The sequence below is a fragment of the Pseudomonas sp. LBUM1676 genome (assembly GCF_059695605.1).
The window spans coordinates 5,971,839-6,084,674 of the sequence record NZ_CP166777.1 but is presented as its reverse complement, the minus strand read 5'-3'; the positions used below and the strand labels follow the sequence as shown (position 1 = coordinate 6,084,674).

At 59.4% G+C, this 112,836-nt stretch carries 105 protein-coding genes and 4 tRNA genes (2 of these 109 running past the window's edge); 57 read left to right on the top strand and 52 right to left on the bottom strand.

What is annotated here, in order from left to right:
* Positions 1–794: the 5' portion of a histone deacetylase family protein gene (locus ACA041_RS28135; RefSeq protein WP_497438784.1), read on the bottom strand. Its footprint begins 127 nt before the window's first position; the window shows 794 of its 921 coding nt (coding positions 1–794); the start codon lies at positions 792–794; its stop codon lies beyond the left edge, outside the window.
* Positions 795–880: 86 nt separating this feature from the next.
* Here ACA041_RS28135 and ACA041_RS28130 point away from each other — a divergent pair, with 86 nt between their 5' ends.
* The 3 genes from ACA041_RS28130 (at position 881) to ACA041_RS28120 (ending at position 3,014) form a co-directional block, all read left to right on the top strand.
* Positions 881–1,450 (top strand): GNAT family N-acetyltransferase, encoded by a 570-nt coding sequence (locus ACA041_RS28130; protein WP_497438783.1) that lies wholly within the window; start codon positions 881–883, stop codon positions 1,448–1,450.
* 104 nt (positions 1,451–1,554) lie between these two features.
* Positions 1,555–2,424: an acyl-CoA thioesterase II gene (gene tesB / locus ACA041_RS28125; RefSeq protein WP_497438782.1), complete on the top strand. Its 870-nt coding sequence runs from the start codon at positions 1,555–1,557 to the stop codon at positions 2,422–2,424.
* Entirely contained in the window at positions 2,421–3,014 is a 594-nt protein-coding gene (locus tag ACA041_RS28120; RefSeq protein WP_497438781.1) for an HAD family hydrolase, read from the top strand. The genes tesB and ACA041_RS28120 overlap by 4 nt, the downstream gene beginning before the upstream one ends.
* A gap of 99 nt (positions 3,015–3,113) precedes the next feature.
* Here the strand turns inward: ACA041_RS28120 and ACA041_RS28115 are convergent, their stop codons facing one another.
* From ACA041_RS28115 to ypfJ (ACA041_RS28105), 3 genes are all read right to left on the bottom strand, one after another.
* Positions 3,114–4,073 (bottom strand): alpha/beta hydrolase, encoded by a 960-nt coding sequence (locus ACA041_RS28115; RefSeq protein ID WP_497438780.1) that lies wholly within the window; start codon positions 4,071–4,073, stop codon positions 3,114–3,116.
* On the bottom strand, positions 4,073–4,963 hold the full coding sequence (ypfJ, locus tag ACA041_RS28110; RefSeq protein ID WP_497438779.1) for a KPN_02809 family neutral zinc metallopeptidase: 891 nt from the start codon (positions 4,961–4,963) through the stop codon (positions 4,073–4,075). The genes ACA041_RS28115 and ypfJ (ACA041_RS28110) overlap by 1 nt, the downstream gene beginning before the upstream one ends.
* 163 nt (positions 4,964–5,126) lie before the next feature.
* The gene (gene ypfJ, locus ACA041_RS28105; protein ID WP_497438778.1) at positions 5,127–5,996 is read right to left on the bottom strand and encodes a KPN_02809 family neutral zinc metallopeptidase; all 870 of its coding nucleotides are present in this window, start codon (positions 5,994–5,996) and stop codon (positions 5,127–5,129) included.
* Positions 5,997–6,224: 228 nt separating this feature from the next.
* Between ypfJ (ACA041_RS28105) and ACA041_RS28100 the strand changes: the two genes are divergently transcribed.
* Together ACA041_RS28100 and ACA041_RS28095 are read left to right on the top strand one after the other, a co-directional pair.
* Positions 6,225–7,001: an IclR family transcriptional regulator gene (locus ACA041_RS28100; protein WP_497438777.1), complete on the top strand. Its 777-nt coding sequence runs from the start codon at positions 6,225–6,227 to the stop codon at positions 6,999–7,001.
* Between the two features lie 237 nt (positions 7,002–7,238).
* Positions 7,239–8,117 (top strand): DMT family transporter, encoded by an 879-nt coding sequence (locus tag ACA041_RS28095; protein ID WP_497438776.1) that lies wholly within the window; start codon positions 7,239–7,241, stop codon positions 8,115–8,117.
* 134 nt (positions 8,118–8,251) lie between these two features.
* On the opposite strand, the gene ACA041_RS28090 is transcribed toward ACA041_RS28095, so the two are convergent.
* The gene (locus ACA041_RS28090) at positions 8,252–9,601 is read right to left on the bottom strand and encodes an MFS transporter (RefSeq protein ID WP_497438775.1); all 1,350 of its coding nucleotides are present in this window, start codon (positions 9,599–9,601) and stop codon (positions 8,252–8,254) included.
* A gap of 541 nt (positions 9,602–10,142) precedes the next feature.
* Here ACA041_RS28090 and quiC point away from each other — a divergent pair.
* Entirely contained in the window at positions 10,143–12,044 is a 1,902-nt protein-coding gene (gene quiC, locus ACA041_RS28085; protein WP_497438774.1) for a 3-dehydroshikimate dehydratase QuiC, read from the top strand.
* A gap of 102 nt (positions 12,045–12,146) precedes the next feature.
* Positions 12,147–12,824, top strand: coding sequence for a TetR/AcrR family transcriptional regulator (locus tag ACA041_RS28080; RefSeq protein ID WP_497438773.1), 678 nt, complete (start codon positions 12,147–12,149; stop codon positions 12,822–12,824).
* 68 nt (positions 12,825–12,892) lie between these two features.
* Here the strand turns inward: ACA041_RS28080 and ACA041_RS28075 are convergent, their stop codons facing one another.
* From ACA041_RS28075 to ACA041_RS28065, 3 genes are all read right to left on the bottom strand, one after another.
* Positions 12,893–13,747 carry a shikimate dehydrogenase gene (locus ACA041_RS28075; RefSeq protein WP_497438772.1) on the bottom strand — a complete coding sequence of 285 codons (855 nt, stop codon included), beginning with the start codon at positions 13,745–13,747 and terminating at the stop codon, positions 12,893–12,895.
* A 5-nt stretch (positions 13,748–13,752) separates the two neighbouring features.
* Complete coding sequence (aroQ, locus tag ACA041_RS28070; protein WP_497438771.1) at positions 13,753–14,193, bottom strand: type II 3-dehydroquinate dehydratase; 441 nt, start codon at positions 14,191–14,193, stop codon at positions 13,753–13,755.
* A gap of 140 nt (positions 14,194–14,333) precedes the next feature.
* Complete coding sequence (locus ACA041_RS28065) at positions 14,334–15,245, bottom strand: LysR family transcriptional regulator (RefSeq protein WP_497438770.1); 912 nt, start codon at positions 15,243–15,245, stop codon at positions 14,334–14,336.
* On the opposite strand from ACA041_RS28065, the gene ACA041_RS28060 reads away from it, so the two are divergent.
* A complete protein-coding gene (locus tag ACA041_RS28060; protein WP_497438769.1) occupies positions 15,244–15,657 on the top strand; it encodes a DUF2442 domain-containing protein in 414 nt (137 codons plus the stop codon). The genes ACA041_RS28065 and ACA041_RS28060 overlap by 2 nt on opposite strands.
* Positions 15,658–15,711: 54 nt before the next feature.
* On the opposite strand, the gene trmA is transcribed toward ACA041_RS28060, so the two are convergent.
* Together trmA and ACA041_RS28050 are read right to left on the bottom strand one after the other, a co-directional pair.
* The gene (trmA, locus tag ACA041_RS28055; protein ID WP_497438768.1) at positions 15,712–16,791 is read right to left on the bottom strand and encodes a tRNA (uridine(54)-C5)-methyltransferase TrmA; all 1,080 of its coding nucleotides are present in this window, start codon (positions 16,789–16,791) and stop codon (positions 15,712–15,714) included.
* Positions 16,788–18,083 (bottom strand): NCS2 family permease, encoded by a 1,296-nt coding sequence (locus tag ACA041_RS28050; protein ID WP_497438767.1) that lies wholly within the window; start codon positions 18,081–18,083, stop codon positions 16,788–16,790. The genes trmA and ACA041_RS28050 overlap by 4 nt, the downstream gene beginning before the upstream one ends.
* A 219-nt stretch (positions 18,084–18,302) precedes the next feature.
* Between ACA041_RS28050 and ACA041_RS28045 the strand changes: the two genes are divergently transcribed.
* Together ACA041_RS28045 and ACA041_RS28040 are read left to right on the top strand one after the other, a co-directional pair.
* Positions 18,303–18,749, top strand: coding sequence for a DUF4879 domain-containing protein (locus tag ACA041_RS28045; protein ID WP_497438766.1), 447 nt, complete (start codon positions 18,303–18,305; stop codon positions 18,747–18,749).
* A gap of 66 nt (positions 18,750–18,815) precedes the next feature.
* Complete coding sequence (locus tag ACA041_RS28040) at positions 18,816–19,367, top strand: DJ-1 family glyoxalase III (RefSeq protein WP_497438765.1); 552 nt, start codon at positions 18,816–18,818, stop codon at positions 19,365–19,367.
* A gap of 6 nt (positions 19,368–19,373) precedes the next feature.
* Here the strand turns inward: ACA041_RS28040 and ACA041_RS28035 are convergent, their stop codons facing one another.
* The 3 genes from ACA041_RS28035 to ACA041_RS28025 form a co-directional block, all read right to left on the bottom strand.
* Positions 19,374–19,661, bottom strand: coding sequence for a HigA family addiction module antitoxin (locus ACA041_RS28035; RefSeq protein WP_150744330.1), 288 nt, complete (start codon positions 19,659–19,661; stop codon positions 19,374–19,376).
* Between the two features lie 13 nt (positions 19,662–19,674).
* Positions 19,675–19,953, bottom strand: a complete 279-nt coding sequence (locus tag ACA041_RS28030; RefSeq protein ID WP_497438764.1) for a type II toxin-antitoxin system RelE/ParE family toxin — start codon at positions 19,951–19,953, stop codon at positions 19,675–19,677.
* Positions 19,954–20,027: 74 nt separating this feature from the next.
* On the bottom strand, positions 20,028–21,266 hold the full coding sequence (locus ACA041_RS28025) for an MFS transporter (protein ID WP_497438763.1): 1,239 nt from the start codon (positions 21,264–21,266) through the stop codon (positions 20,028–20,030).
* A gap of 360 nt (positions 21,267–21,626) precedes the next feature.
* Between ACA041_RS28025 and ACA041_RS28020 the strand changes: the two genes are divergently transcribed.
* From ACA041_RS28020 to ACA041_RS28010, 3 genes are read left to right on the top strand one after another with little or no spacing between them, the layout of a single operon-like run.
* Positions 21,627–23,066, top strand: a complete 1,440-nt coding sequence (locus ACA041_RS28020; protein WP_497438762.1) for a cytochrome ubiquinol oxidase subunit I — start codon at positions 21,627–21,629, stop codon at positions 23,064–23,066.
* Positions 23,067–23,069: 3 nt separating this feature from the next.
* Positions 23,070–24,077 carry a cytochrome d ubiquinol oxidase subunit II gene (gene cydB, locus ACA041_RS28015; protein WP_497438761.1) on the top strand — a complete coding sequence of 336 codons (1,008 nt, stop codon included), beginning with the start codon at positions 23,070–23,072 and terminating at the stop codon, positions 24,075–24,077.
* 57 nt (positions 24,078–24,134) lie between these two features.
* Positions 24,135–24,302 (top strand): DUF2474 domain-containing protein, encoded by a 168-nt coding sequence (locus ACA041_RS28010; RefSeq protein WP_064680606.1) that lies wholly within the window; start codon positions 24,135–24,137, stop codon positions 24,300–24,302.
* Between the two features lie 78 nt (positions 24,303–24,380).
* Here the strand turns inward: ACA041_RS28010 and ACA041_RS28005 are convergent, their stop codons facing one another.
* Both ACA041_RS28005 and ACA041_RS28000 read right to left on the bottom strand, forming a co-directional pair.
* Positions 24,381–25,505 (bottom strand): methyltransferase, encoded by a 1,125-nt coding sequence (locus ACA041_RS28005; RefSeq protein WP_497438760.1) that lies wholly within the window; start codon positions 25,503–25,505, stop codon positions 24,381–24,383.
* 171 nt (positions 25,506–25,676) lie between these two features.
* Positions 25,677–26,405, bottom strand: a complete 729-nt coding sequence (locus tag ACA041_RS28000) for a helix-turn-helix transcriptional regulator (RefSeq protein ID WP_497442189.1) — start codon at positions 26,403–26,405, stop codon at positions 25,677–25,679.
* A 331-nt stretch (positions 26,406–26,736) separates the two neighbouring features.
* Between ACA041_RS28000 and ACA041_RS27995 the strand changes: the two genes are divergently transcribed.
* Positions 26,737–27,513 carry a ferredoxin--NADP reductase gene (locus ACA041_RS27995; RefSeq protein WP_497438759.1) on the top strand — a complete coding sequence of 259 codons (777 nt, stop codon included), beginning with the start codon at positions 26,737–26,739 and terminating at the stop codon, positions 27,511–27,513.
* A gap of 38 nt (positions 27,514–27,551) precedes the next feature.
* On the opposite strand, the gene mscL is transcribed toward ACA041_RS27995, so the two are convergent.
* Positions 27,552–27,968 (bottom strand): large-conductance mechanosensitive channel protein MscL, encoded by a 417-nt coding sequence (gene mscL / locus ACA041_RS27990; RefSeq protein ID WP_497438758.1) that lies wholly within the window; start codon positions 27,966–27,968, stop codon positions 27,552–27,554.
* A gap of 659 nt (positions 27,969–28,627) precedes the next feature.
* Between mscL and radA the strand changes: the two genes are divergently transcribed.
* A complete protein-coding gene (gene radA / locus ACA041_RS27985) occupies positions 28,628–29,995 on the top strand; it encodes a DNA repair protein RadA (protein WP_064675792.1) in 1,368 nt (455 codons plus the stop codon).
* A gap of 143 nt (positions 29,996–30,138) precedes the next feature.
* On the opposite strand, the gene ACA041_RS27980 is transcribed toward radA, so the two are convergent.
* A complete protein-coding gene (locus ACA041_RS27980) occupies positions 30,139–30,507 on the bottom strand; it encodes a PilZ domain-containing protein (protein WP_497438757.1) in 369 nt (122 codons plus the stop codon).
* A 158-nt stretch (positions 30,508–30,665) separates the two neighbouring features.
* Here ACA041_RS27980 and ACA041_RS27975 point away from each other — a divergent pair, with 158 nt between their 5' ends.
* The 3 genes from ACA041_RS27975 to yjiA all read left to right on the top strand — a co-directional run bounded on the left by ACA041_RS27975 (position 30,666) and on the right by yjiA (position 34,078).
* The gene (locus tag ACA041_RS27975) at positions 30,666–32,732 is read left to right on the top strand and encodes a carbon starvation CstA family protein (RefSeq protein ID WP_497438756.1); all 2,067 of its coding nucleotides are present in this window, start codon (positions 30,666–30,668) and stop codon (positions 32,730–32,732) included.
* A gap of 14 nt (positions 32,733–32,746) precedes the next feature.
* A complete protein-coding gene (locus ACA041_RS27970; RefSeq protein ID WP_054616680.1) occupies positions 32,747–32,944 on the top strand; it encodes a YbdD/YjiX family protein in 198 nt (65 codons plus the stop codon).
* A 162-nt stretch (positions 32,945–33,106) separates the two neighbouring features.
* On the top strand, positions 33,107–34,078 hold the full coding sequence (gene yjiA, locus ACA041_RS27965; protein ID WP_497438755.1) for a GTPase: 972 nt from the start codon (positions 33,107–33,109) through the stop codon (positions 34,076–34,078).
* A 250-nt stretch (positions 34,079–34,328) separates the two neighbouring features.
* Here yjiA and glyA read toward each other — a convergent pair whose 3' ends face one another.
* The gene (gene glyA / locus ACA041_RS27960; RefSeq protein ID WP_017340875.1) at positions 34,329–35,582 is read right to left on the bottom strand and encodes a serine hydroxymethyltransferase; all 1,254 of its coding nucleotides are present in this window, start codon (positions 35,580–35,582) and stop codon (positions 34,329–34,331) included.
* A 250-nt stretch (positions 35,583–35,832) separates the two neighbouring features.
* Positions 35,833–39,681 (bottom strand): bifunctional diguanylate cyclase/phosphodiesterase, encoded by a 3,849-nt coding sequence (locus tag ACA041_RS27955; protein WP_497438754.1) that lies wholly within the window; start codon positions 39,679–39,681, stop codon positions 35,833–35,835.
* A gap of 284 nt (positions 39,682–39,965) precedes the next feature.
* Here ACA041_RS27955 and ettA point away from each other — a divergent pair, with 284 nt between their 5' ends.
* The gene (gene ettA / locus ACA041_RS27950) at positions 39,966–41,630 is read left to right on the top strand and encodes an energy-dependent translational throttle protein EttA (protein WP_497438753.1); all 1,665 of its coding nucleotides are present in this window, start codon (positions 39,966–39,968) and stop codon (positions 41,628–41,630) included.
* A gap of 370 nt (positions 41,631–42,000) precedes the next feature.
* On the top strand, positions 42,001–43,338 hold the full coding sequence (gdhA, locus tag ACA041_RS27945) for an NADP-specific glutamate dehydrogenase (RefSeq protein ID WP_497438752.1): 1,338 nt from the start codon (positions 42,001–42,003) through the stop codon (positions 43,336–43,338).
* On the opposite strand, the gene ACA041_RS27940 is transcribed toward gdhA, so the two are convergent.
* From ACA041_RS27940 to ACA041_RS27930, 3 genes are all read right to left on the bottom strand, one after another.
* On the bottom strand, positions 43,335–43,829 hold the full coding sequence (locus tag ACA041_RS27940) for a GreA/GreB family elongation factor (protein ID WP_497438751.1): 495 nt from the start codon (positions 43,827–43,829) through the stop codon (positions 43,335–43,337). The genes gdhA and ACA041_RS27940 overlap by 4 nt on opposite strands.
* Before the next feature lie 243 nt (positions 43,830–44,072).
* Positions 44,073–45,926 carry an Lnb N-terminal periplasmic domain-containing protein gene (locus tag ACA041_RS27935; protein WP_497438750.1) on the bottom strand — a complete coding sequence of 618 codons (1,854 nt, stop codon included), beginning with the start codon at positions 45,924–45,926 and terminating at the stop codon, positions 44,073–44,075.
* A 93-nt stretch (positions 45,927–46,019) separates the two neighbouring features.
* Complete coding sequence (locus tag ACA041_RS27930; RefSeq protein WP_497438749.1) at positions 46,020–46,508, bottom strand: DUF3015 domain-containing protein; 489 nt, start codon at positions 46,506–46,508, stop codon at positions 46,020–46,022.
* Positions 46,509–46,783: 275 nt separating this feature from the next.
* On the opposite strand from ACA041_RS27930, the gene ACA041_RS27925 reads away from it, so the two are divergent.
* Positions 46,784–49,222 (top strand): Lon protease family protein, encoded by a 2,439-nt coding sequence (locus ACA041_RS27925; RefSeq protein ID WP_497438748.1) that lies wholly within the window; start codon positions 46,784–46,786, stop codon positions 49,220–49,222.
* A gap of 317 nt (positions 49,223–49,539) precedes the next feature.
* Positions 49,540–49,878 (top strand): PA4575 family protein, encoded by a 339-nt coding sequence (locus ACA041_RS27920; RefSeq protein ID WP_128874476.1) that lies wholly within the window; start codon positions 49,540–49,542, stop codon positions 49,876–49,878.
* Positions 49,879–49,883: 5 nt separating this feature from the next.
* Here ACA041_RS27920 and ACA041_RS27915 read toward each other — a convergent pair whose 3' ends face one another.
* Positions 49,884–51,704 carry a hypothetical protein gene (locus tag ACA041_RS27915; protein ID WP_497438747.1) on the bottom strand — a complete coding sequence of 607 codons (1,821 nt, stop codon included), beginning with the start codon at positions 51,702–51,704 and terminating at the stop codon, positions 49,884–49,886.
* A gap of 160 nt (positions 51,705–51,864) precedes the next feature.
* Between ACA041_RS27915 and ACA041_RS27910 the strand changes: the two genes are divergently transcribed.
* The 3 genes from ACA041_RS27910 to bamJ all read left to right on the top strand — a co-directional run bounded on the left by ACA041_RS27910 (position 51,865) and on the right by bamJ (position 53,562).
* On the top strand, positions 51,865–52,353 hold the full coding sequence (locus ACA041_RS27910) for a TIGR00645 family protein (RefSeq protein WP_497438746.1): 489 nt from the start codon (positions 51,865–51,867) through the stop codon (positions 52,351–52,353).
* A gap of 156 nt (positions 52,354–52,509) precedes the next feature.
* On the top strand, positions 52,510–52,821 hold the full coding sequence (locus ACA041_RS27905) for a DUF6482 family protein (protein WP_497438745.1): 312 nt from the start codon (positions 52,510–52,512) through the stop codon (positions 52,819–52,821).
* A gap of 123 nt (positions 52,822–52,944) precedes the next feature.
* Entirely contained in the window at positions 52,945–53,562 is a 618-nt protein-coding gene (gene bamJ, locus ACA041_RS27900) for a BamJ family beta-barrel-assembly machinery protein (RefSeq protein WP_497438744.1), read from the top strand.
* A 145-nt stretch (positions 53,563–53,707) separates the two neighbouring features.
* Here bamJ and ACA041_RS27895 read toward each other — a convergent pair whose 3' ends face one another.
* The 3 genes from ACA041_RS27895 to ACA041_RS27885 form a co-directional block, all read right to left on the bottom strand.
* On the bottom strand, positions 53,708–53,965 hold the full coding sequence (locus tag ACA041_RS27895; RefSeq protein ID WP_497438743.1) for a PA4570 family protein: 258 nt from the start codon (positions 53,963–53,965) through the stop codon (positions 53,708–53,710).
* Between the two features lie 204 nt (positions 53,966–54,169).
* Entirely contained in the window at positions 54,170–54,511 is a 342-nt protein-coding gene (locus ACA041_RS27890; RefSeq protein ID WP_497438742.1) for a zinc ribbon domain-containing protein YjdM, read from the bottom strand.
* Between the two features lie 186 nt (positions 54,512–54,697).
* Complete coding sequence (locus ACA041_RS27885; protein ID WP_497438741.1) at positions 54,698–55,666, bottom strand: polyprenyl synthetase family protein; 969 nt, start codon at positions 55,664–55,666, stop codon at positions 54,698–54,700.
* 240 nt (positions 55,667–55,906) lie between these two features.
* Here ACA041_RS27885 and rplU point away from each other — a divergent pair, with 240 nt between their 5' ends.
* The 5 genes from rplU to ACA041_RS27860 all read left to right on the top strand — a co-directional run bounded on the left by rplU (position 55,907) and on the right by ACA041_RS27860 (position 59,668).
* Positions 55,907–56,221, top strand: a complete 315-nt coding sequence (gene rplU, locus ACA041_RS27880; protein ID WP_003176051.1) for a 50S ribosomal protein L21 — start codon at positions 55,907–55,909, stop codon at positions 56,219–56,221.
* 35 nt (positions 56,222–56,256) lie between these two features.
* Positions 56,257–56,532 carry a 50S ribosomal protein L27 gene (gene rpmA, locus ACA041_RS27875; protein WP_007901871.1) on the top strand — a complete coding sequence of 92 codons (276 nt, stop codon included), beginning with the start codon at positions 56,257–56,259 and terminating at the stop codon, positions 56,530–56,532.
* Between the two features lie 193 nt (positions 56,533–56,725).
* Positions 56,726–57,949, top strand: coding sequence for an Obg family GTPase CgtA (cgtA, locus tag ACA041_RS27870; protein WP_497438740.1), 1,224 nt, complete (start codon positions 56,726–56,728; stop codon positions 57,947–57,949).
* Between the two features lie 123 nt (positions 57,950–58,072).
* Positions 58,073–59,191: a glutamate 5-kinase gene (proB, locus tag ACA041_RS27865; RefSeq protein WP_497442188.1), complete on the top strand. Its 1,119-nt coding sequence runs from the start codon at positions 58,073–58,075 to the stop codon at positions 59,189–59,191.
* A gap of 12 nt (positions 59,192–59,203) precedes the next feature.
* Positions 59,204–59,668, top strand: coding sequence for a CreA family protein (locus ACA041_RS27860; RefSeq protein ID WP_015096894.1), 465 nt, complete (start codon positions 59,204–59,206; stop codon positions 59,666–59,668).
* Between the two features lie 116 nt (positions 59,669–59,784).
* Here ACA041_RS27860 and rpsT read toward each other — a convergent pair whose 3' ends face one another.
* Positions 59,785–60,063, bottom strand: a complete 279-nt coding sequence (rpsT, locus tag ACA041_RS27855; RefSeq protein ID WP_003185593.1) for a 30S ribosomal protein S20 — start codon at positions 60,061–60,063, stop codon at positions 59,785–59,787.
* Between the two features lie 252 nt (positions 60,064–60,315).
* Here rpsT and murJ point away from each other — a divergent pair, with 252 nt between their 5' ends.
* From murJ to ispH, 6 genes are all read left to right on the top strand, one after another.
* Entirely contained in the window at positions 60,316–61,854 is a 1,539-nt protein-coding gene (gene murJ / locus ACA041_RS27850) for a murein biosynthesis integral membrane protein MurJ (RefSeq protein ID WP_497438739.1), read from the top strand.
* Positions 61,855–61,984: 130 nt separating this feature from the next.
* A complete protein-coding gene (ribF, locus tag ACA041_RS27845) occupies positions 61,985–62,935 on the top strand; it encodes a bifunctional riboflavin kinase/FAD synthetase (protein ID WP_497438738.1) in 951 nt (316 codons plus the stop codon).
* Positions 62,936–65,767 (top strand): isoleucine--tRNA ligase, encoded by a 2,832-nt coding sequence (gene ileS, locus ACA041_RS27840; protein ID WP_497438737.1) that lies wholly within the window; start codon positions 62,936–62,938, stop codon positions 65,765–65,767. It abuts the gene before it with no gap.
* On the top strand, positions 65,760–66,272 hold the full coding sequence (gene lspA / locus ACA041_RS27835) for a signal peptidase II (RefSeq protein WP_497438736.1): 513 nt from the start codon (positions 65,760–65,762) through the stop codon (positions 66,270–66,272). Before ileS ends, lspA begins: the two co-directional genes overlap by 8 nt.
* A 7-nt stretch (positions 66,273–66,279) precedes the next feature.
* Entirely contained in the window at positions 66,280–66,717 is a 438-nt protein-coding gene (gene fkpB, locus ACA041_RS27830) for an FKBP-type peptidyl-prolyl cis-trans isomerase (protein ID WP_497442187.1), read from the top strand.
* A gap of 135 nt (positions 66,718–66,852) precedes the next feature.
* A complete protein-coding gene (gene ispH / locus ACA041_RS27825; protein WP_497438735.1) occupies positions 66,853–67,800 on the top strand; it encodes a 4-hydroxy-3-methylbut-2-enyl diphosphate reductase in 948 nt (315 codons plus the stop codon).
* Here the strand turns inward: ispH and ACA041_RS27820 are convergent.
* Positions 67,777–68,319, bottom strand: a complete 543-nt coding sequence (locus ACA041_RS27820; RefSeq protein WP_497438734.1) for a GspH/FimT family pseudopilin — start codon at positions 68,317–68,319, stop codon at positions 67,777–67,779. The two genes, ispH and ACA041_RS27820, sit on opposite strands and share 24 nt — an antisense overlap.
* Before the next feature lie 131 nt (positions 68,320–68,450).
* Here ACA041_RS27820 and ACA041_RS27815 point away from each other — a divergent pair, with 131 nt between their 5' ends.
* The 7 genes from ACA041_RS27815 to thiO are packed head-to-tail and all read left to right on the top strand — an operon-like array spanning position 68,451 to position 75,255.
* A complete protein-coding gene (locus ACA041_RS27815; protein ID WP_497438733.1) occupies positions 68,451–68,924 on the top strand; it encodes a GspH/FimT family pseudopilin in 474 nt (157 codons plus the stop codon).
* On the top strand, positions 68,921–69,370 hold the full coding sequence (gene pilV, locus ACA041_RS27810) for a type IV pilus modification protein PilV (protein WP_497438732.1): 450 nt from the start codon (positions 68,921–68,923) through the stop codon (positions 69,368–69,370). Before ACA041_RS27815 ends, pilV begins: the two co-directional genes overlap by 4 nt.
* Positions 69,367–70,080 (top strand): PilW family protein, encoded by a 714-nt coding sequence (locus ACA041_RS27805; protein ID WP_497438731.1) that lies wholly within the window; start codon positions 69,367–69,369, stop codon positions 70,078–70,080. The genes pilV and ACA041_RS27805 overlap by 4 nt, the downstream gene beginning before the upstream one ends.
* A gap of 11 nt (positions 70,081–70,091) precedes the next feature.
* Entirely contained in the window at positions 70,092–70,574 is a 483-nt protein-coding gene (locus tag ACA041_RS27800; RefSeq protein ID WP_497438730.1) for a pilus assembly PilX family protein, read from the top strand.
* Positions 70,561–73,677: a pilus assembly protein gene (locus ACA041_RS27795; protein ID WP_497438729.1), complete on the top strand. Its 3,117-nt coding sequence runs from the start codon at positions 70,561–70,563 to the stop codon at positions 73,675–73,677. Before ACA041_RS27800 ends, ACA041_RS27795 begins: the two co-directional genes overlap by 14 nt.
* 14 nt (positions 73,678–73,691) lie before the next feature.
* The gene (locus ACA041_RS27790; protein WP_497438728.1) at positions 73,692–74,099 is read left to right on the top strand and encodes a type IV pilin protein; all 408 of its coding nucleotides are present in this window, start codon (positions 73,692–73,694) and stop codon (positions 74,097–74,099) included.
* 55 nt (positions 74,100–74,154) lie between these two features.
* A complete protein-coding gene (thiO, locus tag ACA041_RS27785) occupies positions 74,155–75,255 on the top strand; it encodes a glycine oxidase ThiO (protein ID WP_497438727.1) in 1,101 nt (366 codons plus the stop codon).
* A gap of 36 nt (positions 75,256–75,291) precedes the next feature.
* On the opposite strand, the gene ACA041_RS27780 is transcribed toward thiO, so the two are convergent.
* From ACA041_RS27780 to ACA041_RS27765, 4 genes are all read right to left on the bottom strand, one after another.
* Positions 75,292–76,638, bottom strand: coding sequence for a sigma-54-dependent transcriptional regulator (locus ACA041_RS27780; RefSeq protein WP_497438726.1), 1,347 nt, complete (start codon positions 76,636–76,638; stop codon positions 75,292–75,294).
* On the bottom strand, positions 76,635–78,224 hold the full coding sequence (locus ACA041_RS27775; RefSeq protein ID WP_497438725.1) for a sensor histidine kinase: 1,590 nt from the start codon (positions 78,222–78,224) through the stop codon (positions 76,635–76,637). Before ACA041_RS27775 ends, ACA041_RS27780 begins: the two co-directional genes overlap by 4 nt.
* Positions 78,214–78,447 carry a PP0621 family protein gene (locus ACA041_RS27770; RefSeq protein WP_150747762.1) on the bottom strand — a complete coding sequence of 78 codons (234 nt, stop codon included), beginning with the start codon at positions 78,445–78,447 and terminating at the stop codon, positions 78,214–78,216. The genes ACA041_RS27775 and ACA041_RS27770 overlap by 11 nt, the downstream gene beginning before the upstream one ends.
* 187 nt (positions 78,448–78,634) lie before the next feature.
* Positions 78,635–79,657, bottom strand: a complete 1,023-nt coding sequence (locus ACA041_RS27765) for an outer membrane protein assembly factor BamD (RefSeq protein ID WP_497438724.1) — start codon at positions 79,655–79,657, stop codon at positions 78,635–78,637.
* A gap of 151 nt (positions 79,658–79,808) precedes the next feature.
* Here ACA041_RS27765 and rluD point away from each other — a divergent pair, with 151 nt between their 5' ends.
* From rluD to ACA041_RS27730, 7 genes are all read left to right on the top strand, one after another.
* Positions 79,809–80,771 (top strand): 23S rRNA pseudouridine(1911/1915/1917) synthase RluD, encoded by a 963-nt coding sequence (gene rluD, locus ACA041_RS27760; RefSeq protein ID WP_054051336.1) that lies wholly within the window; start codon positions 79,809–79,811, stop codon positions 80,769–80,771.
* Complete coding sequence (pgeF, locus tag ACA041_RS27755) at positions 80,768–81,487, top strand: peptidoglycan editing factor PgeF (RefSeq protein ID WP_497438723.1); 720 nt, start codon at positions 80,768–80,770, stop codon at positions 81,485–81,487. The genes rluD and pgeF overlap by 4 nt, the downstream gene beginning before the upstream one ends.
* 296 nt (positions 81,488–81,783) lie before the next feature.
* The gene (gene clpB, locus ACA041_RS27750) at positions 81,784–84,348 is read left to right on the top strand and encodes an ATP-dependent chaperone ClpB (RefSeq protein WP_497438722.1); all 2,565 of its coding nucleotides are present in this window, start codon (positions 81,784–81,786) and stop codon (positions 84,346–84,348) included.
* Between the two features lie 298 nt (positions 84,349–84,646).
* Positions 84,647–84,722, top strand: a tRNA-Asn gene (locus ACA041_RS27745).
* A gap of 9 nt (positions 84,723–84,731) precedes the next feature.
* Positions 84,732–84,808 (top strand) — tRNA-Pro (locus ACA041_RS27740).
* 5 nt (positions 84,809–84,813) lie between these two features.
* A tRNA-Lys gene (locus tag ACA041_RS27735) sits at positions 84,814–84,889 on the top strand.
* A 96-nt stretch (positions 84,890–84,985) separates the two neighbouring features.
* Positions 84,986–85,062, top strand: a tRNA-Pro gene (locus ACA041_RS27730).
* A 119-nt stretch (positions 85,063–85,181) separates the two neighbouring features.
* On the opposite strand, the gene ACA041_RS27725 is transcribed toward ACA041_RS27730, so the two are convergent.
* From ACA041_RS27725 to ACA041_RS27705, 5 genes are all read right to left on the bottom strand, one after another.
* On the bottom strand, positions 85,182–85,583 hold the full coding sequence (locus ACA041_RS27725; protein WP_497438721.1) for an HvfA family oxazolone/thioamide-modified RiPP metallophore: 402 nt from the start codon (positions 85,581–85,583) through the stop codon (positions 85,182–85,184).
* Positions 85,584–85,900: 317 nt separating this feature from the next.
* Positions 85,901–87,199, bottom strand: coding sequence for an NAD(P)/FAD-dependent oxidoreductase (locus ACA041_RS27720; protein ID WP_497438720.1), 1,299 nt, complete (start codon positions 87,197–87,199; stop codon positions 85,901–85,903).
* A gap of 60 nt (positions 87,200–87,259) precedes the next feature.
* Positions 87,260–87,433 carry a DUF3094 domain-containing protein gene (locus ACA041_RS27715; RefSeq protein ID WP_497438719.1) on the bottom strand — a complete coding sequence of 58 codons (174 nt, stop codon included), beginning with the start codon at positions 87,431–87,433 and terminating at the stop codon, positions 87,260–87,262.
* A 55-nt stretch (positions 87,434–87,488) separates the two neighbouring features.
* On the bottom strand, positions 87,489–88,016 hold the full coding sequence (locus ACA041_RS27710) for an MOSC domain-containing protein (RefSeq protein ID WP_497438718.1): 528 nt from the start codon (positions 88,014–88,016) through the stop codon (positions 87,489–87,491).
* On the bottom strand, positions 88,013–88,639 hold the full coding sequence (locus ACA041_RS27705; RefSeq protein ID WP_497438717.1) for a DUF1780 domain-containing protein: 627 nt from the start codon (positions 88,637–88,639) through the stop codon (positions 88,013–88,015). The genes ACA041_RS27710 and ACA041_RS27705 overlap by 4 nt, the downstream gene beginning before the upstream one ends.
* A gap of 251 nt (positions 88,640–88,890) precedes the next feature.
* Between ACA041_RS27705 and ACA041_RS27700 the strand changes: the two genes are divergently transcribed.
* From ACA041_RS27700 to ACA041_RS27690, 3 genes are read left to right on the top strand one after another with little or no spacing between them, the layout of a single operon-like run.
* Positions 88,891–90,258 (top strand): aromatic acid/H+ symport family MFS transporter, encoded by a 1,368-nt coding sequence (locus tag ACA041_RS27700; protein ID WP_497438716.1) that lies wholly within the window; start codon positions 88,891–88,893, stop codon positions 90,256–90,258.
* Positions 90,255–91,475 carry a benzoate/H(+) symporter BenE family transporter gene (locus tag ACA041_RS27695; RefSeq protein ID WP_497438715.1) on the top strand — a complete coding sequence of 407 codons (1,221 nt, stop codon included), beginning with the start codon at positions 90,255–90,257 and terminating at the stop codon, positions 91,473–91,475. Before ACA041_RS27700 ends, ACA041_RS27695 begins: the two co-directional genes overlap by 4 nt.
* Before the next feature lie 17 nt (positions 91,476–91,492).
* Positions 91,493–92,761: an OprD family porin gene (locus tag ACA041_RS27690; protein WP_497438714.1), complete on the top strand. Its 1,269-nt coding sequence runs from the start codon at positions 91,493–91,495 to the stop codon at positions 92,759–92,761.
* A gap of 8 nt (positions 92,762–92,769) precedes the next feature.
* Here ACA041_RS27690 and ACA041_RS27685 read toward each other — a convergent pair whose 3' ends face one another.
* Entirely contained in the window at positions 92,770–93,012 is a 243-nt protein-coding gene (locus ACA041_RS27685; RefSeq protein ID WP_497438713.1) for a DUF2790 domain-containing protein, read from the bottom strand.
* A 121-nt stretch (positions 93,013–93,133) separates the two neighbouring features.
* Between ACA041_RS27685 and ACA041_RS27680 the strand changes: the two genes are divergently transcribed.
* Both ACA041_RS27680 and ACA041_RS27675 read left to right on the top strand, forming a co-directional pair.
* Positions 93,134–94,066 carry a LysR family transcriptional regulator gene (locus tag ACA041_RS27680; RefSeq protein WP_497438712.1) on the top strand — a complete coding sequence of 311 codons (933 nt, stop codon included), beginning with the start codon at positions 93,134–93,136 and terminating at the stop codon, positions 94,064–94,066.
* Positions 94,067–94,139: 73 nt separating this feature from the next.
* Positions 94,140–94,829: an energy-coupling factor ABC transporter permease gene (locus tag ACA041_RS27675; RefSeq protein WP_497438711.1), complete on the top strand. Its 690-nt coding sequence runs from the start codon at positions 94,140–94,142 to the stop codon at positions 94,827–94,829.
* Between the two features lie 64 nt (positions 94,830–94,893).
* Here ACA041_RS27675 and yacG read toward each other — a convergent pair whose 3' ends face one another.
* From yacG to pilB, 5 genes are read right to left on the bottom strand one after another with little or no spacing between them, the layout of a single operon-like run.
* Positions 94,894–95,094 carry a DNA gyrase inhibitor YacG gene (yacG, locus tag ACA041_RS27670; protein ID WP_497438710.1) on the bottom strand — a complete coding sequence of 67 codons (201 nt, stop codon included), beginning with the start codon at positions 95,092–95,094 and terminating at the stop codon, positions 94,894–94,896.
* Positions 95,091–95,714 (bottom strand): dephospho-CoA kinase, encoded by a 624-nt coding sequence (coaE, locus tag ACA041_RS27665; RefSeq protein WP_497438709.1) that lies wholly within the window; start codon positions 95,712–95,714, stop codon positions 95,091–95,093. Before coaE ends, yacG begins: the two co-directional genes overlap by 4 nt.
* Positions 95,711–96,583: a prepilin peptidase gene (locus ACA041_RS27660; protein ID WP_497438708.1), complete on the bottom strand. Its 873-nt coding sequence runs from the start codon at positions 96,581–96,583 to the stop codon at positions 95,711–95,713. The genes coaE and ACA041_RS27660 overlap by 4 nt, the downstream gene beginning before the upstream one ends.
* Before the next feature lies 1 nt (position 96,584).
* Entirely contained in the window at positions 96,585–97,802 is a 1,218-nt protein-coding gene (locus ACA041_RS27655; protein WP_497438707.1) for a type II secretion system F family protein, read from the bottom strand.
* Between the two features lie 2 nt (positions 97,803–97,804).
* The gene (gene pilB / locus ACA041_RS27650) at positions 97,805–99,505 is read right to left on the bottom strand and encodes a type IV-A pilus assembly ATPase PilB (protein ID WP_497438706.1); all 1,701 of its coding nucleotides are present in this window, start codon (positions 99,503–99,505) and stop codon (positions 97,805–97,807) included.
* Positions 99,506–99,730: 225 nt separating this feature from the next.
* On the opposite strand from pilB, the gene ACA041_RS27645 reads away from it, so the two are divergent.
* Positions 99,731–100,147 (top strand): pilin, encoded by a 417-nt coding sequence (locus ACA041_RS27645; protein WP_497438705.1) that lies wholly within the window; start codon positions 99,731–99,733, stop codon positions 100,145–100,147.
* 315 nt (positions 100,148–100,462) lie between these two features.
* A complete protein-coding gene (locus ACA041_RS27640) occupies positions 100,463–100,816 on the top strand; it encodes a BON domain-containing protein (protein WP_497438704.1) in 354 nt (117 codons plus the stop codon).
* Between the two features lie 269 nt (positions 100,817–101,085).
* On the opposite strand, the gene ACA041_RS27635 is transcribed toward ACA041_RS27640, so the two are convergent.
* The 9 genes from ACA041_RS27635 to folK form a co-directional block, all read right to left on the bottom strand.
* Positions 101,086–101,382: a DUF2845 domain-containing protein gene (locus ACA041_RS27635; RefSeq protein ID WP_497442186.1), complete on the bottom strand. Its 297-nt coding sequence runs from the start codon at positions 101,380–101,382 to the stop codon at positions 101,086–101,088.
* Positions 101,382–104,333 carry a DUF748 domain-containing protein gene (locus ACA041_RS27630; protein ID WP_497438703.1) on the bottom strand — a complete coding sequence of 984 codons (2,952 nt, stop codon included), beginning with the start codon at positions 104,331–104,333 and terminating at the stop codon, positions 101,382–101,384. Before ACA041_RS27630 ends, ACA041_RS27635 begins: the two co-directional genes overlap by 1 nt.
* A gap of 92 nt (positions 104,334–104,425) precedes the next feature.
* Positions 104,426–105,442 (bottom strand): class I SAM-dependent rRNA methyltransferase, encoded by a 1,017-nt coding sequence (locus tag ACA041_RS27625; protein WP_497438702.1) that lies wholly within the window; start codon positions 105,440–105,442, stop codon positions 104,426–104,428.
* Between the two features lie 213 nt (positions 105,443–105,655).
* Complete coding sequence (locus ACA041_RS27620; protein WP_497438701.1) at positions 105,656–106,528, bottom strand: oxygenase MpaB family protein; 873 nt, start codon at positions 106,526–106,528, stop codon at positions 105,656–105,658.
* Between the two features lie 123 nt (positions 106,529–106,651).
* Positions 106,652–108,589 carry an acetate--CoA ligase gene (acs, locus tag ACA041_RS27615; RefSeq protein WP_497438700.1) on the bottom strand — a complete coding sequence of 646 codons (1,938 nt, stop codon included), beginning with the start codon at positions 108,587–108,589 and terminating at the stop codon, positions 106,652–106,654.
* Positions 108,590–108,760: 171 nt separating this feature from the next.
* Complete coding sequence (gene pgi / locus ACA041_RS27610; RefSeq protein ID WP_497438699.1) at positions 108,761–110,425, bottom strand: glucose-6-phosphate isomerase; 1,665 nt, start codon at positions 110,423–110,425, stop codon at positions 108,761–108,763.
* A 289-nt stretch (positions 110,426–110,714) separates the two neighbouring features.
* Complete coding sequence (panC, locus tag ACA041_RS27605; RefSeq protein WP_497438698.1) at positions 110,715–111,575, bottom strand: pantoate--beta-alanine ligase; 861 nt, start codon at positions 111,573–111,575, stop codon at positions 110,715–110,717.
* The gene (gene panB / locus ACA041_RS27600; protein WP_497438697.1) at positions 111,572–112,372 is read right to left on the bottom strand and encodes a 3-methyl-2-oxobutanoate hydroxymethyltransferase; all 801 of its coding nucleotides are present in this window, start codon (positions 112,370–112,372) and stop codon (positions 111,572–111,574) included. The genes panC and panB overlap by 4 nt, the downstream gene beginning before the upstream one ends.
* A 361-nt stretch (positions 112,373–112,733) precedes the next feature.
* Positions 112,734–112,836: the final stretch of a 2-amino-4-hydroxy-6-hydroxymethyldihydropteridine diphosphokinase gene (folK, locus tag ACA041_RS27595; protein ID WP_497438696.1), read on the bottom strand. The gene runs 383 nt beyond the window's last position; only the last 103 of its 486 coding nucleotides appear in the window; its start codon lies off the right edge, out of view; the stop codon is at positions 112,734–112,736.

Here is a 112,836-nt window from a genome sequence, read left to right as displayed (position 1 = left end):
CCCAGGCAGTGACGCATCACGCTTTCATCGCGAGCGGCGACGCCTTGGTCGGTCAATTTCAGATAGCCGAGTGCGTCGTCCTTGTGCACATCGACACCGGCGTCATACAGCACCAGGTCAGGCTGGTAGAGCGGCAGCAAATAGTTGAGCGCATCGTCCACGACCTTCAGGTAATCGGCATCGCCCATGCCCATTGGCAGGGGAATGTCCCAGTCGCTTTCGGCCTTGCGTGCAGGAAAATTCTTTTCGCAGTGCAGGGAAACGGTAATGGCCTCCGGGGTGTTGTGCAGGATTCGTGCAGTCCCATCGCCCTGATGCACATCGCAATCGAAGATCAGCACCCGATTCACCCGACCACTTTCCAGCAGGAAATGGCTGATCACCGCCAGGTCGTTGAAAATGCAGAATCCGGCGGGATGGTCGTAGTGCGCGTGATGAGTGCCGCCCGCCAGGTGACAAGCCAGGCCATGTTCCAACGCCTGTTCGGCTGCCAGCAGGGAGCCGCCCACCGCCCGCACCGTGCGTCGGGCCAGGGCTTCGCTCCAGGGCAGGCCGAGGCGCCGCTGGTCTTCGCGGGACAACTCGCCGCCCATGTAGCGTTCGATATACGCAGGGTCATGGGCGAGGGCGAGAATTTCGGGCGGGCAAAGCTGCGGGCGCAGCAGCTCGGTGTCACGGGTCAGTCCGCTGTCCACCAAGTGATCGCGCAACAACCGAAACTTGTCCATGGGGAAGCGGTGATCCGCCGGGAATGGCGGACTGTAGTCTTCGTGGTAGATCAACGGCAAAGGCATGGTGGATTTATCTGGGACGGCGTGCAGGAATGAGTTAAGGATCCTACCAGCGATGTAGACTGGCGACATGGGGAAAGGGGGAAGCGATGGAGCCGATACTGCAACTCGAGAGCGCGCGACTGCTGTTGCGGCAATGGCGTGACGAGGATTTGCCTGAATTCGCGGCGATGTGCGCCGACCCACAGGTGATGCGATATTTTCCGGCGCCCTTGAGTCGACTGGAAAGCGCTTCGCTGATCGGACGGGTTCGTGGTCATTTTGCCGAGCATGGCTTCGGGCTCTGGGCGCTGGAACGCAAGGACACCGGCGCCTTTATCGGGTTTACCGGATTGGGGGTGGTCGGCTTCGATGCGCCGTTTACCCCGGCCACCGAAATCGGCTGGCGCCTGGCCCGCGAGCATTGGGGCCTGGGCTATGCCAGTGAAGCGGCGTGGACCGCTCTGCGCTGTGGCTTTGACCGTTTGGCGCTGAATGAAGTGGTGTCTTTCACCACCGCAAGCAACCTGCCTTCGCAGAAAGTCATGCAGGCGATCGGCATGCACCATGACCCGGTCGATGATTTCAATCACCCGAAGCTGGCGGTCGATGATCCCCTGCGTCACCATGTTCTTTATCGCATCACCCGTGAACAATGGCTGCAAACCTTGCATGGATAAGCAGGCACGGACGTTTACAATGGCCTTCATGGGCCCTGTCCAGAAACTGAATCGACCGCCGCAGCCAAGACTGCGCGGCAATGCGTTGTGTGAGGAGAGTCTGAATGAGCCAAGTGTTGGATGATCTGGTCGACCTGTTGACCCTTGAACCGATCGAAGAAAACCTGTTCCGTGGTCGTAGCCAGGACCTGGGTTTCCGTCAGTTGTTCGGTGGCCAGGTGCTCGGCCAGTCCCTGTCGGCCGCCAGTCAGACCGTCGAAGAGGCGCGCCATGTGCATTCGATGCACGGTTATTTCCTGCGTCCGGGCGATGCCGGGTTGCCGGTGGTGTATCAGGTTGACCGGGTTCGCGACGGTGGCAGTTTCAGCACGCGCCGGGTGACCGCGATCCAGAAGGGCAATCCGATCTTCACCTGCAGCGCATCGTTCCAGTACGACGAAGAAGGCTTCCAGCACCAGACCGAGATGCCAACCGTGGTCGGTCCGGAAAACCTGCCCTCGGAACTGGAACTCACCCAGCAGCGTGCGCACCTGATCCCCGAGCACATGCGCGAAAAACTGCTGTGCCCGAAACCGATCGAGTTCCGACCGGTGACCGAGGAAGATCCCTACAACCCGCACCCGTCCGATCCGATCAAGTACGTCTGGTTTCGTGCCGACGGTGCCCTGGCCGATTCCCCGGCGTTGCACAAATACCTGCTCGCCTACGCGTCGGACTTCGGTCTGTTGACCACCTCGATGCAACCCCATGGCAAATCGGTCTGGCACAAGGATATGCAGGTTGCCAGCCTCGATCACGCGCTGTGGTTCCATGCCGATCTGCGCGCCGATGACTGGTTGCTGTACGCGATGGACAGTCCGTGGGCGGGCAATTCCCGCGGCTTCTCGCGAGGCAGCGTGTTCAATCGCGCGGGGCAACTGGTGGCTTCGGTCACTCAGGAAGGGCTGATTCGTCACCGCAAGGATTGGGCATGAGCCTGGCCGAGGTGCGGCATTGGGTGTTCGACATGGACGGCACCCTGACGGTGGCTGTGCATGATTTCGCGGCAATCCGCGTGGCGTTGGCGATCCCTGCCGAAGACGACATCCTGACTCACCTCGCCGCACTGCCGGCCGATGAAGCCGCGGCCAAGCACGCCTGGTTGCTGGAACACGAACGCGACCTGGCCCTGGGTTCGAAAGCTGCGCCGGGCGCGGTGGAACTGGTGCGTGAGCTGGCCGGGCGCGGTTATCGCCTGGGCATTCTCACGCGCAATGCTCGTGAGCTGGCCCATGTCACGCTGGAGGCGATCGGCCTGGCCGACTGCTTCGCCGTGGAGGATGTGCTGGGCCGTGATGAAGCGCCGCCCAAACCGCATCCCGGCGGTTTGCTGAAACTGGCTGCGGCCTGGAGCGTACCGGCGAGCGAGATGGTGATGGTCGGCGATTACCGCTTCGATCTGGATTGCGGCCGGGCGGCGGGGGCGCGGACGGTGCTGGTGAATTTGCCGGATAATCCGTGGCCGGAGTTGACGGACTGGCATGCGGCGGATTGTGCGGTGTTGCGACAGATGTTGTCCGCCTGAGGGACCCTTCGCGGGCAAGCCTCGCTCCTACAGGGGGGGCGTCGTTTTTGTAGGAGCGAGGCTTGCCCGCGAAGACGTCGGTTCAGCCACCACAAAAACTCACTGACCAAACAACGCTTTCTGCCCCTCAGGCGAATTGAACATCCCATCCCCATCATGCCCGACCCCGGGCACTTCGATCAGCTGCTGACTCATTCCCTGAGGATACAGCCGCTTCAGATAATCGAAATAATTGCGCCCGCGGACCAAGCGATTCGCCCCCTGGGCTTTCGCCTCACAGCGTTTATCCAGGGCCGGATGATTCGGGTCGGTGTCCTGCTGGCCCAGCAGGTAAACGATGTCACGCTTGGCGTAATTGTCCTGCAACTGCGCGGGCGTTTGTCCTTGCGCGTAGGCGGGCAGATCCGCCAGCCCGTATTTCCAGCGATTGAAATCCGGGCAACCGGCGTGGCTGAACGCCACGGGCCGACGTTCATCGAAGTACGCATAAGTGGACGGATTGGCGACGACGTACCGCACCTGTACCCCGGCCGCCTTGAGTTCGGGCTGATCGTGGCCCAGCAACGCATAGCGCTGAACCACCTGGGCGCCACCGGAGTGGCCGGCGATGATGACCTGCTTCACGTCGGGAAACTGTCGACGGTCACCGATTCGGGCGACGACTTCGTCGAGTGCGGTGTAGGAACTCAGGGCAAACGGCGATGTAGACAAACCGCCGGCCATCCAGTCATTACCTTGCCAGCGCAACACGCTGTCTGCCACTGAATGAGCTGCGATGTCGGATTCATTGAGAAATTGCGGAGCGATCACCAGGGTGGTTGCGCTTTGCCCCGCCTGTTCAGCGGCATGCTCTGCACTCTGGCGATAGGTTTCGGCATTGCGCAGGCGACCGTGGATGATGATCAGCACCCGTTCGATTTTCGTCGGTGCCGGGCCGATGCCCACCGCGATCTCACCCGAGGTCAACAGCAGGCGACCGGGGCTGACCTCCTTGACCCCTTGCTCGGCAGCCTGGGTGTTTACGCAAGTGAACAGCAGGGCCAGCAGCCATCTTTTCATTACAGGTTTTTCGCCGCAAAGGTGTCGCACTGGCCGACCTGGCCCTGCGCAAATCCGGTTTTGAACCAGCGCACCCTTTGCGCCGACGTACCATGGGTGAACGAGTCCGGCACCACGCGGCCCTGGCCTTTTTCCTGCAGACGGTCGTCGCCGATGGCGTTGGCGGCGTTCAGGGCTTCTTCGATGTCACCCGGTTCCAGCCAGTTCAGCCGTTGTTGCGCATTGTGGGCCCAGACCCCGGCCAGGCAATCGGCCTGCAGCTCCTGGCGCACCAGCAAGCCACCGTCACCCTCCATTTGCCGGCCCTGTTGGCGAGCGGCCTGGATCTTCGCCGAAACGCCGAGCAAGGTCTGCACGTGGTGTCCGACTTCGTGAGCGATCACGTAGGCCTGCGCGAAATCACCTGCAGCGGAAAAGCGCTGGGACATTTCCTGGAAGAAACTCATGTCCAGGTAGACCTTCTGGTCCGCCGGGCAATAGAACGGACCGGTCGCTGAAGTCGCCAGGCCGCATGCCGAGTTGACGCGGCTGCTGAACAGCACCAGGGTCGGGTCCTTATATTGACGGCCGGCCTGCTGGAAGATCTGCCCCCAAGTGTCTTCGGTGTCGCCAAGGATCGAGCGCACGAACTCGGCCCCTTCATCATTGGCCGGAGGCGCCTTGCGGGTTTGCGTCGGGGCCGGCGCCGATTGCTCGCTCATCTGTCCGGTGAGTTGCCCGAGGATCTGCAAGGGGTCCTGGCCGGTGAGCCAGCCGATCCCGACGATCAGAACGATCGCCGTCAGGCTCAGGCCCTTGCCGCCACCGAAGCGCATCCCGCCACCACCGCCGACGTTATCGCCCCGGGCATCGACCACGTTGTCGCTGCGTCGGCCTTTTTTCCATAGCATGTGTGGGATCCTCTTTTCCTGCTCGATGAAGACGCATGGTGGTGAGTGTTGCTGGTGAGTGAGAACGGCGCCAGTCCGATCGTCAGACCGCCTTGAGTGGCGCCGGTTCTATGCCTGCTTGAGATTGACGGCCTGGTTGACGGCCTGGTTGACAGGGTGGGTGTCAGAGGTCCTCGGCGGCGAAGGTGTCGCAAGTGTCGGTCCGGCCGGTAGCGAAACCGGATTTGAACCAGTTCTCCCGCTGTTGCGAAGTGCCGTGACTGAACGTCTCTGGTCGAATCGCGGCGTTTTGCGAGCGTTGCAGGTAATCGTCACCAAACACCGCCGCAGCCTGCAGGGCCGCTTCGATATCGCCCGGTTCCAGCCAGTCCAGGCGTTGTTGTGCATGGTGCGCCCAGACGCCAGCCAGGCAATCGGCCTGCAACTCTGCACGCACCTCCAGGCCGCCATCGCCGGTGACGGGTTGATCATCGCGCAAGGCGTTCTCGTAAGGATCGGACAGTCCCAGTGTCAGTTGCACGTGATGGCCGATCTCGTGAGCAATGATGTAGGCCCGCGCGAAATCGCCGACCACTGAAAACTGCTGCTCCAGTTTGCTGAAGAACCCCAGATCGAGGTACACCTGCTGATTGCCCGGGCAATAGAACGGGCCACTGGCGGAGCTGGCGTACCCGCATCCCGAGACCACGCCATTGTCGAAAAGCGTCAGCGTGGGTTGCGGATAATGCCGTCCCGTTTGCGCAAAAAGTTGTTTCCAGGTGTCTTCGGTGTCACCCAATATCGACTGAACAAACTGCAGTTGCAGATCTTCGTCGGGCTCGATCGAGGCAGCAACGCCGGCCGGGTTCAGCGTGTTTGAAGACGCGAGCGGAACCTCGTCGGGTGTCGTATCCAGCGTCGAATAAAGCCCTGCGCCTGCCAGCGCGACTACGGCCAGTCCGGCGCCCAAGGATTTCCCTGTGTGGGTACGGGCATCCTTGCCCTTGCGAATGTCGTTAACATTTTTGCTGCGTCTTGCCTTGTTCCATAGCATGTTTGCGTTCTCCAATGGATTGATATGGCGTGTATCGCCGAATCCATGAATAACCGCACTGGCAAAGATGTGGGGGCGAAATGTGCAAGTGTTGGTAAGCCGTTTCGATGGTTGTCACGGATCGAGAATGGCCATTTCTCGGCAACCGGTCGAACGCCTGACTGGTTCCAGATTTCGCCTTGGGCAGTTTGTCTTTTAGAATCGGGCAAATTTTGCGTGGAACCTCTCATGGCCGGCAGTCAGATCGAACGTGTTTTCAGCGTGCTGGAAAACCTCACCAGCGACCCTCGCGGCCTGCCGATGCAGACGCTGGCGCAGCAGCTGGACATTCCCAAGAGTGCGACCCACCGCCTGCTCGCCGAACTGATTCGGTTAGGCTACGTACGGCAGAATCCGGAGAACTTGCGCTATCACCTGTCCACCAAGCTGGTGGCCATGGGTTTTCGTTACCTGTCGAGCAGTGGCGCCGATATCGTGCAGCCGGTGCTCGATCGACTGGCACAGGAAACTGGCGAGCTGGTGCGTCTGGGAGTGATCGAGGGTGAACGACAGACCTGGATCGCCAAATCCCAAGGGGCCCGCTCCGGTTTGCGTTACGACCCGGATATGGGGCGTGACGCGCCACTGTTCTATACCGCTTCGGGACATGCGTGGCTGGCGTGCATGAGCGATGCCGAAGCCTTGTCGCTGGTGGAACGCCAGGGCACTGACCGTCCGAAAGACCTGGGGCCGAACGCACCGAGCTCCAACATCGAGTTGCTGGAACGGCTGCGCCTGGCGCGGGAGCAGGGCTATGCCTGGGTCGAGGAAAGTTCGGCGGTGGGCACCTCGGCCATTGCGGCGGTAGTGAGGCATCCGGTCGATGGGCGAGTGATCGGGGTGCTGAGCATTGCGGGCCCGAGCGCGCGGATGCCGGGCGCGAGATTGCATGGGTTGGCACCGCTGTTATTGAGCTATACCAAAGAGTTGTCGGCGGCGAGCCAGGCTTCGGAATTGTTCAGTTAGTCGGCACACTGATCCAATAGGGGAGCGGCGGTGCAGCAAGCCCATTTTCAATCTTCAGCCGCAAAAGATGTGCGTTGTTCGAACACTTTTGTGCTTCTCTTGTGTGAGTATCTGGAACCAGGTTCTAAATTGTCGGGGTTCGTGTGCCGGATGTGGAAAACCCGGCGACTCAAGCCGGACAGTCATCGCTGAGTTTGCGAAGACCGTGAAGCTTTTGACTTTAAGTAAGGACAGCCAATGACTCTCAGCACCCCGCTTTCCGGCGTCAATCAGCCCTTCAAGGGAATCATGCTGATCGTTGTCGCGACCTTTCTGTTCTCCAGTCATGACGCGTTGTCGAAATTTCTTTCAGGGTTCTATCCGATCATCATGGTGGTCTGGGCCCGATATCTGGTTCACACCTTATTGATGGCCGGGATTTTTCTGCCGCAATCCGGATTGAGTGTCCTGCGGACCCGGCGGCCGTTGCTGCAGTTGCTCAGGGCGTTATGCCTGCTTGCCACCAGTTTGTTTTTCACCACCGGTTTGCAGTACATCCCCTTGGCCGAAGCCACGGCGGTCAACTTTCTTGCACCGGTTCTGGTCACCGCGCTGTCGGTGCCGCTGCTGGGTGAGCGCGTCACCCGTGGCCAATGGATTGCGGTCATTTGCGGATTTATTGGCGTACTGATCATCGTCCACCCCGGCGGCGACCTGTTCACGCCGGCGGTGTTACTGCCGCTCAGCTCGGCCCTGTTTTTCTGCTTCTACCAATTGCTCACTCGCAAGCTCAGTGAGATCGACAGCCCGACCACCAGCAACTTCTTCGCCGGCCTGTGCAATACGTTGGTGATGAGTGCGCTGGTGCCGTTCTTCTGGCAAGTGCCAAGCCTTGGGCATGGTTTCATGATGGTGGCGCTGGGCGCCTGCGGGATGACGGCGCATCTGTTTCTGACCCAGGCTTTCCGTCACGCCGCGCCCGCGCTGCTGGCGCCGTTCGGTTATTGTCAGATCGTCTTTGCCGGCTTGCTGGGTTGGTTGCTGTTTTCCCACACACCGACCCCGATCGCCTTGGTCGGGATCGCGGTGATCTGCTGCAGCGGGTTGGCGGCAGCGTGGCAACAAAGCCGTCGGTAAAAACGGTAAACGACCTGTGGGAGCGAGACCGGCTTGCCAGCGAAGGCGGACTGTCATTCAACATTGATGTTGACTGATACATCGCATTCGCCGGCAAGCCGGTCTCGCTCCCACAAGGGGATTGCGTCGGACTTTTAATCGGCGACGGCAGGAATCTTGCGAGGTGCCATGAAGTACATCCAGATCAGCGCGATGAAGTACATCGCCGGAATCATGGTGAACAGCACGGTGTAATTGTTGTTGGTGATGGTCAGGATGTGCCCGACCAACTGGGTCATGAACATCCCGCCGATGGCGGCGCACATGCCGCCGAAACCGAACACCGTACTCATCATGTGCTTGGGCGTGTAGTCCATCACCAGGCTCCAGATGTTCGCGGTCCAGGCCTGATGCGCACCGATCGCCAGGGAGATGGCAAATACCGCGACCCACAGGTTGCTCGAGCCGGCTGCCATGATCACACCGATGATGCAGCAGGCGAACAGGAGCATGGACATCAGCCGGGCCTTGATCGGGTTGATCCCGCGGCCGATCAGGAACGAGGACAGGATCCCGCCGCCCACGCTGCCGAAGTCGGCAGTCACATAAATGATGATCAGCGGGATACCCATCTGGGTCACGTTGATCCCCAGGTTGTATTGCTGATTGAGGAAGGGCGGCAGCCAGTAGAGGTAGAACCAGAATACCGGCGCGGTCAGCGAGTAAGCGATGGCGAACGCCCAGGTGCCACGCATGCGCAGGATTTTCGAGAACGGAACGCGGGATTGTTCCGGTTCGACTTCCTTCTGGATGTAGTCCAGTTCCGATTGTTTAACCCTCGGGTGATCTTCCGGGTTGAAGTACTTCAAGCCCCAGAACACCAGCCAGATGCCGCCCAGTGACGCCATGCACAGGAACGCGGCCTGCCAGCCCCACACATGCAGGATCAACGGCAGCAGCATGGGGGTGAACATCGCGCCGACGTTGGTGCCGGCGTTGAAAATGCCGGTCGCCACGGCGCGTTCGCCCGCCGGGAACCACAACCGCGTGGTTTTCACGCAGGCCGGGTAGTTGGCGGCTTCGGTCAGGCCAAGGATGAAGCGGCAGACCATGAAACCCACCGCCGACGTGGCCAGGCCATGGGCACCGGTGGCCAGGCTCCAGAGCAGCACGGCGCAGAAGAACACGCGTTTGACGCCGACCCGATCGATCAACCGGCCTTGCAGCACGAAACCGATGGCGTAGCCAACCTGGAACCAGAAGTTGATGTTGGCGTAGTCCATCGCCGTCCAGCTCATTTCCTTGGCCAGGATCGGCTGCATCACGCCCAGTGCTGCGCGGTCGATGTAGTTCAGGGTGGTGGCGAAAAACACCAGCGCCAGCATGCCCCAACGGGTTTTGCCGACGGCCATGGCGCCGCGAATCTTGTCGCCGATGCCGCCGGCGGTGCCGTTGGCCGCAGCCATGCGGGAGCTTTGCGTTTGAGAACTCTGAGAAGGGAACATGAGTGCCATCCGTTCAATGACTGACAAGCGAAGCTCGTCGGGACTTCAAGGGCGCGTGATCAATCGGTGGCGATAGGCGCGCAAGATCGATCGGCTGAGGTGCTTTCGTCGGCTGACGACAGCGCGCTATTGAGCCAGCGGCAGGGTTCGGCCTGAAGCGCGAGACGTTCGGACGGATGCCAGGCAAGGCGTAAGGGGAGCAGATCGAGCTATCAAGGCGTTGAATGTGCGCATGAGTGTGTACCCGGTTTTTGAAATTTTTATGTGGTGTTCTGGGTCTTGTTAACCGAGGCCGGTGATTCATACCGGCTTCAATGTGGTGTCGATGTTGCGCATTGGACGAAAAATCGTCAATTCGCTCAAGGCCATTGTGTTCGATAATCGCACATAAAACTAACCGGATAGTACACTTTGAATTGCTGTCAGCATTCGTCAGGCCAATAATTCACCTCACGACAAAATGCGGTCCCTGCAGGAGCCAGGCTCCTGCATAAAACCTGCGATGCCTAACAAGATTGTCTCCACCACCGGGAGTCGAAATATGCAGCGTTCCATTGCCACCGTTTCCCTGAGCGGTACCCTGCCGGAAAAACTCGAAGCCATTGCCGCCGCCGGTTTTGACGGGGTGGAGATTTTCGAGAATGACCTTTTGTACTACGACGGCAGCCCGCGGGAAATCAAACAGATGTGCGCCGATCTCGGGATCGCGATCACACTGTTTCAACCCTTCCGGGATTTCGAAGGCTGCCGCCGCGACCGCCTGCCGCGCAATCTGGAACGGGCCGAGCGCAAGTTCGATTTGATGCAGGAGCTCGGCACCGACCTGGTGCTGGTGTGCAGCAACGCCTCGGCCGATGCTATCGGTGATGAACAAATCCTCATCGACGACTTGCGCTTGCTGGCCGAACGGGCCGGTGCTCGAGGCTTGCGGATCGGCTACGAAGCGCTGGCCTGGGGCCGGCATGTGAACACCTGGCAACAGGTGTGGAACATCGTTCGTCAGGCTGATCATGCGAGCCTCGGCGTGCTGCTGGACAGCTTCCACACGCTGTCGCTCAAGGGCGACCCGAGCGCGATCGCCGAGATTCCCGGCGACAAGATATTCTTCGTGCAAATGGCCGACGCGCCGATCCTGGCCATGGACGTGCTGGAGTGGAGCCGGCATTTCCGCTGTTTTCCGGGCCAGGGTGAATTCGATCTGCCGGGGTTCCTCGCGCCGATCATCAAGAGCGGTTACACCGGGCCGTTGTCGCTCGAGATCTTCAACGACGGCTTCCGCGCCGCGCCTCCACGGGCCAATGCCGCCGATGGTTTGCGGTCGTTGCTGTACCTGGAAGAGAAAACCCGCGAACGTCTGGCGCAGGAAGCCAGCTCACCGCCCAATATCGACATTCTGTTCGAGACGCCCACGGCCAGCGAGTACAACGGCATCGAGTTTCTCGAGTTCGCCGTGGACGAAAGCCTTGGTGCCAAGCTTTCCCATTGGCTGCAGCGGCTGGGTTTCGTCAAAGCCGGCCAGCATCGTTCCAAGAGCGTGAGTCTGCTGCGTCAGGGTGATATCAACCTGATCCTGAACTGCGAACCCTATTCCTTCGCCCACAGTTTTTTCGAAGCTCACGGTCCATCGCTGTGCGCCACCGCTGTTCGGGTCAAGGACAGCACCAGCGCGCTGGCCCGGGCCGTGGCTTACAAGGGCCAGCCATATCGCGGGCTGGTGGGCCCTAATGAACTGGAGTTGGCCGCGGTGCGCGCGCCGGACGGCAGTCTGATTTATCTGGTGGATCAGGACGCTGACGTCTACGGCACCGACTTCAACCTGCAACCCGTCGTGGCGTCCGGTGGTGGCCTCAAGCGCATTGACCATATGGCCATGGCGCTGCCGGCCGACAGCCTAGACAGCTGGGTGTTGTTCTATAAAAGCCTGCTGGATTTTGAGGCTGACGATGAAGTGGTCCTTCCCGATCCGTATGGTTTGGTGAAGAGCCGGGCGTTGCGCAGCCGGTGCAGTTCGATCCGCTTGCCGCTGAACATTTCCGAGAACCGCAACACCGCGATCTCACATGCGCTGTCGAGTTATCGCGGCTCCGGGGTGCATCACATCGCCTTTGATTGCGACGACATCTTTGCCGAAGTCAGCCGGGCCAAGGAGGCGGGCGTGCCACTGCTGGATATCCCGCTCAATTACTACGACGACCTTGCCGCACGGTTCGATTTCGACGACGAGTTTCTTAGCCAATTGGCTTATTACAACGTGCTCTACGACCGCGATCCGCAGGGTGGCGAACTGTTTCACGTGTACACCGAACCGTTTGAAGGACGGTTCTTCTTTGAAATCATCCAGCGCAAGAATGGCTACGCAGGATACGGTGCGGCTAACGTGGCAGTGCGACTGGCGGCCATGGCCAAATCCCGCAGCGGTGCCATCCGTCAGGCAAAGTTGTAGGAAATTCGTAAACGCGGGGTTAAACCGCTGCCGCGCGGCTTCCTTCGCTGAGCGACGCGGCCCATAATCGCCAGCCTGTGCAGTGATGGCCGTGAGCCCGCAATGACAATGACTTCAGAACTCTCCGCAGCGCCCGACGAACCGATTGCAGAGCCTCGCAAGAGTCGCAAGAACAACCCGGAAAAGACCCGCGAGAACATTCTGCAAGAAGCCATTGTAGAGTTCGTCCAGCAGGGGCTTTCCGGCGCTCGTGTGGATGCGATCGCCGAGCGCATCCACACCTCCAAACGCATGATCTATTACTACTTCGGCAGTAAGGAACAGCTCTACGTCGAGGTGCTGGAGAAACTCTACGGCGATATCCGCAGCACCGAAAACCGTCTGCACCTGGCGGAACTGGCGCCCGTGGAGGCGATTCGGCGGTTGGTCGAGTTCACCTTCGATCACCATGATCGCAACGTCGATTTCGTGCGCATCGTCTGCATCGAGAACATTCACAACGCCGACTATGTGAAGCGCTCCGATGCGATCAAGGCGATGAACAACACCATCCTCGATTCACTGGGTGAGATTTTGCGTCGCGGTGCCCAGGAGGGTGTGTTCCGTGCAGGGCTCGAGCCGCTGGATGTGCACCTGCTGATCAGTTCGTTCTGCTTCTATCGAGTGTCGAACCGCCACACCTTCGGTGAGATCTTTCAGATCGACTTGCCGGATGAAGGCATCAAGCAGCGTCATCGGCAGATGATTTGCGAATCGGTGTTGCGATACCTGCAGGCCTGACGCCTTCGCGGGCAACCCTCGCTCTGGAGGAGCGAGCGATGCGGCGACCCGACTTGCCCGCGAAGCTTTTAGCCATCCATGCTCTGAAAATGCGCCAGCATCCGCTGCGCATCCGGCACCACGCCGCTGAACAATTCAAACGCCTTCACCGCCTGAAAAACCGCCATGTTGCCGCCATCCAGCGTTCGGCAACCCAGGGCGCGGGCATTGCGCAGCAGTTCGGTTTCCAGCGGGAAGTAAACGATCTCCGCCACCCACAGCTCACTTCGCAGCCATTGCACCGGCACCGGCATGCCCGGCAGTTTTTTCATGCCCATGGGCGTGGTGTTCACCAGGCCGTCCGCCTGGGCCAAAGTACTCGGCAGATCATGCCCGGCGACCGCGCGGCCAGCGCCGAAATGTTGATTGAGGTTGTTCGCCAGCGCCTGTGCACGACCGATATCCACATCAAAGATACTCAGCAACTGGACGCCTTCGCTTAATAACGCATGGGCCACCGCCGCGCCTGCGCCGCCTGCACCCATTTGCACCACGTGCCCAAGGCCCACGCCAGGCAAGCCACGGCGAAATCCTTCGGCAAAACCCAGGCAATCGGTGTTGTGGCCGATGCGTTTGCCGTCCTTGAGCACCACTGTGTTGACCGCGCCGATGCCGCGGGCTTCCGGCGACAGTTCATCAAGCAGCGGGATGATGGTCTGCTTGCATGGAAAAGTGATGTTCAGACCGGTGAAGTCCATGCGCTCAGCCGCCAGCAACAGGTCGGGCAGGGCGCTGCTATCGAGTTGCAACTGGTCGAGATCGATCAGGCGATAGAGATAGCGCAAACCCTGGGCATCACCTTCATGCTCGTGCAGCGCCGGGGTACGGGAAGCCTGGATGCCGGCACCGATCAGTCCGGCCAGTACAGCATTGCTCTGAGTCACGGCGCTCACCCCTTTAAGCGCAGGCTGAAATGTTCCAGCGCCAGGCGATAACCGTGACTGCCAAAACCTGCCATCACGGCGGTGGCGATGGCGGAAACGAAGGAGTGGTGCCGGAATGGCTCGCGGGCGTGAACGTTGGACAGGTGGACTTCGATCACCGGCAGCTCGCTGGCAACCAGGGCATCGCGGATCGCCACCGAGGTATGCGTCCAGGCGGCCGGGTTGATGACGATTCCAGCGCAACGGCTGCGAGCGGCGTGAATCCAGTCGAGCAGTTCACCTTCATGATTGGTCTGGCGAAATTCCACCGCCAAGCCGAACTCTTCGGCGGCGCGGCCGCACAAGGCGGAAATGTCAGCCAGGGTTTCATGGCCGTAAGTCGCCGGCTCGCGAGTACCGAGCAGATTCAGATTGGGGCCGTTGAGCACCAGGACGATAGGGGGCATCGGGGTCTCTCCACTTATTATTTTTGGAATCGGCCGAGTGTTTCGGCCTGTGGAGATAAAATGTACCAGATGGTTAATTTGGTCAATTGAATCGGTGTTCCAACAGCCTTTTGTGTGCGGTGATCGGACGGTTTCTCAATTCAGCGCGGCAGATGTTCAACCAGAAAATCGATAAAAGCCCTTAAACGTAAAGGCACATGACGACTTTGCGGGTAAAGCAGCGTGAACGGCCGCGAGCGCCCGCCATAGGGCTTGAGCACTTCCACCAGTGAGCCATCGGCCAGTTCGTTTTCGACGATGAAGCGATAGGTCTGAAACAGTCCCGCCCCGTGTTTGGCCAGGGTCACGCCGCCGAGCACGTCGTCGGAACAACTGAAGTTGCCCTCGGCAAGAATCTCGCGCTGCACGCCATCGTCGTTGAACAACCAGGCAATGCGCCGGCCACTGCTGGGCAGTTCGTACTGTATGCATTCATGCCGTTGGAGGTCGTCCAGGGTTTGCGGGATGCCGGCGCGTTTCAGGTAGCCGGGGCTGGCGATCATCACCAACGCTGCATCTTCAAGCTGTCGGGCGATAAGGCCGGAATCCGCAATCGCCCGCACCCGGATGGCCATGTCATAGCCTTCGCCAACGAAATCGATGTTGCGATTGCTGATGTGCGACTCGACCTTCACCGCCGGAAAACGCTCCCGAAACGCTGGCAGCAACGGCAGGATGCGGTGATGGGCATAAGTGGTCGGAATACTGATGCGCAAGGTGCCGGAAGGCTCTTGCTGCTGGCCCATGACCTCGCGTTGGGCCTCGACCAGTTGCGCCAGGGCCTGCCGGCATTCCTCGTAGTAGCGTCGGCCACTGTCGGTCAACTTCACGCTGCGAGTCGTGCGCGCAAAAAGCCGCACACCCAGACGTTCTTCCATGCGCGACACCGATCGGCTTACCGCTGCCGGCGTTACCCCAGCCACCAGCGCGGCGGCGGTAAAGCTGCCAGCCTCGGCGGCCAGGCAAAACAGCTCGATGCTGCCCAATTGAAGATCGTCGAATTGTCGCTGCATGATTGATTACACCAGGGATCAAATAAAGAGGCTGACTCTGTATTTATCAAATTGGCGAAAGGATTGCTTACCATTTTTCCCCGTGATCGGGGCTCTCAGGGCGACTGTTAGCTTCGAGGATGGTAGTGGCGTATTGCTGCCAGTGAAGTGCTACCCGGAATTCGATGATTTCGGGAGTGAGGATTTCGCCGGACTGAAAGTTGGTTTCGCCGGCACTGCCCTGTGCCATGAAGGCAAGGACGTGCAGGTATCCATTGCCGGGATGATTTCAGCGAGCAAGCCGCTGATGGACATGGCCGCCTCGGTCATCGCTTCGCGCAATGGTCGCCAAAGCACTGCTGCCAAGGCCGAGGCCGCGCGGGTTAACGGCAGGAAGGGCGGGCGTCCGCGCAAGGTCGATGTCGCTCTTTGAATGCGCACAAAAAAGCCGTCGTCATGACGGCTGATTCGTATAAGACAGCTGCAATCAACGCCGGGTCAACAACACCCCGGATTCCATGTGATGGGTCCACGGGAACTGGTCGAACATCGCGCAACGGGTGATTCGGTGGGTGTCGTGCAGTTGGGCGATGTTGGCCGCAAGGGTTTGCGGGTTGCAGGAAATATAAAGAATATTGTCGAAGCGTCGGGTGAGCTCGCAGGTGTCCGGATCCATGCCGGCACGGGGCGGGTCGACGAAGACGCTACCGAATTCGTAGCTTTTCAGATCGATGCCATGCAGGCGGCGAAACGGACGGACTTCGTTCAATGCCTCGGTCAGTTCCTCGGCGGACAGGCGCACCAGGGTAACGTTATCCACCGCGTTTTCGCTGAGATTACTCAATGCCGCGTTGACCGAAGTCTTGCTGATTTCGGTGGCCAGCACCTTGCGCACGCGGGTCGCGAGCGGCAGGGTGAAGTTGCCGTTGCCGCAGTACAGTTCCAGCAAATCGTCGGATCGATCGCCCAGTGCCTCGTAAGCCCAATTGAGCATCTTCTGGTTCACGGTGCCGTTGGGCTGGGTAAACGCGCCTTCCGGCTGGCGGTAGCTGAAGGTGCGGCCACCGACGTCCAGTTTCTCGATCACGTAATCATGACCGATGACTTCACGCTTGCCCTTGGAGCGGCCGATGACGCTGACGTTCAGCTCGGCTGCCAGTTTCGAAGCGGCTGCATGCCAATGCTCGTCCAGCGGACGGTGGTAGCAGAGCGTGATCATCGCATCGCCCGCCAGGGTGGTCAGGAACTCCACCTGGAACAGCTTGTGACTCAGGGCCGCGCTGGCTTGCCAGGCCGCTTTGAGCTGCGGCATCAATTGATTGATGCGCAGGCTGGCAATCGGAAATTCTTCGATCAGGATCGGTGTGCGTTTGTCGTCCTGGGAAAACATCGCGTAGTGACGCTCGCCGGCTTCGCGCCACAGGCGGAATTCGGCGCGCAGGCGGAAATTTTTCAGCGGCGAGTCGAACACGGCAGGTTCCGGCGCATCGAACGGGGCCAGCAGATCACGCAGGCGCGTGACCTTTTCTTCGAGCTGAATGGCGTAAGCCTGGGTATCAAAAGTCATGCGTTGAACCAACCCAACTTGATCACGAACAGAATCGACAGGATCACCAGCGCCGAATTCAACTCACGGCCGCGACCGGACAGCAGCTTGATCGCGGTCCAGGAAATGAAACCGAAGGCGATGCCATTGGCGATGGAATAAGTAAATGGCATGGCCAGGGCGGTGACCACGACCGGTGCGGCAACGGTGATGTCGTCCCAGTCTATTTCGGCCAGGCCGGATGTCATCAGTACCGCGACGAACAGCAGCGCAGGTGCGGTGGCGAACGCCGGGACACTGGCGGCCAATGGCGAGAAAAACAACGCCAGCAGGAACAGAATCGCGACCACGACCGCAGTCAGGCCGGTACGGCCGCCGGCACTCACGCCGGCTGCGGATTCTATGTAACTGGTGGTCGTCGAGGTACCCAGCAAGGAACCTGCCATGGCCGCGGTACTGTCGGCGATCAGGGCCCGGCCCATTTTTGGCATGTGGCCATCCTTGCCCATCAAGCCGGCGCGTTTGGCAACACCGATCAGTGTGCCGGAGTTGTCGAACAGGTCGACGAACAGGAAAGCGAAAATCACGCTGACCAAACCGATGTCCAGTGCGCCTTTGATGTCCAGTTGCAGGAAGGTCGGCGCCAGCGACGGTGGCATCGACATTACGCCGCCGAAGGGGGTAAAGCCCATTGTGATGGAAGCGATGGTTACCGCCAGAATGCCGATCAGCACGGCGCCGCGGACCTTCAGGGCTTCGAGGGCGACGATCAAGGCAAAACCCAGGGTGGCGAGGATCGGTGCCGGTTGCTTGAGGTCGCCCAGACCGACCATGGTCGCCGGGTTGCTGACCACGATGCCGGCGTTGTGCAGGGCGATCAGGGCCAGGAACAGGCCGATACCGGCAGCAATGGCCGAACGCAGCGGCAACGGGATGCTGTTGATGATCCACTCCCGGATGCGGAAGATCGACAGCAGGAAAAACAGCACGGCGGAGATGAATACCGCGCCCAGCGCCACTTGCCAGGTGTGGCCCATGTGCAGGACGACGGTATAGGTGAAGAAGGCGTTCAGGCCCATGCCCGGTGCGAGGGCGATCGGGTAGTTGGCGATCAGGCCCATCACGGTGGAACCGATGGCGGCCGCCAGGCAGGTCGCGACAAACACCGCGCCCTTGTCCATGCCGGTCTCGCCGAGGATGCTCGGGTTGACGAACAGAATGTAGGCCATGGCCAAGAAGGTCGTGACGCCCGCCAGAATCTCGGTTCGCACGTTGGTGTTGTGTGCCTTGAGTTGAAACAGCCTTTCCAGCATGTCTGCTCCCCGTGGCGCGCCAGGCGCCGTGAATGTATCGACCTCAACAGCTAAGCACAGGCCGTTGAAGGCGCCTGGTCATTTTCTGTGGGTCGGAAAAAGCCGCGCATCATAGCAGCAGCGGCGGACTATGGCTGCTTATGGCTGCGATCGTCGTCGATGTTTTGCGCTAATGCCAACTGAGCCATACTGCGCGCTGGTCTTGGGGGCAGGTATTTCATGAAAAAACGTCTGATTGCCGGATTGGGAATGTGCATGGCCCTGTTGCTGGGGGCGCAAGTCGCTTCGGCGGCATCGGCGCCGCCGTTGAGTCAGGTGAAGGTGCTCAAGGTCGAGTCGCCGGGTTGTGGCTTTGAAAACATTGCACAGGGGCAGGAGCAGACTCGCTGCAATCACAGTGGATCGAACATCAGGGTCTACGTGCTGGAGGTCGGCTACGGTCGTGCGGCGCATGTCGGGCTCGACGGATTTGAGGTAAACGGCACGCGGACCCCCATCTGTGCGTTTGATAACGGCAACCTGACTGAATGCACCGCAGGGAAAAAAACGGTCGGCTATTTGTATGTCTTCGATCTGGCAGGCAAACAGGAGGGCACCTTCACCTTCAGCAATACCTCGATCAACGCCCCGGGCAACACCTTGTCAATGCAGCTTTACATCAAGTAACGGCAGGCTCGAACGAAAGCCGGTAAAGCTGACTACGCTTTAAGGATTATTCAGTGGACTGCGCCCATGACCTTTAGAGCTCTGATTACCCTCGCCGAGGGCATCGATGACCTGCAAGCGGTGACCCTGATCGATGTGCTGCGTCGGGCCAAGGTTGAAGTGGTGGTGGCCAGCATCGAAGGGCGGCGCATGATCACCTGTGCCCGCGGCACCCGGCTGACGTCCGATGCGATGCTGGTGGATTTGCTGGCCCAGCCGTTCGACCTGATCGTCCTGCCTGGCGGCGCCGTGGGTGCGCAACATCTGGCTGCGCATCAACCCTTGCAACAACTGATCAAGGATCAGGCGGCGGCCGGGCGCCTGTTTGCCGGTATCGCCGAGGCCCCGGCGCTGGCGCTGCAAGCGTTTGGCGTACTGCGTCAACGGCGCATGACGTGCCTGCCATCGGCCAGCCATCAACTATCGGGCTGCAACTTCGTCGACCAGCCGGTGGTGGTCGACGGCAACTGCATCACCGCGCAGGGCTCGAGTGGCGCACTGGAGTTTGCCCTGACGCTGGTGGAACAGCTCTGCGGCAAAGCCACGCGCACGGCGGTGGCGGGAGAGTTGGTGGTCTAGCGGTTGTCAGGCGTGGACCGCAATGGGTTGTATCACCGGTTGCTCTCGATGCTCCGCTTGCCAGAGATCGTAGTCGGTTTGAACCCCCAGCCACATGCGTGCCTTGCCGATTCCGGCCCGCTCCAGACGTACTGCCAGATCCGGACTGATCGGCGCGTGGCCATGCAGTACCCGTGATAGATGCGGGCGCGCAAACCCCAGGTGCCGGGCCAGCTCTGTGACGCTGATGCCCAGCTCGGGCAATATATCTGTCAATAGTGTTTCGCCAGGGTGTGGCGGGTTGTGCATGGGCATGTCCTGCCTCCTGTCAGTGGTAGTCCAGGTAGTCGACCAGCTCGATATCCGAACCTGTAAAACGAAAAATGACGCGCCAGTTTCCTGAAACGCTCAGGGACCAGTACTCAGCCAGTTCTCCCCTCAGAGGATGCAGCCGCCATCCTGGAAGATCGAGGTCACCAGGCATTTCTGCACGATCCATAAACTGCAGCATGCGAGCCAGACGCTTCGCATGATCTGCTCGAATCCCACGAGTCGAACCGGTTTCATAGAAGCCACGAAGGCCTTTGTGCTGAAAGGATTTGATCATGGATCGAGTGTAAGGCGATACATTACACTTGATGCAATATCTTTGTATTGCCAAATTTGTGTTTGGCAACTGCTTCAGGCCTTGGCTTCTTCTGCCGGCACATGCATGCGGTCGCGGTGGGCCAGGGTCGGGAACAGTTTGATCCAGACTCCGGTCACGACCAGTGTGCCGATGCCGCCCATGACCACCGCCGGCACCGTGCCGAACCAGTGGGCGGTCAGGCCGGATTCAAACTCGCCCAACTGGTTCGAGGCGCCGATGAACAGGCCGTTCACGGCGCTGACCCGGCCGCGCATTTCGTCCGGGGTTTCCAGTTGCACGAGCGAAGCCCGGATCACCATGCTGATCATGTCCGCTGCGCCCAACACCACCAGTACGGCGAGGGAAAACCAGAACGAGGTCGACAGGCCGAATGCAATGGTCGCCACGCCGAAGACGCCCACTGCGGTGAACATCACTCGACCGACCTTGCGATCCACGGAAAACCGCGCCAGCCAGAGTGACATCAGCAACGCGCCCACCGCCGGGGCCGAGCGCAACAGGCCCAGGCCCCAGGGACCTGTCAACAGGATGTCCTTGGCGAACACCGGCAGCAAGGCCGTCGCCCCCCCGAGCAGGACCGCAAACAGATCCAGAGAAATGGCCCCGAGGATATCCGGGCGGCTACGAATAAAGCGGATGCCCGCCAGTAACGAGTCCAGGGTGGCCTTGCCCTTGTTCAGCGGAGTCTGTCGGCCGGGCAGTTTGAGCATCAGCGCACAGGCAATGACGTAGAGAATCACGGTCGGCCCATACACCCAGACGCTGCCGAAGGCATAGAGCAACCCGCCAAGGGCCGGGGCGACGATGGTCGCCGATTGTTGGGCCGACTGTGCCGCGGCGACGGCGCGGGGAAACAGCGCGCTGGGCACGATGCTGGGCAGCAGGGCCTGGGTGGTCGGCATCTCGAAGGAGCGAGCGGCACCCAGCAGGAACGCGAGGATGAAGATCATCTCGCGGGTGACGTGGTCGGTCGCACTGCCGACGGCCAGTGACAGGGCGATCAGGGCTTGCACGGATTGGCAGATTGCCGCGACCTTGCGTCGGTCATAACGGTCCGCGACATGCCCGGTGTGCAGCATGAACAGCACCCGTGGGGCAAATTCCACCAGACCGACCAGGCCCAGGTCGAGCACATTGCCAGTCAATTGATACAGGTTCCAGCCGATCGCCACGGTGAGCATCTGAAAGCCGCTGGCGGTGAACACCCGAGCCAGCCAGAACGCAATGAATGGGCGGTGATGACGTAACAGCAAGGGCGCTTGGCTGGGCATCTGAGGGCAGATCTGGGCGAGGGAAGGGGTCGAGATTATCACCAACCTGTAACCAGAAGTTGCAGGGAGGGAAATTTTAGTTAGCTAGACACCGATATGTCTGACCCTGGCGGTGAGGCAACCTGTCACGCGGCAAAAGACCACAGCGTCCATCGTCAAAAAGCGGACTACTCTTTCAACGTTGCTTGATCCAGATCAAGTCCCTTGGCGGAAATGATCCGACGGCCAGCTGGCCAGACTCCCTACGTTGTGATGTTTGCAAAAAAAGAACGAATTCAAATTCGCCACACTCCATATCCGTGGGGGCAGTGGGTGTAGGCCACAAGCCTTCAGCCGGTATTACCTGACAGAGGAAGACTTATGTTCGGTTTGGAGGCACTTGATCTCGCCCGAATCCAATTCGCGTTCACCATCTCGTTCCACATTCTGTTCCCGGCCATCACCATCGGCCTGGCGAGTTACCTGGCAGTGCTCGAAGGGCTGTGGCTGAAAACCAACAACGACACTTACCGCGACCTGTACCACTTCTGGTCGAAGATCTTTGCCGTCAACTTCGGCATGGGCGTGGTCTCCGGGCTGGTCATGGCTTATCAGTTCGGCACCAACTGGAGTCGCTTCTCGGACTTCGCCGGTTCCGTGACCGGGCCGTTGCTGACGTACGAAGTACTGACGGCGTTCTTCCTCGAAGCCGGTTTCCTCGGGGTCATGCTGTTCGGCTGGAACAAGGTGGGGCGCAATCTGCATTTCTTCGCCACGGTGATGGTCGCCATCGGCACCCTGATCTCGACTTTCTGGATCCTCGCTTCCAACAGCTGGATGCAAACCCCCCAAGGCTACGAAATCGTCAATGGCCAAGTGATTCCGGTGGACTGGCTGGCGGTGATCTTCAACCCGTCGTTCCCGTATCGCCTGTTGCACATGTCGACGGCGGCGTTCGTCGCGACCGCCTTCTTCGTCGGTTCCTCGGCGGCCTGGCACTTGCTGCGCGGCAAGGACAACCCGGCGATTCGCACCATGCTTTCGATGGCGATGTGGATGGCTTTGATCGTGGCCCCGATTCAAGCCGTCATCGGTGACTTCCATGGTCTCAATACCCTCAAGCATCAGCCGGCGAAAATCGCCGCGATCGAAGGCCATTGGGAAAATCACGGCGATGAGCCAACCCCGCTGATCCTGTTCGGCTGGCCGGACATGAAAGAAGAGCGGACCAAATTTGCGGTCGAGATTCCTTACTTGGGCAGCCTGATTCTCACGCACTCGCTGGACAAACAGGTGCCGGCACTCAAGGAGTTCCCGCCTGAAGACCGGCCGAACTCGACCATCGTGTTCTGGTCGTTCCGGATCATGGTGGGGCTGGGCATGCTGATGATCTTCACCGGTCTGTGGAGCCTGTGGCTGCGCAAAAGCGACAAGCTGTACACCTCGCGGCCGTTCCTGTACCTGGCGTTGTGGATGGGCCCGTCCGGCCTGATCGCGATCCTCGCCGGTTGGTTCACCACTGAAATCGGTCGTCAGCCGTGGGTGGTCTACGGCCTGATGCGCACGGCGGATGCATCCTCCAACCACAGTTTCATGCAGATGAGCATCACGTTGGTCCTGTTCGTGGTGGTGTATTTCGCGCTGTTCGGTGCCGGTCTGGGCTACATGATGCGCCTGGTGCGCAAAGGGCCGAAGATCAACGAAGGCGCGGAAACGCCCGAGGGTGGTCCTGGCAAGAAACGCACACCGGCTCGTCCGCTTTCCGCTGCCGACGATGACGCCGACGCTGATAGCAGCCCCAGCCTGACCAAGGAGATTTGAGTCATGGGTATTGATCTTCCGCTGATCTGGGCCGTGATCATCATCTTCGGCATCATGATGTACGTGGTCATGGACGGCTTCGATCTGGGCATCGGGATTCTCTTCCCGTTTATCCCGGGCAAGACTGACCGTGACGTCATGATGAACACCGTCGCACCTGTCTGGGACGGTAACGAAACCTGGCTGGTGCTGGGCGGCGCGGCATTGTTCGGCGCCTTTCCGCTGGCCTATTCGGTGGTGCTCTCGGCGTTGTACCTGCCGCTGATTTTCATGCTGATCGGGCTGATTTTCCGCGGCGTGGCCTTCGAATTCCGCTTCAAGGCCAAGGACGACAAGCGCCACCTCTGGGACAAGGCATTCATCGGTGGTTCGATCGCCGCCACTTTCTTCCAGGGTGTGGCGTTAGGTGCGTTCATTGATGGGTTTCCGGTGGAAAATCGTCAGTTCGCCGGTGGCTCGCTGGACTGGCTGACGCCGTTCACGATGTTCTGTGGTGCGGCGCTGGTGGTGGCTTATGCGTTGCTTGGTTGCACCTGGCTGATCATGAAAACCGAAGGCAAACTGCAAGAACAGATGCATGACCTGGCGCGGCCATTGGCGTTTGTGCTGCTGGCAGTGATCGGTGTCGTCAGCATCTGGACGCCTTTGGCTCACGCCGACATCGCCGATCGCTGGTTCAGCCTGCCCAACCTGTTCTGGTTCCTGCCTGTGCCGATTCTGGTGCTGGTCACCCTGTACGGGTTGATTCGCGCGGTAGCCCGCAATGCGCATTACACGCCGTTCCTGCTGACACTGGTGCTGATTTTCCTCGGTTACAGCGGCCTGGGTATCAGCTTGTGGCCGAACATCGTGCCGCCCTCGATCTCGATCTGGGACGCCGCGGCGCCGCCGCAAAGCCAGGGCTTCATGCTGGTGGGGACGTTGTTCATCATCCCGTTCATCCTGGGTTACACCTTCTGGAGCTACTACGTGTTCCGCGGCAAGGTCACCCACGAAGATGGCTACCATTAAAGAGCATGGCAATGGCGCAGGCCTGAAATCTGCGCCGTTTCAGAGGAGATCGCGATGATGGCAGGCAAACATTCCTTGCAGGAAATCGAAGCAGCAGAGAAGAAACCGCTGTGGCAGCGACTGGGCTGGCTGGCGATGATCTGGACTGGCAGCGTGGTGGCGCTGTTCATCGTCGCGAGCCTGATGCGCATGTTCATGAACGCCGCTGGCCTGTCGACCCACTGATTTCGCAACATCCCATCCCGTTGCCTTGCGGCACGGCTTTACAACCCTCCTGTACCGGAGGGTTTTTTTTGCCTGGTATTATTTTCGGGCTTTGAGAATCACGAACTTGGGTGTGGCAGCGATTTGTTCAACGCCGCGGAACAGACGCGCAAGCTTGCTGTGATAACCCAGGTGACGGTTGCCGACGATGTACAGCGCGCCGCCGACCACCAAGGCTTCACGCGCCTGCTGAAACATCCGCCAGGCCAGAAAGTCGCCGACGACTTGTTGCTGGTGAAACGGTGGGTTGCACAGCACCACGTCCAGCGACTGGGGTTCCTGCCCGGCCAAACCATCGCCGGCACGCACAATGACTTCCCGATCACCCAGCGCCATGCGCCAGTTTTCGGCCGCCGATTGCACGGCCATGAACGACTCGTCCACCAGGGTGTACAGCGCTTCAGGGTTTTGCAGAGCGCTGGCGATGGCCAGCACACCGTTACCACAACCGAGGTCAGCGACCCGCGCCGCGCCGAGGTTCTTCGGCAAATGCGGCAAAAACGCCCGCGTGCCGATATCCAGCCCTTCGCGGCAGAACACATTGGCGTGGTTGAGCAGTTCGATCGCCGGCTCGTCGAGTCGATAGCGCGTCGGGTAGGGTGAGGTGGCGGGACCTTTGGCTTCTGCGTCAGCGATCAACAGCCGGGCTTTCTTCACGGCCAGCGAAGCGTGCACCGGCCCGATGTAACACTCCAGCAGATCGCCCGCAGCCCGGGGCAGATGCTTGATCATGGCGCCGGCAATCACTTGGGCGCCGGGTGCCAATTGACCTTGCAGGCGGATCAGTTGCTCCTCCAGCAAGGCCAGGGTTTTCGGTACCCGGATCAGTACCCGGTCAAACGGCCCCATGAGCGCTTCGCTGGCAGGCACGCTGGGCACTGCATCAAACGCCTGGCCGTTACGGATCAGGTTCTTTTCCAGCCCCTGGAACGCCAGGAACGAATCGCCGCTGCTGATCACCCGGACCTTGCCCAGCAGACTGACGGCCAATGCGCCGAAGCTGTCGTTGAGCACCAACACCCGAGTGTCCGCGCCCGGTTGCTGTTCGGCCAGGTAATTGAGCAGGTATTCGTCCGCGGCATCGAACGCCTGCAGCGGTTCGTTCTGCTGTTCCGGCTGGCGGATCAGATCAAGTCGGGCAAAGGGTGTTTCGAGCGAAGGCATGAGGGGACTCTGGGTAATCAACGGGGCAATCAAAAACTCTCCCGCGGCTCAGGGGCGTTGTAGCGCGCGAGACCATCCGAGCGTACTGCGTCGTGAAGCTTCACACGTCATTACCCAGGAAGGACCGCAAATGGTACGTTTTTTTTGATGGGATTACTCGCAGGTTATCGATCAACGTATCGCATTGCTGTTGAGATAGCCGTCCTTCGCGGCGGCAATGACTGCCGCGATCTTGTTATTGACACCGAGTTTCTCGATCGCGCTCTGCACATGAAAATTGATGGTGCGAGGGCTGAGGTTGAGAATTCTGGCGCTCTCGTACGCGGTCTTGCCATCGGCTGCCAGTTTCAATACGTCGATTTCTCTGGCGGACAAGTGCGAAGCGGGTTTCTCGGTTTTTTTTGGCAGGGTCTGCGCAATCAAGGCGTGCAGGTGGCGGCCCATGAAAACTGAAAAGCCAAGGTTTTCATACAGCTCGAACGCAGTGATCGGACAATGACTTCTGGCGAGGCTCAGAATGCTGCAAAACCCGCTTTCCTCATCATGGATAGAGTGTGACCATCCGTGTTGCAGGCCTTGGGTTTCAAGTGCTTCCCACAAAGTCGGCACGTTGGCGAAAAGTTCTTCACTCCAGAGGATGGGCAGCATGGAGTGATTGCAATGTGCTACTACCGGGTCAATTGCGCGCAACTTTTTCTGTTCGTATTCCGTGTTCCAGGCAGTCGGGTAGTTGTTGAATTTAACCGTGTTGAACTGGTCGATTTTCGTTTGATAAGTTGTTGAAAATGCGAAAAATTTGAAGCCGATGTTTTTTGCAAAGCCCAGTGCGATGCGGTAGGCGGTTTCAATCTCCGTGGTGCACGACAGTTGGTTTAATTGTGACTCCATCCACCTTTCCATCATGTCTCTCCATTTGCTTTTTCCTGATTGGTGCTTATTGGATCCGAGATCCGGCACGCCTCGAGTGTAGGACGATTCCTACTTCGGGGTGAGACTTTTTAGCTTGGCTGCGTATTAAAAACTAAATATCCGGTTCTAATACAAATTGGTCAGCCCGCGAAATTTGAATGTCGTGTTTAATATGATTGGCCTGTATTGGACGGTGTCGGTAATTGTGAAAAAAATGTGAATCGATGTAATCGATAATCCCCATTAAAGCACTACAAATCATCGGTGTTTAATTCCCCGGCTTTGCGGGACACTGGACGCTACCCGTTGAATGGAGCGACCCATGACCGCCAGTGTAGAAAAATTCACTCGCCAGACCTTGCTCGATGTTCAGCCGTTGACCCCGAACCTGTTTACCCTGCGGACCACCAGGGACCCGGGGTTTCGCTTTCGAGCGGGGCAATTCGCCCGGTTGGGCGTGACCAAGGCTGACGGCAGCACGGTATGGCGCGCGTACTCCATGGTTTCGTCACCCTATGACGAATTCCTCGAGTTTTTCTCGATCGTGGTCCCGGGGGGCGAATTCACCAGTGAGCTGAGTCGGCTGGAAGTCGGCGATACGCTGCTGGTCGACCGTCAAGCCTTTGGTTACTTGACACTGGATCGCTTCACTGACGGGCGTGATCTCTGGTTATTGTCCACAGGCACTGGCCTGGCCCCTTTCCTGTCGATTCTGCAGGACTTCGAGGTCTGGGAAAAATTCGAGCGAATCATCCTGGTCTACAGCGTACGCGAAGCACGGGAGCTGGCTTATCAGGAGCTCGTTGCGGGGCTGGCACAGCGTGACTATTTAGCGGAACACGCACACAAATTGCAGTTCATTGCCACTGTCACTCGCGAGGAGCATCCAGGCGCCTTGAGTGGTCGGATCACCACGCTGATTGAAAAGGGTGAGCTGGAGCAAGTGGCCGGCGTGGCACTGACGGCCGAGCATTCACGGGTCATGCTCTGCGGCAACCCGCAGATGATCGATGACACCCGAAAATTGCTCAAACATCGTCACATGCACTTGAGTCTCAGCCGACGACCCGGGCAGGTGGCGGTGGAAAACTACTGGTGAAAAAACGGCGCCCGAAGGCACCATTTTTCAATGCACTGTCACGTAGGCCGATCGTTCTGGGCCTTCAGCAGGTCGCGGATCTCGCTCAGCAGTTCTTCTTCTTTGGTTGGAACCGGCGGCAGGGTTGGCGCAACGGCTTCTTCACGCTTCAGGCGGTTGATGGCTTTGACGGCCAGGAAGATCGCGAAGGCGACGATGGTGAAGTCGATCATGCTCTGGATGAATTTACCATACGCCAGCACCACCGCCGGGATGTCCCCGTTGGCAGCCTTGAGCGTGATGGCCAGGTCGCTGAAATCCACCCCACCGATCAACAGGCCGATTGGCGGCATGATCACATCGCCGACGAACGATGAAACGATCTTGCCAAAGGCGGCGCCGATGATGATACCGACAGCCATGTCGACCACGTTGCCTTTGACCGCGAAGGCCTTGAACTCAGTTATCACGCCCATAGGTTATTCCTTGTTACAGATGAGGTTGGTGCAAGCAGTGTAAAGCAGCAAAATGCTTCTTGCCCGAGACACCTGCTTACAGTGCTCGCCTGCTATCGACCGAGACATCGGTAAAAAGTTTACAAAATGCCATCATTTCCGGGCGGCTTGAGTGCGCTGGAGCGGGTCATCCAGCGAGGTTTTGGCTATTCGGTTCCAAACATTTTTTCTGGCACTCTATGACCCATTCAGGTCGCGGTGGCAGCGCTTGATATAATGCGATAAATACCCAACCTGCCAGGTTTGTATCAGGGAAAGTACAATAGATGATTCACCCGTAGTTTGCAGGGGTTGGATAAAAAAACTCCCTCGAAGTGTTCACTGGTCGAGGTCAAGGTTGCGGTCATATGCGCAGTAGCGGTTGATGTTTTGATTTGTTGGGGCGAGATTGTACGATCAGATATAAAGGCTTAAAGGTTTGTATAAGTTTAATGTGTATTTATTGGATAAGATCTGCTGTTTTATGAGCGTGAGCGGAATCTTGTATAAGTTTTAGTGAGTTGTAATAACGTGCATGGGTCCGGGATGCCTGTAACTTGCTGTAGCCGATCCATTGGGCGACTGCGTCGCGCTGATTCAGTCCAGCTGAGCTATCATCGCGGTTTTTGCCGGGAGTTCAGATGGCCAAGGCCAAGCGCATGTACGGCTGCACCGAGTGCGGCTCAACCTTTCCCAAGTGGGCCGGCCAGTGCGGTGAGTGCGGTGCCTGGAACACCCTGACGGAAACCATGGTCGAGAGCGGCGGGGCCGCAGCGCCCAGCGGTCGCACCGGCTGGACGGGTCAGCAGGCGCAGATCAGGACCCTGGCCGAAGTCAGCGTTGAAGAAATCCCGCGCTTCTCTACCGCCTCCGGCGAACTTGATCGCGTCCTGGGCGGGGGCCTGGTGGACGGTTCGGTGGTGCTGATCGGCGGCGACCCCGGTATCGGCAAATCGACCATTTTGCTGCAAACCTTGTGCAATCTCGCCAAGAGTATGCCGGCCCTGTACGTCACCGGCGAAGAATCCCAGCAACAGGTAGCCATGCGCGCCCGCCGCCTGGGCTTGCCACAGGATCAATTGCGGGTCATGACCGAAACCTGCATCGAAACCATCATCGCCACGGCTCGGCAGGAAAAGCCCAAGGTCATGGTGATCGATTCGATCCAGACGATTTTCACTGAACAACTGCAATCGGCGCCGGGCGGTGTCTCCCAGGTTCGTGAAAGTGCGGCGTTGCTGGTGCGTTATGCGAAGCAGAGCGGTACGGCGATTTTCCTGGTCGGCCACGTGACCAAGGAAGGCGCGTTAGCCGGGCCGCGGGTGCTGGAGCATATGGTGGATACCGTGCTGTATTTCGAAGGTGAATCCGATGGTCGCTTGCGTTTGCTGCGGGCGGTGAAAAACCGTTTCGGCGCGGTCAACGAACTGGGCGTGTTCGGCATGACCGACAAGGGCTTGAAAGAAGTCTCCAACCCGTCGGCGATTTTCCTGACCCGTGCTCAGGAAGAAGTGCCGGGCAGTGTGGTGATGGCGACCTGGGAAGGGACCCGGCCGATGCTGGTGGAAGTCCAGGCCCTGGTGGATGACAGCCACCTGGCCAACCCGCGTCGGGTAACGCTGGGGCTGGATCAGAATCGCCTGGCGATGTTGCTGGCGGTGCTGCACCGTCACGGCGGCATTCCGACCCACGATCAGGACGTGTTCCTCAATGTGGTCGGTGGGGTGAAAGTATTGGAAACGGCCTCCGACCTGGCGCTGATGGCGGCGGTCATGTCCAGTTTGCGCAACCGGCCACTGCCCCACGATTTGCTGGTGTTTGGGGAGGTCGGGCTTTCCGGCGAAGTGCGTCCGGTGCCCAGTGGACAAGAGCGCCTGAAGGAAGCAGCCAAGCACGGCTTCAAGCGTGCCATCGTGCCCAAGGGCAATGCGCCGAAAGAGGCACCGCCAGGGTTGCAGATTATTGCCGTGACACGTCTGGAACAGGCGTTGGATGCATTGTTCGAATAATTTCTGGGCTGGACGCAGTTCTTGTGGGAGCGAGCCTGCTCGCGAAAGCGGCATGACAGGCAACATGAATGTTGAAGGTGATGCCCTCTTCGTCGGAACGCCGCCCGGAGCCGGCTCGCTCCCACATCGGAAGGGTAGGGCCGTCAGATTTCGATCAATGCCCCCAGCTCCCGCTCCAGCTCCTGCGGGTCCCCCAGATTGAGTTCGATCAACCGTCGCAGACGTTCGATGGACTCCAGGCTGATGTGATGGCAGACGAAACCGAGCTGGCCGTGATCGTCGTGGGTCAAGCGCACGTCCATGGTGATGTCGATTTCATCGTTCAGATGAATGTCGACGAAAAAATCCTGTTCCCGATTTCCCAGCCACGGCTCGGGCTTTTCAATCAACAGCCCTTTCAGGGACAAGTCGATCAGCTTCACCGGCCAGATGAATGCCCCCTGGCCCAGCTCGGTTCGGGCATCGAACGCAATACGTTTGAAGCGGCGGCGATCGGCAGGGTGCTCGCTCATGGCGTAATCCTCGAAATGTTCGCTGACTATAGACCCCTGATGGCAAAGCCTGCGAGCAAGGCAGGCGTCCAGACCCATATCGGGGTATGGCCTTTGCGGTCAGGCGAGCTAAACTCGGGATGGCTGTCTTTCTTGTCCACCCTGGCTGGAATCAAAAAATGAAAAATAATAATAGCCTGCTACGCCACATACCCTGGCTGCTGCTGGCAATCGTGGGGGCGTGCGCTCTTGGTGTCGTGGCATTGCGCCGAGGCGAGGCGATCAACGCCTTGTGGATTGTGGTCGCCGCCGTGGCCATCTATCTGGTTGCATACCGTTACTACAGTCTGTTCATCGCCAACAATGTGATGCAGCTCGATCCGCGACGGGCCACCCCCGCCGTGCTCAACAATGACGGTCTGGACTTTGTGCCGACCAACAAACACGTGCTCTTCGGTCACCACTTTGCGGCCATTGCCGGCGCAGGGCCGCTGGTCGGTCCGGTGCTGGCGGCGCAGATGGGCTATCTGCCCGGCACGCTGTGGCTGATTGCCGGGGTGGTGCTGGCAGGTGCGGTGCAGGACTTCATGGTCCTGTTCCTGTCCACCCGGCGCAATGGCCGTTCCCTGGGTGACATGGTCCGCGAAGAAATGGGCCGCATCCCCGGGACCATCGCCTTGTTCGGCTGCTTCCTGATCATGATCATCATCCTCGCGGTGCTGGCGCTGATCGTGGTCAAGGCCCTGGCTGAAAGCCCGTGGGGCATCTTCACCGTGATGGCGACCATCCCGATCGCGATGTTCATGGGCATCTACATGCGCTACATCCGTCCGGGTCGCATCGGCGAAATCTCGGTGATCGGTGTGCTGTTGCTGCTCGGTTCGATCTGGCTGGGCGGGCAGATTGCCGCCGATCCGGTGTGGGCCAAGGCGTTCAGCTTCACCGGCGTGCAGATCACCTGGATGCTGATCGGCTACGGTTTCGTCGCGGCGGTGTTGCCGGTGTGGCTGATTCTGGCGCCGCGCGATTACCTGTCGACCTTCCTCAAAATCGGCACCATCATTGCGTTGGCGATCGGCATCCTGGTCACCATGCCCGATTTGAAAATGCCGGCACTGACCCAGTTCATCGACGGTACGGGACCGGTGTGGAAGGGCGGTCTGTTCCCGTTCCTGTTCATCACCATCGCCTGTGGCGCGGTCTCGGGTTTCCATGCGCTGATCGCTTCGGGTACCACGCCGAAACTGCTGGCCAACGAAAGCCATGCCCGTTACATCGGTTACGGCGGCATGCTGATGGAGTCCTTCGTGGCCATCATGGCCATGGTCGCCGCTTCGGTGATCGAGCCGGGCGTGTACTTCGCCATGAACAGTCCGGCGGCGATCGTCGGCGGTGACGTGGTGACGGTGGCACAGACCGTCAGCAGCTGGGGTTTTGCCATTACCCCCGAAGCCCTGCAAGCGGTGGCTAAGGACATCGGTGAAACCACCATCCTGGCCCGTGCCGGCGGTGCCCCGACCCTGGCGGTCGGTATCGCGCAGATCCTGCACAGTGTCCTGCCGGGTGAAAATACCATGGCGTTCTGGTACCACTTTGCGATCCTGTTCGAAGCGCTGTTCATCCTGACCGCAGTCGACGCCGGTACCCGTGCCGGACGCTTCATGCTCCAGGACTTGCTCGGCTCCTTCGTCCCGGCGCTGAGACGCACCGAATCCTGGACCGCCAACCTGATCGCCACCGCCGGATGCGTGACCATGTGGGGGTGGTTGCTGTACCAAGGGGTGATCGATCCGCTGGGCGGTATCAACACCTTGTGGCCGCTGTTCGGCATCTCCAACCAGATGCTGGCCGGGATCGCGCTGATGCTGGCGACCGTGGTGCTGATCAAAATGAAACGCCAACGCTACGTCTGGGTCACCATGCTGCCAGCGGTCTGGCTGCTGATCTGCACCACCACCGCCGGCTTCATCAAGCTGTTCGACGCCAACCCGGCGATCGGCTTCCTGTCGCTGGCGAAAAAATACAGCGATGCCCTGGCCAACGGCCAGATCCTCGCCCCGGCCAAGGACATCACCCAGATGCAGCACGTGATCTTCAATGCCTACACCAACGCCACGCTGACGGCGCTTTTCCTGTTCGTGGTGTTCAGCATCCTGTTCTATGCGCTCAAGGTCGGCATCGCCGCCTGGGGTACCAAGGAACGTACGGATAAAGAAGCGCCATTCCAGGCCCTGCCGGATGCTTGATCGAGGATTGCAGCATGTTCAATGACCTGAGTCGCCTCGGCAAATACCTCGGTCAGGCCGCGCGCCTGATGGTCGGCATGCCCGACTACGACAACTACGTCGAGCATATGCAGAACAAACACCCGGACAAGCCGGTGATGAGCTACGAGATGTTCTTTCGCGAACGTCAGGAAGCGCGTTACGGTGGCAAGGGCGGGCCGAAGTGCTGTTGATCCAGTTATCGGATTAACAGCAATCCGTGTGGGAGCTAGCCTGCTGGCGATGGCGGCTGAACATTCAACATCACTGTTGATTGACAGTCCGCCATCGCTAGCAGGCTAGCTCCCACATTTGTTTTGTGTTGTTTTTTAACTTTGTGAAACAGGAGACTCCAGTTGTCCTCTCCCATCCCGGTAACAATCCTCAGCGGCTTCCTCGGCGCGGGAAAAACCACGCTGTTGCGTCACCTGCTCAAAGCCGAACACGGCCTGAAGATCGCCGTGATCGAAAACGAATTCAGCGACGCCGGTATCGACACTCAACTGTTGGGCGAAGAACCGGTGCAAGTGATGACGCTGTCCAACGGCTGCGTCTGCTGCACCATCCACACCGACCTGACCAAGGCGCTGTACCTGCTGCTGGAACGCCTGGACAGTGGCGAAATCGCTTTCGACCGCCTGGTGATCGAATGCACCGGCCTGGCCGATCCGGCACCGGTGGCACAGACCTTCTTCATCGACGAAGAGCTGCGCGAGCGTTACATCCTCGACGGCATCATCACCCTGGTGGACGCGGCGCACGCCGACACGCACCTGACCCAGACCATCGCCCAGGCACAGATCGGTTTCGCCGACCGCCTGCTGGTGAGCAAGCGGGACCTGGTGGACGAGGCGGCCTTCACCGCATTGTGCGAACGCCTCACCCGCATCAACCGTCGCGCGCCGATTCGCGTGGTCGACCACGGCAAGATCGATCTGGCCGAATTGCTCGACGTACGCGGTTTCAACCTCAATGCCGACCTCGGTGGTGGCGTGAGCCTGCGACCGGTCAGCAAGGCGCCTTCCGTCGACCGCATTTCCAGCCTGGTGCTGCGCACTGACAAACCGCTGGATATCGACAAACTCAGCGAGTTCATGAACGAGCTGCTGGAAGAGCATGGCAAGCAATTGCTGCGCTACAAAGGCGTGTTGAACATCCTCGGCGAGCCCCGGCGCATGGTGTTTCAGGGGGTATTGAAGCTGTATGGCTTCGATTGGGACACTGAATGGGCGGACGATGAAACGCGGGAAAGTGTGATCGTGTTTATTGCCGATGATTTGCCGGAAGAAAAGATTCGCGAGGGGTTTGCGCGGGTAGCGGCCGGGTAGGATAAAGATTTTCAGCGAACTTCAGGCCGCTTTCGCGAGCAAGCCCGCTCCCACATTAGATTTGTGTTGCCCACTCCATCCGAGGCGACGCAGATCAAATGTGGGAGCGGGCTTGCCAGCGAAGGCGGCCGAAAGATCAGCACAGGGTTCAGGAACGCCTTCGCCAGCAAGCCGGCTGCTACAAATCGCGGCCGAAAAAAAAACCGGCCATCACTGGCCGGTTTTTCATGCTGCGCATTTAACGTCGCAATTAAGCGCCGTACACCGGCAGCTTCTTGCAGATGGCCTTGACCTTCTCACGAACGGCGTCGATCACCGCTTCGTTGTTCAGGTCAGCCAGGATGTCGCAGATCCAGCCGGCCAGTTCTTTGCACTCTGCTTCCTTGAAGCCACGAGTGGTCACAGCCGGGGTGCCGAAGCGCAGGCCGGAAGTGACGAACGGGGAGCGTGGGTCGTTTGGCACGGAGTTCTTGTTCACGGTGATGAACGCCTTGCCCAGCGCGGCGTCGGCGTCTTTACCGGAGATTTCCTGCTTGATCAGCGACAGCAGAAACAGGTGGTTTTCAGTACCGCCGGAGACCACGTCGAAACCGCGCTCGATGAACACGCTGGCCATGGCCTGGGCGTTTTTCACCACTTGTTGCTGGTAGGCCTTGAACTCAGGCTGCAGCGCTTCCTTGAAGCAGATCGCCTTGGCAGCGATCACGTGCTCCAGCGGGCCACCCTGGGCGCCCGGGAATACCGCGGAGTTCAGCTTCTTCTCGATGTCGGCGTTGGCGCGCGCCAGGATCAGGCCGCCACGTGGGCCGCGCAGGGTCTTGTGCGTCGTGGTGGTCACGACGTCAGCGAAAGGCACCGGGTTCGGGTAGACGCCAGCGGCGACCAGACCGGCCACGTGGGCCATGTCGACGAACAGGTACGCACCGACTTTGTCAGCGATTTCACGGAAGCGCGGGAAGTCGAGGATCTGCGAGTAGGCAGAGAAACCGGCCACGATCATTTTCGGCTTGTGTTCAACGGCCAGACGCTCGACTTCGTCGTAGTCGATCAGGCCATTGGCATCGATGCCGTACTGGACGGCGTTGTACAGCTTGCCGGAGGAGGAAACGCTGGCACCGTGGGTCAGGTGGCCACCGTGGGCCAGGCTCATGCCCAGAATGGTGTCGCCCGCTTGCAGCAGGGCCAGGTACACGGCGCTGTTGGCTTGCGAACCGGCGTGCGGCTGAACGTTGGCGTAATCGGCGCCGAACAGTTCCTTAGCGCGATCAATTGCAAGCTGCTCGACGATGTCGACGAACTCGCAACCACCGTAGTAGCGCTTGCCCGGGTAGCCTTCGGCGTACTTGTTGGTCAGTACCGAGCCTTGAGCTTCCATCACCGCAGGGCTGGTGTAGTTTTCCGAAGCGATCAGCTCAATGTGCTCTTCCTGGCGCTGAGCTTCTTGCTCCATGGCGGCAAAGAGATCGGCGTCGTACTTGGCAATAGTCAAATCACGGCTGAACATGGCGGTCCTCAAGGATCGGGGGCAGAAAAGGGGGGCATTCTACCCCAACGGGTTTTGGATGGCATATGAAAGGACATCATGTCGCAGACAAGTGGGCTTCATGACGGGATCAGCGGTGATCATGCTGGCCCCTTCGCGAGCAGGCTCGCTCCCACAGTGGATCTTCAGTGACCACGCATCTTGTGTACACCCAAACACCCTGTGGGAGCGAGCCTGCTCGCGAAGGGGCAATCAGCCCCACCGCAAAACTTCAGTCAAACACGAACAACGCATCATTACTGAACTGCGCCTCAAACCGACCCGCCGGCATCGGCCGCCCGAACAGATACCCCTGAACCTCATCGCAACCATGCTCGCGCAAGAACTCGAGCTGCTCATGGGTCTCCACACCTTCGGCGATCACCGCCAGGTTGAGGCTGTGGGCCATGGCGATGATCGCCCGGGCAATTTGCGCATCCTGCTCGCCCGAAGGCAGGCCATCGACGAAGGTGCGGTCAATTTTCAACACGTCGATCGGGAACTGCTTGAGGTAGTTGAGCGAGGAATAGCCGGTGCCAAAGTCGTCCACCGCGATGCTCAGGCCGAGGTTCTTCAACCCGGCCAGGATTTGCATCGCTTCGTTGACTTCACGCATCAGGATGCTTTCGGTCAGTTCCAGCTCCAGGCACGCCGGTGGCAGGCCGGTTTCCTTGAGGATGTTGGCAATCCGCGTACCGAGCTGGCCGTCGGAGAACTGCCGGGTCGAAATATTCACCGAGACCTTCGGCACCCGCACTTTAGCCTGATGCCAGGTCTTGAGTTGACGGCAGGCCTCGCTGATCACCCAATCGCCGACATCCACCACCAGGCCCAGCTCTTCAAGCACCGGTATGAAATCGGCCGGTGGCACCAGGCCACGGCGCGGATGACGCCAGCGCAGCAAGGCTTCGGCACCGGTCAGGCGTTTGCCGTCACCGCTGAACTGCGGCTGGTAGTACAGCACGAACTCGTTTTGCTCCAGCGCGTGGCGCAAGTCGCTTTCCAGCTCCAGGCGTTCCAGGGCGCTGGCGTTCATGTCCGCCTGATAGAACTGGAAGTTGTTCTTGCCGCGCTCCTTGGCGTGGTACATCGCGGTGTCGGCGTTTTTCATCAACTGACTGAGTTCGTTGCCATCCTGCGGGCTCAAGGCGATCCCGATACTGGCGGTGACGAAGAACTCGCGACCTTCGAGGACGAATGGTTTCACCAGGCTGGCAAGAATCTGCTCCGCCACATGAATCGCCCGGGTCAGGGCGATTTCGCGGTTAGCCCTGGGTTGCAGTAGCAAAGTGAATTCATCACCGCCCATGCGCGCCACGGTGTCGTCATCGTCGACGCAGTCGAGCAGGCGCGTGGCCATCTCCTTGAGCATGCGATCGCCGGCAGCATGGCCCAGAGAGTCGTTGATCGGCTTGAACCGGTCCAGGTCGAGGAACATCAGCACCACCCAGGTTTTGTGTCGCTCGGCCGATTGCAATGCCGTATGCAGGCGATCCTGGAACAGTGTGCGGTTGGGCAGGTGGGTCAGGGCGTCGTAATAGGCCAAGCGGTGAATCCGTTGCTCACTGGCCTTGCGCTCGCTGATATCACTGAAGAAACACACGTAGCTGGCCAGGTCGCCTTCATCGTCCAGCACCGCGGTAATTCCGACCCAGGCCGGATAGTGTTCGCCATTGCGTCGCTTGAGCCAGACTTCGCCTTCCCAGGTACTGTGCTCGTGCAATTGCTTGAGCACATAGTGCAGGTGGGCTTCCTGCTGCTCGTCGACGGTCAGCAGGTTCGGCAACTGATCGAGCACATGCTCCACGGCATACCCGCTGACGCGGCTGAACGCTTCATTGGCCTGGACGATGTAGCCGGCCGGGTCGGTGATCAGGATCGCCGAGGTGGAGTGCTCAAATACCGTTGCCGCCATGCGCAGGTCTTTCTCGGCCCGGCGTTGCTGACTGATGTCGCGACCCACGCCCAGCACGCCTTCGAACGCGCCATGTTCATCCCAGACCAGCACCAGTCGCAGCTCGATCGGGATCTTGCGCCCGTCGGCCCGCAAGCAATCGAACAGGAACAATTGGGTCTGCACCTGGCTGCGCAGCAAGGCCAGTTGCTCAGGCTTGTCCAACGCCTTGGCGACCCGGTCCATCAGGCTGTAGATGCCGCTCAGTTGTTGTGGGTTGGCGATGGTCGATTGCCAGCCGTTCTGGAAAATCCAGCCGACGTCGTAACCCAGCACGGCTTGCACCGAGGGGCTGACGTAATTGAGTGCCATCTTGCTGTCGGTGGAGAAAATCACGTCGCTGATGCTTTCGGCGAGCATCCGGTAGCGCTGCTCGCTGTCGCGCAGGGATTCGCTGGCTTCGATCTGCTCGGTGATGTCTTTGGCGACGCCTATGATTCGGGTGACCTGTTCCTGCGTATCCCGCGCCAGGGCCTGCTCGCGAATCTCGAACCGTCGCCATTTGCCGTCCCGGTGGCGAAAGCGCAGTTGGCACTGCAGCAATTGCCGATAACCGGCCTGTCGCTGGGTTTGTCGCGAGCGGTGGTAAAAATCGGCGTCTTCCGGATGCAGCAGGATTTCCCAGAAGTATTCGCCCATCTGATGCAATTCGGTACGGTTGTAACCGAGCGTCTGGCCCAGATGGTGGTTGCTGAAGATCATTCGCTGGCTGATCACGTCTTGTACGTACAGGTGGTCCGGCACCGTGCGCACTACATCGGACCAGAATCCTTCGCGCTCCAGTAGCGACAGTTCGACGAGCTTGCGGCTGGTGATATCGGTAATGCTCAGGATCACCGCGTTACAGTCTTGCGGGTCTTGCGGCAGCCGCAGCACCAGCCATAGGTGCTGGTCGCGGCCGTTGGCGTCCTGGAGCTTGATTTCCAGTTCAAGTTGCTTCTGCTGGCCAAGCACCGCTTCGAGCACTTGATTGCCAATTGCATTGTTGTCCTGCGCAGTGCCGTCGATCAGCAGTTTCCAGGCGTCTCCGGTGGAGTTTATGTTGAGCAACTGCAGAGCGACCTGGTTGACCTCGGTGATGCGCAGTTCCCGCAGCAGTTGCTGACGTTGTTCCGGGATGTGCAGCCACGCCTGCAGTTGCTCGTTGTCATGCAGTCGGGCCTTGTCGAAAAAGTCCTTGAGTCCGGACACATCCAGTACGCACAGGGCGACGCCGGTGCCTTCGAAAATATCCTGGTAGCGTCGACGGCCTTCATGCAGCTGGCGTTGGCGGCGGCGCATGTTCAGCAGTGCGAGGAACGGCAACAGAGAGAGGGCCAGGCCCAGCAGGCATTTGCCGATGAACGCCGGCAATAGGTGTTCAATGGCTCGTTGTCGATCGAACAGCCCGCGCATCTGCCAATCGCTGCTGCTCAGGGGTACTGTCAGCACGCTGTTTGCCAGCTCGTCCGGGGTCAGCGCGCTTGGCTTGACCATGGGCAACGTCTGATCGCGGCTGATGATCTGATGATCGATGCGGTTTTCCACCAGCCAGAGAGGGCGTATGGCGGCTTCATTCTGTTTGGTCAGTGATGCGAAAAACGTCGGCCTCAGGCGCAACGCCCAGTAACCCCGCGCGCTGCCGCTGGCTTGATGCAACAACAGATGCACCACCGAGCCGTCATTGGCATTGCTGAAATAGTGAGCCTGGGCGCGGCTGCGCCGGACCAGGTCACTCAGGTAGTCACCGTCCTGACTGTCGGCGGCACTGTCGCTGAGGATTTTCCCGGAGGGACTGAGCAATGCCAGGCTGTGCAGGTCGGGTAAGGACTGTTGCAGTTTGCGCAGCAGCGCTTGCTGTTCGTCGGCGCTTTGCGGTTGTTCGACGATCGGTAGCAGGTTGAGGGCGATCTGGGCGTTCAACGCCATGTTCAGGCTGACTTGCGAGGCCAGGTCAGCGGTGTAGTCGATGGTGTACTGACGCTGATTTTTCCGGGTTTCGCGAAGCTGATCCAGAAGCTGCAAGAACAGCAATGCTAGCAATAACAGAACCAGTGCCGCCAGTGCGCCCTTCAGGGTTCCGCGCAGGGGTGTGCCGGTCGCAGGATCGGGTGCGCTCACGGAAGCTGGCGGGGTGGCGTTGGACAAACTGAAATCCTGCGGTTTGGCTGGACTGGCGCGACGTGCACTATAAGCCGGACGCCCGAAGGGCGGCTAGCATGCCTTGAGTTGTGGCAAAGTGCCAGCCCCTCCCGGCTGGACTGCCTCCCGTCATTAAGGTAGCTTTGCCGGTTACGCGGGAGCGTTCCAGCTCCTAGAATCAGACTTTTCCAGCGCGCACGCATTGGTCACTATCAAGCGGCATCGCGCACAGTCTGGCCGGGCATCGCCCGCGCTCCAATCATTCATCAGTCACTGACCCAAGGTTCTCCATGGCTCAATACGTCTTCACCATGCATCGGCTGGGTAAAGTTGTTCCGCCGAAGCGGGAAATCCTGAAAAACATTTCGCTGTCGTTCTTCCCCGGCGCCAAGATCGGCGTACTCGGCCTCAACGGTTCGGGTAAGTCGACACTGCTGAAAATCATGGCCGGCGTCGATACCGAATTCGACGGTGAAGCCCGTCCGATGCCGGACCTGAACATCGGCTACCTGCCACAGGAACCGATCCTGGATCCGACCAAGACCGTGCGTGAAGTGGTCGAGGAAGCGGTCAGCGTGATCAAGAACGCCCAGGCGCGCCTGGACGAGGTCTACGCGGCCTACGCTGACGAAGATGCCGATTTCGACAAACTGGCGGCAGAACAGGCCAAGCTCGAAGCCATCCTGCAAGCCAGCGACGGTCACAACCTGGATCGCCAACTGGAAGTCGCCGCCGACGCGCTGCGTCTGCCGGCCTGGGATGCCAAGGTCGAATTCCTGTCCGGTGGTGAGAAGCGTCGTGTGGCCCTGTGCCGCTTGCTGCTGTCCGCCCCTGACATGCTGTTGCTCGACGAACCGACCAACCACCTGGACGCCGATTCCGTCGCCTGGCTGGAGCATTTCCTCCACGATTTCCCGGGTACCGTGGTTGCGATCACGCACGACCGTTACTTCCTGGACAACGTCGCCGGCTGGATCCTCGAGCTCGACCGCGGCGCCGGTATCCCGTACGAAGGCAACTATTCGGGCTGGCTCGAAGCCAAGTCTGATCGTCTGGCCCAGGAGTCCAAGCAGCAGTCGGCTCACGAAAAAGCCATGAAGGAAGAACTGGAGTGGGTGCGCAAAGGCGCCAAGGCCCGCCAGTCCAAATCCAAGGCTCGTCTGCAACGCTTCGAAGAAATGCAATCGCAGGAATTCCAGAAGCGCAGCGAAACCAACGAGATCTATATCCCGGCCGGTCCGCGCCTGGGCGACAAGGTTATCGAATTCAAGAACGTCTCCAAGGGCTACGGCGATCGCGTGCTGATCGACAACCTGTCGTTCTCCATGCCTAAAGGCGCCATCGTTGGCGTGATCGGCGGTAACGGTGCCGGTAAGTCGACTCTGTTCCGCATGCTGATGGGCAAAGAAACGCCGGATTCGGGCACCATCGAAGTCGGCGAAACCGTGCAGCTTGCCTGCGTGGACCAGAGCCGCGAAGACCTGGATGGCAGCAAGACGGTGTTCCAGCAGATCTCCGACGGTTCCGACCAGATTCGTATCGGCAACTACGAGATCCCGTCGCGCACCTACGTCGGTCGCTTCAACTTCAAGGGCGGCGATCAACAGAAGTTCGTCAAGGATCTGTCCGGTGGTGAGCGTGGTCGCTTGCACCTGGCCCTGACCCTGAAAGAGGGCGGCAACGTCCTGCTGCTCGACGAACCGTCCAACGACCTCGACGTTGAAACCCTGCGTTCCCTGGAAGAAGCCCTGCTGGACTTCCCGGGCGCCGCCATTGTGATCTCTCACGATCGGTGGTTCCTTGACCGCGTCGCGACTCACATCCTGGCGTACGAAGACGACTCGCAAGCGGTGTTCTTCGAAGGCAACTACACCGAATACGAAGCCGATCGCCGCAAACGCCTTGGCGAAGCGGCCACCCAGCCGCATCGTGTACGGCACAAGAAACTGGCCTGATTTCGGGTTGGTTGCATGAAAAAGCGGAGCCTTCGAGGCTCCGTTTTTTTTGGGGTTACAGAAGACCGCAGCGCGGCTTTCGCGAGCAGGCTCGCTCCCACACTGAATCTTTGTTCAGTCATTGAACTTGTGGTGAGCACAAATCACCTGTGGGAGCGAGCCTGCTCGCGGGAGCGGTAGATAAGATGGTGCAAAACTAAAATCGCGAATCCCTATAAAGGTGCGAAATCATCCCTGAATCGAATTAATTTATATCCAATGCACCATTTAATTTCATATTCGCGACATTCGGCGCTGTCCTGGTGCGTAACCATTTTGTTAAAGTCCGGCCCAATTTCTCCCTACGACAAAAATTTGCCGAGACTTTTCCATGATCGAATCCGTCGAATCGTTCCTTGCCCGCCTGAAAAAACGCGACCCGGACCAACCCGAATTCCACCAGGCCGTGGAAGAAGTCCTGCGCAGCCTGTGGCCATTTCTTGAAGCCAATCCGCATTACCTGACCTCCGGCATCCTGGAGCGGATGTGCGAGCCGGAGCGGGCAATCGTTTTTCGGATTTCCTGGGTCGACGATCAGGGCAAAGTGCAGGTCAATCGCGGCTTCCGTATCCAGATGAACAGCGCCATCGGCCCTTACAAGGGCGGTTTGCGCTTCCATCCATCGGTGAACCTGGGCGTATTGAAGTTCCTCGCTTTCGAACAGACCTTCAAAAACTCGCTGACCTCGTTGCCCATGGGAGGCGGCAAGGGCGGCTCGGACTTCGATCCAAAAGGCAAAAGCGACGCTGAAGTCATGCGTTTCTGCCAGGCCTTCATGAGCGAATTGTATCGTCACATAGGCGCGGACGTTGACGTTCCCGCGGGTGATATCGGTGTCGGTGCCCGGGAGATCGGTTTCCTGTTCGGCCAGTACAAGCGTCTGAGCAATCAGTTCACCAGCGTGCTGACCGGCAAGGGCCCGAGCTATGGCGGAAGCCTGATTCGTCCGGAAGCCACCGGTTTCGGCTGTGTGTACTTCGCTGAACAAATGCTCAAGCGCAGCGGCGAAACCTTCGAAGGCAAGCGCGTCGCCATTTCCGGTTCCGGCAATGTCGCGCAATACGCGGCACGCAAGGTCATGGACCTGGGCGGCAAGGTGATCTCCCTTTCCGACTCCGAAGGCACCTTGTACTGCGAGGCGGGTTTGACCGAGGAACAATGGTCGGCACTGCTGGAGCTGAAAAACGTCAAGCGCGGGCGGATCAGCGAGTTGGCCACAGGTTTTGGCCTGGAATACCGTGCCGGCCAGTGCCCGTGGGATCTGGTCTGCGATATCGCCCTGCCGTGCGCCACCCAGAACGAACTCGACGTCGAGGCCGCGCGCACGTTGTTGCGCAATGGCTGCGTCTGTGTAGCCGAAGGCGCGAACATGCCGACCACTCTGGATGCGGTGGATCTGTTTATCGACGCGGGTATCCTGTTCGCGCCGGGCAAGGCCTCCAATGCCGGCGGTGTCGCGGTGAGCGGACTGGAAATGTCGCAAAACGCCATGCGCCTGCTGTGGACCGGTGGTGAAGTGGACACCAAGCTCCACGCCATCATGCAGGCGATCCACCACGCTTGCGTGCATTACGGCGAAGAAAACGGCCGGATCAACTACGTCAAAGGCGCCAACATCGCCGGCTTCGTCAAGGTCGCCGACGCCATGCTCGCCCAAGGCGTGGTTTAAGCTGGTTCGATGCAGATGATCTCGATCAGCTGATCGCCAGCCGGACGTTGCCACAGCACCTCGTCACCGAGTTGCGCCCCGAGCAACGCCCGGCCCAGCGGCGAACCCCAGTTGATCAGGCCCGCCGCCGCATCGGCCTGGTCCTCACCGACCAGTTGCACCCGGTGTTCGGCGTCATGCTCGTCGGCGAACGTCACACGACTGCCGATCTGCACTTTCTGGGTCGAACTCGGTGGTGTCACCACTTGGGCGCTTTGCAGGCGCTGTTTGAAATAGCGCAAATCCCGCTCAAGGTCGGCCAGGCGCTGCTTGTCTGCCTGTTCACCTTTGGCCGATTGCTCACTGTGCAGTTGTTGCAGCTCAGCGACTTTCGCCTGCAACTGGGTCAAGCCTGTGGGTGTGACGTAATTGGGCTGGGCGCTGACCTGCCGTTCGACTGGCTGATCGGCTTGCGCGGCAGCGTTATCTTCATTGACGAAGGCGCGACTCATGGTTTTCTCCCGTAATAGGGTTTGGGCCATGGTCACAGGGTTTTAGTTTCGATAAATGTCCGCCAACGACTTATTGCCGACGCTAGACGGGTTCGACGATTTGTAACGATCCATCAAGCTCCACAAAACCCTGTGGGAGCGAGCCTGCTCGCGAAGGCGGTGGATCAGTCAATGTTGATGTCGACTGGCACTGCGCATTCGCGAGCAGGCTCGCTCCCACAAGGGAATCGCGGCGCTTCGGAGTCAGTAGTGATACCACTTCAGCTCAAGCATCACCTCTTTCTCGGGTGAGGCCAGGTGGCTGAATTCGCGCTGGGCGCTCAGGCGCAGCCCGAGGTTGCGCGACAGTTCCCACTGCTGATTGAGGCTCAGGCTGCGGCGCACTTCACCGTTGGTGAAGAAATCGCCCTTGGCCTCGAGGCTGAAGTTGCCCAGCGGGTTTTTCCACAGCAGACCGCTGTTGAAGCCTGCCGCCGGGGCGATGAAGCCGGCAAAGTCATTGTTATGCTCAACGCGCACGGTGCCCAAGGCGAAACCGAGCAGGTCGTCGCCCAGTTGCCAGGTACCGCCGCCACCACCGTTGACGTGGCTGACCAGGGTTTCGTCGTCATGCTTGCCCGGCACACGCTCCAGGCCGCCCGTGACTTGCCACGAGAGCGGTTGCAACAACTCGTTGCGTGGGGTCAGGGAGCGGATGGTTGCCAGGTCCAGCTGCTGCAACTGCCACTGATTGCCTTCGTACTGGCGCAGTTTCATCTGCAGGATTTCGATCTGCGCACCGAGGGGGAAGCTTTCGGAATTGTCGTTAAGGTCGTGATAGGCCATGCGCAGGCCGTATTCGCCGAAAGCCTGGTCGCCGCGAGTGCCGATGCCCGCCTGCCATGTACGGGATTCATGACCGTCCTCGGGCAGGCCGGGGCGCGGGATGTCCAACTCCGGTGCCGGGTTCTGGTTGATCGCTCGCAGCAGCTCGAAACTGCGCTGTGCCCGTTGCGGATCGCGTTCCTGGCCATTGGCGCGGTAGCGCTCCAGTCGGTACGCAGCATCGATGATCAACGCCTGGCGGTCGCGGGCCTGAGCCTTGAACGCCGGGGTTTGCAATTGCTTCTGGTCGGCGCTGACCTTCAGTACCCACTGCTGTTCTTCATCGGTCAAGGGTTCGGCGCGACTGAGCAATTCACGTTCCCGAGACGGACGATACTCGATGGATTGCACCAGCCCGGCTTCCTTCACCGCTTTGACGGTGTCGGTGGGGATCGCGGTCAGCGGGAACTGTTCGGTCAGCCGCAGGCTCGGGCGGGCCACTTGCAACAGTTCCAGCAGGCGATAGGAGCAGTTTTCGTCGAAGAAGAAATAGTCGAACTTGATCTGTTTCAGTTCCCAGACGTGCTCGACCATACGCTCGGTTTCGGCCTGGGTCAGGTTGAGTCGGTATTCCCACAGATCGCGGTTTTCCAGACTGCGGTATTCTGAGAGTTTTTCCTGATAAGGCACCAGTGCAAACAGGCCCGGATAGCCGCCCATCAAGCCTTTCCAGGCATACAGGATGCTGTTGTCCGAACCTTCGATGTACGCACCGAAATTGATCGCGTAGCTGAGCAGGGCGGTTTGATCGCGCTGCACGTCAGCCTGATCGATGCGCAGCAGAGTGTGGCCGAACATCGATGAGGGACTGTTCAGATAGGCCGCCGGGAAAATCATCACCGCGCTGTGGGGCGAGACATCCTTGAACCATTGCTTGAACTCATTGCAGTCCGGTTGCGGCAGATCGCTGAGGCTCAGCTGCGCCTTCAGCCAGCGGGTGCGGGCGGGATAGACGCACTGGGCATGTTGTTCACCGGCACTCGCGGGGGCGTACAGCGCGTTGACCGTCGCTGCCAGCTCTCGGTCCGGATGTTCGTTGCCATCGGGAGCTAGGAAGAATTTCGGGTCACTGACATAGCTGCGCCAGCCGCCGAGCTTGGCGGTTTCGTAGTGGCCCAGGGAAATCCAGAAAGGGTCGTTGGCCAGTTGCTGCAAACGTTGATTGTCGATGTGTGGCGCGGCGGACAGCGGGGCGCAGACACAGAGCGCCAGCCAGGCAAGGCGTTTGAGCATAGTGGGCAACTTAGAATTCGAGAATAAAGACCCAAGGCGGGGCAAGGTCCAAAAAACAAAACCCGCTCCCCGAAAGGAGCGGGCGGGTCGAGCTTAAGCTTGAGTGGCGTACTTGACCAGACGAGGATCGCTTTTCAGCACGGCCAGGGTGTTGGTATGCACATCTTCAGCGGTCACGTCAGCCTTGCTGAATATCTGCTGGAAGTGCTCGTGAGTCACGGCGGCGAAGTGCGCACGGTCTTCCGGCGCCACGCCCAGTACCACGGCATAAGTGGTCAGCGCTTCGCCCTGACCTTTAGCCATGTCTTCGGACAGCTCGTTCATCATGCCATTCATGGCCAGCCAGGATTTGCCGCCATACGTCAGCGCTGCATTGGTCGAGCAACCGTTGGTACCTGAGGTCATACCAAAGGTGGCGTTGCCGGAAGTGCCGTTGGTGGTGGATGCCAGGAAGTGAGCCGGGGTGCCACGCTGACCTTCGAACAGCATGTTGCCCCAACCGCAATCCGGGCCGCCTGGCGCCTGAGCCATGGCGTTGATGGATACAGCGGTGAAGAGAGTACCGAGAAGAATCCGTTTCATAGCTATGTTCTCTTTTATGTGCATACCAATGGACAGGGTCTGGCCCGATCTGGCGCCAGTGGGCCGGTTATTGTTCCAGCCGCGCAGTTTGGAGTTTAGGCACGTTCCAGGGGTTCCGTGATTTTTCGCAATACATTCGTTGAAAGCATTGATTTAGACCCGGCCCGCCTGGAGATGTCAGTTTGGCTATGCTTTGGCTTTAGGCGCGCCTTGCAAGAGAGCCATGGGCAGCGCCAGAATGCCGCTATCTGCCCCGCCTGATGTAAGGAAGCCCGATGCCTGATCCTGTTGCTGCCAGCTTGCGTCTAGCGCCCGAAGCGCTGACCCGTCCGTTTTCCGCTGAACAGTTCAGCTTCTCTACCACCAATGATCTGGAGCCCTTCCGCGGTGTGCTTGGCCAGGAACGTGCGGTCGAAGCCTTGCAGTTCGGTGTGGCCATGCCACGCCCCGGTTACAACGTATTTGTCATGGGCGAGCCCGGCACTGGCCGGTTTTCGTTCGTCAAACGCTACCTGAGGGCCGAAGGCAAACGCCTGCAGACCCCGGCGGACTGGGTCTACGTCAACAATTTCGAGGATCCTCGCGAACCTCGCGCGCTGGAGTTGCCCTCGGGCACCGCCGGCGCCTTCATCGATGACATCAACGGTCTGATCGATAACCTGCTGGCAACTTTCCCGGCCGTGTTCGAGCACCCGTCGTACCAGCAGAAGAAAAGCGCCATCGACCGCGCCTTCAATCAACGTTATGACCGCGCACTGGATGTGATCGAGCGCCTGGCGCTCGAGAAAGACGTCGCGCTGTATCGCGACAGCAGCAACATCGCGTTTACCCCGATGTTTGAAGGCAAGGCCGTGGACGAAGCGGAATTCGCCCAGTTGCCGGAAGCCGATCGCGAGCGTTTCCATGACGACATTTCGTGGCTGGAAGAGCGGCTGAACGAAGAACTCGCCAGCCTGGCGCAGTGGAAGCGCGAGTCGAGCAATCAACTGCGACAGCTCAACGAAGAAACCATCACCCTGGCCTTGCAGCCACTGCTCGCGCCACTGTCGGAAAAATACGCGGAAAACGCCGGTGTCTGCGGCTACCTGCAGGCGATGCAGGTGTACCTGCTCAAGACCGTGGTCGAGCAACTGGTGGATGACAGCAAGCCTGACGCGGTCGCGCGCAAACTGCTGGAGGAGCAGTACGCGCCGAGCCTGGTGGTCGGTCATCCGTTCAGCGGCGGTGCGCCAGTGGTCTTTGAGCCGCACCCGACTTACGAAAACCTGTTCGGCCGCATCGAGTACACCACCGATCAGGGCGCGCTTTACACCACCTATCGCCAGTTGCGTCCGGGTGCGCTGCACCGCGCCAACGGTGGCTTCCTGATTCTCGAAGCGGAAAAAATGCTCAGCGAGCCGTTCGTGTGGGATGCGCTCAAACGCGCTCTGCAATCGCGCAAACTGAAAATGGAATCGCCGCTGGGCGAGATGGGCCGTTTCGCCACCGTAACCCTGACGCCGCAACACATTCCGTTGCAGGTCAAAGTGGTCATCATCGGCGCCCGGCAGCTGTACTACACGCTGCAAGACCTCGATCCGGACTTCCAGGAGATGTTCCGCGTCCTGGTGGATTTCGACGAAGACATCCCGATGCTCGACGAGAGTCTGGAGCAGTTCGCCCAATTGCTCAAAACCCGCACCTCCGAAGAAGGCATGGCGCCGCTGACCGCCGATGCGGTAGCACGCCTGGCGACTTACAGCGCGCGTCTGGCCGAACACCAAGGGCGATTGTCGGCGCGGATCGGTGATCTGTTCCAACTGGTCAGCGAGGCGGATTTCATTCGCCAGCTGGCCGCCGACGAGATGACCGACGCCGGGCACATCGAGCGTGCGCTCAAGGCCAAGGCCACCCGCACCGGACGCGTTTCGGCGCGGATTCTCGATGACATGCTGGCCGGGATCATCCTGATCGACACGGACGGTGCAGCCGTTGGCAAATGCAACGGGCTGACGGTACTGGAAGTGGGCGACTCGGCCTTCGGCGTGCCGGCCCGGATTTCCGCCACGGTGTATCCGGGTGGCAGCGGCATCGTCGACATCGAGCGTGAGGTCAACCTCGGCCAGCCCATCCACTCCAAAGGCGTGATGATCCTCACCGGGTACCTGGGCAGTCGTTATGCCCAGGAATTCCCCCTGGCGATTTCCGCGAGCATCGCCCTGGAGCAGTCCTACGGCTATGTCGATGGCGACAGTGCGTCGCTGGGCGAGGCGTGCACCCTGATCTCGGCCTTGTCGAAAACCCCGCTCAAGCAGTGCTTTGCGATCACCGGCTCGATCAACCAGTTCGGTGAAGTGCAGGCGGTGGGCGGGGTCAACGAGAAAATCGAAGGCTTCTTCCGGCTCTGCGAAGCTCGCGGGCTGACGGGTGAGCAGGGGGCGATCATTCCGCATGCAAACGTTGCCACGCTGATGCTCGACGAGAAGGTACTGGCGGCGGTGCGTGCGGGGCAGTTCCATGTTTACGCGGTACGCCAGGCTGACGAGGCGCTGAGCCTGTTGGTCGGTGAACCGGCGGGTGCACCGGACGAGAATGGCGAGTTCCCTGAAGGCAGCGTTAACGCACGGGTAGTGGAACGCTTGCGGGTGATCGCGGAAATGATCAGCGACGAAGACCTCAAGGAGGCCGAGAAGGAAGCTGCACTGGAAGCCCTGGTCGAAGCCAAACCAGCCTGACACAAACCTGAGGTCACCCTCAATCACTGTGGGAGCGAGCCTGCTCGCGAAAGCGGTGTGTCAGACGACATTGATGTCAACTGACACACCCTCTTCGCGAGCAAGCCCGCTCCCACATTTGCATTGTGTTAAATCTGAACAGGTGCCATCAGTCTGACGTCAATATTCACACAATGACCATTCGGCGCCTTCTGGTCTTACTTGACGTGCTAGTCAGACTTTTCTTCTATGATCAGCTCAAGGATATCGACAGTATCACTGGATCGAGACAGCCTTCCCGTGGGGGCTGAATACCGGATCTACCGAGGGTCGCCGCCATGTCGCGCAACCTCTGCCTCACCCGTCAATGCCTGGGTCTTGTGACCCGTATCGAGTGTGCCATCCGCCCATTGGCGGGGGATACGGGCATGTGGACCTTGCTTTTCGCCGCCGGAATGGCCGGCGAACAACCTTCAGCCATCAAAGCCCAAGGCCCGTTTCATGGCCCCTTCGTGGCTGAATCGATCCTCGACACCATTGTGGAAAGCCTGACCCTGCACGGCTACGAGCTGGCTGATGATCCACAAATCTGGTGCCTGCACCTGCAAGCCCAGCTGCGGGAAATCAACGGTGGCCGTTCGCGCAATCTCGGCTTCGAGTTCCGGCCCGATCGCTGAGATGACTATTGGGCAAGGTCAGCCTTGTCGAGTTTGACCTCGAAACCATATTGCACGGTGGCGAGGTCGGTTCGCTGGTAGGTTTCCAGTTGGATGGGCTGGCCGTAGAAGTAATGCACAGCGAATATCGCCGGGCCTTCTGCGCTCGCATCGTGACTGACCGACAGTATCTCCTTCAGATAACGGCCACTGCCGTCCTTGGCGAAAAAACGCCAGTCCTGGGCGGGAAACGCTTTCGAGTCAACCACCAGCGCGTTGCCTTTGATCTCCAGTCCTTTGGGTAATTGGTGGGCGTCGATGGTTTTCTTGTCGACGGTGGCCATGAACAGCGGAAAAGAGCCGACGGCATAAGCCGGTGTTTCCGGAAACAGGTTCAGGTCATAGGTGATCATGCCGCGCAGGGGATCGACCTGGTACGCCTGCGGCGGCAATTCGATCGGCTCGCCGCGCTGGCTGCTACCGTCTTCGGTAAAGAACGTGACGGGACTGCTGCCGGCGTTCAACGCGGTACCGAGCAGTTCATCATTGAAGCTTCTGGGATGATCGAACTCGATGCGCGCAGCGCTCGGATCTTCGACTGACTGACTGATGCTGACACTCTTTTTCAGTTGTTCCTCGCCCAGCGTCGCACTCTTGAGCCAGGTCGAAGCCTGGTCGTCGTACACCACCACCGGCAACTTAAGTGGCTGAATGGCTGTTGCCGTGGTGTGCGGGTCGAAGCGGCGTACCGGCAAGTTCAAGTCCTTGCGGATCACTGTGGCAGTCGAAAAATCCAGCACGCCGACTTCGAGGGTCTCGATCTGCCCGTTGAAGTACACCTTGGAGTAATGGCGCTTCTGTTGCTGCTCAAAGCTGCGTTGCTCTTCGTCCAGCTGTTTTTCGAACGATTCGCTCCAGGCCTTCTGCTGTTGCATATTCGCCAGTTGCTTTTGATAGAAGGCAATTTGTGCGGCAGTTTCATTGATCGAGCCTGAGCGCGAGAGAAATTGCCCGGTGCTGTCTCTGGCCTGAACGATCAACGGGTTCAGCGAAGTGTCGCTGAGCTCGGAAGCCAGGGGCGCGCTGTTGCTGAATTCGATTTCGGCGTAGTTGTTTTCCAGCTTCAGCAGGGTGACGCTGAGATTGTTGTTGGTGCGGGTCTGACCGACGTCCTTTTGTGTCAGGTCGAAGCTGTAGAGTCGGCGCGGCGCGATCACTTCCACCTTGCCTTGCAGGCTCACCGGCTGAGGCTGGTGCTTGTTTTCGACGTCCAGGCCATCGATGAAGGGATAAGTGACCGTCAGATCATCGGGGTTGGTCAGGTTGGAGCTCGATGGACTCAGTTGAATGCCGGGATCGGTTTCCGACCATTCCGGCTGGAATGGGATGACGCGTTTGTTGCTCAAGGTCACCGATTGCCATTCCAGGCCATGGGGAAAGAGAAACGCGGCCGGGATGTTGAAGTTGAAAGGGAACACCGGTTGCAGATCGGTCAGGTAGTCGGAGCTTGAGTCTTTGTGCAGCACGAACAGACCGTTGATGTAGGTGTCGATCAGGTCCTGTGGCGTGGGGTAGTGCTTGAGCACGGCGAGGACGTCTTCGTCGTATTCGGTTTCCACGGGTTTGCTCTCGAGTTTGAGCTGCGCACGCTCGAGCAACAACAGTGAACCGCCGAGTTCGGCCACGGCATCCTTGAGTTTCGGGTCCTGAATCGCATCCAGGGACTTCTCGAACTGCGCCGTCTTTTCCTCGAGGCTGACCTGGCGCTTTTCATCACTGGGTGAGCAGCCGCTCATCAGCAGAGCCAGGCAAATTCCGGCGCTCGTTAAAGGCAATCGCACTTCCATTTTTCCCGTCTTCCTGTCCGATGTCGCTGAGCTGTCAATGGTTTGGACACTAGCAGAAAAACCTTGTCACACACGCGCAGGTTACGGATTTTTCGGTTGTTTCTGGGTGTAACGGGTGGCTGGTATACTCGCGGCCATTTCCAGCCAACTGTGAGAATCAATGGAACGCTTTATCGAAAATGCAATGTATGCCTCCCGCTGGTTGCTGGCGCCGATCTATTTCGGCCTGTCTCTCGGGCTGTTGGCGCTGGCGCTGAAATTCTTCCAGGAAGTGTTTCACGTCATCCCTAACGTGTTCTCGATGGTTGAGTCGGAACTGATTCTGGTGCTGCTGTCGCTCATCGACATGGCCCTGGTGGGCGGTTTGCTGGTGATGGTGATGATTTCCGGGTACGAGAACTTCGTTTCTCAACTGGATATCGACGACAACAAGGAAAAGCTCAACTGGCTGGGCACCATGGATTCTTCCTCTCTGAAGATGAAAGTGGCAGCCTCCATCGTGGCGATTTCGTCCATTCACTTGCTGCGGGTATTCATGGACGCCCAGAACCTCGATCCCGAGCACTTGAAGTGGTACGTGATCATCCACATGACCTTCGTGGTCTCGGCATTTGCCATGGGTTACCTGGACAAGCTGACCAAGCATTGATTGCACTAACCCTGCACATCCCCTGTAGGAGCGGGCAACCCTCGCTCCTATAGGGGAATGCGAAACAGACGAGCGGTGTCGTCCGTGGCTTGTGCTTTGATGCGCCAAAGCCTATGCCTGTAAGAATGCTGGCTCGCCACTGTGTGAGGTGTGTTCATGAATCTGCAAGAATTGAATGCCTATGCCATCGCCGGGAAGATCGATGAGCTCAATCTGATCTCGATGGAAGGCGGGATCTACCTGCTGGAGGCGCGCATGCACGGCGCGGCGTATCCCCTGAGCGATGCCCGCGGCAAGGCCTTTCACCTGCGCTCGGTCGAACATGCCCGTGAGGTGCTGCACGCCTTTCCCAGCTTGCCGTTCAACCTTGTGCATACTTCGGTTCATGACGAAATGTGCGGGCTGGGTGCCAGTTCGGAAGAAAGCCTGAAGGTGCCGATCGCCTTCCGTACTGCGTGGCCGCACTGACGCCCCTGATCAACGCCATGGCATCTGTGCTAGTCTGCTGGCCCTTTTGGTTCCGGGCGCCCTCCGGGACGCGCTGTGCACGCACGGCAAGTTCCCTGGCCGTCCGCACAGCGGAGCAGTGTCATGTCCGAAGTAAATCTGTCCACCGACGAAACCCGCGTCAGCTACGGCATTGGCCGTCAGCTGGGCGACCAGCTGCGCGACAACCCGCCACCGGGCGTCAGCCTGGACGCGATCCTGGCCGGCCTGACCGACGCTTTCGCCGGTAAAGCAAGCCGTGTAGGTCAGGAAGAAATGTCCGCGAGCTTCAAAGTCATCCGCGAAATCATGCAAGCCGAAGCGGCAGCCAAGGCTGAAGCAGCGGCAGGCGAAGGCCTGGCCTTCCTGGCTGAAAACGCCAAGCGTGATGGCATCACTACCCTGGCTTCCGGCCTGCAATTCGAAGTACTGACTCAAGGTGAAGGCGCCAAGCCAACCCGTGAAGATCAAGTGCGCACTCACTACCACGGCACCCTGATCGACGGCACTGTGTTCGACAGCTCCTACGATCGTGGTCAGCCTGCAGAATTCCCGGTTGGAGGCGTGATCGCTGGCTGGACCGAAGCCCTGCAACTGATGAACGCCGGTAGCAAATGGCGTCTGTACGTGCCGAGCGAGCTGGCTTACGGCGCTCAAGGCGTTGGCAGCATTCCGCCGCACAGCGTACTGGTTTTCGACGTCGAACTGCTCGACGTTTTGTAATATCCGCTGATCACCTGTAGGAGCAGCCGGTCGACGCTAGATTGCTCGCGAAAAACTCAAAGGCACCGCGTTCATTCAGAATGCCCGCGTTATCGTTGACGCCCATCGCGAGCAAGCTCGCTCCTACAGGGTTTTATGTTGTTTTTCATATTTCGATCTTGTGGTTCAGATCGCTGCTCGGGCGCAACGCCCTGGCATAGCAGAACAGAAACAGATTGCGCACCAGCTCCTTGAGCACCACCGGTTCGCTGGAGCTCAGGCCGTTGAGGTCCAGATCACCCTGATCCTGCAGCTCGTTCAAGGCTTCTTCTTCAAGCACTGCACATACTTCCCCGGTTTCCCGATGCAGGATCCTGAGGTACGGGTGTGGGCGGTCAAGCCAGGCGTCGATCAAATAAGTCATGTTCTCATCTCCATCAAAGGGTTCAATGAGAATAATTCTTATTCATCAAATAGCAAGGACCTATTGGAGGTTTGTGCTTTTTTGCGGGTAAAGATTGCGTAAGGTCAAAACGACTGGCGTTTGGCTATTGCGAGGTTTTGTTGGTCGAAGTGGGGAGGGTGAAGCACCATCCCACGTCAGGCGCGGGATGGAATACATCAGGGATCAGACTTTTCTGACGAACTCGGATTTGAGCTTCATCGGGCCGATACCGTCGATTTTGCAGTCGATGTCATGATCGCCATCGCACAAGCGGATGTTCTTGACCTTGGTGCCGACCTTGACCACCAGCGACGTGCCCTTGACCTTGAGGTCCTTGATCACGGTGATAGTGTCGCCGTCCTGCAGGACGTTGCCGACTGAATCCTTCTTCACGGTGTCATCGGAGGCGGCTTCGGTTTCAGCGCCCGCGGACCACTCGTGGGCACACTCGGGGCAGATCAGCTGGGCGCCATCTTCGTAAGTGTATTCGGAATTGCATTTCGGGCAGGGTGGCAACGTGCTCACTAAGGCTCCTTGGATTCAGGATCGCTAAAAAGCGCACATTGTATAGGGTTTTAGGCGGGAGAGGGCGGGGCGCTGAATAACCTGTGGGAGCGAGCCTGCTCGCGATGAGGCACTTACATTCAACATCTCTGTTGACTGAAGGTCCGCTATCGCGAGCAGGCTCGCTCCCACAGGGGATGGTCGTCGTTAATGCGTGCGGGCTACCGCAAATTCGCTCAATTCGACCAGCGCATCGCGGTATTCGCTGGCTGGCAGCGCATCGAGGCACTTGATGGCGCGGGTCACGTAGTCACGGGCCAGCTGCGCGGTGTAGTCCAGCGAGCCTGACGCTTCCACGGCTTCGCGAATGCTTTCCAGATCTTCGATCCCGCCTTTCTGGATCGCCTTGCGCACCAGTGCCGCTTGTTCCGGCGTGCCTTCACGCATGGTGTAGATCAGCGGCAGGGTCGGCTTGCCTTCGGCCAGATCGTCGCCGACGTTCTTGCCCAGGGTCTCTGCATCGCCCTTGTAATCCAGCAGGTCGTCGACCAGTTGGAAGGCCACTCCCAGGTGATCGCCAAACGTACGCAAGGCCTCGGCCTGTTCCGGTGTGGCGTCGCACAAGGCTGCAGCACTGTGGGTCGAGGCCTCGAAGAGCATCGCGGTCTTGCCGCGGATGACTTCCATGTAGGTTTCTTCGGTGGTGCTGGCGTCACGCACCTTCGACAGCTGCAACACCTCGCCTTCGGCGATGATCCGCGTGGCTTGCGAAAGGATCTTCATCACCGGCATGGAGCCCAGTTCGACCATCATTTCGAAGGAGCGTGAATACAGGAAGTCGCCTACCAGCACGCTCGGAGCGTTGCCCCACATGGCGTTGGCGGTCGAGCGGCCGCGGCGCATGCCGGACATGTCGACCACGTCGTCATGCAGCAGGGTCGCGGTGTGCAGGAACTCGATGGTCGCGGCCAGCAGGCGCAGGTCATCGCCTTCGCGACCCAGGGCCTTGCCACACAGCAACACTAATAACGGACGCAGGCGTTTACCGCCGGCCGAGGTAATGTAGTCGCCGATCTTCGATACCAGCGGAACTCGGGAAGTCAGCTGCTTCTTGATGATGCCGTCGACGGCTTTGAAATCGTCCGCCACCGCGCGGTAGAAAGCTTGGGGTTGCATCAGAGACAGGTGCTCCAGAAGGGTTGCGCGGCATGCTAGGACCCACGTCGGCGGGTGTCAAGGTACGATGGACGGCCACTTGCATCGCCCTGTCAGCTTGCGTACAATCGCGCACCCTGAACTTCCTGGGCAGCACCTGCCTTACGCAATTGCAAACAGGCCTTCCAGCCTTATGCAGCCATGCCAGCCAATACCTCTTCTTATAAAGAGCTGGGTGAGCAGGATTATCGGAGAAATACCATGTCTTATGCAGTAATCGTTACTGGTGGCAAGCAGTACAAAGTTGCTCCAGGTGAATACCTGAAGATCGAAAAACTGGAAATCGCTACCGGCGAATCCGTTACTTTTGATCGCGTTCTGTTGGTTGCCAATGGCGACGACGTGAATATCGGCGCTCCAGTTGTTGCTGGCGCTACCGTTGTGGCTGAAGTGATCTCCCAAGGTCGTCACGATAAAGTCCGCATCATCAAGTTCCGTCGCCGTAAGCACCACATGAAGCGTATGGGCCACCGCCAGTGGTACACCGAGATCAAAATCACCGGTATTCAGGCTTAATTTCAGCCTAATTCCTCACTAGGAGAATTGAACTCATGGCACACAAAAAAGCTGGTGGTAGTACCCGTAACGGTCGCGACTCAGAAGCCAAACGCCTTGGCGTGAAGATGTATGGCGGCCAGGTTATCATTCCGGGCAACATCATCGTGCGTCAGCGCGGCACCCAATTCCACGCTGGCTACGGCGTTGGCATGGGCAAGGATCACACTCTGTTCGCTAAAATCGACGGCGTGATCAAGTTCGAAGTAAAAGGCGCCTTCGGTCGCCGTTACGTGAGCATCGTCCCGAAGACTGACGTCGTCGCGGCATAATTACGTAGTTGCTGGAAAAGCCCTGTCTCGCGACGGGGCTTTTTCGTTTGTGGGGTGAGTCTCTTGCAAAGCTGTTTGTAATGGGCTCCAGCGCTGGATTCGCGGTCGTTGATTGAGGTCGCTGCGCTCATTTTTGCAAGAGTCTTATGTCTTGGTTTTTTCGGCTCGTCCGTATGGCGAGAGGCGTTTTGTTATGAAGTTTGTTGATGAAGTATCGATTCGAGTAAAGGCCGGTGACGGCGGCAACGGTTGCATGAGCTTCCGTCGCGAAAAATTCATTGAAAACGGTGGCCCGAACGGTGGTGACGGTGGTGACGGAGGCTCGGTCTACATGCTCGCCGACGAAAACCTCAACACCCTGGTCGACTACCGTTACACCCGGCACTTCGATGCCGAGCGCGGTTCCAACGGCGGCAGCACCGACTGCACCGGTAAAAAAGGTGAAGAGCTGGTGCTGCGTGTACCGGTCGGCACCACCGTTATCGACGCTGCCACTCAGGAAGTGATTGGGGACCTGACCAAGGCCGGTCAGAAATTGCTGGTGGCTCACGGTGGCTGGCACGGTCTGGGCAACACCCGTTTCAAATCCAGTACCAACCGCGCTCCGCGCCAGACCACTCCGGGCAAGCCGGGTGAAGCGCGTGATCTCAAGCTGGAAATGAAGGTGTTGGCTGATGTCGGCCTGCTGGGCTTGCCCAATGCTGGCAAAAGTACCTTTATTCGTTCGGTGTCGGCCGCCAAGCCGAAAGTCGCCGATTACCCGTTCACCACGCTGGTGCCGAACCTGGGTGTGGTCAGCGTCGATCGCTGGAAGAGCTTCGTGGTGGCGGACATTCCGGGCCTGATCGAGGGTGCTTCCGATGGCGCGGGCCTGGGGATTCGCTTCCTCAAGCACTTGTCGCGTACCCGTCTGCTGCTGCATCTCGTGGACATGGCGCCGCTGGATGACACCAGTGCCCCGGATGCTGCTGAAGTGATCGTCAGCGAGCTGACCAAGTTCAGCCCGTCCCTGGCTGAGCGTGACCGTTGGTTGGTGCTGAACAAGTGCGACCAGATCCTTGAAGAAGAGCACGATGCCCGGGTCAAGGAAATCGTCGATCGCCTGGAGTGGACCGGTCCGGTCTACGTGATCTCGGCCATCTCCAAGCTGGGTACCGAGCGTCTGTGCCACGACATCATGCGTTACATGGAAGATCGTGCCGATCGCCTGGCCAACGACCCGGCCTACAAGGAAGAGCTGGCTGATCTCGATCAGCGCATCGAAGACGAGGCCCGCGCCCAGTTGCAGGCCCTGGATGACCAGCGTGCCCTGCGTCGCAGTGGCGTGAAGTCGGTCCATGACATCGGTGACGATGATTGGGACGAAGAAGATGTGGATGACGAAGACGGTCCGGAAATCATTTACGTGCGTGATTGATCCGTTGCGATAAACTTAAGCGCCGCTCACTTGAGCGGCGTTTTAGTATCTGGAAATCGGAAGTCACGAATAACGTTACGGGTAGCGCTGGGTCGCGCTGTCCTCAAGCTAAGGTTGAAGATGATGCGGAGCAAGGTGGCAGGTGCGCAGCGTTGGGTCGTGAAAATCGGCAGCGCGTTGCTGACGGCGGACGGCAAGGGCCTGGATCGCGCCGCAATGGGTGTCTGGGTCGAGCAGATGGTGGCCTTGCATGAGGCGGGCGTCGAGTTGGTGCTGGTGTCCTCCGGGGCGGTAGCGGCAGGCATGAGCCGTCTGGGCTGGACTGTGCGACCCAGTGCGATGCACGAGCTGCAGGCCGCTGCCGCTATCGGTCAGATGGGGTTGGTGCAGGCCTGGGAATCGAGCTTTGCCGAGCATGGGCGGCATACCGCGCAGATTCTCCTGACCCACGATGACCTGTCTGACCGCAAACGCTACCTGAACGCCCGCAGCACCCTGCGTGCGCTGGTCGAGCTCAAGGTGATCCCGGTCATCAACGAGAACGACACCGTGGTCACCGATGAGATTCGGTTCGGTGACAACGACACCTTGGCGGCGTTGGTGGCCAACCTGGTCGAAGCTGACTTGCTGGTGATCCTCACTGATCGCGATGGCATGTTCGACGCCGATCCGCGCAACAATCCCGGCGCCAGCCTGATTTACGAAGCGCGCGCCGACGATCCGGCGCTGGATGCGGTCGCCGGTGGTACCGGTGGCGCGCTCGGCCGTGGCGGCATGCAGACCAAGTTGCGTGCTGCGCGCCTGGCCGCCCGGTCCGGTGCGCATACCATCATCGTCGGCGGCCGCCTAGAGCGGGTGCTGGATCGCCTCAAGGCGGGCGAGCGCATCGGCACCTTGCTGTCACCTGAGCGCGGCATGCTGGCGGCGCGCAAGCAATGGCTAGCCGGACACCTGCAAACCCGCGGCACGCTGGTGCTGGACGCCGGCGCGGTAACGGCGTTGTCCCAGGGTAATAAAAGTTTGTTGCCCGTGGGTGTCAAGCTGGTCCAGGGCAGCTTCCGTCGTGGTGAGATGGTGGTCTGCGTGGCGCCGGACGGTCGAGAAATTGCCCGTGGCCTGGCCAACTACAGTGCGCTGGAAGCACAAAAAATCATCGGTCAATCGTCTGAGGCGATTGTCGGTCTGTTGGGTTACATGGCTGAGCCTGAACTGGTTCATCGCGATAACCTGATCCTGGTCTGAAGGAATACCTGAATGCGCGTTGCAAAAGGATTGTTGGGTCTGCTGCTGGCGATGCCGCTGCTGGCCTCGGCCGAGGAGATCGGTCAGGTGTCGACGGTGTTCAAGTTCGTCGGTCCGAACGACCGTATCGTCGTTGAGGCATTTGACGATCCGAAGGTGGAGGGCGTGACCTGCTACCTGTCCCGGGCCAAGACGGGCGGGGTGAAGGGTGGCTTGGGCTTGGCTGAAGATCGCGCCGAGGCGTCCATTGCATGCCGGCAGGTCGGGCCGATCAGCTTCAAGGGTGAGTTAAAGGATGGCGACGAGGTGTTCAAGGAGCGCACGTCGCTGGTGTTCAAGACCATGCAGGTGGTGCGATTCCTCGACAAGAAGCGCAATACACTGGTGTATCTGGTCTATAGCGATCGCTTGATTGAAGGCAGTCCGCAGAATGCGGTGACGGCAATTCCAATTCTGCCGTGGGCACATGCCCAGTAATCTGACGTAAATCGAACTGTGGGAGCAAGCTCGCTCCCACAGTTTTTTTGTGTGTGCATCAAATCGCAGGCAATAAAAAACCGACCCTGAGGTCGGTTTTTTAACGAGCGCGTCGCTTAGGCAGCAGCGGCAACGTTCAGGGCCTTGACGTGGCCATTCAGGCGGCTCTTATGACGAGCAGCTTTGTTCTTGTGGATGATGCCTTTATCGGCCATACGGTCGATAACTGGCACAGCCAGAACGTAAGCAGCTTGAGCTTTTTCAGCGTCTTTTGCGTCAATGGCCTTAACTACATTCTTGATGTAGGTACGAACCATGGAACGCAGGCTGGCGTTGTGGCTGCGACGCTTCTCAGCCTGTTTTGCACGTTTTTTGGCGGAAGGTGTGTTGGCCACCGTCGAGCTCCTCGAAAGACTTTTTAGGAAATAGCAAACAAAATAGGCCGCGAATCATGCCGATGAGTTGATGTCTTGTCAAGGGCGGTTGAGACGTTCCGCTAAGTGGTAGGTATAAAGAGGCGGGATATTTATTTCCGGCGCTTGACCTGTAAACTCGCGAGCTTTGGCTCTGTGCTGTTGCGGCGCGGAGTATCGCATAAGTAGGCGCTTAGTTCGCCTGCTGTTTATCGACAGGCACAAACTCTTTCAATGAATCTGCTCAAATCGTTGGCCGCCGTAAGCTCTATCACGATGCTTTCCCGGGTTCTGGGGTTCGTCAGGGACACCCTGATTGCACGGGCATTTGGTGCGGGGATGGCGACCGACGCCTTCTTTATCGCCTTCAAATTGCCCAACCTGCTGCGCAGAATCTTCGCCGAGGGGGCGTTTTCCCAGGCCTTCGTGCCGATTCTGGCCGAATACAAAAACCAGAAGGGCGAGGAGGCGACGCGAACCTTTATCGCCTACGTCTGCGGCCTGCTGACCCTGGTACTGGCGCTGGTCACCGTGCTGGGCATGATCGCGGCGCCGTGGGTCATCTGGGCGACTGCGCCGGGTTTCACCGATACTCCGGAAAAATTCGAGCTGACCGTCAGCCTGCTGCGGGTGACGTTCCCGTATATATTACTGATCTCCCTGTCTTCATTGGCCGGTGCGATCCTCAATACGTATAACCGTTTCTCCGTGCCGGCCTTTGTGCCGACGCTGCTGAACGTCAGCATGATCATCTTTGCGGTGTTCCTGACGCCGTACTTCGATCCGCCGGTGATGGCCCTGGGTTGGGCGGTACTGGTCGGTGGCCTGGCGCAATTGCTCTATCAGCTGCCGCACCTGAAAAAGATCGGCATGCTCGTGCTGCCACGCCTGAACCTGCGCGACAGCGGGGTCTGGCGGGTGCTCAAGCAGATGGCGCCAGCGATTCTCGGTGTTTCGGTCAGCCAGATTTCGCTGATCATCAACACCATCTTCGCTTCCTTTCTAGTCGCCGGTTCCGTGTCCTGGATGTATTACGCCGACCGTTTGATGGAATTGCCGTCCGGTGTGCTGGGCGTGGCCTTGGGCACGATTTTGCTGCCGACCCTGGCCAAGTCCTACGCCAGCAAGGATCGCCACGAGTACTCGCGAATCCTCGATTGGGGCCTGCGCCTGTGCTTCGTACTGGTGTTGCCATGCTCGCTGGCGCTGGGAATACTGGCCGAACCGCTGACGGTTTCGCTGTTCCAGTACGGCCAGTTCAGTGCCTTTGATGCTGCCATGACTCAGCGCGCGCTGGTCGCTTATTCAGTCGGTTTGCTCGGGATTATCGTGATCAAAGTGCTGGCGCCGGGCTTTTATGCGCAACAAAACATCCGTACGCCGGTAAAAATCGCGATTTTCACCCTGGTCTGCACCCAGCTGTTCAATCTGGTGCTGATCGGTCCGCTGGCCCACGCCGGCCTGGCCCTGGCGATCAGCGCCGGTGCCTGCCTCAACGCGGGGCTGCTGTTCTATCAATTGCGTAAGCAGCAGATGTATCAGCCGCAGCCTGGCTGGGCGAAGTTCGGGGTTAAACTGGTGGTCGCGGTGCTGGTAATGTCCGCGGTCCTGCTCGGCGCGATGCATTTCATGCCAGCCTGGGACCAGGGGCACATGCTCGAACGATTCCTGCGCCTGGGCACTCTGGTGGCGGCTGGCGTGGTCGCGTATTTCGGCATGCTGCTGCTGATGGGCTTCCGTTTGCGCGACTTCAATCGCAAGGCGCTGAGCTGAGGCTCAAGGCTTCGATAAACACGGGCGGGCCGGCGTTTTTGTCGGCTCGATCACTTTGGGTTACGGTGTTGCCTGTCGTCGGCCGCCGGGTGTGGTTATAATCGACCACTTTATGAGCAAGAAGCGCGTTATGCAGCTGGTTCGAGGCCTCCACAATCTGCGCCCCCAGCATCGGGGCTGTGTCGCCACTATTGGCAACTTTGACGGTGTACACCGTGGCCACCAGGCAATCCTGGCGAGGCTGCGTGAACGTGCGCTCGAGTTGGGCGTGCCCAGCTGCGTGGTGATTTTCGAGCCGCAGCCGCGGGAGTTCTTCGCCCCGGACACCGCTCCCGCGCGTTTAGCCCGACTGCGAGACAAATTGCAGCTGCTGGCGCTCGAAGGAGTGGACCGGGTGCTATGCCTGGCGTTCAACCAGCGCCTGAGCAAACTCAGCGCCAGCGAATTCGTCGATACCATTCTGGTGGACGGCCTCGGCGTCCAGCATCTGGAGGTCGGTGACGACTTCCGGTTCGGCTGTGACCGGGTTGGGGATTTCGATTTCCTGCAACAGGCCGGCGTCATGCAAGGCTTTACCGTCGAAGCGGCGCAAACCGTGGAACTGGACGGGATTCGCGTCAGCAGCACCCAGGTCCGCAATGCCCTGGCCGCTGCCGATTTTGCCTTGGCCGAGCGCCTGCTCGGTCGTCCGTTCCGGATTGCCGGACGGGTTTTGCATGGCCAGAAGCTGGCCCGCCAACTGGGTACGCCCACGGCGAATATTCAACTCAAGCGCCGTCGCGTGCCGCTGACCGGGGTGTACCTGGTCAATGTCGACATCGATGGCAAGACCTGGCCCGGCGTCGCCAATATCGGCGTGCGGCCAACGGTCCAGGGTGATGGCAAAGCCCACCTGGAAGTGCATCTTTTAGATTTTGCCGGCGATCTGTATGACCGGCGTTTGACGGTGGTTTTCCACCACAAGCTGCGTGAAGAGCAGCGTTTCGCCTCTCTGGAGGCGCTTAAGACGGCGATCAATGCGGATGTTGCCGCCGCCCGTGCCCTGTCGCACCTAGCGCCAATCGCTAATGAAGAGCCTTAAATGACCGACTATAAAGCCACGCTAAACCTTCCGGACACCGCCTTCCCAATGAAGGCCGGCCTGCCACAGCGCGAACCGCAGATTCTGCAGCGCTGGGACAGTATTGGCCTGTACGGTAAGTTGCGCGAGATTGGCAAGGATCGTCCGAAGTTCGTTTTGCACGACGGCCCTCCTTACGCCAACGGCACGATTCACATCGGTCATGCGCTGAACAAGATTCTCAAGGACATGATCATCCGCTCGAAAACCCTGTCGGGTTTCGACGCGCCTTATGTTCCGGGCTGGGACTGCCATGGTCTGCCGATCGAGCACAAAGTCGAAGTAACCCACGGAAAGAACCTGGGCGCCGACAAGACCCGCGAACTGTGCCGTGCCTACGCCACCGAGCAGATCGAAGGCCAGAAGTCCGAATTCATCCGTCTGGGCGTATTGGGCGACTTCGCCAACCCGTACAAGACCATGGACTTCAAGAACGAGGCCGGTGAAATCCGTGCCTTGGCCGAAATCGTCAAGGGCGGTTTCGTGTTCAAGGGCCTCAAGCCCGTGAACTGGTGTTTCGATTGCGGCTCGGCCCTGGCTGAAGCGGAAGTCGAGTACGAGAACAAGAAGTCCTCGACCATCGACGTGGCATTCCCGATCGCTGACGAAGCCAGTCTGGCTGCCGCTTTCGGACTGCAGTCGCTGGGCAAGCCGGCTTCGATCGTGATCTGGACCACCACCCCGTGGACCATTCCGGCCAACCAGGCATTGAACGTTCACCCGGAATTCAACTACGCCCTGGTCGATGTCGGCGACAAACTGCTGGTGCTGGCTGAAGAGCTGGTCGAGTCGTGCCTGGCCCGTTACAGCCTGGAAGGTTCGGTCATCGCTACCACCACCGGTAAAGCGCTGGAACTGATCAACTTCCGTCATCCGTTCTACGATCGCCTGTCGCCGGTTTACCTGGCCGATTACGTCGAGCTGGGCGCTGGCACCGGCGTGGTTCACTCCTCGCCGGCCTACGGCGTGGACGACTTCGTGACCTGCAAGAAATACGGCATGGTCAACGACGACATCATCAATCCGGTACAGAGCAACGGTGTCTACGTACCGTCGCTGGAGTTCTTCGGCGGCCAGTTCATCTGGAAAGCCAACCCTGCCATCGTCGACAAACTGACCGAAGTCGGAGCGCTGCTGCACACCAGCATCATCGAACACAGCTACATGCACTGCTGGCGTCACAAGACCCCGCTGATCTACCGCGCCACCGCGCAGTGGTTCATCGGCATGGACAAACAACCTGCGACCAACGAAACCCTGCGCAAGCGGGCGATCAAGGCCATCGAAGAAACGAAGTTCGTTCCGGCCTGGGGCCAGGCGCGCCTGCACTCGATGATTGCCAATCGTCCTGACTGGTGCATCTCCCGTCAGCGCAACTGGGGTGTGCCGATCCCGTTCTTCCTGAACAAGGAAAGCGGCGAGCTGCACCCGCGTACCGCCGAACTGATGGAAGAAGTCGCCAAGCGCGTCGAAGTCGAAGGCATCGAAGCCTGGTTCAAGATGGACGCCGCCGAATTGCTCGGTGACGAAGCGCCGCAGTACGACAAGATCAGCGACACACTGGATGTCTGGTTCGATTCGGGCACCACGCACTGGCACGTCCTGCGTGGTTCGCACCCGGTGGGCCACGAAACCGGTCCACGCGCCGACCTGTACCTGGAAGGTTCGGACCAACACCGTGGCTGGTTCCACTCGTCGCTTCTGACCGGTTGCGCCATCGACGACCACGCGCCGTACCGCGAGCTGCTGACCCACGGCTTCACCGTCGATGAGTCCGGCCGCAAGATGTCCAAGTCCCTGGGCAACGTGATCGCGCCGCAAAAGGTCAACGACACCCTGGGCGCCGACATCATGCGCCTGTGGGTGGCCTCCACCGACTACTCGGGTGAAATGGCAGTTTCCGAGCAGATCCTGCAACGCAGTGCGGACGCCTACCGGCGGATCCGTAACACCGCGCGCTTCCTGCTTTCGAACCTGACCGGCTTCAACCCGGCCACTGACATCCTGCCGGCAGAAGAAATGCTGGCACTGGACCGTTGGGCCGTGGACCGCACCCTGCTGCTGCAACGCGAGTTGCAAGAGCACTATGGTGAATACCGCTTCTGGAACGTTTACTCGAAGATCCACAACTTCTGCGTGCAGGAGCTGGGCGGGTTCTACCTGGACATCATCAAGGACCGGCAGTACACCACTGGCGCCAACAGCAAGGCCCGCCGTTCGGCGCAAACCGCGCTGTACCACATCTCCGAGGCGCTGGTGCGCTGGATCGCGCCGATCCTCGCCTTCACCGCCGACGAGCTGTGGGAATACCTGCCGGGCGAGCGCAACGAGTCGGTGATGCTCAACACCTGGTACGAAGGCCTGACCGAATTGCCGGACAACGTCGAACTGGGCCGCGCCTACTGGGAGCGGATCATGGCGGTGAAGGTCGCGGTCAACAAGGAAATGGAAATCCAGCGCGCGGCCAAGGCCGTCGGTGGCAACCTGCAAGCCGAAGTGACGCTGTTCGCCGAAGAGGCGCTGAGCGCCGACCTGGCCAAGCTGAGCAACGAACTGCGCTTCGTATTGATCACCTCGACCGCCACCGTTGCGCCTTTTGTTAAGGCACCAGAGGACGCGGTAGTCACCGAAGTCAGCGGGTTGAAACTGCAAGTGGTCAAGTCGAGCCACGCCAAGTGCGCCCGCTGCTGGCACTGCCGTGAAGACGTCGGCGTGAACCCGGAGCATCCGGAGATCTGTGGCCGTTGTGTCGACAACATCAGCGGCGCTGGCGAGGTTCGTCACTATGCCTAATGCCGTTGGCCGTTTCGGACGGCTGAGCTGGCTCTGGTTGAGTTTGCTGGTCCTGGTCATCGACCAGGCCAGCAAGTTCTACTTCGAAGACAGGCTCGAGATGTTCCAGCAAATCGTGGTGATCCCCGATCTGTTCAGTTGGACCCTGGCCTACAACACAGGCGCGGCGTTCAGCTTCCTGGCCGACAGTTCCGGTTGGCAGCGCTGGCTGTTTGCATTGATCGCGATTGTGGTCAGTGCGGTGCTGGTGGTCTGGCTCAAACGTCTTGGCCGCAATGAAACCTGGCTGGCCGTCGCGTTGGCACTGGTGCTGGGCGGCGCGTTGGGCAACCTGTATGACCGCATTGCTTATGGCCATGTGATCGATTTCATCCTGGTGCATTGGCAGAACCAGTGGCACTTCCCGGCGTTCAACTTCGCCGACAGTGCGATTACGGTAGGTGCTGTCATGCTGGCCCTGGATATGTTCAAAAGTAAGAAAACCGGAGAAACCGTTCATGACTGAACAGGTATTGGCTGAGCAACGCATCCGCCAGAACACGGAAGTCACCTTGCACTTTGCATTGCGCCTGGAGAACGGCGACACCGTCGACAGCACCTTCGACAAAGCCCCGGCGACCTTCAAGGTCGGCGACGGTAACCTGTTGCCAGGTTTCGAAGCAGCGCTGTTCGGCTTCAAGGCTGGGGACAAGCGTACGCTGACGATTCAGCCGGAAAACGCTTTTGGTCAGCCCAACCCGCAGAACGTGCAGGTCATCCCGCGCTCGCAGTTCAAGGACATGGAACTGTCACCGGGTTTGCTGGTGATCTTCAACGATGCGGCGAATACTGAGCTGCCAGGTGTGGTGAAAGAGTTCGATGACGAACAAGTGACCATCGACTTCAATCATCCGTTGGCCGGCAAAACCTTGACCTTTGACGTCGAAATCATCAGCGTCAAATCGCTGTAACTGACCCGCTTTTTGTAGGAGCGAGCTTGCTCGCGATAAACGTTAACGATAACGCGTTCTTTCTGGATTAACGCGGTGTCCTTAAGTCCATCGCGAGCAAGCTCGCTCCTACAGGGGCAAGACACGAGGCACAGCATGCAAATCAAACTCGCCAACCCCCGTGGCTTCTGCGCCGGTGTGGACCGGGCGATCGAAATCGTCAACCGCGCCCTGGAAGTGTTCGGGCCGCCGATCTATGTGCGCCACGAAGTGGTCCACAACAAATTCGTCGTCGAAGACCTGCGTGCCCGCGGGGCGATCTTCGTCGAAGAACTGGACCAGGTGCCGGACGACGTCATCGTGATCTTCAGTGCTCACGGCGTTTCCCAAGCCGTGCGTACCGAAGCCGCCGGCCGCGGCCTGAAGGTATTCGACGCGACCTGCCCGCTGGTCACCAAGGTGCACATTGAAGTTGCGCGCTACAGCCGCGACGGCCGTGAATGCATCCTCATCGGCCACGCCGGTCATCCGGAAGTGGAAGGCACCATGGGCCAGTACGATGGCAGCAATGGTGGCGCGATCTACCTGGTCGAAGACGAAAAAGACGTCGCTGAGTTGCAGGTGAACAACCCCGAAAAACTGGCGTTCGTGACCCAGACCACGCTGTCGATGGATGACACCAGCCGCGTCATCGATGCCCTGCGTGCGCGCTTCCCGGCGATCGGTGGTCCGCGCAAGGATGACATCTGCTACGCCACGCAAAACCGTCAGGACGCGGTCAAGCAACTGGCCGACGAATGCGACGTGGTATTGGTGGTCGGCAGCCCGAACAGCTCCAACTCCAATCGCCTGCGTGAGCTCGCCGAACGCATGGCAACTCCGGCTTACCTGATCGACGGCGCCGAAGACCTGCAAAAAAGCTGGTTCGAAGGTGTCGAGCGCATCGGCATCACCGCTGGCGCCTCCGCACCGGAAGTCCTGGTGCGTGGCGTGATCCAGCAGTTGCAGGCCTGGGGCGCTACCGGAGCCGATGAACTGGCGGGTCGCGAGGAGAACATCACGTTCTCCATGCCTAAAGAGTTACGAGTCCGCTCCCTGCTCTGAATCTTCTCCTCCCACGCACAACGCCTGTTCGGTTTTTTTACTGCGCAGGCTGACGCGACCGTTCGAGGCCAGCACCACCTGGTGCAGGCTGACCGGCTCGCGGACCGCGCAAACATGCAATGTCCCCGCCTGGAAGCCATTGTGCAGCGGTTCGCCCAGATTGCTGAAACGTATGGAAGTCTTGACATAACGATTGCCGAAAATCGGCACCCGGGTGCCATTCCGGCGTTCGACCAGCAACGGATTGCTGCTGTCCTCGTATCCCTTGCCATTTACATCCACAATGATCCGCCAGCCTTGGCTCCAGTCGCCGTCGATGGCGTGAATCATGACGGTCTGGCCACGGGTGATTGCTTCACTTCTTGCGTTGCGCACGCCAGCAACCAGAGCGTTTGCCGCCTCCTCGCGATGGTTCGACTCGGTGAGTGCTGCCAAAGCCGGACTGACCAATGACAGAACAATCGCGGTAATCGTCAGTCCCATAAGCAGTTCGATCAGGCTGAAACCTTGCTGGCGCATGACGTCTCCCTCCCTGGAGTCCGGTGGCCCGCGCGATCCCTGCGCGAGTAAAGGCAAAACAACCGTACATCTGCCGGTTGAATGTTCTAGCGTGTAGAAGCAGGTATAGCCGACGGCAACGGAGGGCATTGATGGATCATCGTACAAAAGGTTTCACGCTGATCGAGTTGCTGGTCGCACTCGCGGTTTTTCTGATCCTGATTACGATGGCCGTTCCGGCGTTCACCCGTTCGGTGCAAAGCTCCAGAGCCGACACCGAAATGGGCGATCTGCAACGCGCGCTGAATTTCGCCCGCCTGGAGGCCATCGACCGGGGCATTGTTACGCGGGTTCGTCCGACCGCGGGCGGCAGCGTCTGGACTGGAGAGTTGTCGGTTTACGAAGGTACTGGCAATCCCGCCAATGTATTGCGGGTTGTTCCGGCGATGAGCAGCGGCGCGACTCTGACGCTAACCTCAGGAGTGACTGCTATCGATTTCAACAACCTTGGCGGGTTGTCGGCGCCCTCGACGCCGGTGGTCATCGGCTACGCATTGGGGGCGCAAAACAGGACGCTGAATGTGTGTTTGAACGGACGAATTCTATTGGGTGGAAGTTGCGGATGAGGGGATGGAGCAAGCGTGCACAGGAGGGCATGACGCTAATCGAGGTCCTGGTGGCGTTGGTGATTCTGAGCGTGGGGCTGTTGGGGGCGGCGGCGCTCCAGCTCAACGCGCTGAAATACACCGACAGCTCGCGGATGACCAGCCAGGCCAGTTTTATCGCCTACGACCTGATGGATCGCATCCGTGCCAACTCCGGCGCCGATTACACCGTCACGCCACCGACCTCGGGTAACCTGAGTGTCGCCCGGGATCAGGACCTGTACGACTTCACCTCCAACATCGCCAGTGCGCTCGGCGCCACCGCCACAGGCAAAGTCGCGCTCAAGGAGCGGGTGTACACCATCACCATCACCTGGGACGACTCGCGGGCTGCCAATACCGCCGATTCGCGGCGCAGCTATGTGCTGAGCAGTCGCGCCACCGTCGACCCGGTGTCGACGCCATGAATAAAGCCAGCAGAGGTTTCGGTCTTATCGAGTTGCTGATCGCACTGGTGCTGAGCCTGATTGTGGTGTTGGGCGTTGCGCAGGTTTTTATCGCCGCCAAGAACACTTATGTCAGCCAGAACGCCGCGGCCAACATGCAGGAAGATGCACGTTTCGTGTTGAGCAAGATGATCCAGGAAATCCGCATGGTCGGCATGTTCGGTTGCCTGGGGACCATCACCGACGCCAGTTCGGCGGGCGATTTCATTGCCGGTCAGGCCACACCGATCAGTTGGGACAATGCCAACCTCAAGCTGACCCTGGTGACCGCCGATGTGGGCGCCAGTGGCGGCACGCCGGTGTGGACGGTGGTTTCGGACTGCAGAAATACGGCGACGGCTTATACCGGCGCTCGAACGCCTGCGTCAGGGCAATTGGCATTTCCGATCCGGCGACTGATCTACAGCCTTAAAAATAACCAGCTGACGATGGGAGCGGGGAGCGGTACGCCGACTCAGGCGGTGCTGGTCGACAACGTCAGTGCCTTCAACGTCAGCTTCGGCCTGGCCAGTTCGGCCACCGACGTGGCCGCTTCCAGCTACAGCAGCAACCCGTCGGACCCCGCACGAATTCGCAGCGTACGCCTGACGTTGACCCTCAGAGACCCGAACGCCCGGGTGCGCGAGCAAACCTTCAACGTGGTTGCCGCTTTGCGCAACCGGTTGCCATGAGGAGAGGGCCGATGAGTTTTTCTCCCGTGAGCTCTCGCTCCCAGCGCGGCATGGCACTGCTGGTGAGCCTGGTGTTCCTCTTGCTGCTGACATTGATCGGCATTTCATCGATGCAGAACGCCACCCTGCAGGAAAAAATGGCTGGCAGCGTAACCTTGCGCAATCAATCGTTCCAGGCCGCCGAAGCCGCGCTGCGTATCGGCGAAAGTGCCGTGCAGCTGGACACATATTCGTTGCCGGTCTGCAGCGGTACCAGCCAATGCGCGCCGCCGGGCGAATCTTCGACGATCACCGGCGTCGGATTCAACGCCACCTCGGGGGTAACCTGGATCGCCGCCGGAGCTGGTTTCTATGGAGTGCAAAACATCGGCACCACCTTGAACGCAGTGAATATCCCCAGCAACACCTCGGCCACGCTATACCGGGTGACCGCCGTGGCCATCGCCGGCAACAACGTTCGTACGGTGGTGGAGAGTATTTATGCGAAGTACTGAACGGCTTGCCGGACTGTGGAGGCTGTTTTTCGGCGTCGTGCTGGGCTTGTACCTGTCAGCCCCGGTTTATGCGTTCACCCCCTCGGATTCACCGCTGTTGAGTGCTGGCGCCGTCACGCCGAACGTGATGTTGCTGATCGATGATTCGGGGAGCATGAACAACATCATCTGGGCGCCGGGGTTCGATCCGACGGTCCCCCGTGCGCAAATTGCCAATTGCAGTTCCAACACGTCCTGCTTCACTGGCCAGAACTTTGATATGAACGATACCAACATCCTCTTGTCGAGCCTCAACCGGGGAGGGTGTTCGACCAGCGGCAATTGGTACGGTTTCTATCGCGGTTTTTTGGGGCTGTCATCGATATGCCTGAAGCTGCCCGACCCGGTGGGCAACGAAAACACCCGCTATACCGCTGACTACCTGTCTTATCTGGTGAGCCTGGCCAACGGTTCGAACCGGGATTTCACCACGGGCACCGGCGCGATCCCCAATGATTACCGAATCAGCGTTGCCCAAGATGTGTCGACAAGCCTGGTCAGCAGCAATCGCGCGCTGCGTATCGGCCTGGCGACGTTCAACCCGCCCACCAGCGGCAACTCCGGCCCAGGCGGTTTTATCGCCCGCGCGGTGAGTGATCTGTCTCCCGTCAGCGGCAGCGTCACCCAGGCCCAGGCCAACACCAACTACAACGCCCTGATCGCCTCGATCAATGGCTTGAGCGCCATCGCCAATACCCCATTGGCGGAATCCTATTACGAGATAACCCGGTACATGCGCGGCATGGCGCCGTACTACAACTCGACTCCGACTACCTACACCAGCCCGATCCAGTATCGCTGCCAGAAAAACTACGGCGTAGTGATCACCGATGGCTTGCCGACGTTCGACCGGAACTTCCCCACCAATGATCCGCTCGGCGGCAGCCGGTTGCCGAACTGGGACGGCATCAGCACAAACGATGGCGACAACCTGTCCGGTGACGCGGAGGGCGATACCCTGTACCTGGATGACATCGCCAAATTCGCCTTTGACATCGACATGCGCTCCATCGGTAACGACGCCGCGGGCAAAAACTGGAATGCGGAAGACTTCCCCAAGCAGAACATGAACACCTACACCGTGGGTTTCGCCGCGGCAAACCAGATGTTGTCGGACGCCGCCAACTACGGGCAGGGCAAGTACTACCAGGCGACCGACAGTGCCGGCCTCAATACCGCATTGTCATCGGCCTTGAGCGACATCACGTCCAAGGCCGGTTCCGGCGGTAGCGGCACCACCAGCAGCTCGATCGTCGGCGCCGGCTCTTCTTATTATCAGACCAGCTATGACCCCAAGGACTGGCGCGGCACCATCAAGTCCTACGGCTTCACCTCCAGCGGCACAGTGAATACCTCCTCGGTACTCTGGACTACCGACACGGCCATCGTGCCCGGCGCCACGGCGCCGATTTATCAGTCGTGGAACACCGTGACCAATGCTCCCGTGACCCTGGCGTTTGCCAACTTCTCGCCAGCGCAGCAGGCGATCCTCAATCAGGGTCTGCCGACCGGCATCACCGCAAGCGATCTGGTGGAATGGAGCAAGGGCATCAACAAGACCGGGTTGAAGGTGCGCAGCGTATTACTCGGCGACATCATCAATTCGCCCCTGGTACTGGCATCGCCATCGGACAAGACTGCCGCCGACTTGGTGGGCGATACCAGCTACAGTACCTACCTGACCACCAAAGCCGCCAACATGACTGCCAGCCTGGTGGTAAACGCCAATGACGGCTTTGTAAACGTCATAAACCCGGCCAACGGCACCAGGCGTTATGCCTACATGCCGTCGAGTGTGCTGCCATCGCTACGCAATATCGCCGATACCGCCTACATCAACGGTGTCGGTCACGAGTTTCTGGTCGATGGTCAGCTCGGGGTGTTCGATGCCCAGCTCAACAGTGCCTGGAAAACTCTCGCGCTGGGTGGAACCGGCGCCGGTGGCAAGACATTTTATGCCGTGCAGCTGTTCGACGCTTCGGCCGGTAACCTGACCAAGGCGTTATGGGAAATCAGTGCGCCGACCACGGCCAACGCCGCGAACGTATTCAATGATCTGGGTTATGCCTATGCCCGTCCGGAAGTGGCACGCTTGGCCGATGGGCGCTGGGCGGCTTTTATCTCCAACGGCTATGGCAGCCATTCGGGCGTAGCGGCGTTGTATGTGGTGGACATACGTGATGGGTCGCTGATCAAGAAAATCGTTGTCGACACGACCGAAACCACCAATGGCCTGTCCTCGGTCAAGCTCAAGGTCAACTCGCAAAATGTAGTGCAGGCCGCCTATGGCGGTGACCTGAAAGGGCGGATGTGGAAGTTTGATCTGAGCGGCTTGACCACGGACACCTGGGGTGTGGCATTTTCCGGCAAACCGTTGTTTACCACCGCCGGCGGCGCTACCCAGTCGATCACCGCACAACCGCTGCTGGCGGACAATTCCCTGGGCGGCAAGGTGGTATTTTTCGGCACCGGCAAATTCAACGAGACTGCCGACAAGACCAACAAGGATCTACAGGCGTTCTATGCGGTGTGGGACGCAAACGGTGGCTCCGGGCAGATCACCACCTCCAGTTTGCAGGCCCAGGCGGTGACCGGCGTATTTTCCGCAAGCTTGGGGCAGTTCATTACCACCAGCCAGAACGAAGTGACCTATCCGGCCGAGAAGGGCTGGTACCTGCCACTGGTCTACAACAATGTGTTGAACGGTGAGCGGGTGATCAATCAGGCGGCCTTGATTCTGGGACGGATCGTATTTACCACGGCCAGCGTCGACACCACGGACCCTTGTGCCAGTTTTGGCACCGGCAAACTGATCGAGCTGGATGCGTTCAGCGGTAAGATGTTCAACTACGCGGTACTCGATACCAATGGCGATAACCTGGTCGACAGCACCGACACGATTTCCAGCGGGGTGATTTTCACGGGCGGGATGCCGGTGTTGAACGCCATCGTCAACGGCGGAACCGCCAAGATCGTGGGCGACTCCAGTGCGAAGGTGACCGGGCTGGCTGAAAAAGGCGGCGGCGGCGACAGCCGTCGCATCATGTGGCGACAGATACAGTAAGTGAGAGTTGAGGCATGCGTAGATCCAACCGCGGTTTTACCCTGATCGAAATCATGATCGTGATTGCGATCATCGGGATCGTCATCACCATTGGCTACCCGAGCCTCACCGAGTACGTGAAGAAGGGCCGTCGGACTGAAGTGGCGGGTTTGCTCTCCGAACAGGCGCAAGTTCTCGAGCGGTTTTATTCGAGTTCGAAAACCAGTGTCTACACCGGTGCCTCTGGCCTGAGCGCCGGCAATGATTTCTACACGATTACTCCGACCTTGACCGATCAGACATTCAAGTTGACGGCTGTGCGCAAGCCCGGCAGCGCCATGGCGACGGACAAGTGCGGGGATTTCACAATCACCAATACCGGCGTCAGAAGCATGGACAATGCCGCAGCTGGCATGACCACCAAGCAATGCTGGGGTCGCTGAGTTCCTTATTCGGGCGCCTTTTGCGTCCCTGTCCATTTAACGGTTGGATCTGAACATGACCAGGCAACAGCAAGTGGTGATTGTCGGTGGCGGCGTGATAGGTTTGCTGACGGCGTTCAATCTCGCCTCCGAAGTGCAGAATGTGGTTTTGCTGGATCGCTCGAACGTCGGTCAGGAGTCTTCCTGGGCCGGAGGCGGCATCGTTTCGCCGCTCTATCCATGGCGCTACAGCCCGGCGGTGACCGCGTTGGCCCATTGGTCCCAGGACTTTTATCCGCAACTGGGCGAGCGATTGTTCGCTGCGACCGGGATTGATCCCGAGGTACATACCACCGGTTTGTACTGGCTGGATCTGGAGGATGAAGTCGCAGCGCTGGCCTGGGCCGAGCGTGAAAACCGGCCGTTGCAGGCTGTGGATATCTCGGCGGCCCACGATGCGGTGCCGGTGCTCGGTGCCGGTTTTTCCCGGGCGATCTACATGGCAGATGTGGCCAATGTGCGTAACCCGCGGTTGGTGAAATCGCTCAAGGCGGCGTTGCTGGCGCTGCCGAACGTGACGATTCATGAGCAGTGCGAAGTCAGCGGATTCATCCGTGAAGGCGAAGCCGTGGTTGGGGTGCAAACATCGGCGGGTGCCATTCACGGCGATCAGGTGGTTCTGACGGCTGGTGCCTGGAGTGGTGATTTGCTCAAGAGCCTGGGGCTGGACCTGCCGGTCGAGCCGGTCAAAGGGCAGATGATTCTTTACAAGTGCGCGGCGGACTTCCTGCCGAGCATGGTGCTGGCCAAGGGGCGTTATGCAATTCCCCGGCGCGATGGGCACATTCTGATTGGCAGTACGCTGGAGCATGAGGGCTACGACAAGACGCCGACAGAGTCTGCTCTGGAAAGCCTCAAGGCGTCGGCGGAGGAGTTGATTCCTGCGTTGGCCGATGCCGAGGTGGTGGGGCATTGGGCCGGGCTGCGGCCGGGCTCCCCGGAGGGGATTCCTTATATTGGCCGGGTGCCGGGGTTTGATGGCCTTTGGCTCAATTGCGGGCATTACCGCAATGGGCTGGTGTTGGCGCCGGCATCGTGTCAGTTGTTTGTGGATGTGATGTTGGGGCGTGAGCCGATTATCGATCCGAAACCGTATGCGCCAGAAGGGCGGATCTAGCCGCTGGATATTTGTCGCTTGCCGGCGAAGAGGCCCTCAATCCAAACCGAGTTTCTTCAGCCGGTAGCGCATCGACCGAAACGAAAGATTTAACCGCTGAGCCGCCGCCGTGCGATTCCAGCGGGTTTCCTCCAGCGCCTGGAGGATAAGTTTGCGTTCGACGTTCTCCAGATAATCTTCCAGATTGTCGATCTGCGTCAGGTCCGGCAAATCGCCTTGCACGGCGCAGTTACCCTCGGCCAGGCGCAGGTCGCCGGCTTCGATCTGTTTGTTCTCACACAGCGTGTGAGCCCGCTCGAGCATATTCTCCAGTTCCCGCACATTGCCCGGAAAACGATAGCTTTTCAGCGCGTCGAGGGCCTGTGGGTGGAGTTTTGCTGCAGGCTGGCCACTGCCGGCTGCCAGGCGTTTGAGGACATGGACGGCCAGGGTCTCGATATCGTCCCGACGTTCGCGCAAGGACGGAACCCGCAGCTCGATCACGTTCAACCGATAGTACAAATCCTGGCGGAAGCGTTCGGCGGCGACTTCTGCGTCGAGGTCTTTATGGGTGGCGCAAAGGATGCGCACATCGACCACGGTTTCCTGCTGGCCACCGACACTGCGTACGGCTTTTTCCTGGATCGCCCGCAGCAGTTTGACCTGCATTGCCAGTGGCAAATCGGCCACTTCGTCGAGGAACAGCGTGCCGCCCTGAGCCGCCTGGAACAGGCCGGGCTTATCTTCGATAGCGCCGCTGAAGCTGCCTTTGCGGTGGCCGAAAAACTCGCTTTCCATCAATTCCGAGGGGATCGCCCCGCAATTCACCGGGATAAACGGTCGATTGGTCCGCGGTCCCTGCTCATGAATCAATCGCGCGACCAGTTCCTTGCCGCTGCCGGACTCGCCGCTGATGTACACCGGCGCCTGGCTGCGGGCCAGTTTGTCGATTTGTTTGCGCAGGCTGCGCATGGGTAATGAGTCGCCCAGCAACTGCCGATCGATGGTGCTGCTGGCGCCGCCAGACGCGGTCAGGCGCAGGGCGCTGGTGACCAGCTCTCGCAGCCGGGAAAGGTCCACCGGCTTGGTCAGAAAGTCGAAGGCGCCGGCCTTGAGGGCGTTGATCGCCGTTTCCAGGCTGCCATAGGCAGTAATCATGGCCACCGGTACCTGTGGATGGCGTTGCTGGATGTATTGCACCAACTCCAGGCCGGTGCCGTCCGGCAGACGCATGTCGGTCAGGCACAGGTCGAACGTCTCGCGTGTCAGCAGAGCCTGGGCTTCGCTCAGATTGCGGGCGCTGAAGGTGTCGAGCTTCATTCGTCCCAATGTGATTTCGAGGAGTTCGCGGATATCCGGCTCGTCGTCGACGATCAGGACTTTTTGCCGTGGGCTTGTGTTCAACTTTGTTTCCGTCCGTGAGCAAAGGTGATACGAAAGCAGCCGCCGCCTTGGCGTGGTTTGAAGTCTAGGCGGGCCTGGTTGCTTTCGCACAGCTCACGGGAGAGATAAAGACCAAGCCCGGTACCTTGGGTACTGGTGGTGAAGAACGGTTCGAACAGTTGTGCCTGATGGTCCGGTGCCACACCGGATCCATCGTCGATGATCTCGAGAATCGGCAGCTGGCTGTCGCGCTCGACAAACAATTCCAGCCAGACCTGTGCCTGGTCATGGAGCTGTGCACTATGGCGCCAGGCGTTGCGCACCAGATTGTCGAGAATCTGTGTCAGCTGGTTCGGGTCCATCAGGGTTTTGAAGTCGCCCGAACCTATGTGCAGGTGAATCAGCTGACGCCCGGTCGCTCCCTCGCGGGTTTCGGCGACGAACTGTTCCAGCCACGGCTTCAGATCGAACCGTTGCGCCACTGTTTGCTGGCGACGTGACAGTTGCAGGACGTTTTCGATAACCCGATTCATTCGCTGAGAGTGATCTTGAATAATCTGGGTCAGACGTCTGTCTGCGCCGTTCAGTTCCTCTGATTCCTGTAATAGCTGCGCGGCATGACTAATGGCACCCAGTGGATTGCGGATTTCATGGGCGATACCGGCTGTCAGGCGGCCGAGGGCGGCAAGTTTCAATTGTTGGGCCTGTTGGGCGATCTGGGCGAGGTCTTCGAGAAAGACCAGGGTCTGGTAGTGGGGGCTTTGGTCCAGGGTAATGAAGCTCGGTTGCAGTTCCAGTCCACTGCCGTCGACTTTGACGCTCTGGGGGCGCAGCGTCGGATTGTTGCGCCACAGTTGCAGGCGTTCGACCAGCGTGGGCGAGTAGTCATCGATCAGATTGCCTTCAAGACGTTCTCGACCCAGCAATGTCAATGCACTGTGGTTGGCCAGTTGCACCCGTCGCTGGTCGTCGAGGACCAGGATGCCGGTGCGCATGCGTTGCAGGATAAGCGCATTGAGGGTCTCAAGGCCGACCATTTCGCTGGCCTGTTGCTCGGCCAGGCTTTCGCTGACTTCCAGGCGTCGGGTCAGGCCTTGTACCAGCAGTGCTGCGGCAAAGCACAGGGCGCCTAGCATGCCGACTTGCAGGTAGTCGTTGGGGCTGGCCGGATGGCTGAAGCTCAGCAGCAGGCTCAAGCAGACGATGCCGAGCGCGCCGACAGCGGCAATCAGCAGGCCGATACGCCGCCGCAACAAGGTGTTGCTGATGGCCACCGACACGACCAGCAGATTGCCGATGGCGCTGGCCACGCCGCCGGCGGCATAGAACAGGCCGCACAGCAGCAGCACATCGGTCAGCGCCAGACTGAACAGTTGCGTCGGGCGGCGGGTGTTCTCGAGAAACACCACCAGCAGAATATTGAGTACCAGGTACAGCCAGCTGCCATTGCGCAGCAGGTTGTCATTGGCGAACCTCAGCAACTGGTTGTCCATGTTGCTGGAGATCAACAGCACCAGGGTGATGCCGATGCTCAAACGGTAAAGATGATAGAGGCGCAGCAGGCGCTGGGCTTGTTTGTTGCCGGGACTGGACGTCTCAGCGATCACTTGAGCCCGGGCCTTGCTCAAGGTGAGCCTGGCTGCAATACCATTGTTGTTGAAGGTTCAGCGCGCGGTCGCGGGGCAGGTGAACGCCGCAATGCGCGCAGCGGACCATCGGCGCTGCTTCCAGCTCGGCGGAGGACTTGGGGGCGGAAGAAGAAGCCTTGAACTTGCGCCACAACCATACCGCAGCGGCAATCAGGGCGATCCAGAACAATAAACGAAGCATGGTGAGCTGCTTTATTAGCTAATGATCAGGCAGTTTAGCAAGGACCTGACCTGCGTACAGTCTGTAGGAGCGAGCTTGCTCGCGAAAAACGTCCAGACGACGTGTTTATTCAGAAGAAACGTGTCGTCTGGACGTCCATCGCGAGCAATCGAGCGTCGACCGGCTGCTCCTACAGGGGCTGCGTATATCAGTCGAACACGCCGAAGGTCATGTAGCTGAACCACGAGCGGTCGCTGTTGTTCGCATCGGCCTCAGGCTCCTCTTCTTCGATCACGTCGCCATCTGCATCTTTAGGCTTGAGATCGTTGGGAATCGCGTCCTTGGCTTCCTGGTACTGCCTCTGCACGTCCTGGTTGGCGCGGGTTTCGCCAGGCGGCAGCGGCGGACGGGATTCGATCAGGCCCAGGGTCGCCTTGCTCAGCCACGAACGGTTGTCGGCTTCATCGACCGACGGCACGAACTGACCATCGACCAGGCTTGGGTGGTTCGGGTAGTTGAGCTTCAGGGTTTCGAGGCTGGTAGTCGCCAGTTCGTCCAGGTGCAGACGCTGGTAAGCCTCGGTCATCACCGCCAGGCCATCACCGACCGAAGGGGTTTCCTGGAAGTTTTCCACCACATAGCGACCACGGTTCGCCGCGGCGACATAGGCCTGACGGGTCAGGTAGTAGTCGGCAACGTGAATCTCGTAGGCGGCCAGCAGGTTGCGCAGGTAGATCATGCGCTGCTTGGCGTCCGGCGCGTAGCGGCTGTTGGGGAAGCGGCTGGTCAGCTGGGCGAACTCGTTGTAGGAGTCGCGCGCGGCACCCGGGTCACGCTTGGTCATGTCCAGCGGCAGGAAGCGCGCCAGCAGGCCTACGTCCTGGTCGAAAGAGGTCAGGCCCTTGAGGTAGTAGGCGTAATCCACGTTCGGATGCTGTGGGTGCAAACGAATGAAACGCTCGGCGGCGGACTTCGCAGCCTCAGGCTCGGTGTTCTTGTAGTTGGCGTAGATGAGCTCGAGTTGAGCCTGGTCAGCGTAGCGGCCGAACGGATAACGCGACTCCAGCGCCTTCAGCTTGGCTGTGGCGGCGGTGTAGTTATCGTTGTCCAGATCGTGCTGAGCCTGCTGGTACAGCTCGACTTCGCTCAGGTTTTCATCTACGACTTCCTTCGATGAGCAAGCAGCGGTCAATGCGAGGATGGCGATCAGCAGCAGGTGTTTCACTTGCATGGCGGCTTGCGTCCCTATGACGGCCGCTGTCTTGGGCGGGGCCGTCCTGTTATGATGAGCGCCCCGTTGAATAGCCTCGGGGCAAAAGACGCCGTATTTAACCACAAGCGCGCAGCCGAAACCAAAGGCTGTGCCGACGCCTAGTCCGAGCATGTCCGATAAAATTGAACTTCGCGCAGAGGTGCCGTCCGAATTGGGCGGCCAACGCCTCGATCAAGTCGCCGCACAATTATTCGCTGAGCACTCGCGCTCGCGCCTTTCCGCCTGGATCAAAGACGGCCGCCTGACTGTGGATGGGGCGGTAATACGCCCGCGAGACATCGTTCACGGTGGCGCCATTCTTGAACTGACTGCCGAGCAGGAAGCTCAGGGCGAATGGATCGCTCAAGACATCGAGCTGGACATCGTCTATGAAGACGACGACATCCTGGTGATCAACAAGCCCGCGGGCCTGGTGGTGCATCCGGCTGCCGGTCATGCCGATGGCACCTTGCTCAACGCTCTGCTGCACCACGTGCCGGACATCGTCAATGTGCCCCGCGCCGGTATCGTGCATCGCCTGGACAAGGACACCACCGGTCTGATGGTGGTGGCCAAGACTATTCAGGCGCAGACGCAGCTGGTTACACAGTTGCAGAGCCGCAGCGTCAGCCGGATCTACGAATGCATCGTGATCGGTGTGGTGACGGCCGGCGGCAAGATCAATGCGCCGATCGGTCGTCATGGCCAGCAACGCCAGCGCATGGCCGTGATGGAAGGTGGCAAGCAGGCCGTCAGCCATTACCGCGTGCTCGAGCGTTTCCGCTCCCACACTCATGTGCGGGTGAAGCTGGAAACCGGCCGTACGCACCAGATTCGTGTGCACATGGCCCACATCAACTATCCGTTGGTCGGAGACCCTGCCTACGGCGGTCGCTTCCGCATTCCACCGGCAGCCAGTGTGACCATGGTCGAATCGTTGAAGGCGTTCCCGCGTCAGGCCCTGCATGCCAGGTTCCTGGAGCTGGATCATCCGACCACCGGTAAACGCATGAGCTGGGAATCGCCACTGCCGGACGACTTCGTCTGGTTGCTGACGCTGCTCAAGCAGGACCGCGAGGCGTTCATCGGATGAGTGACTGGCTGATTCCCGACTGGCCCGCGCCAGCCGGGGTGAAAGCCTGCGTCACCACCCGGGCGGGCGGCGTCAGTCTGGCGCCGTTCGACAGCCTCAACCTCGGCGATCACGTCGATGACAACTCCGAAGCTGTTGCCGAAAATCGCCGTCGCCTCACCGATCATTTCTCTATTCAACCGGCCTGGTTGCAGCAGGTCCATGGCATTGCCGTGGCGCATGCCGACCCGAGTCTGGTCGCCACTGCCGACGCCAGCTGGACGGCAACGCCCGGTATCGCTTGCACGGCGATGACCGCCGATTGCCTGTCGGTGCTGTTCTGCGACCGTGCCGGCACTCGCGTAGCGGCGGCCCATGCCGGTTGGCGCGGGTTGGCGGCGGGTGTGCTTGAAGCGACTCTAGACACGCTGGCCCTGCCACCAGAAGAAGTACTGGTCTGGCTCGGCCCGGCCATCGGTCCACAAGCCTTTGAAGTCGGCCCGGAAGTGCGCGAGACCTTTGTCCTGCAACTGCCCGAAGCCGCCAAGGCCTTTGTGCCGAGCAAAAATGCTGGCAAATTCATGGCTGATATTTATCAGCTGGCGCGTTTGCGTCTGGCCGCCCGTGGTGTCACGGCCGTCTATGGCGGTGGTTTCTGCACCGTCACCGATCCGCGCTTCTTTTCTTACCGCCGCAGTCCACGTACTGGTCGGTTTGCCTCCCTGATCTGGCTCTAGTGCCCGGTCTCACGAATACTGTTCCTTTTTGACGGCGTCTGTTGCCGTCATGCTGCGTTGCCGCTCCTCGCCATAGCGGGCTATGACTCGTCGCGGCGCCTTGCCTGACAACAATAGCCACTCGTCAAAAGAGGAACGTATTCGTGAGACCGGGCACGAACGCTAGACTTAGCTGACCTGCATCAACGTCACGACGCTTGAATCTCCCAGAATCGACCACATCTATAACGGTATCTGGCAGGTTTCTTCATTCAGGATGTTTTATAGGTCCGGCCTGCTCAAAAGGAAGGTGACCCATGCGTATAGACCGTTTAACCAGCAAATTGCAGTTAGCGCTATCCGACGCCCAATCTCTGGCCGTCGGCCTTGACCATCCCGGCATCGAGCCGGCGCATTTGATGCAGGCCATGCTTGAACAGCAGGGTGGTTCGATCAAACCCCTGCTGATGCAGGTCGGTTTTGACATCAACAGCCTGCGTAAAGAGCTGACCAAAGAGCTCGACCAGCTGCCGAAAATCCAGAACCCGACCGGCGACGTCAATATGTCGCAGGATCTGGCGCGCCTGCTCAACCAGGCCGATCGCCTGGCCCAGCAAAAGGGTGACCAGTTCATTTCCAGCGAACTGGTGTTGCTCGCTGCCATGGACGAGAACAGCAAACTCGGCAAGTTGCTGCTCGGCCAGGGCGTGAGCAAGAAAGCTCTGGAAAACGCGATCAACAACCTGCGTGGCGGCGAAGCGGTCAACGACGCCAACCACGAAGAGTCACGCCAGGCCCTGGATAAGTACACCGTCGACCTGACCAAGCGCGCCGAAGAAGGCAAGCTCGATCCGGTGATCGGCCGTGACGACGAAATTCGCCGGACCATCCAGGTGCTGCAACGCCGCACCAAGAACAATCCGGTGCTGATCGGTGAACCTGGCGTCGGTAAGACCGCCATCGCTGAAGGCCTGGCGCAACGCATCATCAACGGCGAAGTGCCGGATGGCCTGAAAGGCAAGCGCCTGTTATCCCTCGACATGGGGTCGTTGATCGCTGGCGCCAAGTACCGCGGCGAGTTCGAAGAGCGCCTCAAATCCCTGCTCAACGAGCTGTCGAAGCAGGAAGGGCAGATCATTCTGTTCATCGACGAATTGCACACCATGGTCGGCGCCGGCAAGGGCGAGGGCTCGATGGATGCTGGCAACATGCTCAAACCGGCGTTGGCTCGCGGCGAACTGCACTGCGTTGGCGCAACCACGCTCAACGAATATCGCCAATATATAGAGAAGGACGCGGCGCTCGAGCGACGCTTCCAGAAAGTGCTGGTGGACGAACCGAGCGAAGAAGACACCATTGCCATCCTGCGTGGCCTGAAAGAGCGCTACGAGGTTCACCACAAGGTGGCGATCACCGACGGCGCGATCATCGCCGCGGCCAAGCTCAGTCATCGCTACATCACTGACCGTCAGTTGCCGGACAAGGCCATCGACCTGATCGACGAGGCCGCCAGCCGCATCCGCATGGAGATCGACTCCAAACCGGAAGTGCTGGACCGTCTGGAGCGTCGCCTGATTCAGCTGAAGGTCGAATCCCAGGCGCTGAAGAAAGAAAGCGACGACGCGGCGAAGAAACGCCTGGAAAAACTCCAGGAAGAAATCGCCCGACTCGAACGCGAGTACTCGGACCTCGAAGAAATCTGGAATTCGGAAAAAGCCGAAGTTCAGGGTTCGGCGCAGATCCAGCAGAAAATCGAACAGTCCCGTCAGGAACTGGAAGCTGCCCGCCGCAAGGGCGACCTGAACCGCATGGCCGAGCTGCAATACGGGGTGATCCCGGACCTGGAGCGCAGCCTGCAAATGGTCGACCAGCACGGCAAGAGCGAAAACCAGTTGCTGCGCAGCAAGGTGACTGAAGAGGAAATCGCTGAAGTCGTGTCGAAGTGGACCGGTATTCCGGTGTCGAAAATGCTCGAAGGCGAGCGCGACAAGCTGATGAAGATGGAAAGCCTGTTGCACCAGCGCGTGATTGGTCAGGACGAGGCGGTGATCGCCGTTTCCAACGCAGTGCGGCGCTCCCGCGCCGGGTTGTCCGACCCGAATCGCCCCAGTGGCTCGTTCATGTTCCTCGGCCCGACCGGGGTCGGTAAAACCGAGTTATGTAAGGCGCTGGCCGAGTTCCTCTTTGATACTGAAGAGGCGATGGTGCGGATCGACATGTCCGAATTCATGGAGAAACATTCCGTGGCCCGGCTGATTGGTGCGCCACCAGGCTACGTAGGCTATGAAGAGGGCGGTTACCTGACCGAGGCGGTGCGTCGCAAGCCTTACTCGGTGATCCTCCTGGACGAGGTCGAGAAGGCCCACCCGGACGTCTTCAACATCTTGCTGCAAGTGCTCGAAGATGGCCGTTTGACCGACAGCCATGGCCGCACGGTGGATTTCAAGAATACCGTGATTGTCATGACCTCCAACCTGGGCTCGGTGCAGATCCAGGAACTGGTCGGTGATCGTGAGGCGCAGCGTGCGGCGGTGATGGATGCGATTTCCACGCACTTCCGGCCGGAGTTCATCAACCGGGTCGACGAGGTGGTGATCTTCGAACCGTTGGCTCGGGATCAGATCGCGGGCATTACCGAGATCCAGTTGGGTCGTCTGCGTGCTCGTCTGACCGAACGGGACCTGAAGCTGGAACTCAGCCCGGAGGCGATGGACAAGCTGATCGCGGTCGGTTACGACCCGGTATACGGTGCACGACCGCTCAAGCGAGCGATCCAGCGCTGGATCGAGAACCCGTTGGCGCAGCTGATTCTGTCGGGTCGTTTCATGCCCGGCGATACCGCCAAGGGTGTCGTGGAAAACGACGAAATCGTCTTCGGTTGATCCACGGCGGCCGTAAAGGTGAAGAGGCCTCGCATCGCGAGGCCTTTTTTTCGCCAGGCTGTTGAACTGAAAGGAAAAGGCTTGTAAAGTGCGCCCCGCAGTAAGTCGCCCTGAAGGGTTCCAGCTCCCCAAGCCGGAATCTGAAATAAGTTGCAAATCATTAACTTGAAAGCAATTTAGGGGGTTGACAGAGGTGCTTAAGATTGTAGAATAGCGCGCCTCAGACACACGAACGCAGCGATGCGAACGGGTCGAAGAGGTGAAGCAAGCTTCACAGTTGTAAATTGAAATATGTAGTTCCGTGATAGCTCAGTCGGTAGAGCAAATGACTGTTAATCATTGGGTCCCAGGTTCGAGTCCTGGTCACGGAGCCAATTTCAAACCGGGGTATAGCGCAGTCCGGTAGCGCGCCTGCTTTGGGAGCAGGATGTCAGGAGTTCGAATCCCCTTACCCCGACCATTTTTGGGTCGTTAGCTCAGTTGGTAGAGCAGTTGGCTTTTAACCAATTGGTCGTAGGTTCGAATCCCACACGACCCACCATTTTTGAAACCAGTTAACGCTGGGATCAGATCTTAAGATCAGAGGCCAAAAGCGCTGATCGAAGAAGGCGACTTGGAAAGGTCGCCTTTTTTTTACCGGGGTATAGCGCAGTCCGGTAGCGCGCCTGCTTTGGGAGCAGGATGTCAGGAGTTCGAATCCCCTTACCCCGACCATATTAAAAATCCTCGTATCGAAAGATACGGGGATTTTTTTTGTCTGCTCGAAAGCCTGCGCACAAACAAAACCCCGCGTTTCCTGGGAGAAAGGCGGGGCGGGTTCGTTGCTTGTTGGCTTAACTGTTGTCTTTGAGGTGCTCGAACAAGCCTTTTGGCATTTTTTTGCCATTGGCTTCGTAGTTGGCCTTCACGTTATCAAAAGCTTCTTGTTCGTCGATCTGGCCATCATGGTTGGTGTCGATCTTGTCGAAGTCGGCCTTGGGTGCCACTTTCAGGAATTCCGCGCGGGATACCTTGCCGTCACCATCGGTATCGGTCCGGGCCATCGATTCATCGCCACACTTGCCTTCGCCACATTTTCCTTCCGGGGTCTTCACTACCTGTTCGGCCGAGGCCAGCAGGTAACCCTGGGTCAGCGGCTGGGAGGCGAACACGGAACCGGACAACATCATGCCACCGGCCAGGACAGCGCCGAGCAGGCCAAGGGTGTTCTTGCCGAGAGTAGGGGTACGGGACATCTGGAATCTCCTGGGTTGCACGACACAACCGTTCGATAAAGGGCGCCACGTAAATGCGGCGAAACCCCGTGCAGGCGGGGTGCCTTGCTCGGGTGTGGCCATTTAGCGGGGTGGGTGTATCGCTACTGTGTCGCGCAAGGGGGGAGTTTGTAAGCGAAGGGGAGGATTCGGGGGAGAGATACAGTGAGACACAGATCTCCAGGTTGGTGGAGAGCCAATGTGGGAGCGAGCTTGCTCGCGATAGGTCTGACATTCAGCGCATCTTTTGAATATTAAACCGTCATCGCGAGCAGGCTCGCTCCCACAGTGGATGGGTGTCAGTGCAGCTTCAGCCGCGGCTCAGTCCCACGCCCGATCTTGCTGCCCAGCATCAACATCGCCGTGCGGAACGCGCCATAAAGCGCCATCTGGTGCATGCGGTACAACGACACGTAAAACATCCGCGCCAGCCAACCTTCGAGCATCACGCTGCCCGTCAGGTTACCCATCAAGTTACCCACAGCCGAAAAGCGCGACAGCGAAATCAGCGAGCCATAGTCGGTGTACTTGTACTCCGGCAGCGCCTTGCCTTCGATCCGCAGCTTCAGCGATTTGGCCAGCAACGAAGCCTGCTGGTGCGCGGCCTGAGCCCGTGGCGGTACATTGCGGTCGGTGCCCGGTTGCGGGCAGGCAGCGCAGTCACCGAAGGCGAAGATGTTTTCGTCGCGGGTGGTTTGCAGGGTCGGCAGCACTTGCAGCTGGTTGATGCGGTTGGTTTCCAGGCCATCGATATCCTTCAGGAAGCCCGGCGCACGAATCCCGGCCGCCCAGACTTTCAGGCTGGCGTTGATCACTTTGCCATCGACGGTGATCAGGCTGTCGGCGGTCACTTCACTGACCGCGGCATTGGTCATCACATTGACCCCGAGTTTCTCCAGGGTTTTATGCACCGGCCCGCCAATCCGTTCCGGCAGCGCCGGCAACACCCGTGGCCCGGCTTCGATCAGGGTGATGTGCATGTTTTCCGGCTTGATCCGGTCCAGGCCATAGGCCGCCAGTTCATGGGCAGCGTTGTGCAGTTCGGCGGCCAATTCGACCCCGGTGGCGCCAGCGCCGACGATGGCCACGCTGATCTGCTCGACCTGGTCGGTTTGCCCGGCGTGGGCGCGCAGGTAATGGTTGAGCAATTGCTGATGGAAGCGCTCGGCCTGTTTACGGGTGTCGAGGAACAGGCAATGCTGCGCCGCGCCCTGGGTGCCGAAATCGTTGGTGGTGCTGCCAACGGCAATCACCAGCGAGTCGTAGCCCAGTTCACGGGCCGGGACCAGCTCCACGCCCGCTTCGTCGTAGGTAGCGGCCAGCTGGATTTTCTTCTGGGTGCGATCAAGCCCGCTCATGCGTCCCAGCTGGAACTCGAAGTGGTTCCATTTGGCCTGGGCAACATAATTGAGTTCGTCTTCGGAAGAGTTCAGGGAACCGGCCGCCACTTCGTGCAACAGCGGTTTCCAGATGTGGGTCAGGTTCGCGTCGACCAGCATCACACTGGCCGTGCCGCGCTTGCCCAGAGTCTTACCCAGACGGGTAGCCAACTCCAGACCGCCGGCGCCGCCGCCAACGATGACAATACGATGATTCATGGGGATATCTCGCAAGGCTAAAAGAAATCGGTGCAATTACCCGAGCGAGCGCCAGGCAGCTCATAGCGTCAGGTAACTGATAAATCGGCTCAACAGGCCCAGGCCAATGGTCACGGCCAACACCATCACCAGGAGCATCCACGGCCGGAAAGGCCGGCGCTCGACACGGTGCTGGGACAGTCGCAGGTACTCTTCGACATGCTTCTGGTCTTCGGGTTTCAGGCGACTGGTCATATCGGGCCTCGTCAGGGGTAGACGTTGCTGAATCTCGGGAAGCTACAAGCGCGGTTTAACCCGCATTGAACGGAGCATAGCCGCTGGGCGGAATAGACTCGGCGCTCACTGTATCGTCCAGGCGAATGATTCCACTTTGTATCACCCGGGCGGTGATTCCGCCATGTCCACGAACGGCCTGAAAGGTCCCGGGGCCGAGGTTGTTTTGCAGGCGGGCACAGGGTTGGCACCAACCGGTGGTTTCAAATATCGCCTGGCCGATCCTGAAGCGTCGGCCCTTGAGGCTGAACAGATTGATGCCGCTGACGACGATATTGCGCCGCAAATCCTGAGGTAGCAGCGGCTGGTCCGTCGCGCGGCCCATCAGCGAACTGATGACGGCCAGATGCTCCCACTGCAGCAGTGTCACCTGACGTGCATTGCGTATGCCGGGGCGAGCACGGTCGCCTGTCAGACCGGCTTCGAGCCGCGCTTCCACGGCATCGAGCTCGATCATCGGCGCATGGCGTTCGGGCCGCACGCCGATCCAGCGAACCCGACCCTGTTGCGGCACTTCGGCAAGCAATTGCTGCAATGGACTCACAAGCTGATCCCGACGTCGAAAACAATGCTGCGCCCCAGGTTGCCGCGCAGGAAATCCGGCGCATCCGGGTGCGCGAACAACACCCGAGCGAATGTGGGACCGACCAGCGACAACGAACGCCAACCCTGGCGCAGGTATTCGGTCGGTGGCGGGAAATGACTGTTGAGATCCAATACTTCGCGCTTGAGGCTGGCAAAGGCAATGATGTCCAGTTCCCCCAGGTCCATGCCGCGTTCTTTGTAGTTATGCGCTTTTTTGCGCAAGGTCGGTGCCAGTCTCAGCAAGAACTCATTGGCCGGGATGCGCCTGGGCTTGGCCTCGCGACGTACCAGCTGGCTCAGGGAGAAAGCGCTGCGCCGGCGTTGCAGCTCATCGCGCCACTCATCGTTGAGGCGCCGGCCTTCATCGAGCACGAAAAACACTTCGAAGCTGGCGTCACGGAACAGCACGTCCGGCGGCTCTGCGGCCGGTGCGAACTCGTCGGCGCGGTAGGGAATGTTCAGGCCCTGCAGCAGGCGCTGGCACACCCAACGCTCACGCTCCCATTTGCGGGCATTGGAGAGAAACGCGTTGGCTTGCTCGGCCGCGATGGTCAGCAGGCGTAAATAATCTGAGTCATCCATAAGCCCAAGCTTAGCGTTCAAATGCGATCGCAAAGAAGACAGTTTATCGCACAAGGTCGGAATCTGCCGGTTCTGCGGCGCGCCATGCCCGCAACAAGCCGTATCCCACGTCCGGTTTCGGGCATTGCACAAAACGGATAGCGATCTGCGCTAAGCGGATATTGCGCCGCGCCTGGCAACTTTACCCTCGGCTTTACGGGACGTTAGCCGCTTTACAGACATTCATAAAACAACAACAAGAGATAGATGCCATGCGCAAGATTGACGTACATGAAGTCATCGACAAGGCACGATTCAACCGCTTCCACTGGATGGTGCTGTTCTGGTGTGCCCTGATCATCATTTTTGACGGTTACGATCTGGTGATCTACGGCGTAGTGCTGCCGATGCTGATGAAAGAGTGGGGGCTCAGTCCCCTGCAAGCGGGCGCACTGGGCAGTTATGCATTGTTCGGCATGATGTTCGGCGCACTGTTTTTCGGCCCGCTGTCGGACAAGATCGGCCGCAAGAAAGCCATCACGATCTGCGTGATGCTCTTCAGCGGTTTTACCGTGCTCAATGGTTTTGCCCGTAACCCCACCGAGTTTGGTGTCTGTCGGTTCATCGCCGGCCTGGGTATCGGTGGGGTGATGCCCAACGTCGTGGCGCTGATGAACGAGTACGCGCCGAAGAAAATCCGCAGCACGCTGGTGGCGATCATGTTCAGCGGCTATTCGGTGGGCGGCATGTTATCGGCGGGGCTCGGTATCGTGCTGATCCCGAGTTTCGGCTGGCAATCGGTGTTTTACGTGGCGGTGCTGCCGTTGCTGCTTTTGCCGTTGATCATGTACTTCCTGCCTGAGTCGGTGGGCTTCATGTTGCGTCAGGGGCGCAATGAAGAAGCGCGTGACATTCTCCAGCGGGTCGATCCGGCGTACGTCGCGCAACCCAGTGATCAGTTGCACATGAGCGAAGTGAAGGGCACCGGCACCCCGGTGTTGCAATTGTTCCGCGAAGGACGCGCGCTGCGCACGCTGATGCTGTGGCTGGCGTTTTTCTGCTGCCTGCTGATGGTCTACGCCTTGAGTTCCTGGCTGCCCAAGTTGATGGCCAACGCCGGTTACAGCCTGGGCTCGAGCCTGTCGTTCCTGCTGGTGCTCAACTTCGGTGCCATTTTCGGCGCTGTCGGCGGCGGCGTGCTCGGTGACAAGCTCAATTTGCCACGGGTGTTGGCGGTGTTCTTCGCCGGTGCTGCCGTGTCGATCACCTTGCTGGGATTCAATAGCCCGATGCCGCTGTTGTACCTGCTGATCGCCATCGCCGGTGCCACCACCATTGGCTCGCAGATCCTGTTGTACGCCTGCGCCGCGCAGTTCTACTCCATGACCATTCGCTCCACGGGCCTGGGTTGGGCGTCGGGCATCGGGCGTAACGGCGCCATCGTCGGTCCGCTGTTGGGCGGTGCCTTGCTCGGGATCAACCTGCCGCTGCAACTGAACTTCATGGCCTTCGCCTTGCCGGGTGCGGTGGCTGCGATTGCCATGACCGTGTTCGCCATCAGCAGTCGGCGCAGTGCCCGACAACAGCAATCAGGCTTGCAGCATGGATCGCCTGACGGGACTGTCGGCGAAGTTTCATGAAAGCGCTATTCCAGGACTTTTCCCTGTCGGCGGCAGTCGCCGGATTTATCGCCACGGTGATTTCCTACGCCGGCCCGTTGGTGATCATCTTCCAGGCGGCCGAGACCGCGCACCTCTCGCGGGAGGTGCTGTCGTCCTGGGTCTGGGCAATTTCCATCGGCAGCGCCGTGCTCGGCATTGGTCTGAGCCTGCGTTATCGCGTACCGGTGATCATCGCATGGTCGGCACCGGGTTCGGCGTTGCTGGTGGCACTGTTGCCGGGGATCACCATGCCGGAGGCGGTGGGTGCTTATCTGGTCAGCAGCCTGATTATTTTCCTGGTCGGGGTGTCGGGGGCTTTTGACCGGATCATCGGCAAGCTGCCCGCAGCCATTGCGGCGGCGATGCTGGCGGGCATTCTATTCAGCTTCGGCACCGGATTGTTCGTCTCGTTGCAGGGCAAGCCTTTGCTGGTACTGGCGATGTTTGCCACCTACTTGATCTGCAAGCGGTCGATGCCGCGTTATGCGGTGTTGATGGTGTTGCTGGTGGGTTGTTCCATCGCCTTTTTTGCTGGTGATTTGCACCAAGAGGCGCTGGTGATCGGCTTTGCCACGCCGGTGTGGATCACCCCGGCTTTCAGCCTGAGTGCGACCCTGAACATTGCCTTGCCGCTAGTCATGGTGGCGCTGACCGGCCAGTTTGTTCCTGGCATGGCCGTACTGCGTGCCAGCGGTTACTCGACACCGGCCAGCCCGATCATCGCCAGCAGTGCGTTGGCCACGGCGTTGTTGGCACCGTTCGGTTGTCATGGGCTGAATCTGGCGGCGATCACTGCGGCCATTTGTACCGGTCGCGAGGCCCATGAAAATCCGCGCAGACGCTATGTGGCCGGCGTCGTGGGCGGCCTGTGTTACCTGGTGCTGGGGATCTTCGGCGCCACGTTGGTTTCACTGTTTTCGGCGTTCCCCAAGGAACTGATCGCGGCCCTGGCGGGGCTGGCGCTGTTCGCTGCCATTGCCGGGGCGTTGGCTGGCGCCATGGCCGTGCCGAGTGATCGCGAAGCCGCGTTGGTGACCTTTCTGACCACCGCGTCGGGCATGTCGTTGTTCGGTTTGTCCGCCGCCTTTTGGGGGCTGATTTTCGGCATGGTCACGCACTTGCTGTTAAACGCCCGTCGTCCCGTTCCTCGCAGCGAAGCCGCTGCGGCTAAAGCGCTTCAACCTGTCGATCAATAAAAACAAGAGAAAAAACGATGAAACAGATTCTTCCAACAACCGGTTCGGTGTTGTCCATGGCTGTCGTCTCGAGTTTATCCGCGGGAGCGATGGCGGCCGAGGGCGGCTTCATCGAAGACACCACGGCGACCTTGCAAGCGCGCAATTACTACTTCAGCCGGGACTTTTCCGACATCGTCGGGGCCAACCGGCAATCGAAAGCCGAAGAATGGGCGCAGGGTTTCATCCTTAACGTCAAATCCGGTTACACCCAAGGGCCCGTCGGTTTTGGCGTGGACGTCATCGGCCTGCTCGGCCTCAAACTCGACAGCAGCCCGGATCGCGTCAATACGGGTTTGCTGCCGGTGCAGGATGACGGACGTGCGGCGAATGATTACAGCCGACTGGAAGGCGCGTTGAAGGTGCGTTACTCAAAAACCGAACTGAAGGTGGGTGAGCTGCAACCCAACGTGCCGGTGCTGGCCTTCAGCGATATCCGGTTGCTGCCGCCCAGCTATCAGGGCGCAAGCATCAGCTCGAACGAGATCAATGGCCTGACCTTGCAAGGAGGTCACTTGAAGTCCACCAGCCTGCGCAACGAGGCCGGTGATGAAAAGATGCAAGCCATGCTCGGTCATGTACCGCAGCGCCAGGTCAGCAGCGATGGTTTCAACTTTGCCGGCGCCGACTACGCCTTCAATGACAAGCGCAGCTCGGTCAGTGCCTGGTTCGGGCAATTGGAAGATATCTATAACCAGCGCTTTCTCGGCCTCAAGCACAGCCAGCCGCTGGGCAACTGGGTCCTGGGCGCCAACCTCGGTTATTACGATTCACGCGAAGACGGCAAAAAGCTGCTGGGCAATATCGACAACCAGGCATTCTTCTCCTTGCTCTCGGCCAAGCGCGGCGGCCATACGTTCTATCTCGGTTATCAGGGCATGTTTGGCGACAGCGCTTTCCCGCGGGTTTTTGCCAACATCTCACCCTTGGGCAACGAAGTGCCGACCTACGAGTTCGCCTATACCGATGAGCGCTCCTGGCAGGCGCGTTACGACTATGATTTCGCGGCACTCGGCGTGCCGGGGCTGACCAGCACCGTGCGCTACATCACCGGCAACAATGTCGACACCGGCCTGGGTTTCGAAGGCAAGGACCGCGAACGTGATCTCGATCTCGGCTATGTGCTGCAGAGCGGCAGCCTCAAAGGCCTCGGGATTCGCGTGCGCAACGTGATGGCACGCTCCAATTACCGCAGTGACATCGATGAGAACCGCTTGATCCTCAGCTATACGTGGACGTTGTTATAAAACGGCGATCACAGATTGCTCATGCAATTACCCATCACCTGATACGTCACGCGATGAGTCTGGCCCTGATGATCGATGTAGACCATGGTAGCTGGTACAACGTCGCAGGCGGTGGCAGTGTCTGTCACTGAAACCACTTCGGCGATGCCCAGCGGTTGCGCCGGGTTGTAGGGGGTGGCGGCCGGCTCGTTACCGGCGGCCATGGCCGAGGTGGCGACAACGGTCAGAAACAGGCTGATCAGGGTTTTCATTGTTCCGTGCTCCGTGTTGATTCCGATACCTGAATTCTAGTCTTTGCCCGGGACCGATAAAGGGCTCGACGCCTGATACAGCCTTACGTGAAACGTAACAGTTACCGCCCTGGGAGGGCCTATGGATCTGCTCAATAACTTGCGGGTGTTCGTCCGGGTGGTGGACTGCGCAAGTTTCACCGCCGCCGCCGACGCGCTGGATCTGTCGACCGCGCAAGTGTCGCGACTGGTGGCGGATCTGGAGCAACATGTGCAGGCACGTTTGCTGCAGCGCACCACGCGCAGGTTGAGCCTGACCGAGGCCGGTGAACGCTTCCTGCTGCGCAGCAGGCAAATCCTTGAAGAAATGGAGGAGGCGACGGCAGAGGCGCGCGGTGCCCATCTCAAGCCAAGTGGACGGCTGCGGGTGCACAGCATGAATGGCCTGGGCGTGCTGATCACGCCGTTGATCGCCCGTTACAGTGAGCTGTACCCGGATGTGGTGTTCGAACTGACTTTGTCGCAGCGCAATCCCGATCCACTGGAGGAGGGGCACGATGTGGTGATTTCGATTGCCCACGAACTGCCCGATTCGCAATTGGTCGCCCAGGCCATCGGACAGATCTACAGTGTGCCCTGCGCCTCCCCGCAATACCTGCAACGGCGTGGCGTACCGCACACTCCGCTGGCGCTGAACGAGCATCAGTGCCTGCGCATGCTCGACCCTTTGTACAGCGATGAATGGGTGTTCCAGGATGAGCATGGCGAACAGGCGGTCAGTCCGGCGAAGACCTTTCAGTGCAACGTCGCCGAATCGATGGTCAAGGCCTCGGAGGCCGGCATGGGCATCAGCCTGATTCCGTTCTATACCGCAACGCGTCCCTTGAGCGACGGCACCTTGTTGCGCTTGCTGCCAGCCTGGCGCCCCCGTCAACGCAATGTGTACGCGATGTACCCGTCGCGGCGCTTTCTCGATGCCAAGGTCCGGACGTGGGTGGACTTTCTCAAGGCCGAATTACCCAAGCTGTTCGCTGAGCACGAAGCGGTGATGAACGATCCACGGCATTGGGCCTGAAGTCGAAGGGCATGCGAAGAGCGTAGACTGAGGGCCTGTTCTCTTTCGGCAAGCCAAGGGAGTGTGCCCAGCCATGATCGGCGCCGAGTTGCTGTCACCTGAAACCCTCACGGTGGGGTGGTTGATCTATGGCCCGGTGCTGATCTGGGCTGTCGCGCGAGCGCCGTGGGTCGAATTGTTCAGCGACAGTCGACGCCAGCATTTGTTGTTCGGTACGGTATTCGCGCTGTTCATGCTGTGGCTGGTGCGACGAGACTTCGATACCGGCGTGTCCTACCATTTTATCGGCATGACCGCCGTGACCCTGCTGCTCGACTGGCCGCTGGCGATTGTCGGCGGGCTGGTCGCGCAGGCGGGACTGGTGCTGCTGGGGCGCCAGGATCTGGCGGCGATGGGGGTCAATGGTGCGCTGCTGATCCTGCTGCCGGTACTGGTCACCGAGTGCTGCGCGATTCTTGTGGAGCGCGCTCAGCCGCGAAATCCCTTTGTCTATATTTTCGTTTCCGGATTTTTTGCAGCGGCGTTGTCGGCGTTGCTGTGTCTACTGCTGGCGCTGTGGTTGCTATGGTTCGACGGGCGTTTTGCCATGCCGTACTGGCTGGAAGATTTTGTCGGTTACCTGTGGCTGATCATTTTTCCGGAGGCCTTCATCAACGGCATGGTGGTCAGCGCGCTGGTGGTGTTCTCTCCCGAATGGCTGGAGACCTTCAATCGCACGCGCTACCTTTCGGCGCCCTGGAAAGACGACGATCCCAAATCTTGATCTGCTCGCCGAGAACCTCGATGGGGACCGGGACTACGGGTTCATGCGGCACTGATGCCCGGAGTCAGTGACGCTGTTCGAAATCTTCGCTGAACATGTCGTCTTCGGCGTCCGGACTGACCGGAATCTTGTGTTCTTCCGACGCCCAGGCACCCAGGTCAATCAGCTTGCAACGGTCCGAACAGAATGGCCGGAATTTGCTCTCGGGGCTCCATTCCACAGGGGCGCCACAGGTTGGGCAATCGACGGTTGGGGTTTGGCTCATGACTGGCCTCCACGCAAAGTAAGGTAAAAGTGATGCAGGCGTTCGACCTCGCTGTGCAGCCAGGCGAGGTCGCGGTCGTTGACCACCACATCGTCGGCATGGCTCACGCGATCCTGGCGGCTGGACTGGGCCTTGAGGATCGCCTGGACCTGTTGCTCGCTGGTCTGGTCGCGCTGCAGGGTGCGTTCGATCTGTAGTTGTTCGGGCGCGTCGATCACCAACACCCGTTGGGTCATGGCGTACTGTCCCGACTCGATCAACAGCGGCGAAACCAGAATCGCGTAAGGCGATTGTGCCTTGCTTAGATGATCGGCGATCTCCGTGGCGATCAGCGGGTGCAACAGCGCTTCGAGCCAGAGACGTTGTTCAGGCACTTCGAAGATCAATTTGCGCAACGCTGTGCGATCCAGTTGCCCGTCGGCTTGAAGGACGCCGGTGCCGAAGTGTTCGACGATCTTCGCCAGGGCCGGTCGGCCCGGTTCCACTACCCAACGCGACGCATGATCGGCGTCCACTACGTGCACACCCAAATCGATAAAGTGCTCGGCAGCCGCGCTTTTGCCGCTGCCGATGCCGCCGGTCAGGCCGAGAATCCAGGGTTTTTCCACAAGGGTATTCATTTCAAACCGACAAACTGCCAATAGAAGTCGGTTATTTGACCACCCCAGAGCAACGCAATCCAGCCGGCAATCGCCAGATAGGGCCCGAAAGGGATCGGCGTCGAGGTTTTCGCGTCGCGCACACGCAGCAAAATCACGCCGATAACGGCACCCACCAGGGATGACAACAGGATAGTCAGCGGCAAGATCTGCCAGCCGCCCCAGGCGCCCAGCATCGCCAACAGCTTGAAATCACCGTGGCCCATGCCGTCCTTGCCGGTGACCAGCTTGAACAGCCAGAACACCGACCACAGCGCCATGTAGCCGGCAACTGCGCCCCACAACGCCTCATGCAAGGGCACGAACAGCTCGAAGCTGTTGACGATCAGCCCCAGCCACATCAGCGGTAGCACCAGCACATCGGGTAACAGTTGGTGCTCGGCGTCGATCAGGCTCATGGCCAACAGGCCCCAGGTCAGGACAAGCACCATGCATGCCGGCCAACCGAATCCGAAGTGCCAGGCGATGAACGCCGACAGCAGACCGCAGGCCAGTTCGGTCAACGGGTAGCGTTTGCTGATCGGCGTCTTGCAGCTCGAGCATCGTCCCCGCAGAAACGCAAAACTGAGCAGCGGGATATTTTCCCAGGCGCGAATCCGGTGGCTGCAGTGCGGGCACTGAGAGTGCGGTAGCAGCAGGTTGTAAATCGGCAGAGGCGTTGCGTCAGGCAAACCCAGAATATCGTGGGCCTGTAGTCGCCACTCGCGCTCGAGCATTTTCGGCAGGCGCCAGGTCACCACATTGAGGAAGCTGCCGACCAGCAGGCCGAGCACTGCCGCAATGACGACGAAGGCCAGCGGATAGACCATCAGGATTTCGTTCAAGGGCATGTCAGATCGCAGAGCCAAGTTGGAAGATGGGCAGGTACATCGCAACCACCAGGCCACCGACAACAACCCCCAGCACCACCATGATGAACGGTTCCATCAGGCTGGTGAGGTTATCGACCATGTTATCCACTTCGTCCTCATAGAAACCCGCGACCTTGTCGAGCATGTCGTCCAGTGCCCCTGATTCTTCGCCAATGGCGGTCATCTGGATCGCCATGTTCGGAAAGATGCCGGAGGAGCGCATGGAGAAATTCAGCTGCACGCCGGTCGAAACGTCCTGCTTGATGCGCAGTACCGCACGCTTGAACACAATGTTGCCGGTCGCGCCTGCCACCGACTCCAGGGCCTCGACCAACGGCACGCCTGCGGCGAAGGTGGTCGACAGTGTACGGGCATAACGGGCCACCGCGGACTTGTACATCAGCGTGCCAACCAACGGCAGTTTCAGCAGCCAGGTATCCGTCCGGTCCCGAAAGACTTGCGACGTCTTGAAGGCGTGACGCAGGCCGAAGACCGCCGCGATCAGCATGCCGAGCATCACCCACCACCAGTCCTGCATGAATTCCGACAGGCCGATGATCATCACGGTGAAGGCCGGCAGTTCGGCACCAAATCCCTTGAACACCGACTCGAACTGCGGTACCACCTTGACCAGTAGAATCCCGGTCACGATGATCGCCACGAACACCACCGCGAGCGGGTAGGTCATGGCTTTCTTGATCTTCGCCTTGAGGCTTTCGCTCTTTTCCTTGTAGGTGGCCACCCGTTCCAGCAGGGTGTCCAGGGCGCCGGCCTGCTCGCCGGCATCGACCAGGTTGCAATAGAGCTCATCGAAGTACTGAGGCTTTTTGCGCAGCGCCGCGGCGAAGCTGTTACCCGCCGCGACTTCCTGTTTCACCTCATCCACCAGTTTGCGCATAGCCGGGTTATCGAAGCCTTCGCCAATGATGTCGAACGATTGCAGCAGCGGCACGCCAGCTTTCATCATGGTCGCCATCTGCCGGGTGAACAGGGCGATGTCCTGGGCCTTGATGCGCTTGCCCAGGTTGAGAATCGAGACGGATTTCTTGCGCACCTTGCCGGGATTGATGCCTTGCTTGCGCAACTGCGCCTTGATCAGTGCCGGATTCTGACCGCTGAGTTCGCCGGTCATTTTCGTGCCTTTCCTGTCCGTGCCTTCCCAGGCATACACGCTGATTTTTGCTGCTTTGACCGCCATGTTCAGTCCTTGGTGACCCGGTTGATTTCTTCAAGGCTGGTGATGCCCTGCATGGCCTTGATCAACCCGGAAGTACGCAGGTCGTTGAACCCGTCTTTACGCATCTGGGTATCGATTTCCAGTGAATTGCCCTCGGCCATGATCAGGCGTTGCAGCTCTGGTGTGTTCTTGACCACTTCATAAATCCCTACGCGCCCTTTGTAACCGTTGTTGCAGTGATCGCAACCGACTGGCTCATAGATCGTGAATGAGCCGATGCGTTCCTCGGGGAAGCCTTCCTTGAGCAGCGCCTCCCGGGGAATCTCGATGGGTTTCTTGCAATGGCTGCACAATTTGCGCGCCAGGCGCTGGGCGATGATCAGGCTGACCGAAGTGGCAATGTTGAACCCCTGGATACCCATGTTGTGCAGACGGGTCAGGGTTTCCGCAGCACTGTTGGTGTGCAGGGTCGACAGCACCAGGTGTCCGGTTTGGGCGGCCTTGATGGCGATTTCCGCAGTTTCGAGGTCACGGATTTCGCCGACCATGATCACGTCCGGGTCCTGACGCAGAAACGAGCGCAGCGCCTGGGCAAAGCCCAGGCCCTGCTTGGGATTGACGTTGACCTGGTTGATGCCTTCCATGTTGATCTCCACCGGGTCTTCGGCGGTGGAGATGTTGATATCCACGGTGTTGAGAATGTTCAGGCCGGTATAGAGCGACACGGTCTTGCCCGAGCCGGTGGGGCCGGTCACCAGGATCATCCCCTGTGGTTGCTTGAGCGCGGCCATGTACAAGGCTTTCTGGTCGGCCTCATAGCCCAGGGCATCGATGCCCATCTGCGCGCTGGACGGATCGAGGATCCGGATCACCACTTTCTCGCCCCACAGGGTCGGCAGGGTATTGACCCTGAAGTCGATGGACTTGCTCTTGGACAGGCGCATCTTGATCCGCCCGTCCTGGGGCCGGCGTCGTTCGGAGATGTCGAGGCTGGCCATGACTTTCAGCCGTGAAGCGATGCGGTTGGCCAGTTGAATCGGTGGTTTGGCGACTTCACGCAGCATGCCGTCGGTGCGCATCCGCACGCGATAGGTTTTTTCGTAGGGCTCGAAATGCAGGTCGGAAGAGCCGCTCTTGATCGCATCGAGCAACATCTTGTGAACGAAGCGCACCACGGGCGCGTCATCGACATCCTGCCCGGCGATGGCGTCCTGATTGTTGTCATCGATCGACTCGATGTCCACGCCATCGAGGTCGACGTCGGCCATGTCTTCCAGGCCGGTACTGTGGCTGTCGAAGAATTTTTCGATGGCGTCCGTGAGTTTTTCGTCTTCGACCAGAATCGCTTCGGTACTGAGGCCGGTGCTGAACTGGATGTCGTTGATGGCCTGGTGATTGGTCGGATCGGAAATCCCTACGAACAGTTTGTTGCCCCGTCGCCACAGTGGCAGGGCGTGGTGCTGGCGGACCAGCTTCTCGCTGACCAGGCCCCTGGGCTGGGTTTCCTTTTCCAGGCAATTGAGGTCCAGCAAGGCCATGCCGAAGTGCTCCGAGGCAATCTCGGCGACCTGACGGCTTTTCACCAGGTTGTTCTGCACCAGGTAACTGACCAGGGAAATCCGGTTGCGTTGGGCTTGCTGATACGCCTGTTGCGCGCTTTTGTCAGTGAGCAGTTCGGCCAGCACCAATTGCTTGGCCAGACCGCTAAGGGCGATGTCATTCATGGGGATACCGGACGCAGACAGTTCATGACTTATAGCCTAGTCAAGCGACGGAGCCAAACCAGGGGTGCTGAGGTGACAATAATTGTCAGAAAGTGCGGATTCTGCGGGTAGGAAACGGCGCTGCGTTGCCTTCACCTCCCGATAACTGGGGATGACGGGCTTGGCATGGGCTGTGCTGTGGCTAATTCAGATCATGAGATTTCGACTCATGCATGGAGCTTGTCTATGAATACTCAGAAAGGTTTTACGCTTATTGAATTGCTGATCGTGGTGGCGATCATCGGGATTTTGGCGACGTTTGCGTTGCCGGCTTACTCGAAATATCAGGCGCGAGCGAAGGTGACGGCCGGGCTGGCTGAGATCTCGGCGATGAAGGTGCCATACGAAGATTTGATTAATCAGGGCACTGCACCGACCGTCACTACCACCGCACCCGCCGGTGCTGCAAGTTCCAGTAACTGCACTTATACCGTTACGGGAGTGGCAGCTACAGGGGTAGGTACGATCGTCTGCAAAATCGAAAATGCCCCAGCGCCTGTGCTTGGACTGACAATAACCTTGAGCCGGGATCCAGCAACTGGTTGGTCATGTGCAACCGGCGTTACGCAGGAATACGCGCCTAAAGGTTGCAAGGGCGTTTGATAATAATTGTTGTATAGCTTGATCCAAACCCGCATCTCTCGATGCGGGTTTTTTTATTCGACGCTCGAAATGCTTTGCAAAGTAGAAAACTCCAACAATTCATGGCCTTAGGCCCACGGTAAAACCCGCAACTTGCATGTAGATAATTTCGAAGTCATGCATTTTGCATGATTCCGAAAATTAGGTGGTTTCTTAAGTATCTGATTTATAACGAATTATTAGCTGTCTCAAAGTTGGCACAGCGTTCGCAATATACCCAGTAACCCTGCTGACAAGACACGCAGCAGACTTTATGAAAAAACAGGAGTTACTCGTATGAAGAAGTTCGCTATCACTGCCGCTGCTGCTACCGCGCTGACCCTGACCATGGCAAGCGCTGCATTTGCCCAGACTCAAGCCACTCAAGCTCCAATGGTGCTGGCCGCCGGTGAAGTCACCGAAGCCAAAGAAGCCACTTCCGATACCTGGATTACCACCAAAGTCAAAGCAGACCTGGTGACCGAAAAAGGCATTCCTGGTACTGACATCAAGGTCGAAACCAACAAAGGTGTTGTTTCCCTGTCGTCTACCACCGCAGTGACTGAATCTCAGAAAGACGTCGCCGTGGCTATCGCCAAGAAAATCAAAGGCGTCAAAGCGGTCTCCGCTGACGGCCTCAAAGCCGAGTAAGGCAAGACTTCTCGCCTGAACCGGGAGAAGGCGCGGTAGCCGGGCCGAGTCATACGTCTGCCGCAACTTTAGAGTTCATGCGAAAGGCCACAAGGATGTGGTCATTACAGGCCCCGCACATTCGTGTCCGGGGCCTGTTCTATTGTGGGCGCCACAAAACAACTGTAGGAGCAAGCTTGCTCGCGATAGCGGTGTAACAGACAACACAAATGTTGAATGTGACGGCCTCATCGCGAGCAAGCTTGCTCCTACAACGATTGATGGCGTGCCTAATTACCGCGTTTACTGGTGATCTGCTTCAACCGATTACCTTCAAACCGCAGGTACTGATACATCCCGCCGTTAGGCCCGTAGGTCCATTCCTCGACCTGGAACTCTTCCCGCCGGTCCACGCTACGTTTGTAGCCCAGCAAATCCCGGCTGACCGGTTCACCGCATTTTTGCAGCACTTCACTGGACCTGTCCCCGACGCTGACCAGCTGACTGCCGCAGCGCAGGGTATCGGCGGCCGATGCCTGGCTGGCGGCCAATGCCAATACCACGGCTGCGAGCCACTGTGTATTCATCATTCCGCGTCCAGGTGCATCTGCGTGACAACCCGGCCATCACTTTCAGCCTGACCAAGACTGGTGTCGATGAAATACACCCGGTCATCCTCCAGCCTGGTCTTGTCCACCAGGTAATCCTTGATGCTGCTGGCGCGATCCTGACCCAGCTGGCGCAAGAGCACGTCGCTGGAGCTCCAGAACTGGATCACACCGTCGCGCATTTTCGCGGTGCGTTCTTCCTTGCCCAGATCCTTCCATTCGGCCGGTGGCTGAGTCTTCAAGCGTATGCGGTAGATACCTTCCAGCAGTGGACCTTTCTCGCTGTCCGGCACTTCTATCAGTGATGCCTGGGCCGGTACCTTGTCGCCGCGACGCTGGAGCATCTTGTAGTAGTTGTACTGGTATTCGCGCTCCAGGCGCTGTTCGGCAATCAGCGGGCCATCGCTACTTTGCGCGGCGGTGCCTTCGATCTCCAGGCGCAGGGCAGGGCGTTCCTTGAGTGCCTGGGACAGCTTGATCAGCGCAGCCTCGGCGTCTTTGCTCAGTTCGCTAGAGCCCGGGGCAAAGGCCACGGTACCCAGGTCTTGCGAGCCACCGCCACTGACCAGCCCTCCAATCATCTTGAATGGCGCGGCGGCGGCCTTGACGATCAGATTGCGCAGGGTCTGCCAGACAATCGGCATGATGCTGAACTGCGGGTTGTTCAGGTCACCGGTCACCGGCAGCTCGATGGAAATCTTGCCGTCGACATCCTTGAGCAACGCGATGGCGAGCTTCAGAGGCAGGCTCACCGCATCCGGGCTGTCGACTTTTTCACCCAGTTGCAGCTGTTCGACCACCACTTTGTTTTGCGCTTTGAGCTGGCCTTTGGTGATCAGGTAATGCAGGTCGAGATTGAGCCGACCCTTGCGGATGCGGTAGCCGGCGAATTTGCCGGAATAGGGCGTCAGGGTCGTCAGTTCCACCCGTTTGAAACTGGTGGCGATATCGAGGCTGGCCATCGGGTCGAACGGGTTGACCGAACCCTTGATGGTAACCGGCGCATAGCGGTCGACCTTGCCTTTGATGTCGACACTGGCCGGTTTCGCCTGGCGACTGTCGATGGTGCCGATCTGGCCGTTGAGCTGTTGAACGACAGTGGCGAAGTTCGGCGTCAGGCTGAAGTCGGCGAAGTTGGCCGAGCCGTCATTGATGGCAATGCCGCCAATGTGGATGCCCAGTGGTTTGTCCTTGGTCGCGGGTTTGGCCGCGGCGGCCTTGGCGCCGGAATCGGCCGGTTGTGGAATCAGCAGATCATCGATGTTGGTGGTGCGATCGTCGGCGATCATGAAGCGCACATAGGGTTGGAACAGGTTGACCTTGTCGATCGACAGGCTGTCGCCGTGCTGATAATTCAGGCCTTCGAGCACCAACTGCTGCCACTTGAGGAAGTCGCGGGTTTTCAGGGTGTCGAGGGTGTGCAGCTGATCGACCTGGGCGCGCCCGGTGACGCTGAACGCCAGCGGCTCGGTGCTCTTCAAGTCGACCGCCAGATCACTGCCGAGCATGCCGCTGCGCAGTTCCAGACGAATGAACGGATTGATGTAGGATTGCGCGACCCGCAGGTCGATGTCCTTGGTCTGGACGTTCAACCTGGCGCTGACCGGGGCCAGATTGACTTCGCCGTCCGCCATGATCTTGCCTTGCTTGCCCACGCCGGTATCGAGCTTGAGGTTGAAGGGCGAGCCATTGAGGCTGTCGAAGTTCTTCAGGTCCAGGTTCAGCGGGCCGACGTCCAGGGCCACGGCCGGTTGTGCCTTGCGGTCGGCCAGATGCACCTGGTAATCGCGCAATTGCACGTCTTTGAGCAGCACCTGCCAAGGCTTGCTCGGCGGCGCGGGGTCGGGTTTCGGCGAATCGGCGGCGGCCGGGGTGCTGGCCGGTTCGGCTTTGGCCTTGACGGCTTCTTTGGACGGTTGGCTGGCGAACAGTTTCTGCCAGTCCAGTTGCCCATCGGCTTCAAGGGCGGCCCAGGTTTCCAGTTTCCGACTGCGGATCTTGCCGACCACCACTTGCTGCCTGGCCAGGTCCACGGTGGTTTCGCTGATGTCCAGACGCTGCAGTTTTGCCAGCGGTCGGCCGTCTGGAGCCTTGACGGCAAAGGGCGCAATACTGACTGCGACGTTACTCAGCAGCAGTTCGGTTTCCTTGGACAAGTTGAGTTTATAGTCGGTGCTCAGGTCGAGGACGCCGTCTTCAAGCACCAATGGCACCGCGTCACGCACATAGGGCCAAAAGGCTTTCATCTTGCCATCGGTGATCTTCAGCTTACCTTCGGAGGCAAGCGGAATCAGGCTGAAGTTGCCGGTCCAGTCGAGCTGTCCACCTGACGGGCCGATGGCCACCAGCGTCATGTCGGCGCTGTCTTCAGGCAGGGTACTGAGGTTCTTCAGTTCGAAATCGAGCTTGTCGTAGAGGAATTCGATGGGTTCGCTGGGGCGTGCATCCTGGAAGTGCACATTACCGCCAGCCAGTTTGATCCGATCCACGCGCAGCGGAAACGGCTTGGCATTCGGGTCGGTCGGAGTCGGCTCGCTGGCGGGCAGTTTGAACAGCCCCAGCAGATTGAGCTTGCCGTCCTTGCCGAAGAGGATTTCGGTCTTGGGTTTGTCCAGTTCGATGTCGGACAGGTGCAGCGCCTTGGTCCAGACGCTGTCGATCTGCAGATTGGCGTACAGCCGCTCGAAGCCGACCTGTTCCTTGCCCGGCTCGCCGATGACCAGGCCCCACAGGGTGACCTCGAGGCTGAACGGGTTGAGCTCGATTCGCGTCAGCGTAGCGGGCGTCGTCGCGTAATTGGCCAGTTGCTGGTTGGCCACTCGCAATGCGATACCCGGCAAAATCAGAAACCCCAGCAGGCTGTAGAGGGCCAGCGCGGTCAACAGAGCGCCAATGGCGCGAATCAATCCTTTGGGCATGTGTGGCTTCATTTGTCTGAATCGGAGTGCCTTGGAGTATGGCACGCGAATCTGGTTCCGAAGTCAGTGCGCTTTCAGGATTTGTTTTACGCTGTTGCTGAATCTCAGAGCTGCAGGATCAGTGTTTTCAGCGGCGGCTGTTGATCCATGGACGGAAAATCGCCGCCCGGTTTCATCACTGTCCACTCACGCACTGGACGCCCGGCCTTCTCTGCGCAACGCAAGACCTGTTCGCGCCAGTCGTCCATGCTGACCTTTGCCAGGTTGTTGCAGCAGATCAGCACGCCGTGATCGGCGGTGGTCAACAGCGCCGGTTTGAGCAGGCTCTGGTAGTCGCGCAGCAGGTCGACGGTGCCGAAAGCGCTCTTGGCCCAGGCCGGCGGATCCAGTAGCACCAGATCGTACTGACGCTGTTCCAGGCGCGGATAGCTCGGCAGCTTCTGTCCGCGGCGCTGGCTGATGGGCAGGCCGGCCAATTGACGGATGGCCGGGAAGTAGTCGGACTGGATGAACTGCATGGCGGGCAGTTGCGGATTGAGCAGACCGTTCTCGCGACCGACCGCCAGGTTGCCTTCGGCGAAGTCCAGGTTGCACACCTCGCTGGCGCCACCGGCTGCGGCGCTCAGGCCAACGCCGCAGGTATAGGCAAACAGGTTCAGCACACTTTTGTTTTCGCTGTGCGCCTTGACCCAGCCGCGGGTGTTGCGCAGGTCGAGAAACAGCAGTGGATCCTGGCCGGCATGACGACCACGAACCCTGTAGTTCAGGCCCCATTCATGGCCGATCAGGTCTTGTAGGGCGGCTTCCTCGGCGCGGTAGACGGTGTCTTCGCGGTCGATGCGCGAGTTGCCCCGGGAGCGGTCGTTGTACACCAGCAGGGTGTCGAGGCCCAGGTGCTGATTGATGGTGTCGTGCAGTTGCAGCAGGGCATCGCGCTCCAGCGACTGGTGAAAGCTTTGCACCAACAGTTGCGGGCCGTAGCGATCGATTGTCAGGCCGCCAGCGCCTTCCTGGCTGCCATGGAACAGGCGATAGCAATCGGTGCCTTGCTGGTGCAGCTCGGCGAGCAGGTCCTGGCGACGATCGAGGGCGGCGCGCAGCGCCTGATTCAAGGAAGACATGCTGGGCGCCTTGCAGGAGGGAATTCGGGCGCGGGAGTTTAACACTGTGGCGAGGGGGATTGCCTGTGGCGAGGGAGCTTGCTCCCGATGGGCTGCGAAGCGGCCCCACAATCCAAGCCCTTGTCAAAGATTTGCGAGCGCTTCGCACTCGAGCGGGAGCAAGCTCCCTCGCCACAGAAGGCGGACGGTCGACGTTTTTGTGTTTAATCTGGTTCAGGTCAACAGGCCCATCCGCCGCCTGGCCCGCTGCACCGAGCCGTTACGCACCGCCCAGCGCAACATCGGCGCACTGCGATTGACGCTGGCGCGGATCAGCTTGCGTTGCAGCGGGCCCTGATTGACGCCCAGCATGTCGCTGGCCCAATCCGGCAGCAGGTCGATCCCGGCCTGCATCATCAAGCCGCCGAAAGGCTTGGCCAGACGGCTGGGGGCGGGTGCGTTCAGCAGCAGTCGCAGCACTTCCCGACTGCGTTCGTCGCACAGCAGTTGCGGGCGCATTCGCTCAAGGTAATCGGCAATCTCCTGCCGGGACCGGGGAACGTCACGTGCGCCCAGACGTTCAGCAACCATGGCGATTTCGGCGTAATAGCGATCCTGATCGGCCAGGGACAGCTCAGGGTTGCGGTAACGCAGGTGCGCGGCAAGGAAATTGCTGACCTCGGCCACGTGGACCCAGGTCAGTAGATCGGGATCGCTGGCGGCGTATGGCCGACCATCCGGGGCCGTGCCGGTCACTTGCAGGTGGATGGTGCGGACTTTCTCGATCAGCCAGTCGGCGTCCTTTCGCGAACCGAACGTGGTGCCGGAAATGAATTGCCCCGTGCGGCGCAAGCGGCCGAGCATGTCCTGGCGAAAATTCGAATGGTCCCAGACCCCGGCCAGGGCCAGTGGATGCAGGGCTTGCAACATCAGGGCACTGATGCCGCCGATCAGCATGCTGCTGAAATCGCCATGGACTTGCCAGCTTACCGAATCGGGACCGAACAGGCCGGGATCGCCCTTGGGGTTTTCCAGGTCCAGCTTGCCCAGGGACAGACCGGTGAGGCTCATGATCTGGGTTTCGATGCGGGTGCGGATGAATTCCATGGCGACCTGTAGGAGCGAGCTTGCTCGCGATGGACGTTAACGATGACGCGGGCTGTCTGAATGCACGCGGCGCCCATGCGTTTTTCGCGAGCAAGCTCGCTCCTACAGGGGGCCGCGCACACATTACTGGTTCAGGCGTTTATCCACCAGCTCCTGAACCACACTGGGATCAGCCAGGGTCGAAGTGTCGCCCAATGTGTCCAGCTCGTTGCAGGCGATCTTGCGCAGAATCCGCCGCATGATCTTGCCTGAACGGGTTTTCGGCAAGGCCGGGGCCCACTGGATCAAATCCGGTTTGGCGAAGCTGCCGATTTCCTGGCTGACATGCGCCAGCAGTTCCTTCTTCAGATCGTCGTTGGGCTCGGTGCCGTTCATGGGCGTGATGAAGGCATAAATGCCCTGGCCCTTGATGTCATGGGGATAACCGACCACCGCGGCTTCAGCGATGCTGTCATGGAGCACCAGGGCGCTTTCCACTTCGGCCGTGCCGATGCGGTGTCCGGACACATTGATCACGTCGTCGATGCGCCCGGTGATCCAGTAGTCGCCGTCCTCGTCGCGCCGCGCGCCATCGCCGGTGAAGTAATAGCCGGGGTAAGGCTTGAAGTAGGTGTCGACCATCCGTTGCGGGTCACCGTAGACACTGCGAATCTGCGCTGGCCAGCTGGATTTGATCACCAGCACGCCGCTGCCGGCGCCCTTGATCTCCTTGCCCACTTCATCGAGCAGCACCGGTTGCACGCCGAACATCGGCTGCGTGGCGCAGCCGGGTTTGATCCGTTGGGCGCTGACCAGGGGGCTGAGCATGATGCCGCCGGTTTCGGTCTGCCACCAGGTGTCGACGATCGGGCAACGCTGCTCGCCGACGGCATTGAAGTACCATTCCCAGGCTTCCGGGTTGATCGGCTCACCGACACTGCCGAGTAATCTGAGGCTTGCGCGGGACGTTTCCTTCAAGGGCCCCAGACCTTCGCGCATCAGCGAGCGCAGGGCGGTCGGCGCGGTGTAGAAGATGTTCACATGGTGCTTGTCGATCACTTGCCAGAAGCGCGAGCTGCTCGGATAGCTGGGCACGCCTTCGAAGATCAGCGTGGTGGCGCCGTTGGCCAGCGGACCGTAGACGATGTAGCTGTGGCCGGTCACCCAGCCGACATCGGCGGTGCACCAGAAGACTTCGTCATCGCGGTAGTCGAGCACGTACTTGAAGGTCATTGCCGCCTGGAGCAGGTAGCCACCGGTGGTGTGCAGCACGCCTTTGGGTTTGCCCGTGCTGCCGGAGGTGTAGAGGATGAACAGCGGATCTTCGGCGTCCATCGGCTCAGGCGGGCAATCGTCGCTGACGTCGCGCAGCGCCTGGTGATACCAGATATCGCGGCCTTCGACCCAGTCGACCTCACCCTGGGTGCGTTCGACCACAATGACCGTGCTGACATTCGGGCAGCTTTGCAGCGCCTTGTCGACCTTCTGCTTGAGCGGCACGACTTTACCGCCGCGCACGCCTTCATCGGCGGTAATCACGGTGCGGCAGTCGGCGTCGAGAATACGGTCGCGCACAGAGTCCGGAGAAAAACCACCAAACACCACCGAGTGCACCGCCCCGATCCGGGTGCAGGCGAGCATGGCGTAGGCCGCTTCGGGGATCATCGGCATGTAGATGCACACCCGGTCGCCTTTCTTCACTCCACGGCTTTTGAGCACGTTGGCCAGGCGACAGACGTTGTGATGCAGTTTTTTGTAGGTGATCTGCGTGGATTCCGCGGGGTCGTCGCCTTCCCAGATGATTGCGATCTGATCGCCGCGTTTTTCCAGGTGGCGGTCGATGCAGTTATAACTGACATTCAACTTCCCGCCGGCAAACCAGCTGGCTTCGCCGGTTTTCAGGTTATAGCGCTGGACGGTATCCCATGGGGTACTCCAGTCGAGAAAGAGAGTGGCTTGTTCAGCCCAGAAGGTGCTCGGGTGCTCAATGGATTGGCGGTACAGATGCTGATAGTCGTCTTGACTCAAGTTTGCAGCCCGGCGGACGGCATCGGCCTTGGGGAACGTGCTGATATCGAACATGACGGTTCCTTATTCTTGTTTTTGGACAAGAGGGGAGCTACACGACCCTCGTAGGAGCCGGCTTGCTGGCGATAGCGGTGTGTCATTCAACATTTGTGTCGACTGATACGACGCTATCGCCAGCAAGCCGGCTCCTACAAGGTTAGTACCTCCTGCAGGAGTGGCGTCAAATCACCCGCGGTGACGACCGCGGAAGTAGTCGATCAAGCCTTGGGTAGAAGCATCGTCGGCCGGTGTTTCTTCGCTGCCGACCAGGCGGTTGTAGACGCCTTTGCCCAGCTCCTTGCCCAGCTCCACCCCCCATTGGTCGAAGGCATTGATGCCCCAGACGACGCTTTGCACGAAGACTTTGTGTTCGTACATCGCCACCAGCGCACCGAGACGACGCGGGCTGATGCGCTCGACCACCAGGGTGTTGCTCGGACGGTTGCCCGGAATCACCTTGTGCGGTGCGATTTTCTGTATGTCTTCTTCGCTCACGCCCTTGTCACGCAATTCGGCTTCCGCCTCGGCGCGGTTCTTGCCGATCATCAGTGCCTGACTTTGCGACAGGCAGTTGGCGTACAGCCACTGATGATGGTCGGACACCGGGTTGAAGCTGACAATCGGCACGATGAAGTCGGCGGGGATCAGTTGGGTGCCCTGGTGCAGCAACTGATGATAGGCGTGCTGACCGTTGCAACCGACGCCACCCCAGATCACCGGACCGGTGTCGGTGGACACGGCAGTGCCGTCCTGGCGCACGCTCTTGCCATTGGATTCCATGTCCAGCTGTTGCAAATGCTTGGTGATGTTGCGCAGGTAGTGGTCGTACGGCAGGATCGCGTGGCTCTGCGCGCCCCAGAAGTTGCCGTACCACACACCCAGCAAGGCCAGCAGCACGGGCATGTTCTGTTCGAATGGAGCGCTCTGGAAATGCTGGTCCATGGTGTAGGCACCGGACAGCAGTTCCTTGAAGTTCGACATGCCGATGGCCAGGGCAATTGGCAGACCGATGGCCGACCACAGCGAGTAACGCCCGCCGACCCAGTCCCACATCGGGAAGATGTTTTCTTCGCGGATACCGAACGCCACGGCCGCCGCGTTGTTGCTGGAGACGGCGATGAAGTGACGATACAGCTCGGCTTCCGAGCCACCCTGAGCCAGGTACCAGGCACGTGCGGCCTGGGCATTCTTCAGGGTTTCGAGGGTGTTGAAGGATTTCGACGAGACGATGAACAGCGTGGTCTCGGCGCGCAGCTTCATGGTCAGTTCGTGGAACTCACTGCCATCGATGTTCGCCAGGTAGTGGCAGCGTACGCCTTTCTGCGCGTAGGACAGCAGCGCTTCAGAGACCAGCTCCGGGCCGAGGAACGAGCCACCGATGCCGATGTTCACCACGTCCGTGATCGGTTTCTCGGTGTAACCACGCCACAGGCCGTCGTGGATACGGCCCACGAGGTCGGTGATCTGGTTCAGCACCTTGTGCACTTCGGGCATCACGTTGACGCCGTTGACCGACAGCTTGTCGCCCACCGGGCGGCGCAGGGCGGTGTGCAGGGCCGGACGACCTTCCGAGGAGTTGAGGATCTCGCCGTCGAACAGCGCTTTGATCGCGCCCTTGAGGTCGACTTCGTTGGCCAGGCCCACCAGCAGGTTGCGGGTCTCGGCGTTGATCAGGTTCTTCGAATAGTCGAGAAACAGGCCACAGCTGCTGAGGGTGAATTGAGTAAAGCGCTGCGGGTCTGCATTAAACGCTTCGCGCATGCTGAAATCCTGCATGGCTTGGCGGTGGTCATTCAACGCTTGCCAGGCGGGCAGAGCGGTCACATCGTGAGGAGTGCGGTAGTACGCCATCGCTGCGGGTTTCCTTTTTACTTGAACGGCCTTTGAACACTAAAAAATCCCGGAGCGCTGTGGGTGGGCGGTCCGGTCAACTGCGTCGACACGATTTCATGGCGCAGGGCGAATACAGTAACCCCCGCGCGGGGATCTGTCTTGACTTTGTCTGACCTGTTTCCGGTACTTTTTTAACATCGGACCGAGGAACAGTCCGACAGACGGAAGGGAGGAAGCACTTCGTTATGAATATAGCCGCATATCTAATGTGGGAGCGGGCTTGCTCCCACAGGGGGATGGTGATGGGTCAGGCGGATGCTTCGAGGTTCAGATGCAGGTTGTCGATCAAGCGCGTAGTACCGAGGAATGCCGCCACCAGAATCACCAGATCCCGATCCTGCGCAGTCGCCGGGCGCAAGGTCTTGGCATGGCGAATCTCCAGGTAATCAGGACGCAGGCCAGCCGCTTCAAGCTGCTTGACCTGTGCAGCGATCAACGCCGGGAAATCCCGGTCGCCCTGTTTGATTGCCTCGGCGATCTGGCTCAGCCCGCGGTACACGACAGGCGCAACGGCCCGCTGCTCTTCGCTGAGGAAGCCATTGCGCGACGACAGCGCCAGGCCGTCGGCCGCACGCACGGTCGGCTCGCCGATGATCTGGATCGGCATGTTCAAGTCATGGACCAGGGATTTGATCACCGCCAACTGCTGAAAGTCTTTCTGGCCAAAGATCGCCAGGTCCGGCTGGACCATGTTGAATAACTTGCTGACGACCGTCGCCACCCCTTCGAAATGCCCGGGACGGCTGGCGCCGCACAAACCTTCGGAGAGCTGCGGAACACTGACCCGGGTCTGGCCAGTCATGCCGTCGGGGTACATCTCTTCGACGGAGGGGGCGAACAGCAAATGGCAACCGGCCTCGAGCAGTTTCTCCTGGTCAGCGGCCAGCGTGCGCGGGTACTTGTCGAGGTCTTCGCCGGCACCGAATTGCAAAGGGTTGACGAAAATGCTCGCAACCACGAAATCCACCCGTTGGGTGGCTTTGGTAATCAGCGCGATATGGCCGCTGTGCAGGTTGCCCATGGTCGGCACGAAGCCGATGCGCTTGCCTTCGCTACGGGCGCGGGCCACGGCGGCCCGCAGATCGCGTACGGTCTTGACGGTGTTCATGCAGAAAATCCGTGTTCGATGCCGGGGAAAGATGCCGCTTTTACTTCAGTGACGTAGGCGCTCAAGGCGGCGTGAATGCTGGTCTGGCCAGTCATGAAGTTCTTCACGAACTTGGGTACGCGGCCGGTGATGGAAAGGCCCAGCATGTCGTGCAGCACCAGAACCTGGCCATCGGTAGCACTGCCGGCACCGATACCGATCACCGGGATCTTCACCGCGTGGCTGATTTCTTCGGCCAGTTCACTCGGCACGCATTCGAGCAGCAGCATGGCCGCGCCGGCCTGTTCAAGGGAGATCGCATCAGCACGCATCTGCCGCGCCTGGTTTTCATTGCGGCCCTGGACTTTGTAACCGCCGAGGATGTTCACCGACTGCGGCGTCAGCCCCATGTGCGCGCAGACCGGAATGCCACGCTCGGCCAGCAGGCGGATCGAGTCCGCCAGCCACAATGCACCTTCAACCTTGACCATGTGCGCACCGGCCTGCATCAACAGCGCGCTGTTGGTCATGGCTTGTTCGGTGGTGGCGTAGGCCATGAAGGGCAGGTCGGCAAGGATCAACGCATCGGTGTTGCCGCGTTTGACGCAGGCCACGTGATAAGCCATTTCAGCGGTGGTGACCGGCAGGGTGCTGTCGTGACCCTGCAAAACCATGCCGAGGGAGTCGCCCACCAGCAGCACTTCGACACCCGCCTCATTGCAAGCGTGGGCGAAAGTTGCGTCATAGCAGGTCAGCATGGTGATTTTTTCACCTTTTTGCTTGAGACCTTGCAGCGTGGTCAGGGTGATGGCTGGCATGAAAAGTTCCTCATTCAGGCGCTGTGGAAACTACTGCGAGTAACGCGCATGATTCTTCGTTAACGACAGGCGCACGGTCTGGTGTCGTGCTTTTAAGGCCTGGATTGCGCCCTTCAACGCCGTGTTGGCGACAACGGGACGCCTATAGTCGTGAGGAGAACTCGGGAAGTCAATTGGGTGTGTTACCGCGTTGTTACGTGGGGGGTGTTACCGGGGTAACTGATGCGTTTCAGCAAATTCTGCGAGAACAACACAAACCAATGTGGGAGCGAGCCTGCTCGCGAAGCGGTGTGTCATTCAGCAGTGATGCCGACTGATCCACCGCATTCGCGAGCAGGCTCGCTCCCACAGGGGATTTTTGTCAACTTTGGGAGAGGCGTTCCAGGCCGACGAACGGGCAGGCTGCGAGCAATTCGCTAAGTACGCGGCCATCTGCAAGACGCAAATCCGCAGGCGCAAGTTCC

Excerpts from the sequence above, each read along its gene's own strand:
- ACA041_RS27700 (WP_497438716.1), top strand. The coding sequence starts at position 88,891 with ATGCGCAAGATTGACGTACATGAAGTCATCGACAAGGCACGATTCAAC.
- ACA041_RS27725 (WP_497438721.1), bottom strand. The coding sequence starts at position 85,583 with ATGTCCCGTACCCCTACTCTCGGCAAGAACACCCTTGGCCTGCTCGGC.
- ACA041_RS27790 (WP_497438728.1), top strand. The coding sequence starts at position 73,692 with ATGCGTAGATCCAACCGCGGTTTTACCCTGATCGAAATCATGATCGTG.
- ettA (WP_497438753.1), top strand. The coding sequence starts at position 39,966 with ATGGCTCAATACGTCTTCACCATGCATCGGCTGGGTAAAGTTGTTCCG.
- ACA041_RS27815 (WP_497438733.1), top strand. The coding sequence starts at position 68,451 with ATGGATCATCGTACAAAAGGTTTCACGCTGATCGAGTTGCTGGTCGCA.
- yacG (WP_497438710.1), bottom strand. The coding sequence starts at position 95,094 with ATGAGCCAAACCCCAACCGTCGATTGCCCAACCTGTGGCGCCCCTGTG.
- ACA041_RS28060 (WP_497438769.1), top strand. The coding sequence starts at position 15,244 with ATGATTGATTACACCAGGGATCAAATAAAGAGGCTGACTCTGTATTTA.
- ACA041_RS27685 (WP_497438713.1), bottom strand. The coding sequence starts at position 93,012 with ATGAAAACCCTGATCAGCCTGTTTCTGACCGTTGTCGCCACCTCGGCC.
- ACA041_RS28000 (WP_497442189.1), bottom strand. The coding sequence starts at position 26,405 with ATGGAAAGGTGGATGGAGTCACAATTAAACCAACTGTCGTGCACCACG.
- ACA041_RS27655 (WP_497438707.1), bottom strand. The coding sequence starts at position 97,802 with ATGGCGGTCAAAGCAGCAAAAATCAGCGTGTATGCCTGGGAAGGCACG.
- ACA041_RS28090 (WP_497438775.1), bottom strand. The coding sequence starts at position 9,601 with ATGTTCCCTTCTCAGAGTTCTCAAACGCAAAGCTCCCGCATGGCTGCG.
- ypfJ (WP_497438778.1), bottom strand. The coding sequence starts at position 5,996 with ATGCTATGGAACAAGGCAAGACGCAGCAAAAATGTTAACGACATTCGC.
- cgtA (WP_497438740.1), top strand. The coding sequence starts at position 56,726 with ATGAAGTTTGTTGATGAAGTATCGATTCGAGTAAAGGCCGGTGACGGC.
- rplU (WP_003176051.1), top strand. The coding sequence starts at position 55,907 with ATGTCTTATGCAGTAATCGTTACTGGTGGCAAGCAGTACAAAGTTGCT.
- thiO (WP_497438727.1), top strand. The coding sequence starts at position 74,155 with ATGACCAGGCAACAGCAAGTGGTGATTGTCGGTGGCGGCGTGATAGGT.
- pgeF (WP_497438723.1), top strand. The coding sequence starts at position 80,768 with ATGAGTGACTGGCTGATTCCCGACTGGCCCGCGCCAGCCGGGGTGAAA.
- panC (WP_497438698.1), bottom strand. The coding sequence starts at position 111,575 with ATGAACACCGTCAAGACCGTACGCGATCTGCGGGCCGCCGTGGCCCGC.
- ACA041_RS28025 (WP_497438763.1), bottom strand. The coding sequence starts at position 21,266 with ATGCCCAGCCAAGCGCCCTTGCTGTTACGTCATCACCGCCCATTCATT.
- ACA041_RS28050 (WP_497438767.1), bottom strand. The coding sequence starts at position 18,083 with ATGCTGGAAAGGCTGTTTCAACTCAAGGCACACAACACCAACGTGCGA.
- ACA041_RS27705 (WP_497438717.1), bottom strand. The coding sequence starts at position 88,639 with ATGGATGACTCAGATTATTTACGCCTGCTGACCATCGCGGCCGAGCAA.
- ACA041_RS27975 (WP_497438756.1), top strand. The coding sequence starts at position 30,666 with ATGAAAAATAATAATAGCCTGCTACGCCACATACCCTGGCTGCTGCTG.
- ACA041_RS27905 (WP_497438745.1), top strand. The coding sequence starts at position 52,510 with ATGAATCTGCAAGAATTGAATGCCTATGCCATCGCCGGGAAGATCGAT.
- ACA041_RS27640 (WP_497438704.1), top strand. The coding sequence starts at position 100,463 with ATGAAGAAGTTCGCTATCACTGCCGCTGCTGCTACCGCGCTGACCCTG.
- ACA041_RS27970 (WP_054616680.1), top strand. The coding sequence starts at position 32,747 with ATGTTCAATGACCTGAGTCGCCTCGGCAAATACCTCGGTCAGGCCGCG.
- aroQ (WP_497438771.1), bottom strand. The coding sequence starts at position 14,193 with ATGCCCCCTATCGTCCTGGTGCTCAACGGCCCCAATCTGAATCTGCTC.
- proB (WP_497442188.1), top strand. The coding sequence starts at position 58,073 with ATGCGGAGCAAGGTGGCAGGTGCGCAGCGTTGGGTCGTGAAAATCGGC.
- ACA041_RS27925 (WP_497438748.1), top strand. The coding sequence starts at position 46,784 with ATGCCTGATCCTGTTGCTGCCAGCTTGCGTCTAGCGCCCGAAGCGCTG.
- ACA041_RS27920 (WP_128874476.1), top strand. The coding sequence starts at position 49,540 with ATGTCGCGCAACCTCTGCCTCACCCGTCAATGCCTGGGTCTTGTGACC.
- ACA041_RS27940 (WP_497438751.1), bottom strand. The coding sequence starts at position 43,829 with ATGAGTCGCGCCTTCGTCAATGAAGATAACGCTGCCGCGCAAGCCGAT.
- tesB (WP_497438782.1), top strand. The coding sequence starts at position 1,555 with ATGAGCCAAGTGTTGGATGATCTGGTCGACCTGTTGACCCTTGAACCG.
- ypfJ (WP_497438779.1), bottom strand. The coding sequence starts at position 4,963 with ATGCTATGGAAAAAAGGCCGACGCAGCGACAACGTGGTCGATGCCCGG.
- ACA041_RS27910 (WP_497438746.1), top strand. The coding sequence starts at position 51,865 with ATGGAACGCTTTATCGAAAATGCAATGTATGCCTCCCGCTGGTTGCTG.
- ACA041_RS27620 (WP_497438701.1), bottom strand. The coding sequence starts at position 106,528 with ATGGAATTCATCCGCACCCGCATCGAAACCCAGATCATGAGCCTCACC.
- rluD (WP_054051336.1), top strand. The coding sequence starts at position 79,809 with ATGTCCGATAAAATTGAACTTCGCGCAGAGGTGCCGTCCGAATTGGGC.
- mscL (WP_497438758.1), bottom strand. The coding sequence starts at position 27,968 with ATGGGCGTGATAACTGAGTTCAAGGCCTTCGCGGTCAAAGGCAACGTG.
- ACA041_RS27675 (WP_497438711.1), top strand. The coding sequence starts at position 94,140 with ATGATCGGCGCCGAGTTGCTGTCACCTGAAACCCTCACGGTGGGGTGG.
- ACA041_RS27860 (WP_015096894.1), top strand. The coding sequence starts at position 59,204 with ATGCGCGTTGCAAAAGGATTGTTGGGTCTGCTGCTGGCGATGCCGCTG.
- ACA041_RS27800 (WP_497438730.1), top strand. The coding sequence starts at position 70,092 with ATGAGTTTTTCTCCCGTGAGCTCTCGCTCCCAGCGCGGCATGGCACTG.
- ACA041_RS27820 (WP_497438734.1), bottom strand. The coding sequence starts at position 68,319 with ATGCGCCAGCAAGGTTTCAGCCTGATCGAACTGCTTATGGGACTGACG.
- ACA041_RS27935 (WP_497438750.1), bottom strand. The coding sequence starts at position 45,926 with ATGCTCAAACGCCTTGCCTGGCTGGCGCTCTGTGTCTGCGCCCCGCTG.
- ribF (WP_497438738.1), top strand. The coding sequence starts at position 61,985 with ATGCAGCTGGTTCGAGGCCTCCACAATCTGCGCCCCCAGCATCGGGGC.
- bamJ (WP_497438744.1), top strand. The coding sequence starts at position 52,945 with ATGTCCGAAGTAAATCTGTCCACCGACGAAACCCGCGTCAGCTACGGC.
- ACA041_RS28045 (WP_497438766.1), top strand. The coding sequence starts at position 18,303 with ATGAAAAAACGTCTGATTGCCGGATTGGGAATGTGCATGGCCCTGTTG.
- ACA041_RS27680 (WP_497438712.1), top strand. The coding sequence starts at position 93,134 with ATGGATCTGCTCAATAACTTGCGGGTGTTCGTCCGGGTGGTGGACTGC.
- pilB (WP_497438706.1), bottom strand. The coding sequence starts at position 99,505 with ATGAATGACATCGCCCTTAGCGGTCTGGCCAAGCAATTGGTGCTGGCC.
- quiC (WP_497438774.1), top strand. The coding sequence starts at position 10,143 with ATGCAGCGTTCCATTGCCACCGTTTCCCTGAGCGGTACCCTGCCGGAA.
- ACA041_RS28100 (WP_497438777.1), top strand. The coding sequence starts at position 6,225 with ATGGCCGGCAGTCAGATCGAACGTGTTTTCAGCGTGCTGGAAAACCTC.
- rpmA (WP_007901871.1), top strand. The coding sequence starts at position 56,257 with ATGGCACACAAAAAAGCTGGTGGTAGTACCCGTAACGGTCGCGACTCA.
- pilV (WP_497438732.1), top strand. The coding sequence starts at position 68,921 with ATGAGGGGATGGAGCAAGCGTGCACAGGAGGGCATGACGCTAATCGAG.
- ACA041_RS27885 (WP_497438741.1), bottom strand. The coding sequence starts at position 55,666 with ATGCAACCCCAAGCTTTCTACCGCGCGGTGGCGGACGATTTCAAAGCC.
- ACA041_RS27895 (WP_497438743.1), bottom strand. The coding sequence starts at position 53,965 with ATGACTTATTTGATCGACGCCTGGCTTGACCGCCCACACCCGTACCTC.
- ACA041_RS27660 (WP_497438708.1), bottom strand. The coding sequence starts at position 96,583 with ATGCCCTTGAACGAAATCCTGATGGTCTATCCGCTGGCCTTCGTCGTC.
- ileS (WP_497438737.1), top strand. The coding sequence starts at position 62,936 with ATGACCGACTATAAAGCCACGCTAAACCTTCCGGACACCGCCTTCCCA.
- ACA041_RS27715 (WP_497438719.1), bottom strand. The coding sequence starts at position 87,433 with ATGACCAGTCGCCTGAAACCCGAAGACCAGAAGCATGTCGAAGAGTAC.
- radA (WP_064675792.1), top strand. The coding sequence starts at position 28,628 with ATGGCCAAGGCCAAGCGCATGTACGGCTGCACCGAGTGCGGCTCAACC.
- ACA041_RS28030 (WP_497438764.1), bottom strand. The coding sequence starts at position 19,953 with ATGATCAAATCCTTTCAGCACAAAGGCCTTCGTGGCTTCTATGAAACC.
- cydB (WP_497438761.1), top strand. The coding sequence starts at position 23,070 with ATGGGTATTGATCTTCCGCTGATCTGGGCCGTGATCATCATCTTCGGC.
- trmA (WP_497438768.1), bottom strand. The coding sequence starts at position 16,791 with ATGACTTTTGATACCCAGGCTTACGCCATTCAGCTCGAAGAAAAGGTC.
- coaE (WP_497438709.1), bottom strand. The coding sequence starts at position 95,714 with ATGAATACCCTTGTGGAAAAACCCTGGATTCTCGGCCTGACCGGCGGC.
- ACA041_RS27930 (WP_497438749.1), bottom strand. The coding sequence starts at position 46,508 with ATGAAACGGATTCTTCTCGGTACTCTCTTCACCGCTGTATCCATCAAC.
- murJ (WP_497438739.1), top strand. The coding sequence starts at position 60,316 with ATGAATCTGCTCAAATCGTTGGCCGCCGTAAGCTCTATCACGATGCTT.
- ispH (WP_497438735.1), top strand. The coding sequence starts at position 66,853 with ATGCAAATCAAACTCGCCAACCCCCGTGGCTTCTGCGCCGGTGTGGAC.
- ACA041_RS27765 (WP_497438724.1), bottom strand. The coding sequence starts at position 79,657 with ATGCAAGTGAAACACCTGCTGCTGATCGCCATCCTCGCATTGACCGCT.
- ACA041_RS28095 (WP_497438776.1), top strand. The coding sequence starts at position 7,239 with ATGACTCTCAGCACCCCGCTTTCCGGCGTCAATCAGCCCTTCAAGGGA.
- ACA041_RS27695 (WP_497438715.1), top strand. The coding sequence starts at position 90,255 with ATGAAAGCGCTATTCCAGGACTTTTCCCTGTCGGCGGCAGTCGCCGGA.
- ACA041_RS27635 (WP_497442186.1), bottom strand. The coding sequence starts at position 101,382 with ATGAATACACAGTGGCTCGCAGCCGTGGTATTGGCATTGGCCGCCAGC.
- clpB (WP_497438722.1), top strand. The coding sequence starts at position 81,784 with ATGCGTATAGACCGTTTAACCAGCAAATTGCAGTTAGCGCTATCCGAC.
- ACA041_RS27645 (WP_497438705.1), top strand. The coding sequence starts at position 99,731 with ATGAATACTCAGAAAGGTTTTACGCTTATTGAATTGCTGATCGTGGTG.
- ACA041_RS27795 (WP_497438729.1), top strand. The coding sequence starts at position 70,561 with ATGCGAAGTACTGAACGGCTTGCCGGACTGTGGAGGCTGTTTTTCGGC.
- ACA041_RS28120 (WP_497438781.1), top strand. The coding sequence starts at position 2,421 with ATGAGCCTGGCCGAGGTGCGGCATTGGGTGTTCGACATGGACGGCACC.
- ACA041_RS28005 (WP_497438760.1), bottom strand. The coding sequence starts at position 25,505 with ATGCCTTCGCTCGAAACACCCTTTGCCCGACTTGATCTGATCCGCCAG.
- ACA041_RS27770 (WP_150747762.1), bottom strand. The coding sequence starts at position 78,447 with ATGCTTCGTTTATTGTTCTGGATCGCCCTGATTGCCGCTGCGGTATGG.
- ACA041_RS28010 (WP_064680606.1), top strand. The coding sequence starts at position 24,135 with ATGGCAGGCAAACATTCCTTGCAGGAAATCGAAGCAGCAGAGAAGAAA.
- lspA (WP_497438736.1), top strand. The coding sequence starts at position 65,760 with ATGCCTAATGCCGTTGGCCGTTTCGGACGGCTGAGCTGGCTCTGGTTG.
- ACA041_RS28040 (WP_497438765.1), top strand. The coding sequence starts at position 18,816 with ATGACCTTTAGAGCTCTGATTACCCTCGCCGAGGGCATCGATGACCTG.
- ACA041_RS28065 (WP_497438770.1), bottom strand. The coding sequence starts at position 15,245 with ATGCAGCGACAATTCGACGATCTTCAATTGGGCAGCATCGAGCTGTTT.
- ACA041_RS28035 (WP_150744330.1), bottom strand. The coding sequence starts at position 19,661 with ATGCCCATGCACAACCCGCCACACCCTGGCGAAACACTATTGACAGAT.
- ACA041_RS28130 (WP_497438783.1), top strand. The coding sequence starts at position 881 with ATGGAGCCGATACTGCAACTCGAGAGCGCGCGACTGCTGTTGCGGCAA.
- ACA041_RS28080 (WP_497438773.1), top strand. The coding sequence starts at position 12,147 with ATGACAATGACTTCAGAACTCTCCGCAGCGCCCGACGAACCGATTGCA.
- ACA041_RS27625 (WP_497438702.1), bottom strand. The coding sequence starts at position 105,442 with ATGTCTTCCTTGAATCAGGCGCTGCGCGCCGCCCTCGATCGTCGCCAG.
- ACA041_RS27915 (WP_497438747.1), bottom strand. The coding sequence starts at position 51,704 with ATGGAAGTGCGATTGCCTTTAACGAGCGCCGGAATTTGCCTGGCTCTG.
- gdhA (WP_497438752.1), top strand. The coding sequence starts at position 42,001 with ATGATCGAATCCGTCGAATCGTTCCTTGCCCGCCTGAAAAAACGCGAC.
- ACA041_RS27980 (WP_497438757.1), bottom strand. The coding sequence starts at position 30,507 with ATGAGCGAGCACCCTGCCGATCGCCGCCGCTTCAAACGTATTGCGTTC.
- ACA041_RS27805 (WP_497438731.1), top strand. The coding sequence starts at position 69,367 with ATGAATAAAGCCAGCAGAGGTTTCGGTCTTATCGAGTTGCTGATCGCA.
- ACA041_RS27690 (WP_497438714.1), top strand. The coding sequence starts at position 91,493 with ATGAAACAGATTCTTCCAACAACCGGTTCGGTGTTGTCCATGGCTGTC.
- pgi (WP_497438699.1), bottom strand. The coding sequence starts at position 110,425 with ATGGCGTACTACCGCACTCCTCACGATGTGACCGCTCTGCCCGCCTGG.
- ACA041_RS27995 (WP_497438759.1), top strand. The coding sequence starts at position 26,737 with ATGACCGCCAGTGTAGAAAAATTCACTCGCCAGACCTTGCTCGATGTT.
- panB (WP_497438697.1), bottom strand. The coding sequence starts at position 112,372 with ATGCCAGCCATCACCCTGACCACGCTGCAAGGTCTCAAGCAAAAAGGT.
- glyA (WP_017340875.1), bottom strand. The coding sequence starts at position 35,582 with ATGTTCAGCCGTGATTTGACTATTGCCAAGTACGACGCCGATCTCTTT.
- ACA041_RS28115 (WP_497438780.1), bottom strand. The coding sequence starts at position 4,073 with ATGAAAAGATGGCTGCTGGCCCTGCTGTTCACTTGCGTAAACACCCAG.
- ACA041_RS28020 (WP_497438762.1), top strand. The coding sequence starts at position 21,627 with ATGTTCGGTTTGGAGGCACTTGATCTCGCCCGAATCCAATTCGCGTTC.
- ACA041_RS27720 (WP_497438720.1), bottom strand. The coding sequence starts at position 87,199 with ATGAATCATCGTATTGTCATCGTTGGCGGCGGCGCCGGCGGTCTGGAG.
- acs (WP_497438700.1), bottom strand. The coding sequence starts at position 108,589 with ATGTTCGATATCAGCACGTTCCCCAAGGCCGATGCCGTCCGCCGGGCT.
- ACA041_RS27630 (WP_497438703.1), bottom strand. The coding sequence starts at position 104,333 with ATGAAGCCACACATGCCCAAAGGATTGATTCGCGCCATTGGCGCTCTG.